Here is an 81,306-nt window from a genome sequence, read left to right as displayed (position 1 = left end):
TCGTCGAGGGGCTGGACTACACCGACAGCATCACCGTGCACACCGCCGACGGCACCGCGCAGCTCATCACCGTCACCATCCACGGCAGCAACGACGCGGCTGTGATCACCGGCACGAGCACGGGATCAGTTACGGAGGACGCCACGCTCACCACAAGCGGCAAGCTGACGATCAGCGACCCCGATGCGGACGAGAGTTCTTTCCAAGTGCGCGAAAGCAACAACCCGATCAAGGGCACATACGGGTCGCTGACCATCGACGCCACCGGAAACTGGGTCTATACGCTCAACAACGGTGCGGCCAACGTGCAGGCTCTGACGTCCGCGGACCATCCACACGATCTGATCCATGTGAAGTCGGCCGATGGCACGGACCATGTCATCGACATCACGGTGAACGGTGCGGACGAGCCGGTGACGAACCACGCGCCCAGTGCTCCGATCTTTGTTCCAAGCTCGAGCCCGTCACCGGATGGACCGAATCCCACCCTCGGTTCCTTTGTCGCAACAGACCAGGACCCGCAGGACGTCGTTACTTACACAGGCAGCTTCAGCCCGAGCCCCACCAGCAAGGGTTCGGTCTCCGTTTCCAGCAACGGTGCATTGAGTATCAACGTAGGTAACGGGAATATACTGGACGGGGCACTCACCGTTACCGCCACTGACAGCCACGGGGCGGTGTCATCCCAAACGTTCAACATCTGGGTCGGCAATGGTTCCGGTGGCGATCGAATTGTTCTCAGCAGCACCAATCCCAACATCGCCGACGGTCGAGCTGGCGCCGACAGCCTGACGGGCTCCAGCGGAGTCGATTACATCTTCGGCGGGAGCGGCAACGACACGATCAAGGGCTTGGGTGGCGCTGACTGGCTGAGTGGCGGAGCCGGCGATGATCATTTTGTCTACACTGCGGTGGAAGACTCGAACCGCGCTGCCTTCGACACGATTCTCGACTTTCAACACGGAACGGGGAATTCGGGTCACGACTTCATCGAGTTTGCGCAAAGCTTGGGTCTAAAGGGCTTTGGCACCGTCTCTGATGGACTTGTCGCCGCCCAAACCGTGGCCTGGCAGAGCGATGGTGCCGGCAATATGGTTGTTTACGCCAATACCGGAAGTTCGGCGCAGAGCGTAACAAGCGGGGCCGATATAATCGAAATCCACCTGATGGGGGTCTCCACACTCACCTCTAGCGACTTCAATCTGAACGCCTGACGCCTTCATGGAGGGCAATAGGCAGAGATCAGCACGATGCAATGTCAGTCTCCGCTCAAGCATGCCCTCTCCAGTTGCCGCGGCGGTTTCGCCGCGGTGGCGGCTTTCAGCTTCTTCATCAACCTGCTCGTGCTGTCGACATCGGTCTACATGCTGCAGGTCTATGACCGAGTGCTGACCGGCCGCAGCGTGGAGACGCTCGTCTATCTGACGCTGATCGCGACCGCCGCGCTCGCAGCGATGGGAGGGCTCGAATTCTTCCGCTCGCGTCTCTTGGTGCAACTAGGCACTTGGATCGACCGTGTGCTGTCGCCGCAGGTGCTGGGGCGCGGGCTTGAAAACGCGCTGCGCGGCGCAGCCTATCGGACAGAGGCGCTGCGTGACCTCGCCACCTTGCGTGGCTACCTAAGCGGCGGCGGCATCATGGCGCTGTTCGATGCCCCGTGGATGCCGCTCTATCTCATCTTCATTTTCCTGCTGCACCCGCTGCTTGGGCTGCTGGCGCTCGGCGGCGGGATAATCCTGTTTGCGTTGGCGCTCGCCAACAACGCGTTGACGGCGGGGGCGCTCAAGCAAGCCACTGCGGGTTCCGCCCGTGCTTACCAAGCGGCTGATGCGGGCTTCCGCAACGCCGAGGTGATTGACGGCATGGGGATGGGTGGCACGCTATTGCGGCGGTGGGACGCGGCGAACGTCGAGGTGCTTGCGCTGCAGTCGCTCGCCAGCGAGCGCGCCGGCCTCATCAATGCGTTCACTAAGCCGTTCCGCATGTTTCTGCAGGTCGCGGTGCTCGGGCTTGGCGCCTGGCTTTCGCTACGCCACGAGGTTTCACCCGGTGCGATGATTGCGGCCTCGATCATCATGTCGCGCGCGCTCGCTCCGGTCGAACAGGCGATTGCCACATGGAAACAGACAACCGGCGCACGTGAGGCATGGGGCAGGCTCAACCGGCTGTTCGATGCCCCGCCGCTACGCCCGACCGGGATGGAGCTGCCGCGCCCGCAGGGACGCCTTACGGTCGAAGCTGTGACCTATGTGCCGCCGGGTGCGAGAGCAGCGGTGCTGAAGAACGTCGCGTTCGCGCTCTCGCCCGGCCAGGTGCTGGCGGTGATCGGCCCCTCGGCGGCGGGCAAATCGACCCTCGCCCGGCTGCTCGTCGGCATGGCTTCGCCGCAGCACGGCCAGGTGCGACTCGACGGTGCGGACGTGTTTGCTTGGAGCCGAGCCGATTTCGGCCGCCACGTCGGCTACTTGCCGCAGGATGTCGAGCTCTTCCCCGGCACGATCCGCGAGAACATTGCCCGCATGGAGGAAGGCGTCCCGGCCGAGGTCGTCGCCGCAGCGAAGATGGCCGGTGTGCATGAGATGATCCTGAGACTTCCCAGGGGGTACGACACCGAGATCGGCGAGCAGGGCTCGGTGCTTTCCGGCGGCCAGCGCCAGCGCATCGGCCTCGCCCGAGCACTCTACGGCCACCCCGCGCTGGTGGTGCTTGACGAGCCAAATTCCAGCCTCGATGCTGCCGGAGAGGAGGCGCTGAACGAGGCAATTGCCAAATTGAAAGCTGCCGGCTCCACTGTCGTGATAGTTGCCCACCGGCCATCGCTGATGACGCATGTCGACTCCGTGCTGGTGCTCAATGAAGGCCACGCGCAGATGTTCGGCCCGCGCGACGCAGTGCTCGCTCAGCTGCGTCGTCCGGAGCCTCAGATAAGGGTCGTCAGCTCCGAAAGGAGCGCATAATGAGAACGGCCCCGCACTTGGGAACCCTGGAGCTGGCGCCGCCGCCCACCCACCCACCGGTTCACAGCCATGTCGTCGGCGGCCTTGCCGTGATCGGACTGATGTTCGGCTGCTTCGGCTTCTGGGCGGCGACTGCTCCGCTGACGAGTGCGGCGGTTGCGCCAGGCGTCGTCAAGGCCGACAGCAACCGCAAGACCGTCCAGCATCTGGAGGGCGGGATCATCCAGGAAATCCTGGTCCGCGAGGGGGATGCGGTCAAAAAGGGGCAGGTGCTGGTCCGGCTCGACGGACTCGATGCCGAGTCCGACCGCAATTCTGCACGTGATGAGCTAGATGCACTGCTAGCTAGCGAAGCCCGTCTCTCGGCGCAGCGCAACGGTCTCACCGAGATTACGTTTTCGGCGGAGCTGGTAGCCCGGCGGAACGAGCCGGCCGTCGCCGAGGCGATCACCGGGCAGGAGCGCATCTTCTCGGACCAGGCCGAGGTGCTGAAGGCCCAGGTCGAGGTCTGGCGACAGCGGATCGCTCAGCACCAGGCCTTGATCTCGGCGCTGGTCTCTCAGATCTACGCGATCGAGCAGCAGCTCCCTTCGCTTCGAGAGGAGCTGGAGGATGCCCGGACGCTTCTTAAGAAGGGCTACGGGGTGAAGTCCCGCGCGTTAGGCTTGGAGCGACAGATCACCGCCAATGAAGGCGACGCGGAGGGGAATCGGGCGCGGATCGAAGGCCTCAGGCAGCAGATCGCAGAGGCCGAGGCGCAGATCGAGAACTTACGGGCCTCACAGGTCAAGACCGCCTCCGAGGACCTTCGCGCAGTTCAGATCAAGCGCTCCGAGCTCGAAAAGACGCTCGCGAAGTCCGGCGCGCGTGTCGAGCGCCGGGAGATATCCGCTCCCGAGGACGGGGTGGTTATGAACCTCCGCTATTTCACGTCGGGCGGGGTGGTCGCGCCGGGTGGCGCCCTTCTCGACCTCGTACCGTTACAGGACAAGATGGTGCTGGACGTGAAGATCCAGCCGCTGGATATTGATGTCGTGCGCCCTGGCCTGCCGGCAGCGGTGCGCCTCGTGGCTTTCAAGCAGCGGGTGACACCGACGCTGGAAGGAATGCTCACCCGCGTCTCGGCTGATGCGGTGGTCGAGGAGCGAACCGGAACGACATATTTCACGGCGACGGTCGAGGTGGATGCCGCCCAGTTCAAGCACCTTCCCTACGTGAAGCTTTATCCGGGCATGCCGGTTGATGTGTCCATTGTGACGGGTGAGCGCACGATGCTCGAATATCTCTTTCAGCCTTTTGCCGACAGCTTCGCTCACGCCTTCCAGGAAGATTAAGCAGGAAGAATGATATAACGGTGATCTGATAAGTCACCGCAATGTGAACTACTGCTGGACATTTCGACAGCAAGCAGTGGTGATTTGTTAGCCCGCTATGGGTGGGGGATCGCTCTCTACATCGTCGCGATTGCCGCGAACGGGGGGATGGGCTGAGCCCTCGGGGAGTTTTTTTGAGGGGGTGGGGACTTCAAAACTAGCTATAAGGCTTTGCCCCCACCGACTAGCGACTGATTGCAGGAGACGGCATTGAGGCACGGCATCCTAACCTTGGTTGGTGTATGGTGGAGCAGTAATCCGTTCACGCCGACCTTCCTAACATGATCGCAGTAGAGTGGCGTCCTCCGCTTGCCCGCATCATGCGTTCACTAGCAAGGCCTTTAACTCATCAACTGTGAGCCAGGGCTTTGCCTTGTGGATCATGCGGTGGCAATTCGAGCAGAGGAGCGAGAGGTCTTCGGGCGCCGTTTCGTCACCTTCCTTCATCGCGTGGACAGGGTTGGTGTGGTGAGCTTCGATAAAGCCATAACCGCGCGGCCCATAGACCGCTACGAAATCGAAGCCGCACGCCTCACAATCCAACTTTCCGTGCTTCGTCAGCGCAGCTCGCTTCCGCAAAGACACCACCGCCCCCTTGCGTTCAAGCACGCGGTGGTAGCGATAAGATACTTTGCCTTCTTTGACGCTGTAGCTCTGAATCTCATCAGATTCGTCGTCGGATAGGTTCTCTACCACGGCCGCGCGCACAGCTTCCGCAGCAATGGCCAGCTGCTGGGGCTTACCGTAGAACTCAGACCAAACCGCCTTGTCCAACTTGCTTGCTCCATCCAGCCCTTTGCCACCCTTGCCGGTGAATGCAGGATCCAGGCTGCGGAAGTTCATCAGTTTCATGATAACCCCGTTGGGATTGCGAAAGGTCGCCTGCCCGATCTCGGTCGCCATCTGCTTCAGCAGCGCTGATATTTCGATCACTTCAGGATGATTGGCGCCCGGATCGCGACCATCATGCCTCACGTAGAGGTCAAGCGCGAGGATGAGCTGATCGCGCGTCCAAAGCGGGTTCTTCCCCTTTGTCACGACGTCCGCAGGTTGATCAAAGCTGAAGCCCAATTCCTTCAGGACGGGAACGACGTGGACCAGACCACCGCTGAATTCATCATAGCGGAGCGGCTTGGGGCTACCTGGAAGATAGCCAAACGCTGCCCCTATGATTGCCTTGCTGTCGTAGGGCTCACCCTCGTGCCAGAGTCGATAGGTCCGAGCAGGTTTGTAGCCATACTTCTTGAGGAACGCCTTCTGGCCGATTTTCTTGTATTCGGCCAAGGCAGCGAGAACCGCCGGTCGCGTTACGTTGCGCGTGCTCCGTTCTAAAGCCATTTCCCCCTCCCAAGTCAGTTTAAGTTTCGTCACAACGAGGCTCGCTGCGCAAGAAGTGTCCTTGCAGCGCTCTTTGTTTGTTGGAAGCGCGCTGCGTTTAGACGTCTAATCGACGCAGGCGATCCTCAATACGTACCAGGGCATCGGCTTCTCTGATCTGGGCCTTGGTCACTGGACGTTGCCCTAGCCAGCTCTTAGGCATCTTGGCCAGTGCGATCCTCTCCGGACCATTAAAAACGATCTTGCCTCGCAGCTTGCCGAAATCGATATCAAAGAACAGCAAGTGGTCGGCCCGGGTATCGACACATCTGAAAACCGGACCTCGTCCCGTTCCCGTCACCTTTACCTGGACAGATCTCCCGTCAGCTGCGTGACCGTCCACCCCGGCACCGTTTGCAGCGACTAGCTTGATACCAAACAGCTCGGCCGCGACCGCTTCCCCGATGTCGCCCACCAGGTTGCCGTCTAGCGTGAAATTCAGACCAGCACCCTTGTAGTGTTCCCGCAATTTATTGCGGGCAGTGACTAGCTCAGCGACGACTGGCGGTAATTCAAATTCGCGTCTGTAAGGCATATCTCACCGATTTTTCATGCAATACGATTGTGCAATTCTATTTCTCTAGGTTTTCCTAAGAGAGTTGGAAACAGGTAGCCAGGCATGCCTCTCCGATGCCTCCACTCAAGTGGTAACAGCATTCAATCGTTCGATTTATCGGACGTAGAATGGCGAGCACTGTTACTCGAAAACAGACGGTTTCAAAATTTGCGCATGCCATGCTGCCAGGCATCAGTTGTGCTTAAGCGATCTACCCGAGGAACGAGGTTTTTCGCCCACAAGGTCATTGGTCAGTGCGACCGGGTTCCGGAAACTGAGGAGCATTTGCACCTGAAGCGACTCACCGTGGAGGCAGTCCGTGCATGTGGGTGGGATGCTGAAACAGAGCACGCCGGGGCGGCACCCGACGGCACATTGTGGAAAGCTGACGTCCTTGCAAAGAGAGGAGATCTCAGGATCGCGATAGAAATTCAATGGTCAGGACAGACGCCGGAGGAGACTCTCGGGCGGCAAGAACGCTACCGTCGCTCGGGTGTTCGCGGGCTTTGGTTGCTGCGCCAACCGGGCTTTCCGATTACCAAAAGCCTTCCGGCCGTCTGCATAGGCGGGAACATCCAGGAAGGGATGACAGCGCTAATTCCCAAAACAGAAGACGTGCATGCTCGAGACCGGGAGAAGCCCGATCGGTGGCATCAGGTGTTGCCAATGGACCAGTTCCTTAAGGCTGCCGTCGGCGGAAAATTTAGGTTTGGCATCGACCCTGCTGATGAGATCACGGTTCGTATTCGAACCGGCACGATGTTCTGCTGGTCCTGCGGGGCCGAAACTCGCATTGTGACGGTCGTGCAAATCGTGCTGGGCGGCAAGGAATTCCTAGTCACTATTCCGAGCCTCGGAGAATACCCGCAGCCGGCAGAAATGATCCGCGACCGTGTATCATCGCACCATAGCGTTGGACCGATAAAGGAACGGTCCAGCAGGGCTCAAGGGAGAAGATACCTGAGCAATGGCTGCGCTCATTGTGATAGCCTCATAGGGCAGTTTCATGAACTAGATGCCGTTTGGGATGACGAGCCGGTTGATGCGTTTCGAGTGCCTGTCTCGCATGGTTGGAAAGAGGTTCTCGATAGCTGCGGCTGGAAGGACATCTGGTGGGTGCGCTCCTAAGAGAACGGTTGCGTCCTGCGCGAGACGCAAGACCTCCGTCACCTAACCTTTGCAGGGGCAGGCTTTTTCGATACCAATCGCTTCATATGCTATCGTAGCGACGTCGCGGCGCTCTTTGCACCCTTTGTTGGGAGGGCTTCCTAGCCAAAGCCATGTGGCCATTTCTACAAGCAAGCGAGCGTGACAGAAAGAATTGGTTGGAGCTTTTCAAAGCGCCGTTCGATCCTTACGTCGAGATGATCTCACACGGCGATCTGTTTGTCTTAAAGGCCAATAGCCTCTCTGGCGTAACGGAGCCCAGAGAGATGTACGACGCAGCAAAGCTGCTTGTCCGACAAATGAACAGCATTGTGATTGCGATGATTGGAGAGTCTGAAGTCGTCGTAAATGGCACTTGCGAAGATCGCGATGGACGGCTCCACCGCACAGTCCATCTTGAGCCTGAATCAATTCACTTCCAGTTTGGGATGGGATCCCCGGAACTCTGCATCTATGACTCACTTGGAAGGTTGATCGAACCACCCCCCTCCCCCACACGCGCGCAACAACGGATGACGGTTGCGTTAGCACACGAGTCAATTTCGCAGGCTTTGCTGTATTGCGGATCGAACCCCGATTGGTTCGAGCTCTATAAGGCTTTTGAATGTCTGCGCGATGCCGACTTGCTTGGGAGCGCTCCCACCAAGAATTTCACACAAACAGCCAACGCCATGTTCCGGCACCGAGCCGGGAAACATGAGATGGCTAAAAAACCCATGACATTGGAAGAGGCACGGTCGCTTGTGCGCCGATGGATATTTGAAGCAGCGGATAAGCTGGCTAAGTCTGGGGCCTGAAGCCGGCGCCAAAATCGAAAAAGGTCACGTGATCGGAACGTGTCTGCACAGCCTATTGCAGTGGAATTGTCTCGACATAGAAGTTCGGGTTGGCGCGATGCCATGCGACGCACACAGGAAGGCTTCAGCCAGCACCTCGCTCCTGTAGAAGTGACGCGACTGGTCGCCGTCGTACTGATTTGGTCGAAGAATGCCTGTGTTGTTCAAACCGTCGGCGGGTTCGAACAATGTCATCTGAGCGTATCCCGCTGATCGACGAAAGCCGCCACTTAGCTCAAATGGTCGAAATTAGATATGGCGTCGGCCGATCGCATACGATTTCTTGTTTCTTCGAATTCCTCGGTCGGACTACCGGTGAGCGCAAAGCTCTTGATACGGTCGTAGACCTTACGCGAGGCGACACGCGAGACCGTTCGACCGCAATTGATACTGGTGGCGAGCGACTCCGGGCTATCGCAGCCCTCGCGCACAATGCTTCCCATTGTCGCAAGGACTGTGCGCAGGGGCGGGGGTGGTTCAAGTCCGGTCCTGTCGCGCGCGGCTATCAGGCGTGCCGGAAGGCCGGCCAGGAAAGCTAGGTCGGGAACGATTCGCGCAACGAAGTGTCGGGCGTATTCGCATTTATCGAGCTGATCGGGACGCCCAAGATATGCAGCTTCGATCTCGCACAAGGGCGCACCTGCCATCCAATGCGGCAAAAGCTGAGTGATGGTTGCGAGCGCCAGCTCGGCTCGCTCCTTGTCACTAGGGAGTTTCTTATATTTCTCCCCGAACATCTCTTCTAGGCTTTGCGACCGGACAAGGTCTAAGAGGACCGCCGGTTTGGTCGAGAGCCATCCAAGCAGGGTGTTCATGACATCAATGGCCGAACCGTCGAAACTGCCCGCATCTGCGAGGTCGACGAGCTCTTGCAGCAAACTGACGGGCAGGCCTGTCGCGGTTGCGACCTGCTCGATCCACTTTCTCTCTTGTGGCTGCTCGACCATCGCGCGTGCCGCGACAGCCGCTGCAACCCGGCTCTCCAACCAAGCCTCATTCCCGGCCTCCTTTGCCTTGAATGCCGCGAATGAGCGCTTGAGAAGGCTTACGGCGGGATCATCAGCCGCCGGCGAGAGTTTAAACGGAAGTTTACTGAGCAGATATGCGCTCAAGCCGCTCGTAGTGATGCCATTGTGGATCTGATCGAGGATAGCCGTCATCGGATCATCGATCACGAGACACTGATCCGACTGCTGGAAGATGGCCTGCAGTTCCATCCAATGCCCATTAATTTCATTCTTCTTGTCATCGAAATCGATGACTTTGCTCGGAACTAGGAGCACAAACCCCTGGGCGCCTTCGCCAGCTCGCCCTGCCCTGCCGGCCGCGTTCAACAGCTCATGGGCCTCGAGAGCTTTTAGCCTGTCAGCGCCGGGGTCGAACCGGCTGTCTCCAGATATGATCACCACTTCGCTCGGCAGGTTCATCCCCTGCGCCAGCGTCGATGTCGCGAATAGCACATCAATGCCGTCGCGCCTCTTGAACAGCGATTCATGCAGCTCTCGCTCGTCTTTCAAAAGGAGTGCATGGTGGCTGGCGGCACCAGTACGGAGCACACCATCATCGTCGAGTTTGAGGTAGCAGTGATCCGGGCCGCCCATCTCCTCGACGACCAGATTGCGCCAATGAATTTCCTCGTCGGTGAGGGTTACGGCGCGCGGTGTCAGCCTGTCGGGAAAGTTCTTGACGCAGCTCTCGCAAAACACCGTGGTCTGGAGAAAGACGAGCGTCTTCATCCCGGCGCCGACTGCCGAGGCGGCGATTGCGCCGCTCACCTCATTTCCATTTGGAGTCAAATACCAGTCGCCGCTTTTCCGCCTGCCCGTCGAGAGCGACTGGCGATCGGGCAACAGCGGGAGCAATGCGTAATCCTCCCGGTTCGTCGTGCTCCACGTCTGAAGCAGGCCGAAGAGCCCGAAAGGATGGGCGAGTAACTGCCGCTTCACGGGTGCTGGCGTCGTCTTTTGCGTGGGCTTGTCGCGACGTGCCTGCGCTAAGATTTCATTCAATCGCGCAATCTCGTCGGCTGGGTAAACGACGCACCCGCGGACCTGCCGGGTCGGTTTCCATGCCAGATCGAGTGGAAGGCACTCTCGACCGGTGAGGGACTTGACCCAAGCCGCAATCTCGGCCGTGTTCTTCATCATGGCCGATAGAAGAAGGAGGTCTGCGTTTGGCGCAATCTGCGTCAGGTTGAGCAGACACAGCATGGAATCTAGCCCGCGCCGACTGCGGTCATCTTCGCGAGGATGGAGCAAGTGGCATTCGTCGAAAACGATCAGACCCAGATCAGCAAATGCTTCAGGCTGGATGGAGAGCAGCATTAGACACCGCTCCGGCGTTGTCACGGTCACCTCGGGCAGCTCGACGGAGTCCACAAAGGTGAGGTCTTCGTCGAGGCTCTCAAGAATGTCGTAGTCTCGGAACGCCTTCTGAAGCGTGCGCGCGGTTTGGCCTACAAGAGCGTTGGTCGGCGCCAGGAAGACGACCTTTTGCTCCCGCAAGAGCGCTGTCGCGATCTTCAATTCGGCTAAGGTCGACTTCCCGGCACCTGTCGGAAAGCTGATCGACGACGATACGCCTGGCGTGAGATACCCCTTATCAATCGCCTCACGATGATTGCGCCACAGGAAGGGTCGCTGGCCTGCCAATCGGCGGATAGTCCGCCACCACCCATCTTCAGACACATCTGGGGGCGTCGGAATTCTGGTGAGGGCTGTTTCGATCAGGTCGCGCTCTACCGACAGCAGCAAGTTCGCCAAGTGAAGCGGACCTGGGTAAAGACTGAAGACCTGGTCGCCCGACGTCAGCACGCCGTCGATCCGCTCGGCGCAAAGGCTTTTGGCATGCAAGAAGATAGACATGGCGGTCTCTGCACCGCCTTCGCTCTTCGATGGATCTCGACGGAGACGGAGTTGGATTGCAAGCCGATGGACACCCCGCAACAGCAGGAGCTGCAGCGCCTGCAGCGCACGCTCGCTGGTGTCTTCTCCCGGTCCGGCGATTTCGGGTAGATCGGAACTTACAATCGCTCTGAGCCTGCCCTGGGCCAGATTTTTGATGGCGAACAGGAGAGCCCTCTCGACCGGATTGGCATCAGGATGAGGAATGATGCGCTTAGCCGCTTCGGCAGCGTCCGCATGCGCCTCTGCAATAAGGAAGAGGAGCGTCGAGCATATCTCGGGAGAAAGAGCGGCGGCGTCGACGCGGCTGCCGGGATCGTCAGCAGGCTCTGCGAGCATGCAAGCTTGGTGCGCGGATGCAGCCACGAACGCGGCTGCAGCTCGATTTTCGCGGTCCGGCAGCAGTGCGACATAGGATTCGTGAGCGGCAGACACGCGGCGCAGTTCGGCAAATGTTTCGACCAGTTCCGTGCGCTCGCCCGGCTCCACTGCCGTCCGCAATCGAATCCGAGCGGAGACAATATCGGCGAATGCGTTGGTCAGCCGCTTAGGAAGCCCTTCGATGTCGAGGCCTTCCAGAGCGGGCGCGCTTCGGACAAGCAACGTCGTGATCGGATCAAACATCTGCCGCTATCACCTTCACCTGAGCGATAGCCCGCTCAGCAAATTTCTGCATCCATTGGCGTAGCTTGGGTATATGGATGGTCTCGGCGCGTCGACGTTTGATGTCTCCCGGCGCCTGTTCATCATAGCCCTTGAACAAGCGCTTGCGAGCGGCGGCCTCGACATGCGTGTCGCTTACCGTGATACTGACGCGGTAACGGCGAGCATCCTTCCAAAGAATGTTGCTGATGGCAGCGTCGATATCGAGCTCGGGATCGAACTGCTTTTGAGCCTCGAGCGCTGCCGTCACATCTTGTGTCAGCTGATTGACGCGCCTACCCGACTCCAACTTCGCGATGCCGGGCCATACGTCTTTACGGATCGTATCGCGCGCATTGTCAGTAGCTTTGTCTTCAAAGATAATCACCGCCGCTATGGTCTTGCCATCGTCGGAAAGCTCGAGCTGCAGTCCGTCGAAGCCTTTATGAGCCTTGATGATATGGGGCGGCCGCGTCACCGCGCCGTGGGAGTTTTGGTGCGCGGCGATCCAGGAGATGGTCTGGAAGATCCATCCGTCACGATGCCACGGATCTTCGCCGTCTTCGACAGTAAGAAGCTCGATGGCGTCGGCGGCATGGTCAAGGGTTGTCGAGGGCACCGCGCCTTCGACGCCCGCCAAAATCTTACTGACATGTCGGAATTGACCCAAAGCAACCCGCGCGACCTGCTGTGCTAGACTGTCAATGTCTTCGACGACCCATGACCAGCCATGGCAGAGGTCGTCGTGATCGACTTGCGTAAGAGTAAGCATCATCCCCCTGCTATTCCCCCCGCGGGAGACCGTGTTCGTGGCACGACCTACATAATTCATCAAGTGGTGCGGCGGCGGTGGACGCGATCTACATGGCAATCTGCTTCCAGGGTCTCGCCCAAGCGTCCAATGTGTCGATGGTAAGCGTGCACTTGGCCGGAGACTACACCATCTTGGTCGTCTCGAGTGCGATCGACGATGCAATTTTGCGAAAGAAGGGCCAACGTTCGGGAACTAGCTTCAGGCGCAGGATCAAACCTTCAGCTACAAGAGCGAAATTTGGTCAATGCATCATGGCCAGATGCGAAATCAAGAACCATGCAGTGGACTCCCCCGCACACTCCCCGGCTCTAGAAAGCAAAACGGCCACCCGAAGGTGGCCGATTTAAATGCTTGTTTTCCCGAAGGAAACTGGAGCGGGTGAAGCGATTCGAACGCTCGACCCCAACCTTGGCAAGGTTGTGCTCTACCCCTGAGCTACACCCGCTCGCCCGACCCGTTGTGTGCCGGAAGCCGCGCCTATATGGCCGAAGAGCTGATCGATTGCAACAGGGAAAATTGCGGTCTTCGAAACTTCCGTCCGCCACCGGCCAAAAAGCCTTTTGGCTCAGGCGTTTCGCCGGTGCGAAATCCCGGTGGGCAGGGCCCGAGGGGTTGTTTCGGTGGCTTCTTTGGCCGTAAACCATTGCGAATCGGATCCAGCAGCCAGGAAGTCACATGCCCAAAAGTCCCGATGAGCTTTTCGCATTTCTCGATTCGCTCGGGATTTCGGTCAGCACCACAAGACACCCCCCGCTTTACACGGTGGCCGATTCGCAGGCCTTGCGCGGTGAGATCGCCGGCGGCCACACCAAGAACCTGTTCCTGAAGGACCGGAAGGACAATTTCTTCCTGGTGACGGTGGACGAAGACGCCGAGGTCGATCTCAAGCAGATTCATCATGTCATCGGCGCTTCCGGAAAGGTTTCGTTCGGCAAGCCGGAGGCGCTGATGGAACTCCTGGGCGTGGTGCCCGGCGCAGTTACCGTTTTCGGCCTCATCAACGACACTGTCGGCAAGGTGAAGCTCGTCCTGGACAGCGCATTGATGGAGAACGACATCATCAATGCCCATCCGCTGACCAACGAGGCGACGACGTCGATCGCCAATGCCGATCTGGTCAGATTCGTGAAGGAGACGGGCCACGAACCGCTTGTCTTGAAAGTTGCGGCATGATCGCCACATGGTGGGCGAAGGTGTGTTTCGCCGGTGGTCCGGCGGCGGCATGATGAAAAGGCGCGCACGCGTTTGAAAGGGCAGCGATGAGCAACCAGGACAATTCATTCGGCGGCGGCGCCGGCCACTATTCGACGAACATCACCTATGGCGGGTCCGAACCGGCCAGCCAGGCGGCGGGCGCGGCCAAACCATTCGAGGTGAAGGACATCACCACCGCGAGCTTCGCCGCGGATGTGCTTCAGGAATCGAGGCGCCAGCCCGTTCTCGTCGACTTCTGGGCGCCCTGGTGCGGGCCGTGCAAGCAACTTGCCCCCGCGCTGGAAAAGGCGGTTCAGGAAGCGGGCGGCCGGGTCAAGTTGGTCAAGATGAACATCGACGATCATCCGGCCGTCGCCGGCCAACTCGGCATCCAGTCGATTCCCGCCGTCATCGCCTTCAAGGATGGCCAGCCGGTGGACGGGTTCATGGGCGCCGTGCCGGAGAGCCAGATCCGCACCTTCATCGACAAGGTGGCCGGCAAGGGGCCGGGGCCGCAGATTGCGGATGCGCTGGCCGCTGCCGCGGAGGCGCGCGGCGCCGGCGACATGCAGACGGCGGCCGACCTTTTCGGCGCGGTGCTGCAGCAGGCGCCGGACAATGTCGACGCATTGGCCGGCCTCGCCGACCTCTTGTTCGAGATGGGCGACGTCGAGGCCGCCAGGCAGATGCTGGAGCGCGCGCCGGCGGACAAGGCCGATGCGCCGGCGCTTTCGGCCGTCCGCGCCAAGCTGGCGCTGGCCGAACAGGCTGCCGCGCTCGGCAACCCGGCGGAGCTCGAGTCCCGGCTGGCCGCGAACCCGAACGATCACGAGGCACGATTCGACCTCGCCATGATCCAGAACGCGCTGGGCATGCGCATGGAGGCGGCCGACAATCTGCTGGCGATTGTGAAGGCGGACCGGACGTGGAAAGATGACGGCGCGCGGGCCCAGCTTCTGCAGTTTTTCGAGGCCTGGGGCATGGCCGACGAGGTGACGCTCGCCACCCGGCGCAAACTGTCGTCGCTTCTGTTTTCCTAAAGCGGGATACGGCAGGGCTTGCGCCGGCAGCGCTGCGCACCAGATCATTAGCGGGACGGTGCGGAGGAGAGAAATTGCAAGCGGGAAATGCGCATTACCGGTTTGGAAAGGACATTCCGGCGACCGTGCCGGTTTTTCCGCTCGCAGGCGCCCTGCTGCTTCCCGGCGGGCGCATGCCGCTCAACATCTTCGAGCCGCGCTACCTGCAGATGATCGACGAGACGATCGGCGGGGCGCGGCTCATCGGCATGATCCAGCCCTCGCTGGACGAGGCGCTGCGTGATGATGGCGAGCCGGAAATCTGCGCCGTCGGCTGTCTCGGCCGCATCACTTCCTTCGCCGAGACCGGAGACGGACGCTATCTCATTTCGCTGCAGGGGGTTTGCCGTTTCCGGGTCGCGCAGGAACTGGCTGTCAAGGCGCCGTTCCGCCAATGCCGGATAATGCCCTTCGTGACCGACCTGTCCGACGACCCGAGCGGCGGCGAGGTCAACCGGCTGTCGCTGCTGCGGGTGTTTAGGGCCTATCTGGAGGCCAACGATCTCGAGGCGGATTGGGAAGGCGTCAGCCGCGCCGACAACGCCATGCTGGTCAATGCGCTGTCGATGATGGCGCCCTATGGCGCGGCCGAAAAGCAGGCGCTGCTGGAGGCGCCGGACCTGAAGACGCGGGCCGATACGCTGATCGCCATCACCGAAATGGTGCTGGCGCGCGAGAACGACGAGTTCGGTTCGGGGCTGCAATAGGGGCGGCGAGGCGGAGCAAGCATCATGCGAGAGGAAAACACCCCGGTGGACGTAAAGCTGCTCGAGCTGCTTGCCTGCCCGCTCACCAAGGGGCCTCTGGTCTGGGACGAGGAGCACCAGGAACTGGTGTCGCGGCAGGCGCGGCTTGCCTACCCGGTGCGCGACGGCATCCCGATCATGCTGCCGTCGGAAGCGCGCACGCTCGACATCGACGAGAAGCCCCGGCCCGGCAAGGGGCGCTAGATCCACCAGGCATCTTAGCGTCGCGTATACGGTCGCGCCGGGATCCGTCGCTCGAGAGAGGCGAAAATCGCCATCTGAGGTCGTCGGTCCTTGAAAGGTCGCTGGCGCTCACTGGAAATTGCGCCCCTTGGGCATGACATTGTGGACGCCCTCGGCCAGGATCTTTTGGTCGCGCTCGGGGGAATTTCCGGCGGCCCGCGTCTTCGGCCGTCCGCCGCTTTCGTCGCCCTGGCGCTGTTCTGCTTGGCCTTCCGGCTGGGCCGCTTCCGAAAGCGCGCCCAGCCAGAGCGACAGGTCCTCGACCGTGTCGGCCACGACATGGATGACGCCTGAAACCGACTGCAGCCGGCCGTTCACCCGCACGAAGCGCCCGCCCAGCACCGCGGCCCGGAAGCGCTCGAACACCTTCTGCCAGACGACGATGTTGGCGGTCGCGCCCTCGTCTTCCAGCGTCATGAAGATGACGCCGTTGGCCGAGCCCGGCCGCTGGCGCACCAGCACCAGCCCCGCCACCGAAAGACGCTGGCCGTTGGCCATCTGGCCCAGCCGCGCACTGGGGGTGATGCCGGCGCGGTCGAGTTTCGCGCGCAGGAAGGAAACGGGGTGCGCCTTCAGCGAAAGCCCGAGGGAGCGATAGTCATGCACGACATGCTCGCCGAGCGGCATGGAGGGCAGCTTCATTTCCGGCTCGTTGTCGCGCAGGCGAAGCTCGGTCCGGTCGAACAGCGGCAGTCGCTCGGCCCCACTTCCGCGCAGCGCGCGCACGGCCCACAGGGCGTCGCGCCGGTCGAGCCCCAGCGAGCGGAAGGCGTCGGCCTCGGCCAGGCGTTCGATGGCGTGGATGCGCAGGCCCGAGCGCAGCCACACGTCGCGCAGCGAATCGTAGCCGATGCCGCGGCGCTTCACGAAAATTTCCATGTCGGCCTGACTGAGCCCCTTGATCTGGCAGAAGCCGAGGCGAACCGCATGCGCGGACCTGATCACGCCGCGCATCTCGGTGTGGGGGGGCGCGATCCGCATCGGGTCGAAGGGCATGGCCTCCAGCGTGCAGTCCCAGTCCGACGCATTGATGTCGACGGGCCGGACCTCGACGCCATGCTCCTGGGCATCGCGCACGAGCTGCGCCGGGCGGTAAAAACCCATGGGCTGCGAGTTGACGATCGCGGCGCAAAAGACATCCGGATAGAAGGTCTTGAACCAGCAGGAGGCATAGACCAGCAGGGCGAATGAGGCGGCGTGGCTTTCGGGGAATCCGTATTCGCCAAAACCCTCGATCTGCTTGAAGCAGCGCTCGGCGAAATCTTTCGGATAGCCCTTCGCGACCATGCCCTTGACCATGCGGTCGCGATAGTTGCCGATGGTGCCGGTGCGCCGGAACGTGGCCATGGCCCGGCGCAGCTGGTCGGCCTCGCCCGGCGAGAAGCCGCCGGCTTCGATGGCGATGCTCATGGCCTGTTCTTGGAACAGCGGCACGCCCAGGGTTCGCTTGAGGATCTTCTTCAGCTCGGGGCGGTAATACTCCACTTTCTCCTTTTCCTCGCGCCGGCGCAGATAGGGATGCACCATGTCGCCCTGGATCGGGCCTGGCCGCACGATCGCCACCTCGATGACGAGATCGTAGAATTTTCTCGGCTTCAGGCGCGGCAGCATCGACATCTGCGCGCGGCTTTCGATCTGGAAGACGCCGATCGTGTCGGCGCGGCAGATCATGTCGTAGACCCGCCTGTCCTCCTTGGGGATCGTCGCCAGCGTCAGCCGCCTGCCATAGCGGTCGCGCACCCTGTAGTGGGTTTCCAGCAGGTCGAAGGCGCGCCTGAGGCACGACAGCATGCCGAGCGCGAGGATGTCGACCTTCAGGATGCCGATGGTGTCGAGGTCGTCCTTGTCCCATTCGACCATCTTGCGCTCGTCCATCGCCGTCTTGACGATGGGGACGATCTCGTCCAGCCGGTCCTTGGTGATGACGAAGCCGCCGACATGCTGCGACAGATGGCGGGGAAAGCCCATGATGTCGTTGGCGCGGTCGATCACGTGTCGCGCCAGCGGGTCGGCGCGGTCGAGGCCGCCTGCCCTCGCCTCCCTTTCTCCAACTTCAGAGGAAGACCAGCCCCAGACGGAGCCGGAAAGCGCGTCGCGGACATCGTCCGACAGGCCCATCGCCTTGGCCACCTCGCGCAACGCCGAGCGGCCGCGATAGCTGACCACCGCGGCGGCGAGCGCGGTGCGCTCCTCGCTGTATTTCTCGTAGATATAGGCGATGATCTGGTCGCGCCGCTCATGCTCGAAATCGACGTCGATGTCGGGCGGCTCGTCGCGCTCGGTCGAGACGAAGCGCTCGAAAAGCACCTCGGTCAGGTTGGGATCGACCTCGGTGATGCCCAGGCAATAGCAGATGACCGAATTGGCGGCCGAGCCGCGCCCCTGGCACAGGATGCCGACTGCTTCCGAGCGCGCATAACGAACGATGTCCTGAACGGTCAGGAAATAGCGGGCGTATTTTTTTTCGGCGACGATTGCGAGCTCGTGCCGGATCAGGCCCTGCACCTTCGCGGAAATGCCTTCGGGGTAGCGGGCGCGCGCGCCTTCCCAGGTCAGCCTCTCCAGTTCTTCCTGTGGGTCCACGCCCTCCTTCGTGGTTTCGTCGGGATAGTTGTGGCTGAGTTCGCTGAGCGAAAAGGAAAGCGTTTCGGCAAAGCGCAGCGTCTCGGCAATGGCCTGGGGCCAGGCCTTGAACAGCCGCGCCATTTCGGCCGACGACTTCAAATGGCGCTCGGCATTGGCGGCAAGCTCGAAGCCCGCTTCGGCGACGGGCTTGTTCAGCCGGATCGCGGTCACCACGTCCTGCAGCGGGCGTCGGTCGGCCGAATGGTAGAGAACGTCGTTGGTCGCCATCAGCGGAACGCCGGCGGCATGGGCAATTGCGGCGGCCTGGGCGATGCGGAAGCGGTCGTTGCCGCTATAGTCGGGCGCGACGGCGAGCCAGACATTTTTGTCGAACCGCTGCCTCAGCTGGCGCATGAGGGCAAGCTGGTCGGCGGCCTCCGTCGCCGCAAGGTTGGGCAGCACGGCAAGCGACATGTGCTCGCCCCACTCGAAAAGATCCTCCGCATAGACCAGCGGCGCGCCCTTCGGGCTTTCCTCGCGCATATTGGCCTGGGTCAGCAGGCGGCACAGGTGCCCCCAGCCCTTCCGGTCCTGCGGATAGGCCAATATGTCGGGCGTGCCATCGGCAAAGACCAGCCGGCAGCCGGGGTGGTAGTCAAGCCTCACCGGCTCCAGGCGCGCACCACGCCGGCCACCGTGTTGCGGTCGGCAAGGCCCGTGCCGGCATGGCCGAGCAGGCAGGCGGCCACCACCAGTTCCTCCGGCCGCGAGGCGCCGCGCAGGAAGGAGAAATTAGACTGCACGCCGAACTCCACATAGGCCGGCGAAGCAACGGGCGCGCGGGGGATGTTCTCCTTTTTCATGCGAACAGTCCCTGCATGAACCAACGCGGGCCGGTGTCGCCGGTGCCGTAAAACCCCCGGCGGAACAGCCAGTAGCGGCGGCCGGCGCCGTCCTCGACGCGGAAATAGTCGCGGGTCGGCGCATCCGCCTCTTCGCGCCACCATTCCGGCGCGATGCGCTCCGGGCCTTCGGCGCGCACCACGTCGTAGAGCACGCGGCGCCAGCGGAAGCGCGCGGGCGGGCCTTCCGGCATCTCGGCGGCCACCACCTCCACCGGCTCGGGATGGGCAAGCAGGCGGATCGGCCGCTCCGAGGCCGCGAGGGGCGAGTGCTTGGCCCTTGCCGGCATCGCCGCATCGGCGGCGGCAAAGGGCATGGCGGCGACCGCGCGTTCCGGCAAATGGCTGGCCACGAGAACCGGCTTCTGCACCACATCTGCGCCAAGCCGGGCGCCGACGCGGTCGGCGAAGAGGGCGAGGTCTTCGTCATTGCCGCACACCTCGCCGGCAAGATCGGTCTGGACCATGTCAAAGGAGGCTGCCGCCAGCACCGAGAGCCGGACGAGGTCGAAGCCGTAGCCGGCGTCCAGCGCATCCTCCAGCGCCGTCAGCCGTTCGTGGAACAGCCTTGCGATGAGATCCGGCGCGCGCAGCGGCCGCGAGGTGCCGACACCGATGCGGCTGACCATGCCGTCGACCCGGAACAGCAAGAGCTGCAGGGCGCGCGCGCCCTCGCCGCGCCGCTCCAGATCCGCCTTCAGGCTCGTGGCCAGCAGAAGCACCAGCCGCTCGATGTCTTCCATCAGCCCGATCGGCTCGGCCAGGTGCCGCTCCACCGAAAGCGGCGCGACGGGCAGGCGCGGCGAAATAGCCTCCTCGATGCGCCCCAGCGCTTGGTCGATGCGGGCCATCAGGCCGGCGCCGAAGCGGCGCGCCAGCGGCGCGCGGGGGCTGCGCAGAACCGAGCCCGCATTGCGCAGCCCCACGCTTTCGAGGCCGGAGACGGTCGCCGGCTCCAGCCGAAGTGCTGCCAGCGGCAGGGGCCCCAGAGCTCTCTCCTCGCCCCCAGGCTCGACGATCTCGGGGCTGCGGAAGCGCGCCGTCGCCCAGGCCGCCCCCGGCGTCGAGGCCAGTCCTGCGCGCACGTCGAACCCCTGGTGGAAGAAGCGTGCCAGCAGGTCGTCGAGCAGCGCCTTTTCGCCGCCGAACAGATGGGCGCAGCCGGTGATGTCGAGGAACAGGCCGTCTGCCCCGTCCAGCGCCACCAGTGGCGTGTAGCGGTCGCACCAGTCGGCCAGGCTTTCCAGCAGCCGGCGGTCGGCGGCCGGATCCGCCTCGACGATCTCGATGCCGGGGTGCATGGCGCGGGCGTCGGCGATGCCCATGCCGGGCTTCAGCCCCAGCCGCTCAGCCTGCTCGTCGAGGGCTGCGATGCGCTGCGTGTTCTTTTCGCGATGGCTGACGACCAGCGGCGGGCGGGCCGCCTGCGGCTGCGAACGCCACGACCGCCCCAGCCGCTGGCGCAGGATGCGCTCCGTGCAAAGATGCGGAAACCACAGCGCCAGAATCCGCTGGCCCGAAGGCCGGCTGCTGTCTTTCGGAAAATGAGCGTTCATCGGCGTTCCACTCCAGGGTGAACTGTCCGGGCAGGGCAAGGCGGCTTTTGTCGATCCTGACGACAAAGCCCGGCGGACCGATGGAGCCGGCCAGCGGCCCGGCGATGGTGTGGCGGGGTGCTGCGGTTGCCGGCGAGACGACGAGTCGCAGCGGGGCTGCGGTCGGCTCGGGTCTGGCTGCCTGCCGCAGCAGGAAGACCGGTCGACCCGCGCCCAGTGCGCGCCGGTGCAGCCGGCGCGTGGCGGTGAGGTCGAGCTTTTGCGGGTTGCCGCGGATCTCCAGCAGCACGGCCGAGAAGGCCTTCAGGCCGGCGGCCTCCTCGGCGATCCACAAGGCGTCGGCGAGTCTCGGCGCCTCTGCGATCAGAACCTCGTCCGCTCCGATGCCGAAGCGAGCACACAGGCCCGGCGCATAGGGCATACCGGCCTCGCGGAAAATTTCTGCCGTGCCGATCCAGAGCATGGGTGTCCTTTGCCGCGCCTGCGCCAGCAAAAGCCCGGTCAGCGCCAGGGCAAGCCCGGTAGCAGCCCCGGCATCGCGCGTTTCGGTGCCATGGATTTCGGTCAGCGCGGCCAGCGGCAAGCCGCCGCCGAGGGCCGCATCGAAAGCCTGCGCGCCGGTTGCCAAGCACGGTTCCGCCGCGATGCCATGGCGCCGCATCAGCACCGTGCCTTCGCCGGCCCGCGCCTCGGCGGAAGGCACCAGCCGCTCCGGCAGGGTGCCCTCGATGCGTGCTATTTTCTGGCGCAAGGCAAAAACAGTTGCCTGCGCCACGGCGGACGTCGCCATGACGGTGTGCTTTCCGATATTTGTTCCTGTTATGTTCTTATTGATTCCAGAGCGCCCCGGCAGAGTCAAGCGCTTGAAAAGGAATTTATTCCTCTCTCGAAATGTTGATTGAAGCTTTCTCGCGCAGCCTTCAGGCCTATTTCCCCAGCCTCGCGTAAAAAACTCGAAAGGCACCAGCCAAAAGGCTATATGCGGTCAAAAGGAAACAGAATGGCCCGTATCTATAAGAACCGCGCATGGCACGACCAGCTTTCTCCGTCATTGGAGGAACTGGAATTTCTGGCGCTGGAAGCCTATGCGCATCTGCCGGAGGAGTTCCGCACGCTGACCGGCGAGGTCGTCATCCAGGTCGCCGAATTTCCCACCGACGAGATCATGGACGATCTGGCCCTGGAGACACCTTTCGACCTGCTCGGCCTGTTCGAGGGCCGCGGCATCGCCGAGCGCTGGAACCCGCAGACCGGCGAGGGGCCCAACCGCGTCACGCTCTATCGCCGCGCCATTCTGGACTACTGGGCCGAGAATGAGGAGACGCTGGGCGACATCGTCACCCATGTGCTGATCCACGAGATCGGCCACCATTTCGGCCTCAGCGACGACGACATGGAGCGCATCGAGGAAGCAACATAGCGGCTCAGTTGCCGATAGGACTGGACTGCCTCTTTTCGTAAGCCGTCTTGATGAGTGCCGAGACGCGCAAGGTCTCATCCTCGACCGTATACGAATACTCTTCCATCACACCTTGGAACGGCCTCGTAACTCCAAGGTTTTCATGCATGTCAGCGTGGAACCGTTCGAATTTTTCAAACTTTTCCTGTTCAAACTGCGGCCCTCCCTGTCGAGCCGGCGAAAAGATATGTATCGGCTTTCCTGACATCGAGGCCTCGCAGACCATCGTTACAGTGTCTGCCGTAATGACGAAAGCGTCGGCGGCTGCGAGATAGTTGATGTACGGATTGTCGCCGGTACGGTCCCAAACGATCATACGCGGATCATTTATTTCCGTCAGCCGAGCAAGAATTTCCGGCTCCGAGCGGCGAGAAGTCGATGCGAGAACGACGTAACCTCGTTCAACCAGATTAGTTGCTGTGGCGATAATCCCATCTATGGTCTGCCGGTCGAAAGCGTAGGCCCAAGTCGATCCGCCGATGAGCAGGGTAACGACAGGCTCCCCGCCAGGAGCAAAGCGCGCTCGCGCACTCTCCCTTCGCGTCGCAAGGAGAGCTGGGCTGATCCGATGAGGGACACCGGACATCCTGAAATATTTCGGCTTGTGCTCCATCGCCTTCGTCCAGTCATGACGGGAGACGAACACCATGTCGAACAAGTCCAGGTCGCGCCGGGGCGGTTGAAGGTGCACGGCAAACGGCCGGCCACCATAGGCCTTCTTGATCTCCGCAACATAACGCTCGGAGATGCTTCCGCATGAGATGAGGATGTCCGGAGCTTTCTCTGCAACGCTTTGCCGAAATGCAGAAAATATCCGCTCCGCTCGGGTTTGTTTCCTGAAAATCCTGGCAGTCGGGTTCGGGTCCAGGTTTTGCGCGACACCGAGGCACTGGGTCAGCGTCCCGGCCTTCTCTTCGCTTACAGTCCACACCCTCATACTTGCTATTGTTCCCCAAGCTTCATGTTGGGGTCGTATTCCTGGCCCTCGACATCCTTCACCACCGCCTGGCCGCATTTCATGGTCTTGGTTTCGGCGTCATAGGCATAGGTGGTCGAGCCGAACAGGTGCCAGCCCTTGTTCAGGGCGGCCGTCACCTTGTGGCAGAAGCTCGCGTCGTCCGGGCCGGTGAGAAAGCGGTAGAGTTTCATCTGTCATTCCCCGTCATGGCTGTTGCCTTGAGCATCGTTTCGGCCGTGGCCATGCAGTTTGGCCCGAAGCCATGATGTCCTGTTTGGCGTCGTTCTCTGAAAAGCCGTTTCCCGAACGAAGTTCCATTCCACGCCTTTTCGGCTCACTTGGCAATCATCGCCGCCTTGGCCAGAAGCCTTTCGGCCTGCACGCAATGCAGCAGCTCGACCATGCGGCCGTCGAGGCCGATCGCGCCCTTGCCGGCGTTTTCCGGCAGCGCGAAGGCGGCCACGATCCGCTCGGCCTCGGCCAGCGCAGCTGGCGAAGGCGAGAACGCGGCTTCCGCCGGCGCGATCTGGGCGGGGTGGATCAGCGTCTTGCCGTCGAAGCCCATGGCGGCGCCGTGCCCGCATTCCGCCGCAAAGGCGTCGAGGTCGCGGAAATCGTTGCTGACGCCGTCGAGCATGTCGAGCCCGCCGGCGCGCGCGGCCAGCACCATCTGCATCAGCCAGGGCATCAGGTAGCGCCGGTCGGGTGTGGCCAGCACGCCGGTCATGGCCGCCAGGTCGTTGGTCCCGGCCACCAGGCACGACAGGCGAGGGTTGGCGTCGCGGCCGAGCTCGGCGATCGCGCCGAGGTTCATGAGCCCGCGCGGCGTCTCGACCATCGCCCACAGGCGCAGGCTCTCGGGCGCGCCGGCCTCGTCCAGCAGGTCGCCGGCCTCCAGCACGTCGCGCGGCGTCTCCACCTTGGGCAGCAATATGCCGTCGGGCCGGCAGGCGATTGCGGCTGCAAGGTCGTCGGCACCCCATTCGCTCGATAGCGCGTTGACGCGCACCACAATCTCGCGAACCCCCGCTGGGCGGTTGCCGAGGATTTTTGCCAGTTTTTCGCGGGCTGCAGCCTTTTCGCCAGGGGCTACCGCGTCCTCCAGGTCGATCACCACCGCATCGCAGGAAAGCGAGGCAAGCTTGGCCAGTGCCTTGTCGTTGGAGGCGGGGACATAGAGCACCGAGCGGCGCAGACGGGGGGCTTGCATCATTGGCCTTTCTTGCCCGGCAATGCTGGCTCTTGCAAGACGGGCGCGCAAAACCCTGATAAGGCACGACCAGACAACGCAAGCATTGGGGAACATGCATATGGCGCGTTACGACGTCATCATCATCGGCGGGGCGATCGTCGGCAGCTCCATCGCCTACTATCTGCGCGAGGAGGGCTTTACCGGCTCCATCGCGCTGATCGAGCGCGACCCGCAATTCACCTACTCGTCCACCACGCTGTCCTGCGCCTCGATCCGCCAGCAGTTCTCGATCCCCGAAAACATCCGCCTGTCGCAGTTCACGCTGGGCCTGTTCCGCCGCCTGGAGCAAGAGTTCGGCGCCGGTGCCGATATCGGTTTCCGCGAAGGCGGCTATCTCATCCTTGCCGGTGAGAACGGCCAGTCGATCCTCGAGCAGAACCACGCCGCGCAGATGGCCGAGGGCGCCGACATCGTGCTGGAGGACGCGGCCGCGCTTCAGAAGCGGTTTTCCTGGATCTCCACCGAGGGCATCACCGCCGGCGCCTATGGGCGCTCGGGAGAGGGCTGGTTCGACGCGCACGCCATGCTAATGCTGTTCCGCAAGGCCCTGCGCGAGAGACGAGTCGATTTCATCACCCAAGCCGTCGCGGGGATCGAGCGCGAAGGCAACCGCGTCACCGCGGTCACGCTCGAAAACGGCGAGCGGCTGGAAGCCGGCACCGTCTTCAACGCCGCCGGCCCGTCGGCCGGCAAGGTGGCGGCTATGGCGGGGCTCAAGCTGCCGGTCGAGCCGCGCAAGCGCAGCGTCTTCGTCTTCGAGGCGCATGACAAGTTCGCCGACATGCCGCTGATGGTCGACCCCAGCGGCATCTATGTGCGCCCGGAAGGCAGCGTCTACATCACCGGCGGGGCGGAGAACGAGGAAGGCGAAGGCCCGGCCGCCGCAAACGATTTCGATCCCGACTGGTCGCTGTTCGAGGAAAATATCTGGCCGGTGCTGGCCACGCGCGTGCCCGCCTTCGAGGCGATCAAGGCCACCCGCGCCTGGGCCGGGCACTACGACTACAACACGCTCGACCAAAACGCGGTGATCGGGCCGCATCCGGAGGTCGAAAACTTCGTCTTCGCCAACGGTTTTTCCGGCCACGGTCTGCAGCAGGCGCCGGCGGTGGGCAAGGCGCTGGCCGAGTTTCTGGTCCATGGCGGCTATCGCAGCATCGACTGCTCGGCGTTCTCCTACGCCCGCATCGCCGAGGGCCGGCCGTTCCGCGAACTCAACGTCATCTGAGGGTGGGCTGTTGCCGGACATGTCGCATGCGGTGCCTCTTTGATTCACCGCATGCTTTGTGTAAAGCAGGGGCGAAACATTCCCCGGAAACAGAACGGGTCAGATACGATGGAAAAGTTCACCAAGCTCACCGGCGTCGCCGCTCCCTTGCCGATCGTCAATGTCGACACCGACATGATCATCCCCAAGGACTATCTCAAGACGATCAAGCGCACCGGGCTCGGAACCGGGCTTTTCGCCGAGATGCGCTACAATGAGGACGGTTCGGAAAATCCCGATTTCGTGCTCAACAAGCCGGCCTACCGCAAGGCGCAGATCCTCGTCGCCGGTGACAATTTCGGCTGCGGCTCCAGCCGCGAGCATGCGCCGTGGGCGCTGCTCGACTTCGGCATCCGCTGCGTGATCTCGACCTCGTTCGCCGACATCTTCTACAACAACTGCTTCAAGAACGGCATCTTGCCGATCACGGTCAGCCAGGAAGACCTCGACAAGCTGATGGACGACGCCTCGCGCGGCGCCAACGCCACCATCTCCATCGATCTCGAAGCCAAGGAAATCCACGGGCCCGATGGCGGCGTGGTCAAGTTCGACCTCGACGACTTCAAGCGCCATTGCCTGCTCAACGGCCTCGACGACATCGGCCTGACCATGGAAAGGGCCCCGTCGATCGACAGCTTTGAGAAGAAATACGCCGAAACCCGCCCCTGGGCGTAAGCTGCGGCATCCGTGGCGCGCCGCTTCGGATTGAAACATATGCAAAGGGCCGCCTCGTGCGGCCTTTTTTCATTCAGGCAGGCACCCGGCCGGCAATGGGCACAGGACAAAAATACCGGTCGAGATGAAAACTGGTAGCTCCCGCGGGCCTGTGGCATGGTCGGGGCAGATTCGTCGCCTCGGGCCGATATTGCCGGCCATGTCGAAACTCCTGATTCGGGGTTGCCATGAACCGGACCGTTTTCTCCCTCGCCGCCGGGCTTGCCCTTGCCGCAAGTGCGCCCGCCTTCGCGCAGGAAGACCCGCCGACCTCGATCCCCTTTGCGGGCGGAACGCTGACCATCACCGAAACCCCGAACCTGGACAGGATCCTTGCCTTCAACGGCAAGCAGCTCGCGCGCAACTATGTCGTGCTCTACGACCGCACGGTCGAGCGGCAGGGTACGAAGGTGGCACTGTTTGCGGTTGGCGACGGCGGCAATGCCTGCGGCCCGGCCACGGTCATCGTCTGGAAGCCGGAGGGCGGGGGTCTCAAGACCACGACAGTGGGCGAGGACTGCGGCGCGCCGCCGGCCGCCGTCACCGACGACAACATCTATTTCGTGCCCTACCTGCGCCCCGGCGCCACCGCCGACGTGCAGAACTGGTCGCCCGAGGACGGGCTGCGCGTGGCCGGACAGATGAGCTATGTGCCCCAACCCGGCACGCGCTGGGGCGATCTCGACCCGGCGAAAGTCGCCCACCCCTACGATCTCTTCGCCAATGGCGACTTCTACGCCGCCGCCCGCAAACTGCTGGGCGACAAGTTCTCCGATGTCGTCCTGGCGCTCTCGGTTTCCGGCGGGCTGGAAGCAACCGCTTCCGGCGTCTTCTACGGCAGCGGCTGCATCCCGCATGCCTGCGGCGAGGGCAACGGCTTCGTCGCCGTCGACCCCAAGGAAAGGGCGGTCTATTTCGCGCAGGAAAGCGGCGGCGCCACCCCCCGCGCCTGGCCGCCGCTCGATAACTGGCCGGCGGAGGTCCGCGCGGCGATGACAAAATCCTTCAGCGAAGAATAGACGGAGGTTTCATGCGCAAGCTCATCTCCACCGGATCGCCCTTCGAGAAGACCGCCGGCTATTCGCGCGCGGTGGTGCAGGGCGACTGGTGTTTTGTCTCCGGCACCACCGGCTACGACTACGCCACCATGACCATGCCCGACAGCGTGGAAGACCAGACCCGCAACTGCCTCGCCACCATCGCCAGAGCGCTGGAGGAGGGCGGCTTCGCGCTCGCCGACGTGGTGCGCGCGCATTACTACATCACCGACCAGAGTTTCGTCGACGTCGTCTTCCCCATCCTCGGCGAGGCGTTTGGCGAGATCCGGCCGGCGGCGACCATGATCGTGTGCCAGCTTAACAAGCCGGAGATGAAGATCGAGATCGAGGTGACGGCGTTGAGGCGGGCGTGATGTCGATCGGTTCGACAGGCTCCCGGGACACCCCGCCTGTCGTGATTACGTCGTGCGCGCCACAGCCCGCGCCCCTCGTGAAGGTACACGCGGACCACAGCGCATTTTTTGCTGCGGCAGACTGAGCAACACCCGAAAGCCGATCGCGTTTCAAGCCATCCGCTCGACCCATTGAACCCGCGAAGGGCCCGGCTCGAACGGATCAGCGAAGTATTGGGTTTCGCGGGCCACCTGCCCGTCCCTGAATTCCATGATGCTTACCGTGTAAGACGGTCGCCCGTCGTAGGTCAGGATCAATTCCGTGATCCAGAGGTCAGCAGCGCCGAGTATCCGCCGCACCGTGAAGCGCTTCTTGTTCGGCTGTGCGCAACGAGATGACTGGATGTTGTGCCGACCGCGGATGCGTTCCCCCGACTGCGGATACTCGAGCACCGCGTCCTCTCGGTAAATCCGATGCTCCTCTTCGAAGTCGTTCGCGTCGGAGGCGGCCCAATGGCGATCGAGAGCAGCTCGAATCTCGCTGTCTTCCATCTCAATCTTCCTCCCGTTTTCGGTAGACGCGCGGGGCCTCTTGGCCCCTCGCATTCGAGGATACCGCTGCAAGCGCTTCAAAGTCCAAGGTTACACGATCCGGGAACCCCCTTGCGCCGGCGCGCCCCATCTGAACTTGGCGCTATCCGAAAGCGCCCAGCAGCGCACCCGAAAACACTTCCATCCCTGCACCAAGCCTTTCCGTCTTGCGCGCCGGGCGCTTGGCGTTTAGCAAGACCCCGGTTCACCCGCTTCCTGAAAGGTTTTCTCCGATGGCAACGCGCAAGCTTCTTCTCCTGCCGGGCGACGGCATTGGCCCCGAGGCAATGAACGAGGTTCGCAAGCTGATCTCGGTGATGAACGACAAGTTCGGCGCCGGCTTCGAGACCGAGGAAGGCCTGGTCGGCGGCTGCGCCTACGACGCGCATGGCCAGTCGATCTCCGATGCCGACATGGAAAAGGCGATGGCCGCGGATGCGGTTCTGTTCGGCGCCGTCGGCGGTCCGAAGTGGGCCGACGTGCCCTACGAGGTGCGCCCCGAGGCCGGCCTGCTGCGCCTGCGCAAGGACATGCAGCTCTTCGCCAATCTGCGTCCGGCGATCTGCTATCCGGCGCTGGCTTCGTCCTCGTCGCTCAAGCCCGAAGTGGTCGAGGGCCTCGACATCCTCATCCTGCGCGAGCTGACCGGCGGCGTCTATTTCGGCGAGCCCAAGGAGATCATCGATCTCGGCAACAGCCAGAAGCGCGGCATCGACACGCAGGTCTACGACACCTACGAGATCGAGCGCATCGCCGGCGTGGCCTTCGAGCTGGCGCGTACGCGCGGCAACAAGGTCACCTCGATGGAAAAGCACAACGTGATGAAGTCGGGCGTGCTGTGGAAGGAAGTGGTCACCCAGACCCACAAGGCCAAATATGCCGACGTCCAGCTCGAGCACATGCTGGCCGACGCCGGCGGCATGCAGTTGGTTCGCTGGCCCAAGCAGTTCGACGTCATTCTCACCGACAATCTGTTCGGCGACATGCTGTCGGACGTGGCCGCCATGCTCACCGGCTCGCTCGGCATGCTGCCGTCGGCCTCGCTCGGTGCGCCGGATGCCGCCACCGGCAAGCGCAAGGCGCTTTATGAGCCGGTGCACGGCTCCGCACCCGACATTGCCGGCAAGGGTATCGCCAACCCGATCGCCATGATCGCGTCGTTCGCCATGTGCCTGCGCTATTCCTTCAACTTGGTGGCCGAGGCCGACCGTCTCGAAGCGGCGATCGCCGCCGTGCTGGACGATGGCCTGCGCACCAAGGACATCATGTCGGAAGGCAAGACCGAGGTCGGCACCGTCCAGATGGGCGACGCCATCGTGGCGAAGTTCCTGTCGCTCTCGGCATAACGCCCTGGCGCTCTCTGCATTTCCCGGCAAGGCTGCGGCCTGGCCGGGGAATGTCCGGGCCGTCTTCATGGCGGCCCGCTCATTGACTATTTGCGCAAACCGCGTAAAAGCGGCGGCGAACAGGGAACCCTCCGATGCGCGGCCATTTTTCGGCTCATCTCGCATTCGACGTCCCCGGCCTCGATGACAGCCATCGGGTCGGGCGCGGAGCCGCATCCCTGCTTTCGACCAAAACCATGGCCAAAAAAACGACCACTACGGTCTGATTTCCCTTGGCCTGCTCACCCTCTCCCGGGTCTGGCCCGGGGGTGAAGAGCCCGCAACGGCCGGCGGGCTTTCTCCAAGAAGCGAGCGGAGAGGGACAGGAGTAATCTGAGATGGGTTTCAAGGTTGCGATCGCTGGCGCCACGGGCAATGTGGGCCGGGAAATGCTCAATATCCTCGAGGAACGAGGTTTTCCGGCTGATGAGGTGGTGCCGCTTGCCTCGCGGCGCAGCCAGGGCACCGAAGTGTCCTATGGCGACAAGACGCTGAAGGTGAAGGCGCTCGACACCTACGACTTCTCCGACACCGACATCTGCCTGATGTCGGCCGGCGGCAACATCTCCAAGGAGTGGTCGCCCAAGATCGGCAAGCAGGGCTGTGTCGTCATCGACAACTCGTCTGCCTGGCGCTACGACCAGGACGTGCCGCTGATCGTGCCGGAAGTGAATCCGGATGCCATCGTCGGCTTCTCCAAGAAGAACATCATCGCCAATCCGAACTGCTCGACCGCCCAGCTCGTCGTGGCGCTGAAGCCGCTGCACGACAAGGCCAAGATCAAGCGCGTCGTCGTCTCCACCTACCAGTCGGTCTCCGGCGCCGGCAAGGAAGGCATGGACGAGCTCTTCACCCAGACCCGCGCCGTCTTCGTGGCCGACCCGGTCGAGGCCAAGAAGTTCACCAAGCGCATCGCCTTCAACGTCATCCCGCACATCGATGTGTTCATGGAGGACGGCTACACGAAGGAAGAGTGGAAGATGGTGGCCGAGACCAAGAAGATGCTCGACCCCAAGATCAAGCTGACGGCGACCGCCGTGCGCGTGCCGGTGTTCATCGGCCATTCCGAAGCCGTCAACATCGAGTTCGAGAACCCGATTACGCCGGAGGAAGCGCGCGAGATCCTGCGCGAGGCACCGGGCTGCCTGGTCATCGACAAGCACGAGGACGGCGGCTACGTCACGCCGATCGACGCTGCGGGCGAGGACGCCACCTACATCTCGCGCATTCGCGAGGATGCCACCGTCGAGAACGGCCTTGCCATGTGGATCGTCTCCGACAATCTGCGCAAGGGGGCTGCGCTGAACACGGTACAGATCGCCGAGCTGCTGGTTGCGCGCGGCCTGATCACGCCGAAGAAGAAGGCGGCCTGACCGCATTTCCTGTTCCCCAGCGCGCCGGACCTGTCCGGCGCGCTGCGTTACTCCAGCTCGGCCCCGGACTGCCGGTTGAGAGATCGAGGCATGGATCCCCGCGATCCTTCGCCTGCTCGCTCTGCTCGCGCTCAGGACGCGAGGATGACGGGCTTGGGCATCGGTCTCCCACAAGCGCCAGGCCCAATCGCGAACGCAGGAGATTGTCCGAAAGCCGCAACACCTCCGTCATCCTCGGGCCGGAGCACGAGCGCAGGGAAGTGTGGAGGTTCCGGGGAACCATGCCTCGACGGCCGCGCCGTCGGAAACGGTCCCGAACGATCCCGGTGGTCAGATGCGCCAAGGCGGTTTTCTCGTCTCTCAGGCCCGCAAAACGCGCGGTTTGCCTTGACTCCGCCCGCGTTTTCCTGTCTACACGCCCACAATTCCGCGACGAGTAGTCCACTCCGAGCAGCCGACCGGGACCCATAGCGGTATAAAGAGATCCCGGAGGCCAACACCCGGCAGCGCGATGCGCCCCCGGGTGCTTTTCGGCTTTGGGCTTTTGTCTGGCCCCGATGCTTGGCTCTTGCGCGCGGAACCATTACCTCTGGCGGGGAAACCAGTCAGAGACAGAAGGAAGAACGATGTTCGATTCGCTGCAAGAGCGACTTGGCTCCATTCTCAACGGCCTCACCGGCCGTGGCGCGCTGTCGGAGGCCGATGTCTCGGCTGCCCTGCGCGAGGTGCGCCGCGCCCTGATCGAGGCCGACGTGGCGCTGGATGTCGTGCGTTCCTTCGTCGATCGCGTGCGCGAGAAGGCCGTCGGCGCGGCCGTGCTCAAGTCGATCAAACCCGGCCAGATGGTCGTCAAGATCGTCCATGACGAGCTGATCGAGATGCTGGGCGCCGAGGGCGTCGCCATCGACCTCAACGCCCCTGCCCCGGTCGTCATCATGATGGTCGGCCTGCAGGGCTCGGGCAAGACCACCACCTCGGCCAAGATCGCCAAGCGGCTGACCGAGCGCCAGGGCAAGAAAGTGCTCATGGCCTCGCTCGACACGCGCCGTCCGGCCGCGCAGGAGCAGTTGCGCCAGCTCGGCGAGCAGACCAATGTCGCCACGCTGCCGATCATCGCCGGCCAGAGCCCGGTCGACATCGCCAGGCGCGCCGTGCAGGCGGCCAAGCTCGGCGGCCATGACGTCGTCATCCTCGACACCGCCGGCCGCACCCATATCGACGAGCCGCTGATGGTCGAGATGGCCGACATCAAGCGCGCGTCGAACCCGCATGAGATCCTGCTCGTCGCCGACAGCCTCACCGGTCAGGACGCCGTCAACCTCGCCAAGAATTTTGACGAGCGCGTCGGCATCAGCGGCCTGGTGCTCACCCGCATGGACGGCGACGGCCGCGGCGGCGCGGCGCTCTCCATGCGCGCCGTCACCGGCAAGCCGATCAAGCTGATCGGCGTCGGCGAAAAGATGGATGCGCTGGAGGAGTTTTATCCCAAGCGCATCGCCGACCGCATCCTCGGCATGGGCGACATCGTTTCGCTGGTTGAGAAGGCTGCCGAAACCATCGACGCGGAAAAGGCCGCGGCGATGGCCAAAAAGATGCAGTCGGGCAAGTTCGACCTGAACGACCTCGCCGGCCAGTTGCAGCAGATGCAGAAGATGGGCGGCATGGGAGGCATCATGGGAATGATGCCCGGCATGGGCAAGATGAAGGACCAGATCGCCGCCGCCGGCTTCGACGACAAGATGTTCGCGCGCCAGCTCGCCATCATCTCCTCGATGACCAAGGCCGAGCGCGCCAACCCGGACATTCTCAAGCACAGCCGCAAGAAGCGTATCGCGAGCGGCTCGGGCACCGACGCTGCCGAGATCAACAAGCTGCTCAAGATGCACCGACAGATGGCCGACATGATGAAGGCCATGGGCGGCAAGGGCAAAGGCGGCGGCATGATGCGCGGCCTGATGGGCGGCATGGCACAGAAGATGGGCCTTGGCGGCATGATGCCCGGGATGGGCGGCATGCCCGATCTCTCCAAGATGGACCCCAAGCAGCTCGAGGCGCTGAAGAAGCAGGCGGAAGCCGCCGGCCTCGGCAAGGGCCTGCCGGGTGGTCTGCCCGGTCTCGGCGGCAATGGCGGTTTGCCGGGCCTTCCCGGCGGCATGAAGCTGCCTGGCCTCGGCGGCGGGCTTCCGGGGTTGGGTAAGAAGAAATGAGCGCTGCGATGAACGATTTGGACGTCAAGAACCTGCTCACCCAGTATCGCGCCTCGATCGACAATATCGACGCCGCGCTGGTCCACATGCTGGCCGAGCGCTTCCGCTGCACCCAGGCGGTGGGCCTCCTCAAGGCGACCTATGGACTGCCGCCGGCAGACCCGGCGCGCGAGCAGGCGCAAATCGCCCGCCTGCGCCGCCTTGCCGACGACGCGCAGCTTGACCCCGATTTCGCGGAAAAGTTCCTCAATTTCATCATCCGCGAAGTGATCCGCCATCACGAGGCCATCGCCGCTTCGTCGAACGGCTCCGAGAATTCCTCCGCATCACGCGGCGGACAATAGACCACCTGATTAGAACGAACCCTAGGAGAAAAAAATGTCGTTGAAGATCCGTCTGGCCCGCGCGGGCTCCAAGAAGCGTCCCTACTACCACATCGTCATCGCCGACGTGCGTTCGCCGCGCGATGGCCGCTTCATCGAGACCGTGGGCGCCTGGAACCCGATGCTGGCCAAGGACGCCGAGCGCGTCAAGATCGACGAAGAGCGCGTCAAGCACTGGCTTGGCCACGGCGCCCTGCCGACCGACCGCGTCGCCCGCTTCCTCGCCGAAGCCGGCCTGACCAAGCGCGAAGCCCGCAACAACCCGACCAAGGGCGAGCCGGGCAAGAAGGCGCAGGAACGCGCCGCCGCGATCAAGGCTGCGCAGGAAGCTGCCGCTGCCGCCCTGGCCGCCGCCAACGCTGCTCCTGCCGAAGAAGCTTCGGCCGAGTAATCCTTCGGCTTCGGCTGAAATTGCAGACGGCGGGTTCTGGCCCGCCGTTTTCTTTTCTCGCGTCGTCCCCCCAAAACCTGTCCGCGCTGGCGCCCGTCGCCGGCCAGTCTGCCGCCGCAACTTCACAGCGTTCGAAACCATGATTCGCATCGAAAACGTCAGCAAGCAGAACAGCCACCGGCTTCTCTTCATCGAGGCCTCCGCGACCTTGCAGAAGCAGGAGAAGATCGGCCTGGTCGGCCCCAACGGTGCCGGCAAGACGACGCTGTTTCGCATGATCACCGGCGCGGATCTGCCCGACGAGGGCCAGGTCTCGGTCGAGCGCGGCGTCACCATTGGCTATTTCAACCAGGACGTGGGCGAGATGGCCGGCCGCAGCGCGGTGGCTGAGGTGATGGAGGGCGCCGGCCCGGTGAGCCAGGTGGCCGCCGAGCTGCGCGAGCTGGAGGCCGCGATGGTCGATCCGGACCGCGCCGATGAGCTCGAGGCTGTCATCGAGCGCTATGGCGAGGTGCAGGCGCGCTACGAGGAGCTGGACGGCTATTCGCTCGATGGCCGCGCCCGCGAGGTGCTGTCAGGCCTCGGCTTCAGCCAGGAGATGATGGACGCCGATGTCGGTGGCCTGTCCGGCGGCTGGAAGATGCGCGTGGCGCTTGCCCGCATCCTCCTGATGCGGCCAGACGTGATGCTGCTCGACGAGCCGTCGAACCATCTCGACATCGAAAGCCTGATCTGGCTCGAGGAGTTCCTGAAGGGCTATGACGGCGCCCTGCTGATGACCTCGCATGACCGCGCCTTCATGAACCGCATCGTCAACAAGATAATCGAGATCGATGGCGGCTCGCTGACGACCTATTCCGGCGATTACGAATTCTACGAGCAGCAGCGCCAGCTGGCCGACAAGCAGCAGCAGGCCCAGTTCGAGCGCCAGCAGGCGATGCTCGCCAAGGAGATCAAGTTCATCGAGCGTTTCAAGGCGCGCGCGTCCCACGCTTCCCAGGTGCAGAGCCGTGTGAAGAAGCTCGAAAAGATCGATCGAGTGGAGCCGCCCAAGCGCCGCCAGACGGTGGCCTTCGAGTTCCAGCCGGCCCCGCGCTCGGGCGAGGACGTGGTCACGCTCAGGAATGTGCACAAGCGCTACGGCAGCCGGATCATCTATGAGGGCCTGGATTTCCAGGTTCGCCGCAAGGAGCGCTGGTGCATCATGGGCATCAATGGCGCCGGCAAGTCGACGCTGTTGAAACTGGTTGCCGGTGCCTCCGAGCCCGACGACGGCACTGTTGCCCGCGGCCCGAGCGTCAAGATGGGCTATTTCGCCCAGCACGCCATGGATCTGCTCGACGGAGACAGGACCGTGTTCCAGCAGCTGGAGGACTCCTTCCCTCAAGCCGGGCAGGCGCCGCTGCGTGCGCTCGCCGGCTGCTTCGGCTTTTCAGGCGACGAGATCGAGAAGAAATGCCGGGTCCTGTCGGGCGGCGAGAAGGCGCGGCTGGTCATGGCGATCATGCTGTTCGACCCGCCGAACCTTCTGGTGCTGGACGAGCCGACCAACCATCTCGACATCGCCACCAAGGAGATGCTGATCGAGGCGCTGTCGCGCTACGAGGGCACCATGCTTTTCGTCTCGCACGATCGCCACTTCCTGGCCGCACTGTCCAATCGCGTGCTCGAGCTCACGCCCGACGGCGTCCACCAGTATGGCGGCGGCTATGTCGAATATGTCGAGCGCACTGGCCAAGAAGCCCCAGGCCTGCGGGGCTGAGCGGGGGAAACGTCGACGTTCAAATTGGCGCGGGAAGTCGTTCGACGGCAACCTGCCTGAGACGGCATCTAGGAATAATAAAACCGCTCGGGCGCGGTCATCTTGGGCGGAGCCTCGCCCAGCGCCTCGAACACCGAGATCTCGCAGACGCGGCACAGCCCGTCCAGCGCGAGGTCGTTGGCCTGGGTGCCGAACGGGTCTTCCAACTCTTCGGACAGCGCATCGAGACCGAAGAAGGAATAGGCGATCAGCGCGGTGAAGAACGGCGTGGCCCATCCTGCCGAGAAGGCCAGGCCGAAGGGCAGCAACATGCAGAATATGTAGGCCGAGCGCTGCAGAAGCAGCGTGTAGGCGAAGGGCAGCGGCGTGCCGGCGATGCGTTCGCAGCCGGCTTGCAGCGCCGTGATCGACGCCAGGCGTTCGTCGAGTATGCGGAAGTCCATCGCCTCGATCCGGCCCTCCCGCTTGAGCGCGCCGATGCGGCGTCCCATGCGGCGCACCATCTCGTCGGGCCTGTTGGTGAAGGCCGGCACGGTATCGGCTTCGGCGCCGATGAAGGCGCGCGCCTCTTCCACCGCGTCGACTTTGCGCAGCTCGCCGCGCAGGAAGTGGCAGAAAGCCAGCGCGTCCATCAGCAGCGGCCGCACCTGGCCGCTTTCGGCCGGCACCAGGGCCAGCGCGGCGCGCGAGAAATTCCTGATCTCGAACACCAGCTGCCCCCAGAGCTTCCGGGCCTCCCACCAGCGGTCATAGGCGGCGTTGTTGCGGAAGCCGAGATAGAGCGACAGCGTCACGCCGAGCAGGCCGAAGGGCGCGAGGCCGTAATTGCCGAAGTCGAGCCCCAGCGCCTTGATGGTCGCCACCACCGCCAGCGCATATAGGCCGAAGCCGATGATATGCGGCGTGATGCGGGGCACGATGGAGCCGCGCATGATGAAAAACAGCTTCAGCAGCCCTGGACGGGGACGAACGATCATCGGCGGCGGGCTCTCCAAGAGCGGGAATTTGCGGCCATTATGGCCGGCGGCGAGGGTGCGGCATGGCATGATCCGCGACGCTTTTTGTCGCGCGCTTCGGCGGTCTTGTCGACGTGGCATTATGACGAGAGTGTGACAACCCGCTTAATCGAATGGTAAGTCGCCTCGCATAGGTTTCGGCCCAGGCAGCCCGCACGGATCCCGGCGCGGAGGCATGATGCCGAGCCGCCGCACCGGCCCGCCCGGTATGAAAAACCAGCCACCGATTTGCCGCCCCAGGCGCCCTTTCCCGACGTTTATCGCGGCGGCCCGTGCGCGTGTCCGGTCTTTCGGCTACGAACGACACCCGGAGTCCCATGCCGACGACACAGCTCCTGCCGCACCGCCAGCTTCCGGCCCCGGAAGCCGAGGCCGCCGAGCGGGATTTTTTGCGCATCGACACCGAGTTCGACGACGTCAGGTTGATCCTGCGCCGCTGGCAGTCCGTGCGCCCACCCTCCGGCGGCCTGCCGCAATATGAAGAGATGGCGCTGGGCAGCGTCGGCCGATTCGCCGACGAGATGGCCGTGGTGCGCCAGCTGGAGGGCGACGAGCCCGTCATACTGCGTGCCGGCCCGCGCTTCGAGGCGATCGTGGGCGAGGCTTGCGTCGGTCGGATGGCCACGCGGCTGCTCGGGCCCCACGCGCTGGCCATAGGCGAGGCGCTGGCGGCGGCGCGGGAAGCAGCAAGTCCGCGCCTGACACTGTGCCGGGCGCTGGTCGATGGTATGGTCTCAACGGTCGAGACCCTCGCGTTGCCGCTCGCCTGCCGCTGGCGCGGCGACTATTTCATGCTCTTCCTGCGTCCGCGCCGCAGCCAGCTCAACCTGGCGCGCCTGCTCATCAACGCCACCGGCGAAGGCATCATGGCCCTCAGCGCCGTCGAGCGCGGCGGCGTCATCCGCGACTTCTCCATCCTCAGCATCAACGAGGCGGCCGCGCATCATCTCGGCTCGCAGGCCGACCGGCTGCAGTTCGCCCTCCTGTCCGAGGCGCTGGTGCGGCCCGGTCTGTCCGATGCCTTCGCCCGCTTCCGCGAGGCGGCACAGCATCGCCGCGCCACCAGTTTCGAGCTGGAATACAGGCTCGAAGGCCGCCAGGTCTCGCTCAAGGTAGGGGTGGCGATCGCCGACGATCTCCTGGCCGTGACCTTCACCGATGTCGGCGAGCTAAAGGCGCGCGAAACCCTGTTCCGCTCGCTGTTCGACGAAAACCCGGTGCCGATGTATGTGCGCGACGAAAGCGGCGAGCATTTCCTGAACGTCAACGAGGCGGCACTGCGCCTCTACGGCTATGAGCGCGAGGCCTTCTTCACCCTCGGCCTGGCCGGACTTCGCGCTGACGCCGACGCCGGGCAGCACCCGCCCGGGGAAGCAAGCTCCCGCCATGTAACTGCCGACGGCCGCCTGCTCGACGTGGTGGAATATGCGCGCGGCATCGTGGTGGACCATGCGCCGGCCACGCTGTCGACCATAGTCGACGTCACCGAGCGCAAGCGCGCCGAAGAGCACGTTACCTTCCTGGCGCTGCACGATCCGCTGACCGGCGTGGCCAATCGCACATTGTTCACCCGCGAGCTTGCGCGCGCCGCCCAGAACGAGGCGGCCTTCGCGGTGCTGCTGCTCGATCTCGACGACTTCAAGGTGGTCAACGACACGCTCGGCCATGCCGCCGGCGACGCGCTTCTGGTCGAGATCACCGGCCGCCTGCGCAAACTGCTGCGTGGCTCCGACCTTATCGCGCGGCTCGGCGGTGACGAATTCGCCGTGCTGCTTCCGGGCGCGGCTTCGCGCGAAGCGGTCTGCGGCCTGGCCGGGCGGCTGCTCGACGAGATTGCCGCCATCCGTACCGTCCAGGGCTCGCAGGTTTCGGTCACCGCCAGCGTCGGCGCTGCGCTTTCACCGCAGGATGCGACGGATACTGAAAGCCTGCTCAAATGCGCGGACCTTGCCCTCTATCGCGCCAAGAACGTTGCCAAGGGCTCGCTACGCTTCTTCGAGCCGGAGATGGACAGCCAGGTGCGCGACCGGCGCGCGCTGGAGATGGAGCTGCGCGGCGCCGACATAGGCAGGGAGTTCGAGCTGCATTTCCAGCCCATCTTCGCGGTCAAGACCGGGCAGCTGCGCGGCTTTGAGGCGCTGTTGCGCTGGAACAACCCCAGGCGCGGCATGGTTTCGCCCGGCGTCTTCATCCCGCTTGCCGAGGAAACCGGGATGATCGACGCGCTCGGCCGCTGGGTGCTGCGCGAGGCCTGCCGCCAGGCGGCCGGCTGGCCGGGACAGCTCGTCGTCGCCGTCAACGTCTCGCCGGTGCAGTTCCGCGGAACGGCATTGGTCGCCACCATCGGCGAAGCGCTGGCGCTGTCGGGGTTGCAGCCGACGCGGCTGGAAATCGAGGTCACCGAATCCGTGCTGCTGGCCGACACCGAGTCCAACCTGGCCACGCTGCGCCGCATCCGCGACCTTGGCGCCCGCATCGCGCTGGACGATTTCGGCACCGGCTATTCCAGCCTCAGCTATCTGCGGCAGTTCCAGTTCAGCCGCCTGAAGATCGACCGGTCCTTCATCCGCGAGATCAGCGCCAGCCCCGAAGCGCTCGCCATCGTGCGCGCCATCATTGGCCTTGGCGCCAGCCTCGGCATCGACACCACTGCCGAAGGGGTCGAGACGGTGGAGCAATTGCACGCCCTACAAAAGGAGCAGTGCGGCGAGCTGCAGGGTTTCCTGTTCAGCCCGCCCGTGGCCAGGGATCGCGTGGCCGAGGTCATCGGCACCTATTACGAAACGTCAGCGGCCTGACGAGCGCGGGGCGGAATGCGTCCCTCTCCGATTTGACGGGCGGCACAAATGAAACGGGCGGCGGAGCTGAAAACTCCGCCGCCCGTTGCGTTCGCTCGTCTTGGGAGGTGACTTAGCGAGCCTTGCCCGCCGGCAGCGCCACCGACCCGGCGCTGTCGCCGGAGGTCTGGCGCGACGACACCGGTTCGGTGGTCTTTTCCGTGCCTACGGTCTTGATCGAGGCGGTCGTGGAGTAGTCGAGCCTGGGTGCCGCGGCCTCGAAGCGGGGGGAATCGGGATAGCGCAGCGTGTCGGCAAAATCGGCGGCGAATGCGGTACCCGACAGGGTCAGAAGGGCGGCGATGCCAACAAGGGTCTTTTGCATCATCATTTCTCCAAAAAAATCTGTACGTGTATAATATGACGTACATATACGGAGGTGAATTCGCCTTTGCAAGCCAAAATCGTACGCGTACGAAAAATTGTCCGGTCGCGGTGCGGCTTCAGAAAAAAACGGGAAAGGGCGCCGGGCGTGCATGGTCGGCCCGTGGCGGCATCTGCGCGCCCGCCAGGATCTGCCGCGCGTCGTTGCGCGGCCGCAGGATGTCGGGTCTATGGCGGGCCAGGCTAGCAGCGCTCTTCCGGCGGCACGAGGGCTTCGACCTTCTGCGCCATCAGCCCGGCCAGCGCCACTTCCATGGAGGCCGCCAGAAATTTACCGGGCTCGCCGAAAGGATAGAAGGGAAAGGCAAGCTGGAGGGAAATGGCGCCGTGGCCGCAGCTCCACAAGAGGGTGGAGATGGCATGCACATCGCCCTTGAAAATGCCGGCGTCGATGCAGGCCTGCACGCGCTTCAGCAGGATGCGCAGCGCCGGGTTCCCGCTTTCGAGCTTGCCGAGCTCGGTCACCTCTTGCCCGCGGAGCCCCGCCGGGTCGCGGGTCATGAAGATGGTGCGGTACTCGTTGGGGTTCTCCAGCGCGAAGACCGCATATTCCTCCATGATCTTGCGCAGCGCCGCCAGCGGCTCGGCCGGTGCGTCGCGTTCCATGCGCTGGGCAAGGGTCTCGAAGGCGTCCTCCGCCAGCGCCAGCAATATCTCATGCTTGTCGGCGAAATAAGAATAGACCGACATCGGCGCATAGCCGACGCGCTGGGCGAGCTTGCGGATTGTCAGGCCCTCATAGCCTTCCTCCTTCACCAGCTCATGCGCGGCCTCCAGCAGTTCCGCGCGCAAAAGCGCCTTCTTGCGTTCGCGGGGGCTGGCGGGTGTTGGTGTAGGCTGGGTCATGGGATCCTGACAGGGCGACGGGCAGAAACAATATACGCCGTACGGCGGCCCAGCAAGCGCGGCCGGGGTTTCGCCCCAGCGGGAGGGTCGGACCGAGGCTCCGGGCGGGGTGAATTGCTGACAGCTTCACGCGCCCACCCGCGCCCTGCAGCGGATATTCCCCTCAAGCGGGGATGGAAAGGGCCCCGCAAGACATATGAGCCAGCTTGCCACATTATGCCCTTGATCATGGGGAATTTGCTCCCCAGTGCCAGCGGGACGGGCTGTACACGTCATTTTAACCATGACGCGACAAGCGTGCGGCGCGCGGCTGGCGGAAGACGCAACAGCGACGTGATTCAGGCATTCAGGAGAACAGCATGGCCTTCATAGCCAAGGGAAAGATTTTTGCGGCTGCCGCCTTTGCCGTGCTCGGTCTGGCGACCGGCAGCGCCCATGCGGCGCAGTGCGGCAACGACAGCAGCGGCTTCGCCGCCTGGCTGGAAAGCTATAAGGCAGAGGCTAGGGCCCGCGGCATCGATACCTCGCCGCTTGCCGGCGTGAAATATGACACCGGCGTCATCAAGATCGACCGCAACCAGAAGGGCGCCTTCAAGGGCACGCTCGACCAGTTCATGGCGCGCCGCGCGCCGGCATCCTACGTCAAGAAGGCCAAGGGGCTGATGAAGACCCACGCCGCCACCTTCGCCAAGATCCAGCAGCATTATGGCGTCCAGCCCGAGGTTCTGCTGGCCATCTGGGGCATGGAGACCGGCTTTGGCGCCAATTCCGGCAACAGGAGCGTGTTCCAGCCGCTGGCCACGCTGGCCTATGACTGCCGCCGCTCGGCCTTCTTCACGCACGAGCTCGACGCCGCGCTGGAGATCGCCCAGAAGGGCTACATCACTGCCGACCAGATGCGGGGCGCGGGCTTCGGCGAACTTGGTCAGACCCAGTTCCTGCCCTCCAAATACCTGCAATATGCGGTCGATTTCGACGGCAACGGCCGCCGCGACCTGATCCATTCCACCGGCGACGTGCTGGCCTCGACGGCGAACTTCCTGAAGGGCCACGGCTGGCAGGCCGGTGGCGGCTACGGCCCCGGCGAGGTCAACTACGCCATCTGGAACGAATGGAACCGCGCCACGATCTACCAGCAGGCGCTGTCCAGATTCGCCACCCTGATCGCCAACTGATCCTTTCGGCGAAGGACACAAAAAACCCGGCGGAAACGCCGGGTTTTTCTTTGCGCGATCAAGGTCGCCTCAGCCCCTGCGGTCGCGAGCGGCCAGCGTGCGCAGGCGCAGGGCGTTGAGCTTGATGAAGCCGGCGGCGTCCTTCTGGTCGTAGGCGCCCTGGTCGTCCTCGAAGGTGACCAGCTTGTCGGAGTAGAGCGACTTTTCGCTCTCGCGGCCGATGACCATGACGTTGCCCTTGTAGAGCTTCAGCGTCACTTCGCCCTCGACGTCCTTCTGGCTGAGGTCGATCGCCGCCTGCAGCATCTCGCGCTCCGGCGAGAACCAGAAGCCGTAATAGATGAGCTCGGCATAGCGCGGCATCAGCTCGTCCTTGAGATGCGCTGCACCCCGGTCGAGCGTGATCGACTCGATGGCGCGGTGCGCGGCAAGCAGGATCGTGCCGCCGGGGGTCTCGTAGACGCCGCGGCTCTTCATGCCGACGAAACGGTTTTCGACCAGGTCGATGCGGCCAATGCCGTTGTCGCGGCCATAGTCGTTGAGCTTGGCCAGAAGCGTCGCCGGGCTCATGCGCACGCCATTGATGGAGACGGCGTCGCCCTTCTCGAAGCCGATCTTGATGACGGTCGCCTGGTCAGGCGCGGATTCGGGCGAAATCGTGCGCATATGCACGTATTCGGGAGCCTCAACCGCCGGGTCTTCCAGCACCTTGCCCTCGGAGGAGGAGTGCAGCAGGTTGGCGTCGACGGAGAAGGGCGCCTCGCCCTTCTTGTCCTTGGCGACCGGGATCTGGTGCTTTTCCGCGAAGTCGAGCAGGTCGGTGCGGCTCTTGAACGCCCAGTCGCGCCACGGCGCGATGATCTTGATGTCGGGGTTCAGCGCATAGGCCGAAAGCTCGAAGCGGACCTGGTCGTTGCCCTTGCCGGTGGCGCCGTGGGCGATGGCGTCGGCGCCGGTCTTCTCGGCGATCTCGACCAGATGCTTCGAGATCAGCGGGCGGGCGATGGAGGTGCCGAGCAGATAGACGCCCTCGTAGACGGCATTGGCGCGGAACATCGGGAAAACGAAGTCACGCACGAACTCCTCGCGCACGTCCTCGATGAAGATTTCCTTTATGCCGAGCATCTCGGCTTTCTTGCGGGCCGGCTCGAGTTCCTCGCCTTGGCCAAGATCGGCGGTGAAGGTCACCACTTCGGCGCCGAGCTCGGTCTGCAGCCATTTCAGGATGATGGAGGTGTCGAGGCCGCCCGAATAGGCGAGCACGACCTTTTTGACGTCTTTCCACTTGGACATTGTCGATCCGCTTCCGTTGCCGCGCAGCCGCCCTTGCGGCACCGCGCTTTCTGGCGGCACTTTTAGCAGGAACGGCGAGGCGGGCAAGCTTTGTGCGATCCGGTTTCCGCTGGCCGAGCAGGGTGGATTCGATTAACTTGCCGCCTTCTCAGCCGGGCCCGCGCAAAATGTCGTTCATCCCCGAAGTCGCCGTCATCCTGCAATTCGCCGTCGCCACCTATCTCATCGCCATCACGCCGGGCCCGGACATGACCCTGTTTGTCGGGCGGGCGCTTTCCGAGGGCCGCCGCGCGGGCTTTGCCTGCATGCTGGGCACCTTCACCGGCATCGTCGTTCACACCATGCTGGTGTCGGTCGGCCTCTCGGCGCTCATCGTGGCCGCGCCGCAGGCCTTCATGGCTCTCAAGATCGTCGGCGCCGGCTATCTGGTGTGGCTCGCCTGGCAGGCTCTCCGGAACGGCTCGGCCTTTTCACCGGAGACGGTGAAGCGCGCGCCGCGCTCGCTGTTCCAGAACTGGGCGACAGGCGTCGGCATCAACCTGCTCAATCCGAAGATCGTGCTGTTCTTCATGACGTTCCTGCCGCAGTTCGTCTCGGCCCACGAACCGCATGCGCCAGGCAAGCTGTTCTTCCTCGGCATGCTGTTCATCGTGCTGTCGCTGCCGCTTGCCGTGCCGATGGTGGTCGCCGCAGACAAATTCGCCGGCCTGCTCAGGAAGAGCCCGCGGGTGACGCGCATTGTCGACTATCTGTTCGCAGGCGTGTTTTCCGCTCTCGCGCTGAAGATGCTCGCGGCGCAGGCGCGCTAAGGCAAGGGCATACCCTGCCGCCAGCCTCCGGCCGTGCGGCCGGCGATCAGCCAGTAGACCAAGCCTCCGATCATGCCCGCGCCGATGAGCAGCAATGCCATGCGCGGGTCGTCCGGGGGCAGCCAGTAGGGCTCGAGGCCATTGCCGGACACCTCCTGCCAGACTGTGCCGGTACCGAATGCGAAGCCGACGACGCTGAACGCCACCGCCCCACCGCCGAGCGCATGGACGAGCCAGTCGCGCTTGCCGAGAAATTCGGTGAGCAGGATGACCAGAAGCGACGGGAAGAAGGCGAAATAGGCGATGACCAGCGCCATCAAGGGTATCATGAACACCAGCGAGGCGGCGGCGACGGGATCGCCCGGCTCCGCACCAAGCGCACCGAGCGCCAGGATGTTGATGAATGCGCTGGCTGCGAGCGCCGCGCCGATATAGCCGAGAAGGACGACCGCCAGCCGGAAGATGATGGCGAGAACGCCGTTCACGCCTCGCCGTGCCCCGCAATCATCATGGCTTCCAGTGCCAGGCGCTCGGATTTCTTCAGGCGCTCCGATTCCGACTTCAGCTGGCCGCAGGCGGCAAGGATGTCGCGGCCGCGGGGGGTGCGGATCGGCGAGGCATAACCAGCCGCGTTGATGAAGTCGGCGAACTTCTCGATCTGCTCCCAGTCCGAGCACTGATAGTTGCTGCCGGGCCAGGGGTTGAAGGGGATCAGGTTGATCTTGGCCGGAATGCCCCGGAGCAGCTTCACCAGCGCCTTGGCGTCTTCGAGGCTGTCGTTGACGTCCTTCAGCATCACATATTCGAAGGTGATGCGCCGCGCGTTGGAGAGGCCGGGATACTTGCGGCAGGCTTCCATCAGTTCCTTGAGCGGGAACTTCTTGTTGATCGGCACCAGCAGGTCGCGCAGGTCGTCGTTGGTGGCATGCAGCGAGATCGCCAGCATGACGCCGATCTCCTCGCCGGTGCGGTAGATTTCCGGCACGACGCCGGAGGTGGACAGCGTGATGCGGCGCTTCGAAAGCGCCAGGCCGTCGCCGTCGGACGCGATCAGCAGCGCCTTCTTCACCGCATCGAAATTGTAGAGCGGCTCGCCCATTCCCATCATGACGATGTTGGACACCTTGCGGCCCTCGCTCGGCACGATCGCGCCGGCGGGTGTATCACGGTCAGGAAAGTCGCCCAGCCGGTCGCGGGCGGAGAGAAGCTGCGCGAGAATTTCCTCTGAGGTGAGATTGCGCACCAGCTTCTGCGTGCCGGTGTGGCAGAACGAGCAGGTCAGCGTGCAGCCGACCTGGCTGGAAATGCACAGCGTGCCGCGGCCTTCCTCGGGGATGTAAACGGTTTCGATCTCGACAGGGCGGCCGGCACCGCGCGGCGGAAAGCGGAACAGCCACTTGCGCGTGCCGTCATTGGAGATCTGCTCTTCCACGATCTCCGGCCGTGCGATGGAGAAGTGCTCGGCCAACGCCGCGCGCAAATCCTTCGATATGTTGAACATATGCGCGAAGTCGGAAACGCCGCGCACATAGAGCCAGTGCCACAGCTGCTGCACGCGCATCTTGGCCTGGCGCTCCGGCACGATGCCGGCGGCGACCAGCGCCTCGGCCATCTCGGCGCGCGTCAGGCCGATCAGCGATGCCTTTTCCGGCGCGGCGCTGGGGCGCAATGCGTTGCGGGTGCTGTCGGCGGTGAGATCGAGCGAAAAAGCCATTGTACCGGAATTTTCAGGGTTGAGGCGGATGCTTCCAAAGCTCCGAATGCGCGCACATAGCACGACTTGGCGCCCGCGTCACGGCCTGTGAGATGGGGCGGGCCGCCGCCAATTCCAAGAGGTCTCCGAGTGCGTGGGCAAGCGATGCCCCTCAACCCTCTTGAGAAAAAGGCCGGATCAACGACCCGGCCTTTGAAGAAAAAAGTGCAAGCGGGCTTACTTGCAGGCCGAGATCGACTGCAGCGCCGCCGAAATGCCCTTCAGCGAGAAGGTGTAGGTGGTGGGATTGCCGCGTCCGGACTTGGCCGCAATCTTCATGTCGGCGCCGCCCTTCATGGCGGCGATCAGCAGCGGCTCCTCGGCGGCGTTTTCCACCCAGGCCGACTTGCCGCGCGTGAACATGGTGAAGTTCTTGTCGCCGACGCTGACCGTCACCTTCGAATTGGCCTGCAGGTCATAGGAAGCGATGAACTGCGGCTCGTAGGAAACCGACTGCCCGGGGCGCTGGCTGACGAAGAAGAAAATGTCGCCATGGTCGAGATTGGCCGGCTGCTTGTCGGTCGGAACCGTCAGCACATAGCAGACCTTCCCGGTGTTGGCCTGATAGCTGTAGGTGCCCCATGCATTGTGCTGGCCGATCTTGGTGGCTGACTGGGCCAGCGAGGGGGCGGCGCTGGCAATCAGAAACAGGCTCGAAGCGAGAGCAACGAATGGGCGCATTGTTTTTTGGATCCCTGTTCTTTGCGTAATGTGCGGGGGCAGGCAGGAGTCGCGCCGCCCGTGGTAGAGTTCAATTTGGTTTAATCTGGGTTACCAAAGCGTGAATATATCTGACAAGGGTTGGTTTTCGCCATGGTATCGCCGCCTTTTCGCGCGGCCCCGCAAGGGGAAGCGCCGTCCCTGCGGACGTTTGAAGATGACGAAAACGGCAAGAATTTGACTGCCCCTGCCCCGCGATGAAGTGCCGCTATCTGGCAAAAAAAGGCTTCCGGTCGAGCGCGGCGATGAAGCGACTGTCAGTCGAGCGCCGCTAGCGATTCCTGGGCGGCAAGGCGGTGGGCGGGGGTGATGTTGGAGCGAACGGCCGCGATTGCCGCCGCCAGCACCGCGATGTCGTCGGTGAAACCAATTCCCACCATCACGTCGGGAATGGCGTCGACCGGCAGCACGAAATAGGCCAGGGCTGCCAGCAGGATTGCCTTGGCTCGCAGCGGCGTCTGCGCATCCATCGCGCAATAATACGCCGCGACCACCTCTTCCATGAACGGCACCTGTCGAGCTGCCTTCCTGGCGGTTCGCCAGAATCCATCGCGCACGTTCTTTTCGTTGCTGGCAGGATCGCCGGTGTCGAATCTTGCTTTGGCCATCTGAACCCTCCGGTTCGCGCTATGTGGTAAGTATTGCCTTCGCATGCAAGTTGTGCGCGCGGCGGCTGCAGCGGGGCAAGGTCCCGATGCTATCGGCCTTTTCCACTTCCGTGTTATGGGAGGGCTGTTTCCATCGAGCCCGCAAGCACCATGACCGCGAGACTTCCGCTTTCGATCCTCTTTGTCTGCCTCGGCAATATTTGCCGATCGCCGCTGGCAGAAGGGGTTTTTCGTGACGTTCTGGCCGAGCGCGGCTCGGAAGAACTGTTCCTGCTCGATTCGGCCGGCACCGGCGGCTGGCATGCAGGGTCAAGCCCGGACCCGCGCTCCATCGCGGTTGCCGCGCATCACGGTCTGGATATTACGGGCCAGCGCGCCCGCAAGGTGACGTCGGAAGATTTCGCAAGCTTCGATCTGATCCTCGGCATGGACCGTTCGAATGTAGAGGACATGCGCCGCGTCGCGCCTGTCGAGTACCGTCGGAAAATCCACCTCTTCCTCGACTTTGCCGCAGGCCGGCCGAACGATGTTCCAGACCCGTATTACGGCGGCCCTGACGGCTTCTTCGACCTCTACCGCATGATCCGCGCGGCTTCGGAAGCGCTCGCCGACAGGCTGGAGCGAGACTCCCTGCCGGTCAAAGGCCAGGCTTCTTCCACGACATAGGGTCCGCCGCCGACCGAGTCGCGCGAGGACATCAGAACGAAGCGGCCGACCTTGAAGGGCGCCGCGGAGAAATTGCCGCGTTCCGACAGATACTTCGCCACGTCCTGGGTATTGGGATTTTTCAACCGGGCCAGGGTGACATGCGGCATGAACTTGCGAGCATCGGCCGAAAGGCCGAGGCGCTGGCAGATGCGCTCGATCTCGCCCTGTAGCGCGTGAAGATCGGGCGAGGGCGATACGCCGGCCCACACGGCATGCGGCTTCCTGGAGCCGAAGGCGCCGACGCCGGAAAGCTCGAGATGGAAGGCGGGGCGCCGCACCCGGTCCAGCGCATTGGCGATCTCGTCGGCCACATGGCCCTCGATGTCGCCGAAGAAGCGGAGCGTCAGATGGTAATTCTCGACGTCGATCCAGCGGGCTCCCGGAAGGCCTCCGCGCAGCAGTGAGAGAGAAAGCGCTGCGTCACGCGGGATTTCGAGGGCGGTGAACAATCGCGGCATCTCAGCCTCCCCGAATCGAGTTCTTGCCCCTAGCGAATCATCGATCACCGCCGGGGGCAAGCCGTTTGTTGCTCATTTCCGTTCAAGTGACGGCGAGCGCCGCGTCACGACTCCTTCGCATGGGCAGCGATCGCGCTTTCCACCACGGGCAGAATACGCTTCACCATGCGGTCGATTCCGCCGGCGTTGGGGTGCATTCCGTCCTCAAGCAGGGCGGTCTGGTCGGACGCCACGCCGTCGAGGAAAAACGGATAGAGCGGAACGCCGTATTTTTCCGCAAGTCGCGGATAGATCGCATCGAACGCCGCGGCGTAGTCGCTGCCGAGGTTGGGTGCGGCGCGCATGCCGGCAAGCAGCACCGGAATGTTCCGCGCCTTCAGGCGCTGCAGCATGGCGTCAAGGTTCTTTTCGGTGATGTCGGGAGAGATGCCGCGCAGCATGTCGTTGGCGCCGAGCTCGAGGATGACGAGCCGCGTGCCATCCGGAACCGACCAGTCGAGCCGCGACAGGCCGCCGCTGGAGGTGTCGCCCGAAACGCCGGCATTGGCGATCACCACATCGTGACCGTTCTTGCGTAGCGCTGCCTGGAGCTTTTCGGGAAAGCTGTCGCCTGGGTCAAGGCCGTAGCCTGCCATGAGGCTGTCGCCGAAGCCGACAATCTGGAAGGGTTCGGCGCGGGCCGGCCCTTGCCCCGAGAATATAACCACGCATGCGGCAAAGAGCGCGAAAATCAAATGTTTGAATGCCATGCCGCAAAACCCATATGATGAAAAATCCTGCATTGCCCTACTCCATATAGGATCGGATAGCCGTGACAGAAGCCGTCATCGACTTGAAGGATGTTTCGCTGACGCTGGGCAGCGGTGCCTCCTCGGTACATGTACTGAAGGGTGTCAGCCTGAGCGTGGCGGCCGGCGAGGCAACGGGCATCGTCGGGCCGTCCGGCTCGGGCAAGTCGACGCTGCTGATGGTTCTGGCCGGACTTGAGCGGGTCGATTCGGGAACGGTACGGATTGCCGGCGAGGTTCTGAACGGCAAGAGCGAGGACCAGGTCGCGGCGTTTCGCGGCCGCAATGTCGGCATCGTCTTCCAGTCTTTTCACCTGATCCCCAATATGACGGCGCTGGAAAACGTCGCCGTTCCGCTGGAGCTGGCGGGCCGGCGCGACGCCTTTGCGGTGGCCGAGCGCGAGCTTGCCGCCGTTGGGCTCTCCGATCGTGTCACCCACTATCCCGGCGAACTGTCGGGCGGCGAGCAGCAACGCGTCGCCATTGCGCGCGCACTGGCGCCCGAGCCGCGCATCCTGATCGCCGACGAACCCACCGGAAACCTCGACCAGGCGACCGGACGGCAGATTGCCGACCTCTTGTTCGCCAAGGCCAGGGAACGCGGCATGACGCTGGTGCTTGTCACGCATGATCCCGCGCTCGCAGCGCGCTGCACCCGACAGGTGGCCATGCGCTCGGGCCGCATCGAGGCCGAGCCCTCGCTTGCCGTCGTTTCGGCTTGAGGCGCCTGCCGATGCCGCTTTCGCAAACCCTTCGGCTGGCCATCCGCTTTTCGCTGCGCGAGATGCGCGGCGGGCTCTCCGGCTTCCTGATCTTTCTCACCTGCATCACGCTGGGGGTTGCTGCCATAGGCGGCGTCAATTCTGTGGCGCGCTCGATCACCGCCGGCGTCGCCAACCAGGGCCAGGTGCTTCTGGGCGGCGACATGCGCTTTCAGCTCAACCAGCGCGAGGCGAGTGCCGAGGAGGCCGGCTTCCTGCGCGGGCTGGGCACGGTTTCGGAAAGCATCAACATGCGCTCCATGGCGCGGCTGGAGAACGGTTCGGACCAGTCCCTGGCCGAGGTCAAGGCGGTGGATGCCGCCTACCCGCTGTTCGGTGCGCTGAAGACCGATCCGGCGCTACCGCGCGACGAGCTTTTCGCTGAAAGGGATGGGGCGTTCGGCGCCATTGCATCCGACCTGCTGTTCGAGCGCCTGGGCCTGAAACCCGGCGACCGCATCAGGCTTGGAACCGCCACCTTCCAGCTTCGTGCCAAGATCGCCAGCGAGCCGGACGCGATCTCGGAAGGTTTTGGCTTTGCGCCGCGGCTGATGGTTTCAATCGAGGGCATGCGGGCATCCGGCCTGGTACAGCCCGGCAGCCTGGTCGAATATGCCTACAAGCTGCGCCTGCCCACTGGCAGCAGCGAGGCACGGATTGCCGACATCCGCCAGCAGGCTGGCGATGAATTTCCGCAGGCCGGCTGGAGCATCCGCACGCGCACCAACGCCGCACCGGCGCTTTCGACCAACATCGAGCGCTTCTCGCAGTTCCTCACGCTGGTCGGGCTCACCGCGCTGGTGGTCGGGGGCGTCGGCGTTGCCAATGCCGTTCGGGCCTATCTGGATGGCAAGCGCGGCGTGATTGCCACATTCAAGAGCCTCGGAGCCTCCGGCGGCTGCGTCTTCGCGGTCTATCTGGTGCAGATACTGATGATCGCCGCCATCGGCGTTGCGGTCGGCTTGGTGGTCGGCGCGTTGATGCCGCTGGCGGCGAACGCGGCGCTGTCTTCGGTCATTCCGGTGCCGGCCGAGGGCGGCATCTATCCCGGCGCGCTGGCGATTGCCGCCTTGTTCGGCTTCCTGGTGACGCTGGCCTTTGCGCTGCTTCCGCTTGGCCACGCACGCGGCGTGCCGGCAACTGCGCTTTTTCGCGAGATGGGCTTTGGCAGCGGCGGCCTGCCCCGCCTGCCCTATGTCGCGGCGGCCCTGGCGCTGGCTGCGTTGCTGGCCGCTCTGGCGATCTGGTTTTCCGGCGATCGGCGCATCGCCGCGACCTTCCTCGGCGCGATGGTGTTCGCCTTCGTGGTGCTGCACGGCGTCGGCATGGCTGTGCAGTGGATCGCCCGCAGAAGCCCGCGCGTGCGCTCGACAGCACTTCGCCTGGCAATCGGCAACATCCACCGCCCAGGCGCTTTGACCCCGTCAGTGGTGCTGTCGCTCGGGCTCGGCCTGACGCTGCTGGTGACGCTGGCGCTGATCGACGGCGACCTGCGCCGCCAGATCGCGGGCAGCCTGCCGAAGGAAGCACCCAACTTCTTCTTCGTCGACATCCAGCCAAGCGAGGTCGACGCCTTCGCCGCGCTGCTTGGCAAGGAGGCGCCCGACGGAAAGCTCGTGCGGGTGCCCATGCTGCGCGGCCGCGTCATGGCGTTGAACGGCGTCGACGTGCAGAAGCTGCAGGTGCCCCCGGCCGGCGCCTGGGTGCTGCGCGGCGACCGCGGCCTCAGCTACACGAAGAACCTTCCCGAAAACTCGACGCTGTCGGCCGGCATCTGGTGGCCGCAGGACTATCAGGGCGAGCCGCTGGTTTCCTTCGCCGCGCAGGAGGCGGGCGAACTCGGCCTCAAGCTCGGCGATACGGTGACCGTGAATGTGCTCGGCCGCAATGTCACGGCCAAGATCGCCAACTTCCGCGAGGTGAAGTGGGAATCGATGGGCATCAACTTCGTCATGGTGTTTTCGCCCAATACATTCGCCGGCGCGCCGCATTCCTGGCTGGCGACGCTGACCACCAGGGATACGGATGTCGGCGAGGAGGCCCGCATCCTCAACGCCGTCACCCGCGCTTTCCCGGCGGTCACCAGCGTTCGCGTCAAGGACGCGCTGGAGGTGGTCAACCATCTCGTCGGCCAGCTCGGCACGGCGATACGGGTCGCCGCCAGCGTGGCGCTGATCGCTTCTGTGCTGGTGCTGGCGGGGGCGCTTGCCGCCGGCAACCGCGCCCGGATCCACGACGCGGTGGTGCTGAAGACGCTGGGCGCCACACGCCGTACGCTGATTGCCGCCTTCTCGCTCGAATACATGCTGATCGGGCTTGCGACCGCTGTTTTCGCGCTCGCGGCGGGCGGCGTTGCGGCGTGGTTTGTTGTCGCACGGATCATGAAGCTGCCTTCGTCCTTCCAGCCCGAGGTCGCGGTGGCCACGCTTTTGATCGCGCTTGCGGTCACCGTCGGGATGGGATTGCTGGGAACCTGGCACGTGCTTGGCCACAAGGCGGCCCCGGTGCTGCGCAATCTCTAACGGAGAGACGAGCGGCGGTGCTGCGGCCCGGCGCACATTAAATCTGGTTCATGAAACAATTTTCCGAAGCTTTTCAGGACAATCACGTTGCATTGCGTGCTGTAACGGGTCTTGTTCTTGCCCAAAAGAATCATCATATTTGCCAGCAGGCATGCTGGAGTCCCGCCAGCGGCGCCTGGGCTCGTGAGAACCCGACACCGGACGGGGCAGAAGCAACAGAGGAAATCAATGGCTGACCTTCGCAACTATCAGACACGGGCAGCGCCAGCGGGCGTCCGCACCGCCGGTGTCATCGACGAGGGCCTGCGCGCCTATATGCTCAAGGTCTACAACCTTATGGCGCTTGGCCTCGCAATCACCGGCGTAGCCGCCCTGGCTACGATGATGATGACAACGACGAATGACCCGGCAACGGCCGTGGCGACGTTGGCCAACGGCAAGATGCTGACCAGCGCCGGCGTGGCGCTCTATGGCTCGCCGCTGAAGTGGCTGGTCATGCTGGCGCCGCTCGGCATGGTGTTCTTCCTGAGCGCGCGCATCCAGACCATGACGGTTTCGGGCGCGCAGACGGCGTTTTGGGTGTTTTCGGCCCTGATGGGCCTGTCGCTGTCGTCGATCTTCCTGGTCTTCACGGCGCAGAGCATCGTCCAGACCTTCTTCATCACCGCCGCCGCCTTCGGCGCACTGTCGCTGTGGGGCTACACGACACGCCGCGACCTGAGCGCCATGGGCACCTTCATGGTGATGGGCCTGTTCGGCCTGATCATCGCCATGCTGGTCAACCTGTTCCTGCAGTCCTCGGCGCTACAGTTCGCCATCTCGGGCATCGGCGTGCTGGTGTTTGCCGGCCTGACCGCCTACGACACGCAGAGCATCAAGGAAATGTATTTCGAGGGCGACGACGTGCTGGTCGCCGGCCGCAAGGCCATCATGGGCGCGCTGAGGCTCTACCTCGACTTCATCAACCTGTTCACCTTCCTGCTGCAGTTCCTCGGCAACCGCGAATAAGTGGGGCGCGAGGCGCAGGCCGGAAACGGCTGGATCAGAAACAAGATCGGGGCGGCCTAAAAGGCCGCCCTTTTCTTTTGGCCGGCTTGCCGCTTAAAATCGGGCATCAATGTCATGGTGCCTAAAAAATGAGCAGAATTGAAATCCGGTCGGCAGAGGAAGACGATCTCGATGCCATCACCGCAATCTATGCCGACGCGGTCTTGCACGGCACGGCCAGCTACGAGTTGGAGCCGCCGTCGCGCGGGGAAATGGAACTGCGCTTCGCAGCACTTCGCGATCCCGGCTATCCCTATCTGGTCGCGGTGCGCGACGGGGCGATCCTTGGCTTTGCCTATGCCGGGCCGTTCCGGCAGCGCCCGGCCTACCGTTTCATCGTCGAGGATTCTATCTATGTCGCCCCCGAGGCCAAGGGACAGGGGATAGGAAGCCTGCTGCTGGAGCGTCTCGTGGCCGAGACGGAAGCACTGGGCTTCCGCCAGGTCGTCGCGGTCATCGGCGATGGCTCGCCGGAGAGTGCCTCGGTGCGGCTGCACGAGAGGCTTGGCTTCCGCCACTCGGGCATGCTGGAAGGGTCAGGCTACAAGCACGGCCGCTGGCTGGACACGGTGTTCATGCAGCTTGCGCTGAACGGCGGTTCTTCCGTTTCGCCCGATCCGGCTTCGCTGCCCGCCCGCATGGGGCCGCCGCAGGGCTGAGCCAGCCGCCCGCAGCCTCGGCCTGCTCAGGCCTGGTGGATCACCCGGAGCTTCTTGTCGAACACTCCGAGCACGCGGGCCAGCTCGTGCCCACGCTTTACGACGAGACCTCCGGCGGCGACCACGCTGAACGCCCCCTGCTTGCGCGCAAGCTGCGGGTCCTTCACGATCTGGTACAAGGGCGTTTCGCTGGTCCGGCGGAACACCGAGAACACGGCGCGATCGTTCAGGTGGTCGATCGCATAGTCGCGCCATTCGTTGGCGGCGACCATGCGGCCGTAAACCCTGAGGATCTGGTCGAGCTCGCGTCTTTCGAATGAAACGTTCTGGGCGCGCGTTTCGCGCCGTGCCTCGGGAAAGGGAATCAATATTCCTATTTCTTCCCCACCCTCCCCTGCGGTTCCGCGTTTCGACATCCGGCGCGCTTCCCATGACAGTTTGGCAACGACCAAGGTTGCGCTTTCGCGCAGCAATTGCAAGCCCGCAGCCGGCTAAAGTGCGCCGCTTCGGCAGGCATTTCGGTAGATAAAGCCTGGCGCCGCAGCCTTCGGCATGCTGCCCCGCCGAAGCCGGCGCTCACGAACGGGTACAGCGTGTTTTCAATGGTGATTCAGCGCCATAATTCCGCCGTTTTTTACCCGCGTTCGCGCCCCATTGTCGGACAAACTTATCAACGTTGCCTGAGACGGTTCGGTCCGGCACCGGCCTGTAAACCCCAAGCCCCCCGCCCACGGGCCAGCGTCGGATCGAACCAACCTCGGTTCTCTTCCTTGAACCCCGGGTACGACGATCCCCTAAACTCCAGCCGGCGCCTGCGTTTTATGGGTGCCGGTTTTTTGCAGCGGCCTATCCCCGGGGCTGGGCCTCGAGCTTGCGATAGGATGCGGCGCCGAGAACAGGGCCAGGCACTCCGTCCTTGCCGACGGCTTGGAGCAGTACCGCGCAACCGCCACTTTCGGGAATGTTCCGGGCTGGCACCTCGTAGGTCGTCGCCTCGCCGCGCCAGACCCCGGCGGCCTGCACATTGGTCACGGAGTTCCAGTAGGTGATGACCCTGCCTTCGTTCTCGCCTTCCTTCATGCGCACCGCCTGTGGCGGCGCGAAAAAGACCAGCATCACATAGGCCTTGGGGGCGATTCCCTGCGCCGGGCCGGCGTTGATTATCAGGCTGTCGCCGTGGTGGCGAACGCTGACGTCCACGCTAAGCCCCTCGCCCGAGCTGTTCAGTTGCCGAAATGCCGCGTCGATTTCGCTGCGCTTGCCCCCGTTCACATGCACGCGCCCATTGATAACGGCCTGCGGCGTGTAGACCGATCGGGCGCCGAATGCGCGCATATAGGAATATTGGCGATCGGTGCTTTCCGAATTGCTCAGTGTGTCGCGCCAGCCGAGATAATCCCAATAGTCGACATGATAGGCGATCGCGACAAGGTCGGTGCTGTTGGCCAGTTTTTCGAAGATCTTGTCGGCCGGGGGGCAGGTTGCGCAGCCCTGGCTGGTGAACAGCTCGATGACGCCTCGCGGCCGCGCGCTTTCGCCCGCCGTGGCCTCCTCGCCCAACAGGGGCAGCGCCAGCAGCACAAGTGCCACCCGAAATACATAACCAAATGTCATGACCGTTCCAAAAGACAGCGTCTGGCAGTGTGCCTGCCCTTCCTCCGCCGGAAGAATAGCCAGATGGCGGCTCAAACGTGAAGTCACGTTGCGGTGACATGTGTCAGGGATTACCGCGGCCACTTTCGGCAGCCCAATAAAAAACCGCCGGTGCTGGCACCGGCGGTTTCGATGTTGCGGTTGCGTTCCGGCGTCAGGCGGCCAGGTCGCGCAGAACGTATTGCAGGATGCCGCCGTTCTTGAAGTAGTCGAGCTCGTCCACCGTATCGATGCGGCACAGGATCGGAACATCCTTCACCGTGCCATCCGCGAAGGTGACCTTGGCGATCATCTTCTGGCGCGGGCGGATGTTTTCCAGGCCGTCGATCGTCACGGTCTCGTCGCCCTTGAGGCCGAGGGTGGCCCAGGAGGTACCTTCCTCGAACACGAAGGGGATGACGCCCATGCCGACCAGGTTCGAGCGGTGGATGCGCTCGAAGGACTGGGCGATCACCGCGCGCACGCCGAGCAGGTTGGTGCCCTTGGCCGCCCAGTCGCGCGAGGAGCCGTTGCCGTACTCGATGCCGGCGAAGATGACCAGCGGCACGCCTTCCTGGCGATACTGCATGGCCGCGTCGTAGATCGGCATCTCTTCCTTGGACGGATAGTGGATGGTGTAGCCGCCTTCGCGCCCGTTCTCGCCCAGCATGTGGTTGCGGATACGGATGTTGGCGAAGGTGCCGCGCATCATCACCTCATGGTTGCCGCGGCGCGTGCCGTACTGGTTGAAGTCGGCAACCGCCACGCCGTTGTCGGTGAGGTACTTGCCGGCCGGCGAGGCCGCCTTGATCGAACCGGCCGGCGAGATGTGGTCGGTGGTGATCTTGTCGCCGAACAGGCCGAGCACGCGCGCACCCTTGATGTCGCTGATCGCGCCGGGCTTCAGCCCCATGCCCGCGAAATAGGGCGGGTTCTGCACATAGGTCGAGGCATCGTCCCAGGTGTAGGTCTGGCCGCTCGGTGCCTGCACCTTCTGCCAGTTCTCGTCGCCCTTGAAAACGTCGGCATATTTGCGGGCGAACAGCTCGCGGGTGACGTTCTTGGCGATGAACTCGTCGATCTCCTGGGTGGAAGGCCAGATGTCCTTGAGGAACACCGGCTTGCCGTCCTTGCCCTCGCCGATCGGCTCGGTGGTGAGGTCCTTGGTGACGGTTCCGGCGAGCGCATAGGCGACCACCAGCGGCGGCGAGGCAAGGTAGTTGGCCTGCACGTCAGGCGAGACGCGGCCTTCGAAGTTGCGGTTGCCGGAAAGCACGGCGGCCGCGATCAGGCCCTTGTCGTTGATGGTCTTGGAAATCGGCGCCGGCAGCGGGCCGGAGTTGCCGATGCAGGTGGTGCAGCCGAAGCCGACGAGATTGAAGCCGATCTGGTCGAGCTCCTTCTGCAGGCCCGACTTTTCCAGATATTCGGCAACGACCTGCGATCCGGGAGCCAGCGAGGTCTTGACCCAGGGCTGCTGCTTGAGGCCGAGGCGATTGGCGTTGCGGGCAAGCAGGCCCGCGCCGATCAGCACGCTCGGGTTCGAGGTGTTGGTGCAGGAGGTGATCGCCGCGATCACCACGTCGCCGTGGCCGAGATCGTGGTCCGTGCCTTCCACTGCATAGCGCTTGGCGATCTCGGACGTCTTCTTGTACTCGGTCTCCATCGCCATGGTGAAGCCGGCTGGGATGGTCTCCAGCGCGGCGCGGCCCTCGGGGCGCTTCGGGCCGGCCATGGAGGGCACCACCTCGCCAAGGTCGAGCTCGAGCGTGTCCGTGAAGACCGGGTCAGCCGAAGAGGTGTCGCGCCACATGCCCTGGGCCTGGGAATAGGCCTCGACCAGCGCGATGCGGTCTTCGGCGCGGCCGGACATGGTGAGATAGCGCACGGTCTCCGAATCGACCGGGAAGAAGCCGCATGTCGCGCCATATTCGGGAGCCATGTTGCCGATGGTTGCGCGGTCGGCCAGCGTCATGTTGGAGAGGCCGGGACCGAAGAACTCGACGAACTTGCCCACCACGCCCTTCTTGCGCAGCATCTGGGTGACGGTGAGCACCAGGTCGGTGGCGGTGACGCCTTCCTTGAGCTTGCCGGTGAGGCGGAAGCCGATCACCTCCGGCAGCAGCATGGAAACCGGCTGGCCGAGCATGGCGGCTTCAGCCTCGATGCCGCCCACGCCCCAGCCCAGCACGCCGAGACCATTGACCATGGTGGTGTGCGAATCAGTGCCGACGCAGGTGTCCGGATAGGCCGTGGTCACGCCGTCCTCGGTGTTGGTCCACACCGTCTGGGCGAGATATTCGAGGTTCACCTGGTGGCAGATGCCGGTGCCGGGCGGCACGACACGGAAGTTGCGGAACGCCTGCTGGCCCCACTTCAGGAACTTGTAGCGCTCTTCGTTGCGCTCATATTCGAGCTCGACGTTGCGGGCAAAGGCGCGGGGCGTGCCGAACTCGTCGACGATGACGGAGTGGTCGATGACCAGGTCGACCGGCACCAGCGGGTTGATCTTCTCGGGGTCGCCGCCGAGGTTCTTGATGCCGTCGCGCATCGCGGCAAGGTCGACTACGGCCGGAACGCCGGTAAAGTCCTGCATCAGAACGCGGGCCGGGCGATAGGCGATCTCGACGCCGGCGGTGCCCTTGTCGGTCAGCCAGCTGGCAACCGCCTGGATGCTTTCCTTGGTGACGGATCGTCCGTCCTCGTTGCGAAGAAGATTCTCGAGAAGCACCTTCATCGAATAGGGAAGCTTGGAAATGCCAGCCAGGCCGTTCTTTTCGGCCTCGGGCAGGCTGTAATAGACATATTCCGCCCCGCCCGCCTGAAGCGTCCTGCGGCAATTGAAGCTGTCGAGAGATTTGGACATTTGCGATCCCATCCTGGTCGTTCTGCCTGAGCGGGAACGGACTCCTGTGGCATGCAAATCACGCGCAAAGGTGCGGGTACGGCCATTTCCGCTGTCCGCTCCCGAGCGTTCCGGCCGTTTGAAGGCGGCAGGGCAGCTGGCTCGGCGCTAATTCTAATACCACGCCGACCGCTGGCATGGTTGGCTGGCATATAGAGAATTTTCTAGAATAGTTCTAGAGCGATAAAGGCAAATTTGCTGCAATGCACATCGGCCGCGGGGGCCATCAGGAAGCATGAGGAACCGATGCGGCTGATCGCCGAAAATATCGAGGGGCGGCGCGGCGGCGAAGCGATCTTTTCCGGCCTCGGCTTCACGCTGGGCGAGGGTGGCGGCCTCGTCGTCACCGGCCCGAACGGCGCCGGCAAGTCGACGCTGCTGCGTATCGTGGCCGGGCTTCTGCCGCTCGCCGCCGGGCATTTGGCGCTTGAGGACGGCGGCGAGGATTTCCCCTCCGTTTCGTCTGCGTGCCACTATCTCGGGCCCGAGAACGCGATGAAGACAGCACTTTCGGTTTCCGAAAACCTCGCCTTCTGGCAGGCCTTTTTCGGGCGGCCGCACCTTTCCGTCATCGAGGCGCTGGAGATGGTGGAGCTGGAAACGATCGGCCACCTACCCTTCGGCTATCTCTCCACCGGGCAGAGACGGCGCGTTTCCATCGCCAAGCTTCTGGTCAGCCATCGCCCGGTGTGGCTGCTCGACGAGCCGACTTCGGGGCTGGACAAGCGTTCGGAGGCGCAGTTTTCCGGATTGATGCGCACGCATCTTCTTGGAGGCGGGATCATCGTGGCCGCGACTCACCTGCCGCTCGGGCTGGAAGGCGTGCAGGAACTCAGGATGGGGGGACGCTGATGTTTGCGCTCTACCTCCGCGATGTCAGGCTCGGCATCCGCGCCGGCGGCGGTGCGCTGACCGGCGTGCTGTTCTTCCTCGCCGTCATCGCCACCATCCCTTTCGGCGTCGGTCCCGATCTCAATCTGCTGGCGCGCATCGGCCCGGCGATTCTGTGGGTCGGCGCGTTGCTGGCCTCGCTGCTCGGCCTCGACCGTCTGTTCCAGGCCGACCGCGAGGACGGCTCGCTCGACCTCCTGCTCCTCAACCACGACCGGCATCTGCTGGCCTTCACCGTCTTCGTCAAATGCCTGGCCCATTGGACCGCAAGCGTGCTGCCGCTGGTGGTGGCTGCCCCGCTGCTCGGACTGTTCATGAACATGGAGCCGCTGGGCATCGGTGCGGCTGCGCTGACGCTTCTGGTCGGCACGCCGGCCATCACCTTCATCGGGGCCGCGGGCGCGGCGGTCGCGGTGGCGCTGCCGCGCGGCGGCCTGCTGGTTTCCGTGCTGGTGCTGCCGCTGGTAATCCCGGTGCTGATCTTCGGTGTCTCGGCCAGCTATGGCGCGGTGAACCACCCGAACCCGTTCCTGCAGCCTTTCCTCATCCTGTGCGCGCTGACGCTTTTTCTGGCCGTCATCGGCCCGGTGGCCGCGGCGCTTGCCCTGCGATCAAGCTCGGACTGATGGAGATCACGATCAGGTCCCCTCGAATTCGTCGCAGGTGATTCGATTGCGGAGCCGCATCGTCGCGGCTATGTAACGGCCATGAGCAAAGCATGTTCTCATAGCGCGGAGTGCGGCGGATGCCGCGCATTGCCGCGCGGCAGGAGGGCTCGATGAGCGCCCATGCGCTTTATGTCACGGCTGCCTATGGCATTTCGGCGCTGGCGATCGTCGGGCTGGTGGCGTGGATTCTTGCCGACCAGCGCGCCAGACGCCGCGAAATGGCCGAGCTGGAAGCAAGCGGCGCCCGCCGCCGCTCCGACCGCAAGGGAGCGTCGAAATGAGCGCCCAGGGCGAACCGGCAAGGCCGCGCCGGCGGCTGCTGGTGCTGCTGCCGCTGCTGGTGTTTCTCGGATTGGCGGGCGTGTTCCTGAGCCAGCTTCTTTCCGGCCGGGATATCTCCGCGGTGCCTTCGGCGCTGATCGGCCACATGGCCCCTGAAACCAAACTGCCGCCGCTGGAAGGCATTTCGATGCCGGGCCTCGATTCCTCGGCCTTCGTCGGCAAGGTCACGCTGGTGAACGTCTTCGCTTCCTGGTGCGCGCCCTGCCGCGAGGAGCACCCTGTGCTGATGGCGCTGTCGCAGGACAACCGCTTCGACGTGGTCGGGCTGAACTACAAGGACAAGCCCGACAATGCGCGCCGTTTCCTCGGTGATCTCGGCAACCCCTACAAGGCCGTCGGTGTCGATGCGGCCGGCCGTGCGGCAATCGACTGGGGCGTCTACGGCGTGCCCGAAACTTTTGTCATCGGCCGCGACGGCAAGGTTCTGTTCAAGCATGTCGGGCCGGTCACGCCGCAATCCGTCCAGAGGCTGCTGATGCCCGAAATCGAAAAGGCGTTGGCCGCGCCGACGTCCTGACCGATCCGCACAAGGGGCGGCCAGGCCCCTCGCCTTAGCCGTAGATTTCGCGATAGGCCTGATAGAGCATCTCGCTGCGGTTGCCGTTCATGTCGGAGAGATCGCGCGGGGTCAGGCTCTGGATCTCGGCAACAAGTGCGTTGTAGCGGCGGCGCTTGGCGATGCGGTTCTTGGCCTGGGCGATGACATTCGAAAAGATCATGGCGGGTTCTCCTTCTGGGCCGCCGCTTTCCGGCGGCGGTTCGGCTCCTCTCTCACGGGGCCGATGATCGCCGCGATCATGCTGCAATGCAACATGCGTTGCTGCAATGCAGCATTGCATGGCCTGCAACTCCGGTTAACGAAGTCCAAACAACAACGCGCCCACGAGGCTTATCGCGGGCGCGCTTTGGCAAAAGTGCTGGAAGTGTCGGTCTACTTCTTGAACTGCTCGTCCAGCGAGTGCCGCATGATCAGCGGCATCTGGCTGAAGGTGAACAGGAGTGTGATGGGCATGATGCCCCAGACCTTGAAGGCCACCCAGGCGTCGGTCGAAAAATTCCGCCACACCACCTCGTTGGCAACCGCCAGGAACAGGAAGAAGAAGCCCCAGCGCAGGGTAAGCAGCCTCCAGCCTTCCTCATCGAGGCGGAAGGCGCTGTCGAAAATATAGCCCAGCAGCGACTTGCCGAACAGCAGCCCGCCCAGAAGCGTGACGCCGAACAGCGTGTTGACGATTGTGGGCTTCATCTTGATGAAGATGTCATCCTGCAGCCAAAGCGTCAGCGCGCCGAAGACGAAGACGACGATACCCGACACCAGCGGCATGATCGGCAGAGTGCGCATCAGCGCCCAGGACACGGCGAGCGCCAGGGCGGTGGCGATCATGAACAGGCCGGTGGCAACGAAGATCGGGCCGCCGAAATCGCCGAGCACCGGGAACTTTTCCACCAGCCAGGCGCCGCGCGCATTGGCGAAGAAAAACACCAGCAGCGGCCCGAGCTCGAGTGCGAGCTTTAGCAGCGGGTTGACTTCCTTCTTCTTCGGGTCGGACGGGTCGCGTTCGAAGACGGGTTCGGTCATGGTTTCCTTTCAGATCCCCGGCGGGGGTCCGGTCTAGGCTACTCCAGCGATCGCTTTTGCGAAATCGCCTGCGGAAAATGGTTCGAGGTCGTCCACCTGCTCGCCCACGCCGATGAAATAGACCGGCAGGCGGTGCTTGGCGGCGATGGCGACCAGAATGCCGCCGCGCGCTGTGCCGTCGAGCTTGGTCATCACCAGCCCGTTGACGCCGGCGATGTTGCGGAAGATCTCGACCTGGTTCAGCGCGTTCTGGCCGGTGGTGGCGTCGACCGTCTGCAGCACCGTGTGCGGGGCTTCCGGATCGAGCTTGCCCAGCACGCGCACGATCTTCTCCAGCTCCGCCATCAGTTCGGCCTTGTTCTGGAGCCGGCCGGCCGTGTCGATGATCAGCACGTCTGAGCCTGCCGCCTTGGCCTTCTCGAAGGCGTCGTAGGCGAGGCCGGCGGCATCGGCGCCGAGCTTGGAGGAGACGACCGGCGAGCCGGTGCGCTCGCCCCAGATCTTCAGCTGTTCGATGGCCGCTGCGCGAAAAGTGTCGCCGGCGGCCAGCATCACCGAGAGGCCGCCTTCGGTCAGCTTGGCGGCCAACTTGCCGATGGTGGTGGTCTTGCCGGTGCCGTTGACGCCCACCACCAGGATGACATGCGGCTTGTGCGACAGGTCGAGTTCGAGCGGCATGGCGACCGGCTTCAGCACCTTCTCGACCTGCTCGGCCATGATTGTACGCACTTCGGTGTCGGAGACGTCCTTGCCGTAGCGGCTGGACGAGAGCGCATCGGTGATGCGGATCGCCGTCTCCATGCCGAGGTCGGCGCGGATCAGCACCTCCTCCAGCTCCTCCAGCGTGTCCTCGTCCAGCTTGCGCTTGGTGAAGACGCCGGCGATGCTGCTGGAAAGCTCCTTCGAGGAGCGCGAAAGCCCCTGCCTGAGCCGCTGGAACCAGCTGGACCTGGGCTCGGGCGCTGCGGGCGCGGCCGGCTGTGCCTTTTCTTCGACCTTCCTGGCAACAGTGACCTTGCCGGCCGCTAGAGCGGCCGCGCCGGAAGCCGGGGATTTCGGTGCTTCGGCAAGAGCTGCTACCGCATGCGGCTGCACAGCCTGGGACACGGGAGGCTCGATCGCCGCGATCTCAGGGGCGACCTCGTCGCGCAGCGGATCAATCTCAACCGGCGACGGCTGGCGCAGCGGTGGCAAGATCTCGGCAGGCGGCAGTTCCCCCGTCGGTTCCTGCGGCGGCGTGCTGGGCTCGGCGGGAACCTCGATGAATTTGGAAACCGGCTCGGGCTGCTGCAACACCGATCCGGGAATTTCGATAGGCGATGTCCCGGGCTGTTCCGCCGGTTGCGTCGGCACCTCCTGGGGCGGTTCGGGAATTTCGGCCGGGGCGGGCTCTGGCACGACCGGCGCCGGCTCGGGTTCGGCAGGCGTGGGGGCGGGAGCCGGCTCGTCCGGCTGCGGGGTCGGCGCGGGCTCCTGCGGTCCAGGCACAGCCTCTTCTGAGGGGGCCTTTTCAACCGGCGCCTCGGTTTCGTGCGTCAGCTGCTCCAAAGCTTCTGTTATCGGAGCTTCCGCCTCCGGCGCAGCTTCCTCGCCCGGCTTCTTGCCGAAGGAAAAGACTTTCTTGATGAAGCCGAATGCCATGTCGTGTCTTCTTCAGGCCGCGGCCATTGCGGCGGGCGCGGCAATCAGCCGGGCGCCGTCCTGGCCGGTGATTGTGGCGGCGAGGATGCTGCCGGGCGTCCCGCCATCGATCGCCGCCAGCGTGAACCCTTCCGTGCGACCGAGCCCGTCGCGCTCGACCAGGATCGACTGGCCGGTGCCGACGAGCTTTTCCAGATGCCGCTGATACGCCGCCTCGCCGGCGGCGCGCAGCCTTGCTGCGCGCTCCTTGATGGCGCGCCCGTCAACCTGCGGCATGCGCGCGGCAGGGGTGCCTTCACGCGGGCTGAACGGGAAGACGTGCAGATGGGTCAGCCCGCATTCCTCCACGATCTTCAGCGAATTCTCGAACATCGCCTCGGTTTCAGTGGGGAAGCCGGCGATCATGTCGGCGCCGAAGACGATGTCGGGGCGCAGCCGCCGCACTTCCTCGCAGAAGCGGATGGAATCGTCGCGCAGATGGCGCCGCTTCATGCGCTTCAGGATCATGTCGTCACCCGCTTGCAGCGAGAGGTGCAGGTGCGGCATCAGCCGTTTTTCGGTGGCGATCGCGTCCATGAGGTCGTCATCGGCCTCGATGGAATCGATGGAAGAGAGCCGCAGCCGCTGCACGTCCGGCACCTGGCGCAGGATCGTCTTCACCAGTTTGCCGAGCTTGGTCGCGCCCGGCAGGTCGCCGCCATAGCTCGTCATATCGACACCGGTCAGCACCACTTCGGCATAGCCGTTGCCGGTCAGGCGCTTGACCTGATCGACCACCGCGCCCATGGGCACGGAGCGCGAATTGCCGCGGCCGTAAGGGATGATGCAGAAGGTGCAGCGATGGTCGCAGCCGTTCTGCACCTGCACAAAGGCGCGCGCGCGGCCCTCGATGGCGTCGACCATATGGCCGGCCGTCTCGCGCACGGAGAAAATGTCGTTGACGCGCGCCTTCTCGGTATCGTTGACGCCGAAATCGGGCAAGGCGCGATAATTGTGCGCCTTCAGCTTCTCCTCGTTGCCGAGCACGAGGTCCACCTCGCCCATGGCGGCGAAGGCATCCGGGTCGGTCTGGGCGGCGCAGCCGGTGACGATGATGCGCGCATCCGGGTTTTCGCGCCGCGCCTTGCGGATCGACTGCTTGGCCTGGCGCACGGCTTCCGCCGTGACTGCGCAGGTGTTGAAGATGACGGCGCCGTTCTTCAGCGCGCCCAGCCCGGCGGCCTCCGCCTCGCGGCGCATCACTTCAGACTCGTAGGTGTTGAGCCGGCAGCCGAAGGTGACGATGTCGATACCCATCAGGCAACGTCCTGCTGGTCGCGCCGCCACGCGCCGGTGGCGGGGTCGAAGGTTCCAGAGAATTCCCATTCCGCAGGGCCGGTCATGACGACGTGGTCGTCCTCGCGCCATTCGATCACCAGCGGGCCGCCGGGAACGGTGACGGTGACCTTGCGGTCGGTGCGCCGTGTGCGCGCACCGCAGACGGCGGCCGCGCAGGCGGCCGAGCCGCAGGCGCGCGTCAGGCCGGCGCCGCGCTCCCAGGTGCGCAGCGAAATCGCGTCGCGCGCGGTGACCTGGGCAATGGAGATGTTGGCGCGCTCGGGAAAGATCGGGTGGTTTTCCAGCAGGGGCCCGAAGCGTTCCAGCTCATAGGACCAGACGTCGCCGTCGACCCAGAAGATGGCGTGGGGGTTGCCCATCGAGGCAACCGAGGGGGAGTGCAGGACCGGCGCATCGATCGGTCCGATCTGCAGCTCGATCATGCGGGTGTCGCGGAATTCCTCGGCAAGCGGAATGTCCTGCCAGCCGAAACGCGGCTTGCCCATGTCGACCGAGATCAACCCGTCTTCATGCTCCTCGGCATTGAGGATTCCGGCGACCGTCTCGAAGGTGAAGACCTTTTCTCCGGTTTCGGCGGCCAGCGCCTGCACCACGCACCTTGTGCCGTTGCCGCAAGCCTGCGCCCGGCTGCCGTCGGAGTTGATGATCTCGATGTAATTCATGGTGCCCGGCGTGCGCGGGTCATGAATGGCCATGATCTGGTCAAACCTGGTCGCGGGGTCGGCATTGAGGGCGACGGCCGCCGCCGGCGTCACGCGGTCGGCACGGCTACGCATGTCGGCAACGATGATTTCGTTGCCGAGTCCGTTCATCTTGGCGAAGGGTGCTGCGCTTTCCATTGCGGCCTATATGGCGGAAACCACGGCGGATTACCAGTGCAGAAGGGCTTTGCGAGGCCGCCACTTGGCCCTGGCGCCTATGCCTTGCGGCTCGCCTCGAACAGGAACCAGGCGCGGCGCTCGGCCTCGTCGATGAAGGTTTCCAGCAGGCTCGTGGTGGCGACGTCGTTCTCCTCGCTGCAAAGATCGTGGGCGCTGCGCATGCTGGCGATCAGCGCCTCGTTGTCCTCGCGCAGTTCGCCCAGCATGTCCTGCGGCGACACGAAGTCGGCGTCGTTGTCCTCGATGCGCTGCAGGCGAGCAATATGGCCGATCGAGCGCAGTGTGGTGCCGCCCAGCTTGCGGGCGCGTTCGGCCAGTTCGTCGGTCATTTCGAAGATCTGTTCCGACTGCTCGTCCAACAGCAGGTGATAGTCGCGGAAATGCGGCCCGCTGACATGCCAGTGGAAATTCTTGGTCTTCAGATAAAGGGCAAAGACGTCAGCCAGGAGTGCGTTGAGCGCGCCGGTAATGTCGCGGCGGGCATTGTCGCCCAGGCTGGTGGGCGTGGTGAGCGGGGCTTTGCGGCGGCTTTTGGCAGTGGCGGTGTCCGGCATTGTGGAAGCTCCCTTTGAAAAGTGCGTTGCCATCCAGAAATGCAGACCCGGCAACTCCGTTCCCTGTGGGACGCTCCCTTCAAGCAGCCGGAGGAATGTCCCAAACCTCGCCAGCCAGCATGGCGCGAAAGGTCTCTCCCGAGACGTCATGGGTCTCCAGCGCTTCCTGCAGTCTCGTGCGGGGCTCCTCGATCGGCTCGTTGGTCAGGTGGAACGTGCCCCAGTGGCAACCGGCGGCGAAGGCGGCGTTGCATAGCAGCATGGCACGCACCGCCTCGTCGGGGTTCTGGTGGTGCGGCGCCATGAACCAGCGCGGCTCATAGGCGCCGATCGGCAGGATGGCCAGGCGCAGCCTGCCGTGCTTTTCGGCTATTCGCCGGTAGTTCGCGCCATCGTGAAAGCCGGTGTCGCCGGCGAAATAGATCTTGCCAGCCGTGGTCTCGACGACGAAGCCGGACCACAGCGCCATGCGCCGGTCCTTGGTTCCACGTGCCGACCAGTGATGGGCGGGTTCCACGTGGATGGCCGCGCCGTCCAGCTCGAACCTGTCGCCCCAGTCCCCGGTTGCCACCCGAGCCTCCGGCACGCGGCGGCGGATGATCGTGTCATTGCCGAGCGGGGTGATGACCAGCGGGTCGTGCGCGGAATGCAGGCGCTTCAAGGTGGCCAGGTCCAGATGGTCATAATGATTATGGCTGACCAGCACGATGTCGATCGGCGGCAGGTCGCTGAACGCTATGCCCGGCGGGCTGACGCGCTTCGGCCCGGCAAAGCGCAGTGGCGACACCCGCGCCGACCATACCGGGTCGGTGAGGATGTTGAGGCCTGCCGTCTGGATCAGCAGCGAGGCATGGCCAATCATGGTGATGCGCAGGCCGCCGCCGTCAATTCGTGGCGCGGGCCTTGCCGGCGGGAAGGGGCTCGGCCACCTGGCCGGCCATTTGGGGCGGGGTGCGCCCGTTTTCGGTTCGCTGCCAAAGATAAGGATGGCGGGCGCTGGCGCAAGCATTTGCCGGCGGAAAGGCCAATGACTGGAGCGCCAATTTGCTAGGCAGTGCCCGAACGAGAAGGAGAGGGAAGGTGAAGAAGCGCACGAAGGAACCGTGGATGGCGGCGGATGAATTCGGCCGCTCCCTGCCGATGGGAGTGGGCATCAATCTGCTGGTCGACGAGATCGAGCCGATGGCGATGTTCTGTCGCGACGTGCTGGGCGCAACCCTCATCTATTCAGACGAGGATTTCGCGGCCGTGCAGTTGCTCGGCTCGGTATTTATGCTTCATGCCGACCACAGCTATCGCGCCAATCCGATGGCCGGCGTCCTTGCAGGCCTCGAAACGCGGGGCGCGGGCCTGGAAATCCGGCTTTACGGGGCCGATCCCGATCGAGCGGAAGCCTTGGCGCGCCAGCACGACCACATCGTACTCTCGGGAGCCGTGGACAAACCGCACGGGCTGCGCGAGTGCCATCTGGTTGGGCCTTGCGGTTATATTTTCGTGCCAAGTGTGCGGATTGGCGGATAGCGCCCGGGACCCCGCTGCTGCGGCAATTTTGCAACAATCTCTGCCGCAAACCGTATTTTAACCATATGCGGTTGAAATATCGCCAACATCATACTGTGTGTGGGGCGACTGATAATGCACGGCGTGGCCGTTTCCCCCGGAGGTTAGGCATGATTTTTTCGAGGACGGGCCTTTTGGCAGTTTCGCTGGCGGCATTGGCGGTGAGCGGGTGTCAGAGTTCGCGCATGGCTCCCTGGGAAGGGCAGCAGCCGGCTCCGCTTACCGCTGCGCCGTCGGGCCAGGTGACGAGCGGCGCGCTTCCGCCGCCGGTTGCCCCCGGAGCTGTCGACCCCTCGCAATTCCCCCCGGCGCCCGGGGCTGACACCCAGATGGCCGGCCTGCCGCCGGCAGCCGAGGCTTCCGCCAATGCGCCGGAGCTGACCGCCGGCAGCGTTGCCGGCGTCTGGAACGCCACCGTTGCGGGCCAGAGCTGCCGCGTGGCCACCCCGCAGACCAAATTCGGCCAAGGCTATCGCGCCGGGCCGCTGCGCTGCCCCGCGCCCATCGACAGCGTCAAGTCGTGGAGCGTCTCCGGCAAGCAACTTACGCTCTACGACGAGAACGGCAGCACGCTGGCCAGGCTCTATTCGTCCGGTGCCGAAAGGTTCGACGGCCAGACCGAAACCGGGATTCCGATCTCGCTGAGCAGATAAAGCGTGACGAACCTCTGTCTTTGCGCTTCGATAGGACCGTCGAAGCGCCTGGCCTTCCGAGACAAGACTGATGCATCTGCGTGACGGCATACAGACGCGTGCCACCGTCAGGCAGCGTTATGACCACCTGGTGGAGACCCGCGCGATTGCGCGCGATCCCGCCCAGGAAGAGATCGTTGCCGCGCTGGACCAGCTGATCGACGAACTCTGCGCGAAGCGGCTGGCGAAAAAATCGAGCGCGCTTGGCTGGCTGTTCGGCAAGAAGCGCGACCGCCACGCGCATGTCGAGGGGCTCTACATCCACGGCCATGTCGGTCGCGGCAAGACCATGCTGATGGACATGTTCTTCGAACTGGTTCCGGTCCGTCGCAAGCGCCGCATGCACTTCAACGACTTCATGGCCGACGTGCAGGACCGGATCCAGAAGCAGCGGCTGGCGCGCAAGAACGGCGAGACCAAGCAGGACGACCCGATACCGCCCGTGGCTGCTGCGCTCGCCGAAGAAGCCTGGGTCCTGTGCTTCGACGAGTTCACCGTCACCGATATCGCCGACGCGATGATCCTGTCGCGGCTGTTCTCGGCGCTGTTCGCCAACGGCGTGGTGCTCGTGGCGACGTCCAACGTCGCTCCCGACGATCTTTATCGCGACGGGCTCAACCGGGGGCTCTTCCTGCCGTTCATCAATGTGCTGAAGCGGCACGTGCAGGTGCTGGACCTCGATGCCGACAAGGACTATCGCCTGGAAAAGCTGAACCGCATGCCGGTTTATCTCACCCCCGCCGGCCTCGCAGCCGACAGGCAGATGGACGAGGCCTGGCACTCGGTGACGAAGGGGCAGGCGGTCGCGCCAGCCACGCTGACGGTCAAGGGGCGGCATGTCGCCGTGCCGCTGGCGACCGGGGATGCGGCGCGCTTCACCTTTGCCGACCTTTGCGAACACCCGCATGGCGCGCGTGACTTTCTCGCCATCGCGGCCCGCTACTCGACCATCTTTCTCGACCACGTCCCGGTACTGGCCGAAGGCAAGCGTAACGAGGCCAAGCGCTTCATCCTGCTCATCGACACGCTCTACGACCATCAGGTGCGCCTTGTGCTCAGCGCCGAAGCGCCGCCCCAGCACCTTTACGCGGGCAAGCGGGGCACCGAGGCCTTCGAATTCGACCGCACCGTTTCGCGGCTGATGGAGATGCAGAGCAGCGATTGGCTGGACGGCTGGGCGGCGCGCCACGGGGCGAAGCCGGCGCATGCAGAAGAAGCGGGCAAAACTGCGTCAGTGTAAGACATTTTTTACGATAAAGTTTGACGTTTACGTAAATCCCGACCTATCTAACCGATTGAAATAATTGGGGCCAAAATAATCGGTTGAATTTCCGCGCCCGTGAGGCTATTTCACCCTGCGGACTTCTGGCTACATACCCCTGTTCAATCTGGCCTAAGCGCTCATTTCCGGCGCCACCATGCGCCCGGACACAGCAAAGGGAAAACATCCTCACATGGCACGCAACAAGATAGCCCTCATCGGTTCCGGCATGATCGGCGGGACGCTCGCCCACATGATCGGTCTCAAGGAACTTGGCGACGTCGTTCTGTTCGACATTGCGGAAGGCATCCCGCAGGGCAAAGGATTGGACATTGCTGAATCGTCGCCTGTCGACGGCTTCGACGCGAGCTATGTCGGCGTCAACGACTATGCCGGCATCGAGGGCGCGGACGTCTGCATTGTCACCGCTGGCGTGCCGCGCAAACCCGGCATGAGCCGCGATGACCTGCTGGGCATCAACCTGAAGGTCATGGAGCAGGTCGGCGCTGGCATCAAGAAATACGCTCCCAACGCTTTCGTCATCTGCATCACCAACCCGCTCGACGCCATGGTCTGGGCGCTGCAGAAGTTCTCGGGGCTGCCAAAGAGCCACGTCGTCGGCATGGCCGGCGTGCTCGACAGCGCCCGCTTCCGCTACTTCCTGGCCGACGAGTTCAAGGTCTCGGTCGAGGACGTTTCGGCCATGACGCTTGGCGGTCACGGCGACGACATGGTGCCGATGGTGCGCTACTCCACCGTCGCCGGCATCCCGCTGCCGGACCTCGTCAAGATGGGCTGGACCAGCCAGGAAAAGCTGGACGCCATCGTCGAGCGCACCCGCAAGGGCGGCGGCGAGATCGTCGGCCTGCTCAAGACCGGCTCGGCCTTCTACGCCCCGGCCGCCTCGGCCATCGCCATGGTCGAAAGCTATCTCAAGGACAAGAAGCGCGTCCTGCCCTGCGCGGCCTATCTCAGCGGCCAGTACGGCATCAAGGACATGTATGTCGGCGTGCCGGTGGTGATCGGCGCCAACGGCGTGGAGCGCATCATCGAGCTCGACTTCAACAAGGACGAACAGAAGATGTTCGAGAAGTCCGTCGATGCGGTGAAGGGGCTCTGCGAAGCCTGCGTGACGATCGCTCCGAACCTCGGCAACAAGTAAGGGCTGGCCGATGAACATTCATGAATATCAAGCCAAGGCGCTGCTGAAGCAATTCGGCGCGCCGGTGGCCGATGGCGTTGCCATCTTCAGCGCCGACGAGGCGGAAGCCGCAGCCAGGAAGCTGCCCGGGCCGCTCTATGTGGTGAAGAGCCAGATCCATGCCGGCGGTCGCGGCAAGGGCAAGTTCAAGGAACTGTCGCCCGACGCCAAGGGCGGCGTGCGGCTGTCCAAGTCCATTGACGAGGTGGTCGCCAACGTCAGGGAAATGCTCGGCAACACGCTGGTGACCCAGCAGACCGGCCCGGCCGGCAAGCAGGTCAACCGCCTCTATATCGAGGACGGCGCTGACATTGCGCGTGAGCTCTACCTCTCCATCCTGGTCGACCGTTCGGTCGGTCGTGTCGCCTTCGTGGTTTCCACCGAAGGCGGCATGGACATCGAGCAGGTGGCGCACGACACGCCGGAGAAGATCATCACCGTGGCGATCGACCCCGATACGGGCGTGACCGCTGCCGATGTGGCCAAGCTCAACGAAGCGCTGAAGCTCTCGGGCGAGGCGGCCGCCGACGGCGAAAAGCTGTTCCCGGTCCTCTACAAGGCCTTTGTCGAGACGGACATGAGCCTGCTCGAGGTCAATCCGCTGATCGTCATGACCAGCGGCCGGTTGCGCGTGCTCGACGCCAAGGTCTCGTTCGACAACAACGCGCTGTTCCGCCACCCGGACATTCTCGAACTGCGCGACACCACCGAAGAGGACGAGAAGGAGATCGAGGCGTCGAAATACGACCTCGCCTATGTCGCCCTCGACGGCAACATCGGCTGCATGGTCAACGGCGCCGGCCTGGCGATGGCCACCATGGACATCATCAAGCTCTACGGTGCCGAGCCTGCCAACTTCCTCGACGTTGGCGGCGGCGCCTCCAAGGAGAAGGTGACGGCGGCGTTCAAGATCATCACCGCCGACCCGGCGGTCGAAGGCATCCTGGTCAACATCTTCGGCGGCATCATGAAGTGCGATGTCATCGCCGAGGGCGTGATCGCGGCGGTCAAGGAAGTGGGCCTCAAGGTTCCGCTGGTGGTGCGCCTCGAAGGCACCAATGTCGAGCTTGGCAAGAAGATCATCGACGAGAGCGGGCTGAACGTGATTTCCGCCGACGACCTCGACGACGCCGCCAAGAAGATCGTCGCGGCGGTGAAGGGAAACTGAGCTCATGTCCATTCTCATCGACAAGAACACCAAGGTTCTGGTTCAGGGCCTGACCGGCAAGACCGGCACCTTCCACACCGAGCAGGCGCTGGCCTATCACGGCACGCAGATGGTGGGCGGCATCAACCCCAAGAAGGGCGGCGAGACCTGGACCGGTTCCAGGGGCGAAGCGCTGCCGATCTTTTCCAGCGTTGCCGAGGGCAGGGAGCGCACGGGCGCCAACGCATCGGTGGTCTATGTGCCGCCGGCAGGCGCTGCCGCCGCGATCATTGAGGCGATCGAGGCCGAGATCCCGCTGATCGTCTGCATCACCGAGGGCATCCCGGTGGCCGACATGGTCAAGGTCAAGGCCCGGCTGGAAAAGTCGAAGTCGCGTCTGATCGGCCCGAACTGCCCCGGCATCGTGACGCCCGACCAGTGCAAGATCGGCATCATGCCCGGCAACATCTTCCGCAAGGGCTCGGTGGGCGTGGTTTCGCGCTCGGGCACGCTTACCTATGAAGCGGTGTTCCAGACGACGAATGCCGGGCTCGGCCAGTCCACGGCGGTGGGCATCGGCGGCGATCCGGTCAAGGGCACGGAATTCATCGACGTGCTCGAGATGTTCCTGGCCGACGACGAAACCAAGTCGATCATCATGATCGGCGAGATCGGCGGCTCGGCCGAGGAAGACGCTGCCCAGTTCCTGATCGACGAGGCCAAGCGCGGGCGCAAGAAGCCGATGGCCGGTTTCATCGCCGGCCGCACCGCCCCTCCCGGCCGCACCATGGGCCATGCCGGCGCGGTGATCTCCGGCGGCAAGGGCGGCGCCGAGGACAAGATCGCGGCAATGGAAGCCGCGGGCATCCGCGTCTCTCCGTCGCCGGCCCGTCTCGGCACCACGCTCGTCGAGGCGCTCAAGGGCTGAGCCTCTGCAATGCGCCGGACGGTCATCAGGCCGGCGCATTCAAGTTCGAGAAAGGACGGGAAACCGTTCATTCGCGGCGGTGGCCGCATGCTAGGCAAGGAGACGGAGCGGCAGGCTCCGGAGTTAGTATGTCGCGACAAGATCAGGTCAACGACCAATTTTCTCTCACCTCGTTCCTCTATGGCGGCAACGCCGATTACATCGACGCCCTCTATGCCGCCTACCAGGACGATCCGCAGTCGGTCGACCCTGAGTGGCAGGCATTCTTCGGTTCGCTGAAGGATGATGCCGGCGACATCCGCAAGAACGCGCGGGGCGCCTCCTGGGCAAAGGATGGCTGGCCGCTCCAGGTCAATGGCGAGCTGGTGTCCGCCCTGGACGGAAACTGGGGCCTGATCGAGAAGCACATCGAAAAGAAGGTGAAGGACAAGGCCGTCGCCAAGGGCGAGCCGCTGTCCGACAAGGACGTGCTGCAGGCCACCCGCGATTCGGTTCGCGCCATCATGATGATCCGCGCCTATCGCATGCGCGGCCACCTGCACGCCAAGCTCGACCCGCTCGGCATCGCCAACCCGATCGAGGACTACGACGAGCTTTCGCCGGCCTCCTACGGCTTCACCGAGGCCGACTACGACCGCAAGATCTTCATCGACCACGTGCTGGGGCTGGAATACGCGACCATCCGCGAGATGCTCGACATCCTGCAGCGCACCTACTGCTCGACGCTCGGCGTCGAGTTCATGCACATCTCCCACCCCGAGGAAAAGGCCTGGATCCAGGCCCGCATCGAGGGCCCGGACAAGGGCATCGCCTTCACCGCCGAGGGCAAGAAGGCGATCCTGCACAAGCTGCTCGAGGCGGAAGGCTTCGAGCAGTTCATCGACGTCAAGTACAAGGGCACCAAGCGCTTCGGCCTCGACGGCGGTGAGTCGCTGATCCCAGCGCTGGAGCAGATCGTCAAGCGGGGCGGCCAGCTGGGCATGAAGGAAATCGTGTTCGGCATGGCCCATCGCGGCCGCCTCAACGTGCTGTCGCAGGTGATGGCCAAGCCGCACCGCGCCATCTTCCACGAATTCAAGGGCGGCTCCTTCGCCCCGGACGACGTCGAAGGCTCGGGCGACGTGAAGTACCACCTCGGTGCTTCGTCGGACCGCGAGTTCGACGGCAACAAGGTTCACCTGTCGCTGACTGCCAACCCCTCTCACCTGGAAATCGTCGACCCGGTGGTGATGGGCAAGGCCCGTGCCAAGCAGGACCAGCTCTACGGCCGCAACCCGCGCCACGAGATCGTGCCGCTGGAAGAGCGCGCCAAGGTGCTGCCGCTGCTGCTGCACGGCGATGCCGCCTTTGCCGGGCAGGGCGTGGTTGCTGAAATCCTCGGGCTTTCCGGCCTGCGCGGCCACCGCGTTGCCGGCACGCTGCATTTCATCATCAACAACCAGATCGGCTTCACCACCAACCCGCGCTTCTCGCGCTCTTCGCCCTATCCGTCGGACGTGGCCAAGATGATCGAGGCGCCGATCTTCCACGTCAACGGCGACGACCCGGAAGCGGTGGTCTTCGCCGCCAAGGTGGCGACCGAATTCCGCATGAAGTTCCACAAGCCGGTGGTTGTGGACATGCTCTGCTATCGCCGCTTCGGCCACAACGAGGGCGACGAGCCGGCGTTCACCCAGCCGATCATGTATCGCAGTATCCGCAACCACAAGACGACGTTCCAGCTCTACGCAGAGAAGCTGATCGCCGAAGGGCTGGTGACGCAGGCCGAAATCGAGAAGATGAAGGCCGAGTGGCGCGCGCATCTGGAGGCCGAGTTCGAGGCCGGGCAGAGCTACAAGCCCAACAAGGCCGACTGGCTGGACGGCGCGTGGTCGGGCCTGCGTGCGGCCGACAATCAGGATGAGCTGCGCCGCGGCAAGACCGCCGTGCCGGTGAAGACGCTGAAGGAGATCGGCAAGAAGCTGACCGAGGTGCCTGCCGGCTTCGAGGCGCACAGGACCATCGTCCGCTTCCTCGATGCTCGCCGCAAGATGATCGAATCGGGCGAGGGGCTAGACTGGTCGACGGCCGAGGCCCTGGCCTTCGGCTCGATCGTGCTCGAGGGGCATCCGGTGCGTCTGTCGGGCCAGGATTCCGAGCGCGGCACCTTCTCGCAGCGCCATTCGGTGCTCTATGACCAGCGCGACGAGAGCCGCTACATTCCGCTCAACAACCTGTCGCCCGCCCAGGCCAACTACGAAGTCATCAACTCCATGCTTTCGGAAGAGGCCGTGCTCGGCTTCGAATACGGCTATTCGCTGGCCGATCCGAAGGCGCTGACCCTGTGGGAAGCCCAGTTCGGCGACTTCGCCAATGGCGCGCAGGTGGTGTTCGACCAGTTCATCTCGTCGGGCGAGCGCAAGTGGCTGCGCATGTCGGGCCTGGTCTGCCTGTTGCCGCACGGCTTCGAAGGGCAGGGGCCGGAGCACTCTTCCGCAAGGCTGGAGCGCTTCCTGCAGCTTTGCGCGGAAGACAACATGCAGGTCGCAAACTGCACCACGCCGGCGAACTACTTCCACATCCTGCGGCGTCAGCTGAAGCGCGACTTCCGCAAGCCGCTGATCCTGATGACGCCGAAGTCGCTGCTGCGCCACAAGCGCGCGGTCTCGACGCTGGCCGAACTGTCGGCCGAGAGTTCGTTCCACCGCCTGCTGTGGGACGATGCGCAGTTCCTGCCCGATCAGCCGATCAAGCTGGTCAAGGATTCGAAGATCCGCCGTGTCGTGCTCTGCTCGGGCAAGGTCTATTACGACCTCTACGAGGAGCGCGAGAAGCGCGGCATCAACGACATCTACCTGCTGCGGGTGGAACAGCTCTACCCGTTCCCGGCCAAGGCGCTCATCACCGAGCTGTCGCGCTTCCGCGGTGCGGAAATGGTGTGGTGCCAGGAAGAGCCCAAGAACATGGGCGCCTGGTCCTTCATCGACCCGTACCTGGAATGGGTGCTGGCGCATATCGACGCCAAGCATCAGCGGGTGCGCTACACCGGCCGCCCGGCGGCGGCATCGCCCGCCACCGGCCTGATGTCGAAGCATCTCGAGCAACTCCAGGCTTTCCTGGACGACGCTCTCGGCGAATAATTACTCAGTTCAGAAAACGGATAGGCAAAAACAATGGCTACCGAAATCCGCGTCCCGACCCTTGGCGAATCCGTCAGCGAGGCAACCATCGGCAAGTGGTTCAAGAAGGTCGGCGACGCGATCGCCGCGGACGAGCCGCTGGTGGAGCTCGAAACCGACAAGGTGACGATCGAAGTGCCGGCCCCCGCCGCCGGCCGGCTGGCGGAAATCGCCGTGCAGGAAGGCGACACCGTAGGCGTCAGCGCCCTGCTCGGCACCATCTCGGAAGGTGCGGCGGCTGAAGCAAAGCCGGCTGCCGCCGCCGCCGCGGCGACCGTGGGCGAAGCGGTCGAAATGACCGCCAGGCTCGCCGGTGCCAGCGCGATCGAGGAGCGCAAGATGCCGCCCGCGCCGGCTGCCGCCAAGCTGATCGCTGAAAGCCACCTCGCTGTCGACCAGATTGCCGGTTCCGGCAAGCGCGGCCAGGTGCTCAAGGGCGACGTGCTCGGCGCGATCGCGAAGGGTATCGCGGCCGCGCCGGTTGCTCCTGCGGCCGCACCGGCTCCCGCCGTCGCGCGTGCGCCGGCACCGGCGGCCGACGAGGTGCGCGAAGAGCGCGTGCGCATGACCAAGCTGCGCCAGACCATCGCGCGCCGCCTGAAGGACGCCCAGTCGACCGCCGCCATGCTCACCACCTTCAATGAGGTGGACATGAAGGCTGTGATGGATCTGCGCGCCAAGTACAAGGACGTGTTCGAGAAGAAGCACGGCGTGAAGCTCGGCTTCATGGGCTTCTTCACCAAGGCCGTGACGCATGCGCTGAAGGAAATCCCGGCGGTCAATGCCGAGATCGACGGCACCGACATCATCTATAAGAACTACGCCCATATCGGCGTGGCTGTGGGCACCGAAAAGGGCCTCGTGGTGCCGGTGGTGCGTGACGCCGACCAGATGTCGATCGCCCAGATCGAGAAGGAAATCGGCCGCCTCGGCATCGCCGCGCGCGACGGCAAGCTCTCGGTCGCCGACATGCAGGGCGGTACCTTCACCATCTCCAACGGTGGCGTCTACGGCTCGCTGATGTCGACGCCGATCCTCAATGCACCGCAGTCCGGCATCCTCGGCATGCACAAGATCCAGGAGCGGCCGATGGTCGTCGGCGGGCAGATCGTCATCCGCCCGATGATGTATCTGGCGCTGTCCTACGATCACCGCATCGTCGACGGCAAGGAAGCCGTGACCTTCCTGGTACGCGTCAAGGAAAGCCTGGAGGACCCGGAACGCCTGGTGCTGGACCTCTAAGGTCCGGCCACACGAAGCGCCGGCGCGCTCGCTCGTTCGGACGCGCCGCGGCTTCTGCTTGGAACGACGCATGAGCCTTTTCCGAAAACCGATTCCGGTTTGCAGGGTCATGCGCTAGGCTTGCTGCCGACAGGAGCGGATCAATGGCCTTCAAACCCGACATCTCGCCGATCCAGGTGCATCTGTGCGCCAAGGGCGGTCGCCATGTCTGGGCCTTCAACGCACCGCTCGAAACGGGGTGGTGATGGGGGCACGGGGGCTGGTCATGCTTCGGAATGTTGCGCTGGCGCTGGCGGGCAGTGCCGGCGCGCTGCCTGCAGGCGCTGCATCAGCAGCCTGCCCGATGGAGCTTGCCGTCTATGGCGATCGCGACAAGGCGGCCACGATCGATTTCGTGCCGCGCGGCGAGGGGGCGGTGAGCAATCGCTTCCGCATGGCGCTCGACAATGACGTGGTGCTGGATGGCATCGTGATGTGGAGCGACGCCGTCGCGCGACCGAACGGCATGCTGATGTACAAGTGCCCGGAGGGCGACGTGACCGGCGAAGAACTGGCGGCCTGCACGGTCTGGCAGGGCGTGATCTACTCCAGCGACAAGACCGGCAAGATCGATCTGCTGCCGGCGGAACAGGCTGATGCGCCTGAGACGCTCATTTTCCCCGACCTCGCCTATTCGCTGCGCTTTTCCTCGGCCTATGAGCAAGGCGGCTTCTCCAGGCTGCCGTGGGACGTCTTCGCCTTTCAGGGTTGTCAGGAATGAGTGCTGGCGAACGGGTTCTGCTGGTGACGGGCGGCGGGCGCGGCATCGGCGCCGCTGTCTGCCGGCTCGCCGCCAAGGCCGGCTATCGGGTCGCGGTCAACTACGCTTCCAATGATGCGGCAGCCGCTGCACTTGTGCGCGAGATCGAGGCCGATGGCGGCAAGGCGATCGCGGTCAAGGGCGATGTCGGCAGCGAAGCCGATGTCGTTGCCATGTTCGAGGCGGTCGACCGTGCCTTCGGACGGCTCGACGGGCTCGTCAACAACGCCGGCATCGTCGACATGAAGGCGCGCGTCGACGAAATGAGCGCGGCGCGCCTGGAGCGCATGATGCGCGTCAACGTCATCGGCTCGATGCTGTGCGCCCGCGAGGCGGTGAAGCGCATGTCGACGCTTCATGGCGGCAAGGGCGGCGCCATCGTCAACATTTCTTCTGCGGCCTCGCAGCTCGGCTCGCCGGGCGAATATGTCGACTACGCCGCCTCCAAAGGCGCGATAGACACCTTCACCATAGGCCTTGCCCGGGAGGTGGCGGAGGAGGGCGTTCGTGTCAACGCCGTGCGGCCGGGCATCATCGATACAGAGATCCATGCCTCCGGCGGCCAGCCGGATCGCATTGCGGCGATACGCGGCTTCGTGCCGATGAAGCGGGAAGGCAAGGCTGAGGAAGTTGCCCGTGCCGTGCTCTGGCTCTTGTCGGACGAGGCATCCTATACGACGGGCGGAATTTTGAACGTAAGCGGCGGTCGCTGATCGCCAGGCAGAAGGACAGAGAAATGGCATATGATGTGGTGGTGATCGGTTCGGGCCCGGGCGGCTATGTGTGCGCCATCAAGGCAGCACAGCTCGGCCTGAAGACGGCCGTGGTGGAGAAGCGCGAAACCTTCGGCGGCACCTGCCTCAACATCGGCTGCATCCCTTCCAAGGCACTGCTGCATGCGTCCGAGGTGTTTGCCGAGGCCAGCCATTCCTTCGACACGCTTGGCGTCGAGGTCGAGCCGAAGCTCAACCTGAAGAAGATGCTGGCGCACAAGGACACGACGGTGGCGGCCAATGTCAGCGGCGTGGCCTTCCTGTTCAAGAAGAACAAGATCGACAGTTTCCGCGGCACCGGCAAGGTCGTTTCGGCCGGCAAGGTTTCCGTCACGGCGGAAGACGGCAGCGTGCAGGAGATCGAGACGAAGAACATCGTCATCGCCACGGGCTCCGATGTTGCGGGCATCCCCGGCGTGAAGGTCGACATCGACGAGAAGGTGATCGTCTCCTCCACCGGCGCGCTCGAACTCGACAAGGTGCCGGAGAACATGGTGGTGGTCGGCGGCGGCGTCATCGGCCTGGAGCTTGGCTCAGTCTGGGCGCGTCTGGGCGCCAAGGTCACCGTGGTCGAATATCTCGACACCATCCTCGGCGGCATGGACGGCGAGGTGGCAAAACAGTTCCAGCGCATGCTGGGCAAGCAGGGGCTTGCCTTCAAGCTCGGCTCCAAGGTGACCGGCGTTGCCAGGACGGACAAGGGCGCGAGCGTGACCTTCGAGCCGGTCAAGGGCGGCGACGCCGAAACCATCGAGGCCGACGTGGTGCTCGTTGCCACCGGCCGCGCGCCTTACACCAACGGGCTTGGCCTCAAGGAAGCCGGCGTCGAGATGGACGAGCGCGGCCGCGTGAAGATCGACGCACATCTGCAGACCAACGTGCCGGGCATCTATGCGATCGGCGACGTGATTGCCGGGCCGATGCTCGCCCACAAGGCCGAGGATGAAGGCGTGGCCGTGGCCGAGATCATCGCCGGCCAGGCCGGCCATGTGAACTACGACGTCATCCCGAGCGTGGTCTACACGAGCCCGGAGGTGGCTTCCGTCGGCAAGACAGAGGAAGAGCTGAAGAAGGCCGGCGTCGAATACAAGGTCGGCAAGTTCCCCTTCACCGCCAATGGCCGCGCGCGCGCCATGCTGCACACCGACGGTTTTGTGAAGATCCTGGCCGACAAGACGACCGACAAGGTGCTTGGCGCTCATATCGTCGGCTTCGGCGCTGGCGAGATGATCCACGAGGCGGCGGTGCTGATGGAATTCGGCGGCTCGGCGGAAGACCTTGCCCGCACCTGCCACGCGCACCCGACCATGTCGGAAGCGGTCAAGGAAGCCGCGCTGGCGACCTTCTTCAAGCCGATCCACATCTGATCGGAAATCTCTCTCCGGAAACGAGACGGGCGCCGTAAGGCGCCCGTTTTCGTTTGGCGGGTCAGTGTGCCGCAATCCCCTCGTGCGCCGCCTTGCCCCATACCTCTTGCACGCGCGCATCGCGCCCGCAGGCATAGCGGTAGTATTTGTAGCGGATCGGGTTCTTCTTGTAATAGTTCTGGTGGTAGTCCTCGGCCGGCCAGAAGGTCGGCGCCATGACGATTTCGGTGGCGATCGGCTTCTTCAGCGCCGCCGCTATCGCGGTCTTGGCTTTCTCGGCCTCCGCAAGCTGTTCCTGGTTCACCGCGTAGATGGCGGTGG

Annotated in this window: 74 protein-coding genes, 1 tRNA gene and 2 pseudogenes (1 of these 77 cut by a window edge); 44 read left to right on the top strand and 33 right to left on the bottom strand. The window is 63.9% G+C overall.

Going from position 1 to position 81,306, the window contains the following annotated elements; genetic code table 11:
• From ABLE86_RS09655 to ABLE86_RS09645, 3 genes are all read left to right on the top strand, one after another.
• Nucleotides 1–1,214: VCBS domain-containing protein (locus tag ABLE86_RS09655; RefSeq protein ID WP_348778735.1), on the top strand; the 1,214-nt coding region annotated here is incomplete at its 5' end.
• Between the two features lie 36 nt (nt 1,215–1,250).
• Nucleotides 1,251–2,957 (top strand): type I secretion system permease/ATPase, encoded by a 1,707-nt coding sequence (locus ABLE86_RS09650; RefSeq protein ID WP_348778734.1) that lies wholly within the window; start codon nt 1,251–1,253, stop codon nt 2,955–2,957.
• Nucleotides 2,957–4,291: an HlyD family type I secretion periplasmic adaptor subunit gene (locus tag ABLE86_RS09645; protein ID WP_348778733.1), complete on the top strand. Its 1,335-nt coding sequence runs from the start codon at nt 2,957–2,959 to the stop codon at nt 4,289–4,291. The genes ABLE86_RS09650 and ABLE86_RS09645 overlap by 1 nt, the downstream gene beginning before the upstream one ends.
• Nucleotides 4,292–4,648: 357 nt before the next feature.
• Here ABLE86_RS09645 and ABLE86_RS09640 read toward each other — a convergent pair whose 3' ends face one another.
• The gene (locus tag ABLE86_RS09640; RefSeq protein WP_348778732.1) at nt 4,649–5,668 is read right to left on the bottom strand and encodes an HNH endonuclease; all 1,020 of its coding nucleotides are present in this window, start codon (nt 5,666–5,668) and stop codon (nt 4,649–4,651) included.
• A gap of 97 nt (nt 5,669–5,765) precedes the next feature.
• Complete coding sequence (locus ABLE86_RS09635) at nt 5,766–6,242, bottom strand: hypothetical protein (protein WP_348778731.1); 477 nt, start codon at nt 6,240–6,242, stop codon at nt 5,766–5,768.
• A 687-nt stretch (nt 6,243–6,929) separates the two neighbouring features.
• Here ABLE86_RS09635 and ABLE86_RS09630 point away from each other — a divergent pair.
• A complete protein-coding gene (locus ABLE86_RS09630; protein ID WP_348778730.1) occupies nt 6,930–7,391 on the top strand; it encodes a hypothetical protein in 462 nt (153 codons plus the stop codon).
• 197 nt (nt 7,392–7,588) lie between these two features.
• Nucleotides 7,589–8,227: a hypothetical protein gene (locus tag ABLE86_RS09625; protein ID WP_348778729.1), complete on the top strand. Its 639-nt coding sequence runs from the start codon at nt 7,589–7,591 to the stop codon at nt 8,225–8,227.
• A gap of 269 nt (nt 8,228–8,496) precedes the next feature.
• Here ABLE86_RS09625 and ABLE86_RS09620 read toward each other — a convergent pair whose 3' ends face one another.
• The 3 genes from ABLE86_RS09620 to ABLE86_RS09610 all read right to left on the bottom strand — a co-directional run bounded on the left by ABLE86_RS09620 (nt 8,497) and on the right by ABLE86_RS09610 (nt 13,070).
• A complete protein-coding gene (locus tag ABLE86_RS09620) occupies nt 8,497–11,793 on the bottom strand; it encodes a DEAD/DEAH box helicase (protein ID WP_348778728.1) in 3,297 nt (1,098 codons plus the stop codon).
• The gene (locus tag ABLE86_RS09615) at nt 11,786–12,586 is read right to left on the bottom strand and encodes a hypothetical protein (protein ID WP_348778727.1); all 801 of its coding nucleotides are present in this window, start codon (nt 12,584–12,586) and stop codon (nt 11,786–11,788) included. Before ABLE86_RS09615 ends, ABLE86_RS09620 begins: the two co-directional genes overlap by 8 nt.
• Nucleotides 12,587–12,995: 409 nt before the next feature.
• Nucleotides 12,996–13,070 (bottom strand) — tRNA-Gly (locus tag ABLE86_RS09610).
• A 230-nt stretch (nt 13,071–13,300) separates the two neighbouring features.
• Between ABLE86_RS09610 and ABLE86_RS09605 the strand changes: the two genes are divergently transcribed.
• The 4 genes from ABLE86_RS09605 to ABLE86_RS09590 all read left to right on the top strand — a co-directional run bounded on the left by ABLE86_RS09605 (nt 13,301) and on the right by ABLE86_RS09590 (nt 15,848).
• Complete coding sequence (locus ABLE86_RS09605) at nt 13,301–13,798, top strand: prolyl-tRNA synthetase associated domain-containing protein (RefSeq protein WP_348778726.1); 498 nt, start codon at nt 13,301–13,303, stop codon at nt 13,796–13,798.
• An 86-nt stretch (nt 13,799–13,884) separates the two neighbouring features.
• Nucleotides 13,885–14,859, top strand: a complete 975-nt coding sequence (gene trxA / locus ABLE86_RS09600) for a thioredoxin (RefSeq protein ID WP_348778725.1) — start codon at nt 13,885–13,887, stop codon at nt 14,857–14,859.
• Between the two features lie 74 nt (nt 14,860–14,933).
• Nucleotides 14,934–15,605: an LON peptidase substrate-binding domain-containing protein gene (locus tag ABLE86_RS09595; protein ID WP_348778724.1), complete on the top strand. Its 672-nt coding sequence runs from the start codon at nt 14,934–14,936 to the stop codon at nt 15,603–15,605.
• A gap of 24 nt (nt 15,606–15,629) precedes the next feature.
• Complete coding sequence (locus ABLE86_RS09590) at nt 15,630–15,848, top strand: Trm112 family protein (RefSeq protein ID WP_348778723.1); 219 nt, start codon at nt 15,630–15,632, stop codon at nt 15,846–15,848.
• 108 nt (nt 15,849–15,956) lie between these two features.
• On the opposite strand, the pseudogene ABLE86_RS09585 reads toward ABLE86_RS09590, so the two are convergent.
• From ABLE86_RS09585 to ABLE86_RS09575, 3 genes and pseudogenes are all read right to left on the bottom strand, one after another.
• Nucleotides 15,957–19,315 (bottom strand): annotated as a pseudogene (locus ABLE86_RS09585) (error-prone DNA polymerase).
• Nucleotides 19,312–20,727, bottom strand: a complete 1,416-nt coding sequence (locus ABLE86_RS09580; RefSeq protein ID WP_348779203.1) for a DNA polymerase Y family protein — start codon at nt 20,725–20,727, stop codon at nt 19,312–19,314. The pseudogene ABLE86_RS09585 and the gene ABLE86_RS09580 overlap by 4 nt, the downstream one beginning before the upstream one ends.
• Nucleotides 20,702–21,700: a hypothetical protein gene (locus ABLE86_RS09575; RefSeq protein WP_348778722.1), complete on the bottom strand. Its 999-nt coding sequence runs from the start codon at nt 21,698–21,700 to the stop codon at nt 20,702–20,704. Before ABLE86_RS09575 ends, ABLE86_RS09580 begins: the two co-directional genes overlap by 26 nt.
• A 210-nt stretch (nt 21,701–21,910) precedes the next feature.
• Between ABLE86_RS09575 and ABLE86_RS09570 the strand changes: the two genes are divergently transcribed.
• A complete protein-coding gene (locus ABLE86_RS09570) occupies nt 21,911–22,330 on the top strand; it encodes a metallopeptidase family protein (protein WP_348778721.1) in 420 nt (139 codons plus the stop codon).
• A gap of 4 nt (nt 22,331–22,334) precedes the next feature.
• Here ABLE86_RS09570 and ABLE86_RS09565 read toward each other — a convergent pair whose 3' ends face one another.
• The 3 genes from ABLE86_RS09565 to ABLE86_RS09555 form a co-directional block, all read right to left on the bottom strand.
• On the bottom strand, nt 22,335–23,306 hold the full coding sequence (locus ABLE86_RS09565; RefSeq protein ID WP_348778720.1) for a mitochondrial fission ELM1 family protein: 972 nt from the start codon (nt 23,304–23,306) through the stop codon (nt 22,335–22,337).
• Between the two features lie 5 nt (nt 23,307–23,311).
• Nucleotides 23,312–23,518, bottom strand: a complete 207-nt coding sequence (locus ABLE86_RS09560; protein WP_348778719.1) for a DUF1737 domain-containing protein — start codon at nt 23,516–23,518, stop codon at nt 23,312–23,314.
• 143 nt (nt 23,519–23,661) lie between these two features.
• Nucleotides 23,662–24,540 (bottom strand): CoA ester lyase, encoded by an 879-nt coding sequence (locus ABLE86_RS09555; protein WP_348778718.1) that lies wholly within the window; start codon nt 24,538–24,540, stop codon nt 23,662–23,664.
• A gap of 97 nt (nt 24,541–24,637) precedes the next feature.
• Between ABLE86_RS09555 and ABLE86_RS09550 the strand changes: the two genes are divergently transcribed.
• The 4 genes from ABLE86_RS09550 to ABLE86_RS09535 all read left to right on the top strand — a co-directional run bounded on the left by ABLE86_RS09550 (nt 24,638) and on the right by ABLE86_RS09535 (nt 27,971).
• The gene (locus tag ABLE86_RS09550) at nt 24,638–25,807 is read left to right on the top strand and encodes an FAD-binding oxidoreductase (protein WP_348778717.1); all 1,170 of its coding nucleotides are present in this window, start codon (nt 24,638–24,640) and stop codon (nt 25,805–25,807) included.
• Nucleotides 25,808–25,915: 108 nt separating this feature from the next.
• Entirely contained in the window at nt 25,916–26,521 is a 606-nt protein-coding gene (gene leuD, locus ABLE86_RS09545) for a 3-isopropylmalate dehydratase small subunit (RefSeq protein ID WP_348778716.1), read from the top strand.
• A gap of 227 nt (nt 26,522–26,748) precedes the next feature.
• Nucleotides 26,749–27,579 carry a hypothetical protein gene (locus ABLE86_RS09540; protein ID WP_348778715.1) on the top strand — a complete coding sequence of 277 codons (831 nt, stop codon included), beginning with the start codon at nt 26,749–26,751 and terminating at the stop codon, nt 27,577–27,579.
• Between the two features lie 11 nt (nt 27,580–27,590).
• A complete protein-coding gene (locus tag ABLE86_RS09535; RefSeq protein ID WP_348778714.1) occupies nt 27,591–27,971 on the top strand; it encodes a RidA family protein in 381 nt (126 codons plus the stop codon).
• Nucleotides 27,972–28,121: 150 nt separating this feature from the next.
• Here ABLE86_RS09535 and ABLE86_RS09530 read toward each other — a convergent pair whose 3' ends face one another.
• A complete protein-coding gene (locus tag ABLE86_RS09530) occupies nt 28,122–28,502 on the bottom strand; it encodes a nuclear transport factor 2 family protein (RefSeq protein ID WP_348778713.1) in 381 nt (126 codons plus the stop codon).
• 272 nt (nt 28,503–28,774) lie between these two features.
• On the opposite strand from ABLE86_RS09530, the gene leuB reads away from it, so the two are divergent.
• From leuB to ABLE86_RS09500, 6 genes are all read left to right on the top strand, one after another.
• The gene (gene leuB, locus ABLE86_RS09525; RefSeq protein ID WP_348778712.1) at nt 28,775–29,887 is read left to right on the top strand and encodes a 3-isopropylmalate dehydrogenase; all 1,113 of its coding nucleotides are present in this window, start codon (nt 28,775–28,777) and stop codon (nt 29,885–29,887) included.
• 377 nt (nt 29,888–30,264) lie between these two features.
• Nucleotides 30,265–31,299 carry an aspartate-semialdehyde dehydrogenase gene (locus ABLE86_RS09520; protein WP_348778711.1) on the top strand — a complete coding sequence of 345 codons (1,035 nt, stop codon included), beginning with the start codon at nt 30,265–30,267 and terminating at the stop codon, nt 31,297–31,299.
• A 626-nt stretch (nt 31,300–31,925) separates the two neighbouring features.
• The gene (gene ffh, locus ABLE86_RS09515) at nt 31,926–33,506 is read left to right on the top strand and encodes a signal recognition particle protein (protein ID WP_348778710.1); all 1,581 of its coding nucleotides are present in this window, start codon (nt 31,926–31,928) and stop codon (nt 33,504–33,506) included.
• Between the two features lie 8 nt (nt 33,507–33,514).
• Nucleotides 33,515–33,850, top strand: coding sequence for a chorismate mutase (locus ABLE86_RS09510; RefSeq protein ID WP_348778709.1), 336 nt, complete (start codon nt 33,515–33,517; stop codon nt 33,848–33,850).
• A 34-nt stretch (nt 33,851–33,884) separates the two neighbouring features.
• Nucleotides 33,885–34,280, top strand: a complete 396-nt coding sequence (rpsP, locus tag ABLE86_RS09505) for a 30S ribosomal protein S16 (RefSeq protein WP_348778708.1) — start codon at nt 33,885–33,887, stop codon at nt 34,278–34,280.
• Between the two features lie 139 nt (nt 34,281–34,419).
• Complete coding sequence (locus tag ABLE86_RS09500) at nt 34,420–36,042, top strand: ABC-F family ATP-binding cassette domain-containing protein (protein WP_348778707.1); 1,623 nt, start codon at nt 34,420–34,422, stop codon at nt 36,040–36,042.
• A gap of 68 nt (nt 36,043–36,110) precedes the next feature.
• On the opposite strand, the gene ABLE86_RS09495 is transcribed toward ABLE86_RS09500, so the two are convergent.
• Nucleotides 36,111–37,019: a bestrophin family ion channel gene (locus ABLE86_RS09495; protein WP_348778706.1), complete on the bottom strand. Its 909-nt coding sequence runs from the start codon at nt 37,017–37,019 to the stop codon at nt 36,111–36,113.
• A gap of 356 nt (nt 37,020–37,375) precedes the next feature.
• Here ABLE86_RS09495 and ABLE86_RS09490 point away from each other — a divergent pair, with 356 nt between their 5' ends.
• Entirely contained in the window at nt 37,376–39,856 is a 2,481-nt protein-coding gene (locus ABLE86_RS09490) for an EAL domain-containing protein (RefSeq protein ID WP_348778705.1), read from the top strand.
• A gap of 112 nt (nt 39,857–39,968) precedes the next feature.
• Here the strand turns inward: ABLE86_RS09490 and ABLE86_RS09485 are convergent, their stop codons facing one another.
• Together ABLE86_RS09485 and ABLE86_RS09480 are read right to left on the bottom strand one after the other, a co-directional pair.
• Entirely contained in the window at nt 39,969–40,223 is a 255-nt protein-coding gene (locus tag ABLE86_RS09485; RefSeq protein WP_348778704.1) for a hypothetical protein, read from the bottom strand.
• Nucleotides 40,224–40,462: 239 nt separating this feature from the next.
• A complete protein-coding gene (locus ABLE86_RS09480; protein WP_348778703.1) occupies nt 40,463–41,125 on the bottom strand; it encodes a TetR/AcrR family transcriptional regulator in 663 nt (220 codons plus the stop codon).
• A gap of 359 nt (nt 41,126–41,484) precedes the next feature.
• Between ABLE86_RS09480 and ABLE86_RS09475 the strand changes: the two genes are divergently transcribed.
• A complete protein-coding gene (locus ABLE86_RS09475) occupies nt 41,485–42,300 on the top strand; it encodes a lytic murein transglycosylase (RefSeq protein ID WP_348778702.1) in 816 nt (271 codons plus the stop codon).
• A gap of 69 nt (nt 42,301–42,369) precedes the next feature.
• Here ABLE86_RS09475 and ABLE86_RS09470 read toward each other — a convergent pair whose 3' ends face one another.
• Nucleotides 42,370–43,593, bottom strand: a complete 1,224-nt coding sequence (locus ABLE86_RS09470; RefSeq protein ID WP_348778701.1) for an argininosuccinate synthase — start codon at nt 43,591–43,593, stop codon at nt 42,370–42,372.
• A 167-nt stretch (nt 43,594–43,760) separates the two neighbouring features.
• Between ABLE86_RS09470 and ABLE86_RS09465 the strand changes: the two genes are divergently transcribed.
• Nucleotides 43,761–44,402, top strand: coding sequence for a LysE family translocator (locus ABLE86_RS09465; RefSeq protein WP_348778700.1), 642 nt, complete (start codon nt 43,761–43,763; stop codon nt 44,400–44,402).
• On the opposite strand, the gene ABLE86_RS09460 is transcribed toward ABLE86_RS09465, so the two are convergent.
• The 4 genes from ABLE86_RS09460 to ABLE86_RS09445 form a co-directional block, all read right to left on the bottom strand.
• Complete coding sequence (locus ABLE86_RS09460) at nt 44,399–44,887, bottom strand: hypothetical protein (protein ID WP_348778699.1); 489 nt, start codon at nt 44,885–44,887, stop codon at nt 44,399–44,401. The two genes, ABLE86_RS09465 and ABLE86_RS09460, sit on opposite strands and share 4 nt — an antisense overlap.
• Complete coding sequence (gene rlmN / locus ABLE86_RS09455) at nt 44,884–46,116, bottom strand: 23S rRNA (adenine(2503)-C(2))-methyltransferase RlmN (protein WP_348778698.1); 1,233 nt, start codon at nt 46,114–46,116, stop codon at nt 44,884–44,886. Before rlmN ends, ABLE86_RS09460 begins: the two co-directional genes overlap by 4 nt.
• Before the next feature lie 216 nt (nt 46,117–46,332).
• Nucleotides 46,333–46,836 carry an invasion associated locus B family protein gene (locus ABLE86_RS09450; protein ID WP_348778697.1) on the bottom strand — a complete coding sequence of 168 codons (504 nt, stop codon included), beginning with the start codon at nt 46,834–46,836 and terminating at the stop codon, nt 46,333–46,335.
• Nucleotides 46,837–47,132: 296 nt separating this feature from the next.
• On the bottom strand, nt 47,133–47,483 hold the full coding sequence (locus ABLE86_RS09445; protein WP_348778696.1) for a YkvA family protein: 351 nt from the start codon (nt 47,481–47,483) through the stop codon (nt 47,133–47,135).
• Between the two features lie 150 nt (nt 47,484–47,633).
• Between ABLE86_RS09445 and ABLE86_RS09440 the strand changes: the two genes are divergently transcribed.
• Nucleotides 47,634–48,149 carry a low molecular weight protein-tyrosine-phosphatase gene (locus tag ABLE86_RS09440; RefSeq protein ID WP_348778695.1) on the top strand — a complete coding sequence of 172 codons (516 nt, stop codon included), beginning with the start codon at nt 47,634–47,636 and terminating at the stop codon, nt 48,147–48,149.
• Here the strand turns inward: ABLE86_RS09440 and thpR are convergent.
• Nucleotides 48,056–48,649, bottom strand: a complete 594-nt coding sequence (gene thpR, locus ABLE86_RS09435; protein WP_348778694.1) for an RNA 2',3'-cyclic phosphodiesterase — start codon at nt 48,647–48,649, stop codon at nt 48,056–48,058. The genes ABLE86_RS09440 and thpR overlap by 94 nt on opposite strands.
• Nucleotides 48,650–48,753: 104 nt before the next feature.
• Nucleotides 48,754–49,398: an arylesterase gene (locus ABLE86_RS09430; protein WP_348778693.1), complete on the bottom strand. Its 645-nt coding sequence runs from the start codon at nt 49,396–49,398 to the stop codon at nt 48,754–48,756.
• 62 nt (nt 49,399–49,460) lie between these two features.
• On the opposite strand from ABLE86_RS09430, the gene ABLE86_RS09425 reads away from it, so the two are divergent.
• From ABLE86_RS09425 to ABLE86_RS09405, 5 genes are all read left to right on the top strand, one after another.
• Entirely contained in the window at nt 49,461–50,159 is a 699-nt protein-coding gene (locus ABLE86_RS09425; RefSeq protein ID WP_348778692.1) for an ABC transporter ATP-binding protein, read from the top strand.
• A gap of 11 nt (nt 50,160–50,170) precedes the next feature.
• The gene (locus tag ABLE86_RS09420; RefSeq protein WP_348778691.1) at nt 50,171–52,720 is read left to right on the top strand and encodes an ABC transporter permease; all 2,550 of its coding nucleotides are present in this window, start codon (nt 50,171–50,173) and stop codon (nt 52,718–52,720) included.
• Nucleotides 52,721–52,770: 50 nt separating this feature from the next.
• Nucleotides 52,771–52,956, top strand: coding sequence for a hypothetical protein (locus ABLE86_RS09415; protein WP_348778690.1), 186 nt, complete (start codon nt 52,771–52,773; stop codon nt 52,954–52,956).
• Entirely contained in the window at nt 52,949–53,728 is a 780-nt protein-coding gene (locus ABLE86_RS09410) for a Bax inhibitor-1/YccA family protein (protein WP_348778689.1), read from the top strand. The genes ABLE86_RS09415 and ABLE86_RS09410 overlap by 8 nt, the downstream gene beginning before the upstream one ends.
• 128 nt (nt 53,729–53,856) lie before the next feature.
• On the top strand, nt 53,857–54,426 hold the full coding sequence (locus ABLE86_RS09405; RefSeq protein ID WP_348778688.1) for an N-acetyltransferase family protein: 570 nt from the start codon (nt 53,857–53,859) through the stop codon (nt 54,424–54,426).
• Nucleotides 54,427–54,452: 26 nt separating this feature from the next.
• Here the strand turns inward: ABLE86_RS09405 and ABLE86_RS09400 are convergent, their stop codons facing one another.
• The 3 genes from ABLE86_RS09400 to acnA form a co-directional block, all read right to left on the bottom strand.
• Nucleotides 54,453–54,842 carry a DUF2794 domain-containing protein gene (locus ABLE86_RS09400; RefSeq protein ID WP_348779202.1) on the bottom strand — a complete coding sequence of 130 codons (390 nt, stop codon included), beginning with the start codon at nt 54,840–54,842 and terminating at the stop codon, nt 54,453–54,455.
• Nucleotides 54,843–55,272: 430 nt separating this feature from the next.
• Entirely contained in the window at nt 55,273–56,040 is a 768-nt protein-coding gene (locus ABLE86_RS09395; RefSeq protein WP_348778687.1) for a DUF1223 domain-containing protein, read from the bottom strand.
• 193 nt (nt 56,041–56,233) lie between these two features.
• Nucleotides 56,234–58,924: an aconitate hydratase AcnA gene (gene acnA, locus ABLE86_RS09390; protein ID WP_348778686.1), complete on the bottom strand. Its 2,691-nt coding sequence runs from the start codon at nt 58,922–58,924 to the stop codon at nt 56,234–56,236.
• A 285-nt stretch (nt 58,925–59,209) separates the two neighbouring features.
• Here acnA and ccmA point away from each other — a divergent pair, with 285 nt between their 5' ends.
• The 4 genes from ccmA (at nt 59,210) to ABLE86_RS09370 (ending at nt 61,381) form a co-directional block, all read left to right on the top strand.
• Nucleotides 59,210–59,815, top strand: a complete 606-nt coding sequence (gene ccmA / locus ABLE86_RS09385) for a heme ABC exporter ATP-binding protein CcmA (protein ID WP_348778685.1) — start codon at nt 59,210–59,212, stop codon at nt 59,813–59,815.
• Nucleotides 59,815–60,480 (top strand): heme exporter protein CcmB, encoded by a 666-nt coding sequence (gene ccmB / locus ABLE86_RS09380; protein ID WP_348778684.1) that lies wholly within the window; start codon nt 59,815–59,817, stop codon nt 60,478–60,480. Before ccmA ends, ccmB begins: the two co-directional genes overlap by 1 nt.
• Nucleotides 60,481–60,632: 152 nt before the next feature.
• Nucleotides 60,633–60,803, top strand: a complete 171-nt coding sequence (ccmD, locus tag ABLE86_RS09375) for a heme exporter protein CcmD (RefSeq protein ID WP_348779201.1) — start codon at nt 60,633–60,635, stop codon at nt 60,801–60,803.
• Nucleotides 60,800–61,381 carry a DsbE family thiol:disulfide interchange protein gene (locus ABLE86_RS09370; RefSeq protein WP_348778683.1) on the top strand — a complete coding sequence of 194 codons (582 nt, stop codon included), beginning with the start codon at nt 60,800–60,802 and terminating at the stop codon, nt 61,379–61,381. Before ccmD ends, ABLE86_RS09370 begins: the two co-directional genes overlap by 4 nt.
• Before the next feature lie 34 nt (nt 61,382–61,415).
• On the opposite strand, the gene ABLE86_RS09365 is transcribed toward ABLE86_RS09370, so the two are convergent.
• From ABLE86_RS09365 to ABLE86_RS09335, 7 genes and pseudogenes are all read right to left on the bottom strand, one after another.
• Nucleotides 61,416–61,583: a hypothetical protein gene (locus ABLE86_RS09365; protein WP_348778682.1), complete on the bottom strand. Its 168-nt coding sequence runs from the start codon at nt 61,581–61,583 to the stop codon at nt 61,416–61,418.
• Between the two features lie 212 nt (nt 61,584–61,795).
• A complete protein-coding gene (locus tag ABLE86_RS09360) occupies nt 61,796–62,443 on the bottom strand; it encodes a septation protein A (RefSeq protein ID WP_348778681.1) in 648 nt (215 codons plus the stop codon).
• Between the two features lie 33 nt (nt 62,444–62,476).
• A complete protein-coding gene (gene ftsY, locus ABLE86_RS09355; RefSeq protein ID WP_348778680.1) occupies nt 62,477–64,084 on the bottom strand; it encodes a signal recognition particle-docking protein FtsY in 1,608 nt (535 codons plus the stop codon).
• A 12-nt stretch (nt 64,085–64,096) separates the two neighbouring features.
• On the bottom strand, nt 64,097–65,380 hold the full coding sequence (mtaB, locus tag ABLE86_RS09350; RefSeq protein ID WP_348778679.1) for a tRNA (N(6)-L-threonylcarbamoyladenosine(37)-C(2))-methylthiotransferase MtaB: 1,284 nt from the start codon (nt 65,378–65,380) through the stop codon (nt 64,097–64,099).
• A complete protein-coding gene (dapF, locus tag ABLE86_RS09345) occupies nt 65,380–66,261 on the bottom strand; it encodes a diaminopimelate epimerase (protein WP_348778678.1) in 882 nt (293 codons plus the stop codon). Before dapF ends, mtaB begins: the two co-directional genes overlap by 1 nt.
• A gap of 77 nt (nt 66,262–66,338) precedes the next feature.
• Entirely contained in the window at nt 66,339–66,857 is a 519-nt protein-coding gene (locus ABLE86_RS09340) for a DNA starvation/stationary phase protection protein (protein WP_348778677.1), read from the bottom strand.
• A gap of 79 nt (nt 66,858–66,936) precedes the next feature.
• Nucleotides 66,937–67,806: pseudogene (locus ABLE86_RS09335) on the bottom strand (MBL fold metallo-hydrolase); the annotation flags it as partial.
• A 158-nt stretch (nt 67,807–67,964) separates the two neighbouring features.
• On the opposite strand from ABLE86_RS09335, the gene ABLE86_RS09330 reads away from it, so the two are divergent.
• From ABLE86_RS09330 to lpdA, 11 genes are all read left to right on the top strand, one after another.
• Nucleotides 67,965–68,378 carry a hypothetical protein gene (locus ABLE86_RS09330; protein ID WP_348778676.1) on the top strand — a complete coding sequence of 138 codons (414 nt, stop codon included), beginning with the start codon at nt 67,965–67,967 and terminating at the stop codon, nt 68,376–68,378.
• A 149-nt stretch (nt 68,379–68,527) separates the two neighbouring features.
• A complete protein-coding gene (locus ABLE86_RS09325) occupies nt 68,528–69,070 on the top strand; it encodes an AprI/Inh family metalloprotease inhibitor (protein ID WP_348778675.1) in 543 nt (180 codons plus the stop codon).
• A 70-nt stretch (nt 69,071–69,140) separates the two neighbouring features.
• Nucleotides 69,141–70,349, top strand: coding sequence for a cell division protein ZapE (gene zapE, locus ABLE86_RS09320; RefSeq protein WP_348778674.1), 1,209 nt, complete (start codon nt 69,141–69,143; stop codon nt 70,347–70,349).
• 214 nt (nt 70,350–70,563) lie between these two features.
• On the top strand, nt 70,564–71,532 hold the full coding sequence (gene mdh, locus ABLE86_RS09315) for a malate dehydrogenase (RefSeq protein ID WP_348778673.1): 969 nt from the start codon (nt 70,564–70,566) through the stop codon (nt 71,530–71,532).
• 10 nt (nt 71,533–71,542) lie between these two features.
• Nucleotides 71,543–72,739, top strand: a complete 1,197-nt coding sequence (gene sucC, locus ABLE86_RS09310; RefSeq protein ID WP_348778672.1) for an ADP-forming succinate--CoA ligase subunit beta — start codon at nt 71,543–71,545, stop codon at nt 72,737–72,739.
• 4 nt (nt 72,740–72,743) lie between these two features.
• Complete coding sequence (sucD, locus tag ABLE86_RS09305) at nt 72,744–73,646, top strand: succinate--CoA ligase subunit alpha (protein ID WP_348778671.1); 903 nt, start codon at nt 72,744–72,746, stop codon at nt 73,644–73,646.
• 128 nt (nt 73,647–73,774) lie between these two features.
• Entirely contained in the window at nt 73,775–76,765 is a 2,991-nt protein-coding gene (locus tag ABLE86_RS09300) for a 2-oxoglutarate dehydrogenase E1 component (protein ID WP_348778670.1), read from the top strand.
• Between the two features lie 33 nt (nt 76,766–76,798).
• Nucleotides 76,799–78,046, top strand: coding sequence for a 2-oxoglutarate dehydrogenase complex dihydrolipoyllysine-residue succinyltransferase (odhB, locus tag ABLE86_RS09295; protein ID WP_348778669.1), 1,248 nt, complete (start codon nt 76,799–76,801; stop codon nt 78,044–78,046).
• 265 nt (nt 78,047–78,311) lie between these two features.
• Nucleotides 78,312–78,806 (top strand): hypothetical protein, encoded by a 495-nt coding sequence (locus ABLE86_RS09290; RefSeq protein WP_348778668.1) that lies wholly within the window; start codon nt 78,312–78,314, stop codon nt 78,804–78,806.
• Entirely contained in the window at nt 78,803–79,558 is a 756-nt protein-coding gene (locus tag ABLE86_RS09285; protein ID WP_348778667.1) for an SDR family oxidoreductase, read from the top strand. The genes ABLE86_RS09290 and ABLE86_RS09285 overlap by 4 nt, the downstream gene beginning before the upstream one ends.
• A gap of 23 nt (nt 79,559–79,581) precedes the next feature.
• Complete coding sequence (gene lpdA, locus ABLE86_RS09280) at nt 79,582–80,985, top strand: dihydrolipoyl dehydrogenase (protein WP_348778666.1); 1,404 nt, start codon at nt 79,582–79,584, stop codon at nt 80,983–80,985.
• A 61-nt stretch (nt 80,986–81,046) separates the two neighbouring features.
• On the opposite strand, the gene msrA is transcribed toward lpdA, so the two are convergent.
• A protein-coding gene (gene msrA, locus ABLE86_RS09275; RefSeq protein WP_348778665.1) for a peptide-methionine (S)-S-oxide reductase MsrA crosses the window boundary here: on the bottom strand, nt 81,047–81,306 show its final stretch. Its footprint extends 346 nt past the window's final position; 260 of the gene's 606 nt are visible here — the last part of the coding sequence; its start codon lies off the right edge, out of view; it ends in the stop codon at nt 81,047–81,049.

The sequence above is a fragment of the Mesorhizobium sp. KR2-14 genome, from assembly GCF_040049255.1.
Lineage (GTDB): Bacteria > Pseudomonadota > Alphaproteobacteria > Rhizobiales > Rhizobiaceae > Pseudaminobacter.
This window is presented reverse-complemented; position numbering and strand designations above follow the sequence as displayed.

Excerpts from the sequence above, each read along its gene's own strand:
- ABLE86_RS09605 (WP_348778726.1), top strand. The coding sequence starts at position 13,301 with ATGCCCAAAAGTCCCGATGAGCTTTTCGCATTTCTCGATTCGCTCGGG.
- ABLE86_RS09640 (WP_348778732.1), bottom strand. The coding sequence starts at position 5,668 with ATGGCTTTAGAACGGAGCACGCGCAACGTAACGCGACCGGCGGTTCTC.
- ABLE86_RS09520 (WP_348778711.1), top strand. The coding sequence starts at position 30,265 with ATGGGTTTCAAGGTTGCGATCGCTGGCGCCACGGGCAATGTGGGCCGG.
- leuB (WP_348778712.1), top strand. The coding sequence starts at position 28,775 with ATGGCAACGCGCAAGCTTCTTCTCCTGCCGGGCGACGGCATTGGCCCC.
- acnA (WP_348778686.1), bottom strand. The coding sequence starts at position 58,924 with ATGTCCAAATCTCTCGACAGCTTCAATTGCCGCAGGACGCTTCAGGCG.
- ffh (WP_348778710.1), top strand. The coding sequence starts at position 31,926 with ATGTTCGATTCGCTGCAAGAGCGACTTGGCTCCATTCTCAACGGCCTC.
- ABLE86_RS09300 (WP_348778670.1), top strand. The coding sequence starts at position 73,775 with ATGTCGCGACAAGATCAGGTCAACGACCAATTTTCTCTCACCTCGTTC.
- ABLE86_RS09420 (WP_348778691.1), top strand. The coding sequence starts at position 50,171 with ATGCCGCTTTCGCAAACCCTTCGGCTGGCCATCCGCTTTTCGCTGCGC.
- rpsP (WP_348778708.1), top strand. The coding sequence starts at position 33,885 with ATGTCGTTGAAGATCCGTCTGGCCCGCGCGGGCTCCAAGAAGCGTCCC.
- ABLE86_RS09465 (WP_348778700.1), top strand. The coding sequence starts at position 43,761 with ATGTCGTTCATCCCCGAAGTCGCCGTCATCCTGCAATTCGCCGTCGCC.
- sucD (WP_348778671.1), top strand. The coding sequence starts at position 72,744 with ATGTCCATTCTCATCGACAAGAACACCAAGGTTCTGGTTCAGGGCCTG.
- ABLE86_RS09535 (WP_348778714.1), top strand. The coding sequence starts at position 27,591 with ATGCGCAAGCTCATCTCCACCGGATCGCCCTTCGAGAAGACCGCCGGC.
- ABLE86_RS09410 (WP_348778689.1), top strand. The coding sequence starts at position 52,949 with ATGGCTGACCTTCGCAACTATCAGACACGGGCAGCGCCAGCGGGCGTC.
- ABLE86_RS09450 (WP_348778697.1), bottom strand. The coding sequence starts at position 46,836 with ATGCGCCCATTCGTTGCTCTCGCTTCGAGCCTGTTTCTGATTGCCAGC.
- ABLE86_RS09645 (WP_348778733.1), top strand. The coding sequence starts at position 2,957 with ATGAGAACGGCCCCGCACTTGGGAACCCTGGAGCTGGCGCCGCCGCCC.
- leuD (WP_348778716.1), top strand. The coding sequence starts at position 25,916 with ATGGAAAAGTTCACCAAGCTCACCGGCGTCGCCGCTCCCTTGCCGATC.
- dapF (WP_348778678.1), bottom strand. The coding sequence starts at position 66,261 with ATGGAAAGCGCAGCACCCTTCGCCAAGATGAACGGACTCGGCAACGAA.
- sucC (WP_348778672.1), top strand. The coding sequence starts at position 71,543 with ATGAACATTCATGAATATCAAGCCAAGGCGCTGCTGAAGCAATTCGGC.
- ABLE86_RS09360 (WP_348778681.1), bottom strand. The coding sequence starts at position 62,443 with ATGACCGAACCCGTCTTCGAACGCGACCCGTCCGACCCGAAGAAGAAG.
- ABLE86_RS09470 (WP_348778701.1), bottom strand. The coding sequence starts at position 43,593 with ATGTCCAAGTGGAAAGACGTCAAAAAGGTCGTGCTCGCCTATTCGGGC.
- zapE (WP_348778674.1), top strand. The coding sequence starts at position 69,141 with ATGCATCTGCGTGACGGCATACAGACGCGTGCCACCGTCAGGCAGCGT.
- ABLE86_RS09485 (WP_348778704.1), bottom strand. The coding sequence starts at position 40,223 with ATGATGCAAAAGACCCTTGTTGGCATCGCCGCCCTTCTGACCCTGTCG.
- ABLE86_RS09530 (WP_348778713.1), bottom strand. The coding sequence starts at position 28,502 with ATGGAAGACAGCGAGATTCGAGCTGCTCTCGATCGCCATTGGGCCGCC.
- ccmD (WP_348779201.1), top strand. The coding sequence starts at position 60,633 with ATGAGCGCCCATGCGCTTTATGTCACGGCTGCCTATGGCATTTCGGCG.
- ABLE86_RS09635 (WP_348778731.1), bottom strand. The coding sequence starts at position 6,242 with ATGCCTTACAGACGCGAATTTGAATTACCGCCAGTCGTCGCTGAGCTA.
- ABLE86_RS09575 (WP_348778722.1), bottom strand. The coding sequence starts at position 21,700 with ATGGCGACGTCCGCCGTGGCGCAGGCAACTGTTTTTGCCTTGCGCCAG.
- ABLE86_RS09290 (WP_348778668.1), top strand. The coding sequence starts at position 78,312 with ATGCTTCGGAATGTTGCGCTGGCGCTGGCGGGCAGTGCCGGCGCGCTG.
- mdh (WP_348778673.1), top strand. The coding sequence starts at position 70,564 with ATGGCACGCAACAAGATAGCCCTCATCGGTTCCGGCATGATCGGCGGG.
- ABLE86_RS09430 (WP_348778693.1), bottom strand. The coding sequence starts at position 49,398 with ATGGCATTCAAACATTTGATTTTCGCGCTCTTTGCCGCATGCGTGGTT.
- ABLE86_RS09555 (WP_348778718.1), bottom strand. The coding sequence starts at position 24,540 with ATGATGCAAGCCCCCCGTCTGCGCCGCTCGGTGCTCTATGTCCCCGCC.
- ABLE86_RS09415 (WP_348778690.1), top strand. The coding sequence starts at position 52,771 with ATGAAACAATTTTCCGAAGCTTTTCAGGACAATCACGTTGCATTGCGT.
- ABLE86_RS09325 (WP_348778675.1), top strand. The coding sequence starts at position 68,528 with ATGATTTTTTCGAGGACGGGCCTTTTGGCAGTTTCGCTGGCGGCATTG.
- rlmN (WP_348778698.1), bottom strand. The coding sequence starts at position 46,116 with ATGGCTTTTTCGCTCGATCTCACCGCCGACAGCACCCGCAACGCATTG.
- ABLE86_RS09370 (WP_348778683.1), top strand. The coding sequence starts at position 60,800 with ATGAGCGCCCAGGGCGAACCGGCAAGGCCGCGCCGGCGGCTGCTGGTG.
- ABLE86_RS09445 (WP_348778696.1), bottom strand. The coding sequence starts at position 47,483 with ATGGCCAAAGCAAGATTCGACACCGGCGATCCTGCCAGCAACGAAAAG.
- ABLE86_RS09650 (WP_348778734.1), top strand. The coding sequence starts at position 1,251 with ATGCAATGTCAGTCTCCGCTCAAGCATGCCCTCTCCAGTTGCCGCGGC.
- ABLE86_RS09495 (WP_348778706.1), bottom strand. The coding sequence starts at position 37,019 with ATGATCGTTCGTCCCCGTCCAGGGCTGCTGAAGCTGTTTTTCATCATG.
- ABLE86_RS09590 (WP_348778723.1), top strand. The coding sequence starts at position 15,630 with ATGCGAGAGGAAAACACCCCGGTGGACGTAAAGCTGCTCGAGCTGCTT.
- lpdA (WP_348778666.1), top strand. The coding sequence starts at position 79,582 with ATGGCATATGATGTGGTGGTGATCGGTTCGGGCCCGGGCGGCTATGTG.
- ABLE86_RS09330 (WP_348778676.1), top strand. The coding sequence starts at position 67,965 with ATGGCGGCGGATGAATTCGGCCGCTCCCTGCCGATGGGAGTGGGCATC.
- ABLE86_RS09365 (WP_348778682.1), bottom strand. The coding sequence starts at position 61,583 with ATGATCTTTTCGAATGTCATCGCCCAGGCCAAGAACCGCATCGCCAAG.
- ABLE86_RS09630 (WP_348778730.1), top strand. The coding sequence starts at position 6,930 with ATGGACCAGTTCCTTAAGGCTGCCGTCGGCGGAAAATTTAGGTTTGGC.
- odhB (WP_348778669.1), top strand. The coding sequence starts at position 76,799 with ATGGCTACCGAAATCCGCGTCCCGACCCTTGGCGAATCCGTCAGCGAG.
- ABLE86_RS09395 (WP_348778687.1), bottom strand. The coding sequence starts at position 56,040 with ATGACATTTGGTTATGTATTTCGGGTGGCACTTGTGCTGCTGGCGCTG.
- ABLE86_RS09620 (WP_348778728.1), bottom strand. The coding sequence starts at position 11,793 with ATGTTTGATCCGATCACGACGTTGCTTGTCCGAAGCGCGCCCGCTCTG.
- ABLE86_RS09285 (WP_348778667.1), top strand. The coding sequence starts at position 78,803 with ATGAGTGCTGGCGAACGGGTTCTGCTGGTGACGGGCGGCGGGCGCGGC.
- ABLE86_RS09550 (WP_348778717.1), top strand. The coding sequence starts at position 24,638 with ATGGCGCGTTACGACGTCATCATCATCGGCGGGGCGATCGTCGGCAGC.
- ABLE86_RS09480 (WP_348778703.1), bottom strand. The coding sequence starts at position 41,125 with ATGACCCAGCCTACACCAACACCCGCCAGCCCCCGCGAACGCAAGAAG.
- ABLE86_RS09490 (WP_348778705.1), top strand. The coding sequence starts at position 37,376 with ATGCCGACGACACAGCTCCTGCCGCACCGCCAGCTTCCGGCCCCGGAA.
- mtaB (WP_348778679.1), bottom strand. The coding sequence starts at position 65,380 with ATGGGTATCGACATCGTCACCTTCGGCTGCCGGCTCAACACCTACGAG.
- ABLE86_RS09565 (WP_348778720.1), bottom strand. The coding sequence starts at position 23,306 with ATGAGGGTGTGGACTGTAAGCGAAGAGAAGGCCGGGACGCTGACCCAG.
- ABLE86_RS09475 (WP_348778702.1), top strand. The coding sequence starts at position 41,485 with ATGGCCTTCATAGCCAAGGGAAAGATTTTTGCGGCTGCCGCCTTTGCC.
- ABLE86_RS09615 (WP_348778727.1), bottom strand. The coding sequence starts at position 12,586 with ATGATGCTTACTCTTACGCAAGTCGATCACGACGACCTCTGCCATGGC.
- ABLE86_RS09540 (WP_348778715.1), top strand. The coding sequence starts at position 26,749 with ATGAACCGGACCGTTTTCTCCCTCGCCGCCGGGCTTGCCCTTGCCGCA.
- ABLE86_RS09440 (WP_348778695.1), top strand. The coding sequence starts at position 47,634 with ATGACCGCGAGACTTCCGCTTTCGATCCTCTTTGTCTGCCTCGGCAAT.
- ABLE86_RS09340 (WP_348778677.1), bottom strand. The coding sequence starts at position 66,857 with ATGCCGGACACCGCCACTGCCAAAAGCCGCCGCAAAGCCCCGCTCACC.
- ccmA (WP_348778685.1), top strand. The coding sequence starts at position 59,210 with ATGCGGCTGATCGCCGAAAATATCGAGGGGCGGCGCGGCGGCGAAGCG.
- ftsY (WP_348778680.1), bottom strand. The coding sequence starts at position 64,084 with ATGGCATTCGGCTTCATCAAGAAAGTCTTTTCCTTCGGCAAGAAGCCG.
- ABLE86_RS09500 (WP_348778707.1), top strand. The coding sequence starts at position 34,420 with ATGATTCGCATCGAAAACGTCAGCAAGCAGAACAGCCACCGGCTTCTC.
- thpR (WP_348778694.1), bottom strand. The coding sequence starts at position 48,649 with ATGCCGCGATTGTTCACCGCCCTCGAAATCCCGCGTGACGCAGCGCTT.
- trxA (WP_348778725.1), top strand. The coding sequence starts at position 13,885 with ATGAGCAACCAGGACAATTCATTCGGCGGCGGCGCCGGCCACTATTCG.
- ABLE86_RS09510 (WP_348778709.1), top strand. The coding sequence starts at position 33,515 with ATGAACGATTTGGACGTCAAGAACCTGCTCACCCAGTATCGCGCCTCG.
- ABLE86_RS09570 (WP_348778721.1), top strand. The coding sequence starts at position 21,911 with ATGGCCCGTATCTATAAGAACCGCGCATGGCACGACCAGCTTTCTCCG.
- ABLE86_RS09400 (WP_348779202.1), bottom strand. The coding sequence starts at position 54,842 with ATGTCGAAACGCGGAACCGCAGGGGAGGGTGGGGAAGAAATAGGAATA.
- ABLE86_RS09405 (WP_348778688.1), top strand. The coding sequence starts at position 53,857 with ATGAGCAGAATTGAAATCCGGTCGGCAGAGGAAGACGATCTCGATGCC.
- ccmB (WP_348778684.1), top strand. The coding sequence starts at position 59,815 with ATGTTTGCGCTCTACCTCCGCGATGTCAGGCTCGGCATCCGCGCCGGC.
- ABLE86_RS09560 (WP_348778719.1), bottom strand. The coding sequence starts at position 23,518 with ATGAAACTCTACCGCTTTCTCACCGGCCCGGACGACGCGAGCTTCTGC.